The organism is Paenibacillus sp. FSL L8-0333, from assembly GCF_037965665.1.
Taxonomy (GTDB): Bacteria; Bacillota; Bacilli; order Paenibacillales; family Paenibacillaceae; genus Paenibacillus_AQ; species Paenibacillus_AQ odorifer.
The window spans coordinates 749,731-865,073 of sequence record NZ_CP150186.1; the positions used below are offsets into that span (position 1 = coordinate 749,731).

99 protein-coding genes and 2 pseudogenes (2 of these 101 only partly in view) are annotated in these 115,343 nt (G+C 43.8%); 80 read left to right on the top strand and 21 right to left on the bottom strand.

Annotated features, from left to right (window positions below; all coding sequences use genetic code 11):
- The 13 genes from purK to ilvA all read left to right on the top strand — a co-directional run.
- Positions 1 to 812 carry the 3' portion of a 5-(carboxyamino)imidazole ribonucleotide synthase gene (gene purK, locus NYE72_RS03280; protein WP_051491162.1) on the top strand. It extends 421 nt beyond the left edge of the window, so the window shows 812 of its 1,233 coding nt (coding positions 422-1,233); its start codon lies off the left edge, out of view; the stop codon is at positions 810 to 812.
- A 5-nt stretch (positions 813 to 817) separates the two neighbouring features.
- On the top strand, positions 818 to 2,113 hold the full coding sequence (purB, locus tag NYE72_RS03285; protein ID WP_042124027.1) for an adenylosuccinate lyase: 1,296 nt from the start codon (positions 818 to 820) through the stop codon (positions 2,111 to 2,113).
- A 312-nt stretch (positions 2,114 to 2,425) separates the two neighbouring features.
- The gene (locus NYE72_RS03290) at positions 2,426 to 3,316 is read left to right on the top strand and encodes a phosphoribosylaminoimidazolesuccinocarboxamide synthase (protein WP_036680914.1); all 891 of its coding nucleotides are present in this window, start codon (positions 2,426 to 2,428) and stop codon (positions 3,314 to 3,316) included.
- A gap of 124 nt (positions 3,317 to 3,440) precedes the next feature.
- The gene (gene purS / locus NYE72_RS03295) at positions 3,441 to 3,686 is read left to right on the top strand and encodes a phosphoribosylformylglycinamidine synthase subunit PurS (protein ID WP_036680912.1); all 246 of its coding nucleotides are present in this window, start codon (positions 3,441 to 3,443) and stop codon (positions 3,684 to 3,686) included.
- 5 nt (positions 3,687 to 3,691) lie between these two features.
- Positions 3,692 to 4,381 (top strand): phosphoribosylformylglycinamidine synthase subunit PurQ, encoded by a 690-nt coding sequence (gene purQ / locus NYE72_RS03300; RefSeq protein ID WP_036680909.1) that lies wholly within the window; start codon positions 3,692 to 3,694, stop codon positions 4,379 to 4,381.
- A complete protein-coding gene (gene purL / locus NYE72_RS03305) occupies positions 4,359 to 6,605 on the top strand; it encodes a phosphoribosylformylglycinamidine synthase subunit PurL (RefSeq protein WP_036680907.1) in 2,247 nt (748 codons plus the stop codon). The genes purQ and purL overlap by 23 nt, the downstream gene beginning before the upstream one ends.
- The gene (gene purF / locus NYE72_RS03310) at positions 6,590 to 8,086 is read left to right on the top strand and encodes an amidophosphoribosyltransferase (RefSeq protein ID WP_036680905.1); all 1,497 of its coding nucleotides are present in this window, start codon (positions 6,590 to 6,592) and stop codon (positions 8,084 to 8,086) included. The genes purL and purF overlap by 16 nt, the downstream gene beginning before the upstream one ends.
- Positions 8,087 to 8,650: 564 nt before the next feature.
- Positions 8,651 to 9,691 carry a phosphoribosylformylglycinamidine cyclo-ligase gene (purM, locus tag NYE72_RS03315; protein WP_076136912.1) on the top strand — a complete coding sequence of 347 codons (1,041 nt, stop codon included), beginning with the start codon at positions 8,651 to 8,653 and terminating at the stop codon, positions 9,689 to 9,691.
- Positions 9,691 to 10,308, top strand: a complete 618-nt coding sequence (gene purN, locus NYE72_RS03320) for a phosphoribosylglycinamide formyltransferase (protein WP_038568663.1) — start codon at positions 9,691 to 9,693, stop codon at positions 10,306 to 10,308. Before purM ends, purN begins: the two co-directional genes overlap by 1 nt.
- 203 nt (positions 10,309 to 10,511) lie before the next feature.
- On the top strand, positions 10,512 to 12,059 hold the full coding sequence (gene purH, locus NYE72_RS03325) for a bifunctional phosphoribosylaminoimidazolecarboxamide formyltransferase/IMP cyclohydrolase (protein WP_076136910.1): 1,548 nt from the start codon (positions 10,512 to 10,514) through the stop codon (positions 12,057 to 12,059).
- Positions 12,060 to 12,082: 23 nt separating this feature from the next.
- Positions 12,083 to 13,348: a phosphoribosylamine--glycine ligase gene (gene purD / locus NYE72_RS03330; RefSeq protein WP_036680895.1), complete on the top strand. Its 1,266-nt coding sequence runs from the start codon at positions 12,083 to 12,085 to the stop codon at positions 13,346 to 13,348.
- A gap of 287 nt (positions 13,349 to 13,635) precedes the next feature.
- Positions 13,636 to 14,931, top strand: coding sequence for an SEC-C metal-binding domain-containing protein (locus NYE72_RS03335; RefSeq protein WP_339211278.1), 1,296 nt, complete (start codon positions 13,636 to 13,638; stop codon positions 14,929 to 14,931).
- A 158-nt stretch (positions 14,932 to 15,089) separates the two neighbouring features.
- Positions 15,090 to 16,352 carry a threonine ammonia-lyase IlvA gene (ilvA, locus tag NYE72_RS03340; protein WP_076104158.1) on the top strand — a complete coding sequence of 421 codons (1,263 nt, stop codon included), beginning with the start codon at positions 15,090 to 15,092 and terminating at the stop codon, positions 16,350 to 16,352.
- A gap of 87 nt (positions 16,353 to 16,439) precedes the next feature.
- Here the strand turns inward: ilvA and NYE72_RS03345 are convergent, their stop codons facing one another.
- Both NYE72_RS03345 and NYE72_RS03350 read right to left on the bottom strand, forming a co-directional pair.
- Positions 16,440 to 17,378: a hypothetical protein gene (locus NYE72_RS03345; RefSeq protein WP_339211280.1), complete on the bottom strand. Its 939-nt coding sequence runs from the start codon at positions 17,376 to 17,378 to the stop codon at positions 16,440 to 16,442.
- A 50-nt stretch (positions 17,379 to 17,428) separates the two neighbouring features.
- A complete protein-coding gene (locus NYE72_RS03350; RefSeq protein WP_036680887.1) occupies positions 17,429 to 18,091 on the bottom strand; it encodes a DUF1129 family protein in 663 nt (220 codons plus the stop codon).
- Positions 18,092 to 18,274: 183 nt separating this feature from the next.
- On the opposite strand from NYE72_RS03350, the gene NYE72_RS03355 reads away from it, so the two are divergent.
- From NYE72_RS03355 to corA, 9 genes are all read left to right on the top strand, one after another.
- Positions 18,275 to 18,475 carry a hypothetical protein gene (locus NYE72_RS03355; protein ID WP_036680885.1) on the top strand — a complete coding sequence of 67 codons (201 nt, stop codon included), beginning with the start codon at positions 18,275 to 18,277 and terminating at the stop codon, positions 18,473 to 18,475.
- Between the two features lie 777 nt (positions 18,476 to 19,252).
- On the top strand, positions 19,253 to 20,083 hold the full coding sequence (locus NYE72_RS03360; protein WP_036686864.1) for an alpha/beta fold hydrolase: 831 nt from the start codon (positions 19,253 to 19,255) through the stop codon (positions 20,081 to 20,083).
- Between the two features lie 85 nt (positions 20,084 to 20,168).
- Positions 20,169 to 20,945 (top strand): class III extradiol ring-cleavage dioxygenase, encoded by a 777-nt coding sequence (locus NYE72_RS03365; protein WP_339211282.1) that lies wholly within the window; start codon positions 20,169 to 20,171, stop codon positions 20,943 to 20,945.
- 203 nt (positions 20,946 to 21,148) lie between these two features.
- Positions 21,149 to 22,246, top strand: coding sequence for a DUF3048 domain-containing protein (locus NYE72_RS03370; protein WP_036686869.1), 1,098 nt, complete (start codon positions 21,149 to 21,151; stop codon positions 22,244 to 22,246).
- 202 nt (positions 22,247 to 22,448) lie between these two features.
- Positions 22,449 to 23,066 (top strand): DUF47 family protein, encoded by a 618-nt coding sequence (locus NYE72_RS03375; RefSeq protein ID WP_036686871.1) that lies wholly within the window; start codon positions 22,449 to 22,451, stop codon positions 23,064 to 23,066.
- 13 nt (positions 23,067 to 23,079) lie between these two features.
- Positions 23,080 to 24,072 carry an inorganic phosphate transporter gene (locus tag NYE72_RS03380; RefSeq protein WP_036686873.1) on the top strand — a complete coding sequence of 331 codons (993 nt, stop codon included), beginning with the start codon at positions 23,080 to 23,082 and terminating at the stop codon, positions 24,070 to 24,072.
- A 131-nt stretch (positions 24,073 to 24,203) separates the two neighbouring features.
- A complete protein-coding gene (locus tag NYE72_RS03385) occupies positions 24,204 to 24,464 on the top strand; it encodes a hypothetical protein (protein ID WP_339211283.1) in 261 nt (86 codons plus the stop codon).
- 45 nt (positions 24,465 to 24,509) lie between these two features.
- Entirely contained in the window at positions 24,510 to 24,842 is a 333-nt protein-coding gene (locus tag NYE72_RS03390) for a hypothetical protein (protein ID WP_339211285.1), read from the top strand.
- A 1,140-nt stretch (positions 24,843 to 25,982) separates the two neighbouring features.
- On the top strand, positions 25,983 to 26,942 hold the full coding sequence (gene corA / locus NYE72_RS03395; RefSeq protein ID WP_339211287.1) for a magnesium/cobalt transporter CorA: 960 nt from the start codon (positions 25,983 to 25,985) through the stop codon (positions 26,940 to 26,942).
- 82 nt (positions 26,943 to 27,024) lie between these two features.
- On the opposite strand, the gene NYE72_RS03400 is transcribed toward corA, so the two are convergent.
- The gene (locus NYE72_RS03400) at positions 27,025 to 27,585 is read right to left on the bottom strand and encodes a hypothetical protein (RefSeq protein WP_038568686.1); all 561 of its coding nucleotides are present in this window, start codon (positions 27,583 to 27,585) and stop codon (positions 27,025 to 27,027) included.
- A 429-nt stretch (positions 27,586 to 28,014) separates the two neighbouring features.
- On the opposite strand from NYE72_RS03400, the gene NYE72_RS03405 reads away from it, so the two are divergent.
- The 4 genes from NYE72_RS03405 (at position 28,015) to rlmD (ending at position 31,822) form a co-directional block, all read left to right on the top strand.
- Positions 28,015 to 28,305, top strand: a complete 291-nt coding sequence (locus NYE72_RS03405) for a YerC/YecD family TrpR-related protein (RefSeq protein ID WP_019913624.1) — start codon at positions 28,015 to 28,017, stop codon at positions 28,303 to 28,305.
- A 3-nt stretch (positions 28,306 to 28,308) separates the two neighbouring features.
- Positions 28,309 to 29,079 (top strand): CbiX/SirB N-terminal domain-containing protein, encoded by a 771-nt coding sequence (locus NYE72_RS03410; protein ID WP_036680721.1) that lies wholly within the window; start codon positions 28,309 to 28,311, stop codon positions 29,077 to 29,079.
- 230 nt (positions 29,080 to 29,309) lie between these two features.
- A complete protein-coding gene (locus NYE72_RS03415) occupies positions 29,310 to 30,200 on the top strand; it encodes a diacylglycerol kinase (RefSeq protein WP_036680719.1) in 891 nt (296 codons plus the stop codon).
- 65 nt (positions 30,201 to 30,265) lie between these two features.
- Positions 30,266 to 31,822: a 23S rRNA (uracil(1939)-C(5))-methyltransferase RlmD gene (gene rlmD, locus NYE72_RS03420; RefSeq protein WP_339211289.1), complete on the top strand. Its 1,557-nt coding sequence runs from the start codon at positions 30,266 to 30,268 to the stop codon at positions 31,820 to 31,822.
- A gap of 3 nt (positions 31,823 to 31,825) precedes the next feature.
- On the opposite strand, the gene NYE72_RS03425 is transcribed toward rlmD, so the two are convergent.
- Entirely contained in the window at positions 31,826 to 33,343 is a 1,518-nt protein-coding gene (locus tag NYE72_RS03425; protein WP_339211291.1) for a recombinase family protein, read from the bottom strand.
- Between the two features lie 144 nt (positions 33,344 to 33,487).
- Between NYE72_RS03425 and NYE72_RS03430 the strand changes: the two genes are divergently transcribed.
- Positions 33,488 to 33,637 (top strand): hypothetical protein, encoded by a 150-nt coding sequence (locus NYE72_RS03430; RefSeq protein ID WP_339211293.1) that lies wholly within the window; start codon positions 33,488 to 33,490, stop codon positions 33,635 to 33,637.
- A 514-nt stretch (positions 33,638 to 34,151) separates the two neighbouring features.
- Positions 34,152 to 34,745 (top strand): hypothetical protein, encoded by a 594-nt coding sequence (locus NYE72_RS03435; RefSeq protein WP_339211295.1) that lies wholly within the window; start codon positions 34,152 to 34,154, stop codon positions 34,743 to 34,745.
- A gap of 122 nt (positions 34,746 to 34,867) precedes the next feature.
- On the opposite strand, the gene NYE72_RS03440 is transcribed toward NYE72_RS03435, so the two are convergent.
- The 3 genes from NYE72_RS03440 to NYE72_RS03450 form a co-directional block, all read right to left on the bottom strand.
- Positions 34,868 to 35,113, bottom strand: coding sequence for a hypothetical protein (locus tag NYE72_RS03440; RefSeq protein WP_339211296.1), 246 nt, complete (start codon positions 35,111 to 35,113; stop codon positions 34,868 to 34,870).
- Positions 35,114 to 35,380: 267 nt separating this feature from the next.
- Complete coding sequence (locus tag NYE72_RS03445; protein WP_339211297.1) at positions 35,381 to 36,148, bottom strand: S-layer homology domain-containing protein; 768 nt, start codon at positions 36,146 to 36,148, stop codon at positions 35,381 to 35,383.
- 168 nt (positions 36,149 to 36,316) lie between these two features.
- Positions 36,317 to 36,811, bottom strand: a complete 495-nt coding sequence (locus NYE72_RS03450; protein ID WP_339211300.1) for a transposase — start codon at positions 36,809 to 36,811, stop codon at positions 36,317 to 36,319.
- A gap of 160 nt (positions 36,812 to 36,971) precedes the next feature.
- On the opposite strand from NYE72_RS03450, the gene NYE72_RS03455 reads away from it, so the two are divergent.
- From NYE72_RS03455 to NYE72_RS03475, 5 genes are all read left to right on the top strand, one after another.
- Positions 36,972 to 37,316 carry a helix-turn-helix transcriptional regulator gene (locus tag NYE72_RS03455; protein ID WP_339211302.1) on the top strand — a complete coding sequence of 115 codons (345 nt, stop codon included), beginning with the start codon at positions 36,972 to 36,974 and terminating at the stop codon, positions 37,314 to 37,316.
- A 310-nt stretch (positions 37,317 to 37,626) separates the two neighbouring features.
- Complete coding sequence (locus tag NYE72_RS03460; RefSeq protein ID WP_339211304.1) at positions 37,627 to 38,046, top strand: hypothetical protein; 420 nt, start codon at positions 37,627 to 37,629, stop codon at positions 38,044 to 38,046.
- Positions 38,047 to 38,390: 344 nt separating this feature from the next.
- On the top strand, positions 38,391 to 40,433 hold the full coding sequence (locus tag NYE72_RS03465) for an N-6 DNA methylase (RefSeq protein ID WP_339211306.1): 2,043 nt from the start codon (positions 38,391 to 38,393) through the stop codon (positions 40,431 to 40,433).
- Positions 40,430 to 41,773 carry a restriction endonuclease subunit S gene (locus NYE72_RS03470; protein WP_339211307.1) on the top strand — a complete coding sequence of 448 codons (1,344 nt, stop codon included), beginning with the start codon at positions 40,430 to 40,432 and terminating at the stop codon, positions 41,771 to 41,773. The genes NYE72_RS03465 and NYE72_RS03470 overlap by 4 nt, the downstream gene beginning before the upstream one ends.
- A gap of 1 nt (position 41,774) precedes the next feature.
- Positions 41,775 to 44,996, top strand: coding sequence for a DEAD/DEAH box helicase family protein (locus NYE72_RS03475; protein WP_339211310.1), 3,222 nt, complete (start codon positions 41,775 to 41,777; stop codon positions 44,994 to 44,996).
- 494 nt (positions 44,997 to 45,490) lie between these two features.
- On the opposite strand, the pseudogene NYE72_RS03480 reads toward NYE72_RS03475, so the two are convergent.
- Positions 45,491 to 45,689 (bottom strand): annotated as a pseudogene (locus tag NYE72_RS03480) (IS5/IS1182 family transposase); the annotation flags it as partial.
- A 375-nt stretch (positions 45,690 to 46,064) separates the two neighbouring features.
- On the opposite strand from NYE72_RS03480, the gene NYE72_RS03485 reads away from it, so the two are divergent.
- Positions 46,065 to 46,697, top strand: coding sequence for a hypothetical protein (locus tag NYE72_RS03485; protein WP_036684787.1), 633 nt, complete (start codon positions 46,065 to 46,067; stop codon positions 46,695 to 46,697).
- A 626-nt stretch (positions 46,698 to 47,323) separates the two neighbouring features.
- On the opposite strand, the gene NYE72_RS03490 is transcribed toward NYE72_RS03485, so the two are convergent.
- On the bottom strand, positions 47,324 to 49,114 hold the full coding sequence (locus NYE72_RS03490; RefSeq protein ID WP_076142561.1) for a flavocytochrome c: 1,791 nt from the start codon (positions 49,112 to 49,114) through the stop codon (positions 47,324 to 47,326).
- 272 nt (positions 49,115 to 49,386) lie between these two features.
- Here NYE72_RS03490 and NYE72_RS03495 point away from each other — a divergent pair, with 272 nt between their 5' ends.
- The 4 genes from NYE72_RS03495 to scfB all read left to right on the top strand — a co-directional run bounded on the left by NYE72_RS03495 (position 49,387) and on the right by scfB (position 54,009).
- Positions 49,387 to 50,973: a histidine kinase gene (locus NYE72_RS03495; protein ID WP_339211312.1), complete on the top strand. Its 1,587-nt coding sequence runs from the start codon at positions 49,387 to 49,389 to the stop codon at positions 50,971 to 50,973.
- Positions 50,948 to 51,730: a response regulator gene (locus NYE72_RS03500; protein WP_076274698.1), complete on the top strand. Its 783-nt coding sequence runs from the start codon at positions 50,948 to 50,950 to the stop codon at positions 51,728 to 51,730. Before NYE72_RS03495 ends, NYE72_RS03500 begins: the two co-directional genes overlap by 26 nt.
- A 612-nt stretch (positions 51,731 to 52,342) precedes the next feature.
- The gene (gene scfA, locus NYE72_RS03505; protein ID WP_076098734.1) at positions 52,343 to 52,492 is read left to right on the top strand and encodes a six-cysteine ranthipeptide SCIFF; all 150 of its coding nucleotides are present in this window, start codon (positions 52,343 to 52,345) and stop codon (positions 52,490 to 52,492) included.
- A gap of 122 nt (positions 52,493 to 52,614) precedes the next feature.
- Positions 52,615 to 54,009 (top strand): thioether cross-link-forming SCIFF peptide maturase, encoded by a 1,395-nt coding sequence (scfB, locus tag NYE72_RS03510; RefSeq protein ID WP_036684793.1) that lies wholly within the window; start codon positions 52,615 to 52,617, stop codon positions 54,007 to 54,009.
- Positions 54,010 to 54,459: 450 nt separating this feature from the next.
- Here the strand turns inward: scfB and NYE72_RS03515 are convergent, their stop codons facing one another.
- The gene (locus tag NYE72_RS03515) at positions 54,460 to 54,705 is read right to left on the bottom strand and encodes a helix-turn-helix transcriptional regulator (RefSeq protein WP_036684794.1); all 246 of its coding nucleotides are present in this window, start codon (positions 54,703 to 54,705) and stop codon (positions 54,460 to 54,462) included.
- 151 nt (positions 54,706 to 54,856) lie between these two features.
- Here NYE72_RS03515 and NYE72_RS03520 point away from each other — a divergent pair, with 151 nt between their 5' ends.
- The 14 genes from NYE72_RS03520 (at position 54,857) to NYE72_RS03585 (ending at position 70,018) form a co-directional block, all read left to right on the top strand.
- On the top strand, positions 54,857 to 55,354 hold the full coding sequence (locus NYE72_RS03520) for a hypothetical protein (protein ID WP_036684797.1): 498 nt from the start codon (positions 54,857 to 54,859) through the stop codon (positions 55,352 to 55,354).
- A gap of 248 nt (positions 55,355 to 55,602) precedes the next feature.
- Positions 55,603 to 56,292, top strand: a complete 690-nt coding sequence (locus tag NYE72_RS03525; protein WP_339211314.1) for a nuclease-related domain-containing protein — start codon at positions 55,603 to 55,605, stop codon at positions 56,290 to 56,292.
- On the top strand, positions 56,289 to 57,311 hold the full coding sequence (locus NYE72_RS03530; protein ID WP_076098730.1) for a restriction endonuclease: 1,023 nt from the start codon (positions 56,289 to 56,291) through the stop codon (positions 57,309 to 57,311). Before NYE72_RS03525 ends, NYE72_RS03530 begins: the two co-directional genes overlap by 4 nt.
- A 69-nt stretch (positions 57,312 to 57,380) precedes the next feature.
- Entirely contained in the window at positions 57,381 to 57,530 is a 150-nt protein-coding gene (locus NYE72_RS03535) for a hypothetical protein (RefSeq protein ID WP_176462595.1), read from the top strand.
- Between the two features lie 181 nt (positions 57,531 to 57,711).
- Positions 57,712 to 57,819 (top strand): hypothetical protein, encoded by a 108-nt coding sequence (locus tag NYE72_RS03540; RefSeq protein ID WP_339212050.1) that lies wholly within the window; start codon positions 57,712 to 57,714, stop codon positions 57,817 to 57,819.
- 112 nt (positions 57,820 to 57,931) lie between these two features.
- Positions 57,932 to 60,169 carry a DUF3578 domain-containing protein gene (locus NYE72_RS03545; RefSeq protein ID WP_339211316.1) on the top strand — a complete coding sequence of 746 codons (2,238 nt, stop codon included), beginning with the start codon at positions 57,932 to 57,934 and terminating at the stop codon, positions 60,167 to 60,169.
- A complete protein-coding gene (locus NYE72_RS03550) occupies positions 60,141 to 62,555 on the top strand; it encodes a restriction endonuclease-like protein (protein ID WP_076098728.1) in 2,415 nt (804 codons plus the stop codon). The genes NYE72_RS03545 and NYE72_RS03550 overlap by 29 nt, the downstream gene beginning before the upstream one ends.
- A gap of 675 nt (positions 62,556 to 63,230) precedes the next feature.
- Positions 63,231 to 63,809, top strand: a complete 579-nt coding sequence (locus tag NYE72_RS03555; protein WP_081382382.1) for a sigma-70 family RNA polymerase sigma factor — start codon at positions 63,231 to 63,233, stop codon at positions 63,807 to 63,809.
- The gene (locus NYE72_RS03560) at positions 63,802 to 64,653 is read left to right on the top strand and encodes a hypothetical protein (protein WP_076098727.1); all 852 of its coding nucleotides are present in this window, start codon (positions 63,802 to 63,804) and stop codon (positions 64,651 to 64,653) included. Before NYE72_RS03555 ends, NYE72_RS03560 begins: the two co-directional genes overlap by 8 nt.
- A 213-nt stretch (positions 64,654 to 64,866) precedes the next feature.
- Positions 64,867 to 65,979 (top strand): helix-turn-helix domain-containing protein, encoded by a 1,113-nt coding sequence (locus NYE72_RS03565; protein ID WP_076098726.1) that lies wholly within the window; start codon positions 64,867 to 64,869, stop codon positions 65,977 to 65,979.
- Positions 65,980 to 66,091: 112 nt separating this feature from the next.
- The gene (locus tag NYE72_RS03570) at positions 66,092 to 67,108 is read left to right on the top strand and encodes an ABC transporter substrate-binding protein (RefSeq protein ID WP_076098725.1); all 1,017 of its coding nucleotides are present in this window, start codon (positions 66,092 to 66,094) and stop codon (positions 67,106 to 67,108) included.
- Positions 67,105 to 67,926 carry an alpha/beta hydrolase-fold protein gene (locus NYE72_RS03575; RefSeq protein ID WP_339211319.1) on the top strand — a complete coding sequence of 274 codons (822 nt, stop codon included), beginning with the start codon at positions 67,105 to 67,107 and terminating at the stop codon, positions 67,924 to 67,926. Before NYE72_RS03570 ends, NYE72_RS03575 begins: the two co-directional genes overlap by 4 nt.
- Before the next feature lie 65 nt (positions 67,927 to 67,991).
- On the top strand, positions 67,992 to 69,032 hold the full coding sequence (locus tag NYE72_RS03580; RefSeq protein WP_339211321.1) for an iron ABC transporter permease: 1,041 nt from the start codon (positions 67,992 to 67,994) through the stop codon (positions 69,030 to 69,032).
- Entirely contained in the window at positions 69,032 to 70,018 is a 987-nt protein-coding gene (locus NYE72_RS03585; RefSeq protein WP_162164281.1) for an iron ABC transporter permease, read from the top strand. The genes NYE72_RS03580 and NYE72_RS03585 overlap by 1 nt, the downstream gene beginning before the upstream one ends.
- Before the next feature lie 76 nt (positions 70,019 to 70,094).
- Here NYE72_RS03585 and NYE72_RS03590 read toward each other — a convergent pair whose 3' ends face one another.
- Positions 70,095 to 70,634, bottom strand: a complete 540-nt coding sequence (locus NYE72_RS03590) for a helix-turn-helix transcriptional regulator (protein ID WP_076098721.1) — start codon at positions 70,632 to 70,634, stop codon at positions 70,095 to 70,097.
- Positions 70,635 to 70,680: 46 nt separating this feature from the next.
- The gene (locus tag NYE72_RS03595) at positions 70,681 to 71,868 is read right to left on the bottom strand and encodes an ABC transporter permease (RefSeq protein ID WP_339211323.1); all 1,188 of its coding nucleotides are present in this window, start codon (positions 71,866 to 71,868) and stop codon (positions 70,681 to 70,683) included.
- A gap of 169 nt (positions 71,869 to 72,037) precedes the next feature.
- On the opposite strand from NYE72_RS03595, the gene NYE72_RS03600 reads away from it, so the two are divergent.
- Both NYE72_RS03600 and NYE72_RS03605 read left to right on the top strand, forming a co-directional pair.
- Positions 72,038 to 73,159, top strand: coding sequence for an FAD-binding oxidoreductase (locus NYE72_RS03600; protein ID WP_339211325.1), 1,122 nt, complete (start codon positions 72,038 to 72,040; stop codon positions 73,157 to 73,159).
- Positions 73,160 to 73,317: 158 nt separating this feature from the next.
- Positions 73,318 to 74,484: a DUF4317 domain-containing protein gene (locus NYE72_RS03605; protein ID WP_076098718.1), complete on the top strand. Its 1,167-nt coding sequence runs from the start codon at positions 73,318 to 73,320 to the stop codon at positions 74,482 to 74,484.
- Between the two features lie 73 nt (positions 74,485 to 74,557).
- On the opposite strand, the gene NYE72_RS03610 is transcribed toward NYE72_RS03605, so the two are convergent.
- Positions 74,558 to 75,091: an NAD(P)H-dependent oxidoreductase gene (locus tag NYE72_RS03610; protein WP_076098717.1), complete on the bottom strand. Its 534-nt coding sequence runs from the start codon at positions 75,089 to 75,091 to the stop codon at positions 74,558 to 74,560.
- A 185-nt stretch (positions 75,092 to 75,276) separates the two neighbouring features.
- Between NYE72_RS03610 and NYE72_RS03615 the strand changes: the two are divergent.
- The 4 genes and pseudogenes from NYE72_RS03615 to NYE72_RS03630 all read left to right on the top strand — a co-directional run.
- A pseudogene (locus NYE72_RS03615) lies at positions 75,277 to 75,525 on the top strand (winged helix-turn-helix transcriptional regulator); the annotation flags it as partial.
- Positions 75,507 to 76,076: a hypothetical protein gene (locus NYE72_RS03620; RefSeq protein WP_076098716.1), complete on the top strand. Its 570-nt coding sequence runs from the start codon at positions 75,507 to 75,509 to the stop codon at positions 76,074 to 76,076. The pseudogene NYE72_RS03615 and the gene NYE72_RS03620, both read left to right, overlap by 19 nt.
- Before the next feature lie 113 nt (positions 76,077 to 76,189).
- Positions 76,190 to 76,912 carry an MBL fold metallo-hydrolase gene (locus NYE72_RS03625; RefSeq protein ID WP_339211327.1) on the top strand — a complete coding sequence of 241 codons (723 nt, stop codon included), beginning with the start codon at positions 76,190 to 76,192 and terminating at the stop codon, positions 76,910 to 76,912.
- A 253-nt stretch (positions 76,913 to 77,165) separates the two neighbouring features.
- Positions 77,166 to 77,924: a hypothetical protein gene (locus NYE72_RS03630; RefSeq protein ID WP_111502560.1), complete on the top strand. Its 759-nt coding sequence runs from the start codon at positions 77,166 to 77,168 to the stop codon at positions 77,922 to 77,924.
- Positions 77,925 to 77,946: 22 nt separating this feature from the next.
- On the opposite strand, the gene NYE72_RS03635 is transcribed toward NYE72_RS03630, so the two are convergent.
- Complete coding sequence (locus tag NYE72_RS03635) at positions 77,947 to 78,888, bottom strand: AraC family transcriptional regulator (RefSeq protein ID WP_076146228.1); 942 nt, start codon at positions 78,886 to 78,888, stop codon at positions 77,947 to 77,949.
- Between the two features lie 424 nt (positions 78,889 to 79,312).
- On the opposite strand from NYE72_RS03635, the gene NYE72_RS03640 reads away from it, so the two are divergent.
- Together NYE72_RS03640 and gnpA are read left to right on the top strand one after the other, a co-directional pair.
- On the top strand, positions 79,313 to 80,332 hold the full coding sequence (locus NYE72_RS03640) for a glycoside hydrolase family 88 protein (RefSeq protein ID WP_076146231.1): 1,020 nt from the start codon (positions 79,313 to 79,315) through the stop codon (positions 80,330 to 80,332).
- Positions 80,333 to 80,344: 12 nt separating this feature from the next.
- Positions 80,345 to 82,507 (top strand): 1,3-beta-galactosyl-N-acetylhexosamine phosphorylase, encoded by a 2,163-nt coding sequence (gene gnpA, locus NYE72_RS03645; protein ID WP_076146233.1) that lies wholly within the window; start codon positions 80,345 to 80,347, stop codon positions 82,505 to 82,507.
- Positions 82,508 to 82,590: 83 nt separating this feature from the next.
- Here the strand turns inward: gnpA and NYE72_RS03650 are convergent, their stop codons facing one another.
- Entirely contained in the window at positions 82,591 to 84,114 is a 1,524-nt protein-coding gene (locus NYE72_RS03650) for a flavocytochrome c (RefSeq protein WP_036684833.1), read from the bottom strand.
- 484 nt (positions 84,115 to 84,598) lie between these two features.
- On the opposite strand from NYE72_RS03650, the gene NYE72_RS03655 reads away from it, so the two are divergent.
- From NYE72_RS03655 to NYE72_RS03685, 7 genes are all read left to right on the top strand, one after another.
- Positions 84,599 to 85,486, top strand: a complete 888-nt coding sequence (locus NYE72_RS03655) for a hypothetical protein (RefSeq protein WP_256719286.1) — start codon at positions 84,599 to 84,601, stop codon at positions 85,484 to 85,486.
- Positions 85,487 to 85,537: 51 nt separating this feature from the next.
- Complete coding sequence (locus NYE72_RS03660; RefSeq protein ID WP_339211330.1) at positions 85,538 to 86,407, top strand: aminoglycoside phosphotransferase family protein; 870 nt, start codon at positions 85,538 to 85,540, stop codon at positions 86,405 to 86,407.
- A gap of 672 nt (positions 86,408 to 87,079) precedes the next feature.
- Complete coding sequence (locus tag NYE72_RS03665; RefSeq protein ID WP_339211332.1) at positions 87,080 to 88,636, top strand: glycosyltransferase family 39 protein; 1,557 nt, start codon at positions 87,080 to 87,082, stop codon at positions 88,634 to 88,636.
- A 31-nt stretch (positions 88,637 to 88,667) separates the two neighbouring features.
- Entirely contained in the window at positions 88,668 to 88,916 is a 249-nt protein-coding gene (locus NYE72_RS03670) for a hypothetical protein (protein WP_076272137.1), read from the top strand.
- 96 nt (positions 88,917 to 89,012) lie between these two features.
- Entirely contained in the window at positions 89,013 to 89,765 is a 753-nt protein-coding gene (gene yaaA / locus NYE72_RS03675) for a peroxide stress protein YaaA (protein WP_076272138.1), read from the top strand.
- 174 nt (positions 89,766 to 89,939) lie between these two features.
- Complete coding sequence (locus NYE72_RS03680; protein WP_339211333.1) at positions 89,940 to 92,402, top strand: HEAT repeat domain-containing protein; 2,463 nt, start codon at positions 89,940 to 89,942, stop codon at positions 92,400 to 92,402.
- A gap of 32 nt (positions 92,403 to 92,434) precedes the next feature.
- Positions 92,435 to 93,304 (top strand): hypothetical protein, encoded by an 870-nt coding sequence (locus NYE72_RS03685; protein ID WP_339211334.1) that lies wholly within the window; start codon positions 92,435 to 92,437, stop codon positions 93,302 to 93,304.
- Between the two features lie 82 nt (positions 93,305 to 93,386).
- Here the strand turns inward: NYE72_RS03685 and NYE72_RS03690 are convergent, their stop codons facing one another.
- A complete protein-coding gene (locus tag NYE72_RS03690; protein ID WP_076142576.1) occupies positions 93,387 to 95,162 on the bottom strand; it encodes an ABC transporter ATP-binding protein in 1,776 nt (591 codons plus the stop codon).
- Positions 95,149 to 96,924, bottom strand: coding sequence for an ABC transporter ATP-binding protein (locus NYE72_RS03695; protein ID WP_076098706.1), 1,776 nt, complete (start codon positions 96,922 to 96,924; stop codon positions 95,149 to 95,151). Before NYE72_RS03695 ends, NYE72_RS03690 begins: the two co-directional genes overlap by 14 nt.
- 274 nt (positions 96,925 to 97,198) lie before the next feature.
- Here NYE72_RS03695 and NYE72_RS03700 point away from each other — a divergent pair, with 274 nt between their 5' ends.
- The 3 genes from NYE72_RS03700 to NYE72_RS03710 all read left to right on the top strand — a co-directional run bounded on the left by NYE72_RS03700 (position 97,199) and on the right by NYE72_RS03710 (position 101,099).
- Positions 97,199 to 97,900 carry an ABC transporter ATP-binding protein gene (locus NYE72_RS03700; protein ID WP_036684849.1) on the top strand — a complete coding sequence of 234 codons (702 nt, stop codon included), beginning with the start codon at positions 97,199 to 97,201 and terminating at the stop codon, positions 97,898 to 97,900.
- Positions 97,901 to 97,913: 13 nt separating this feature from the next.
- A complete protein-coding gene (locus tag NYE72_RS03705) occupies positions 97,914 to 100,559 on the top strand; it encodes an ABC transporter permease (protein WP_076142575.1) in 2,646 nt (881 codons plus the stop codon).
- Between the two features lie 408 nt (positions 100,560 to 100,967).
- Positions 100,968 to 101,099 carry a hypothetical protein gene (locus tag NYE72_RS03710; RefSeq protein ID WP_339211335.1) on the top strand — a complete coding sequence of 44 codons (132 nt, stop codon included), beginning with the start codon at positions 100,968 to 100,970 and terminating at the stop codon, positions 101,097 to 101,099.
- A 182-nt stretch (positions 101,100 to 101,281) separates the two neighbouring features.
- On the opposite strand, the gene NYE72_RS03715 is transcribed toward NYE72_RS03710, so the two are convergent.
- Both NYE72_RS03715 and NYE72_RS03720 read right to left on the bottom strand, forming a co-directional pair.
- A complete protein-coding gene (locus NYE72_RS03715) occupies positions 101,282 to 101,728 on the bottom strand; it encodes a GNAT family N-acetyltransferase (protein WP_076214961.1) in 447 nt (148 codons plus the stop codon).
- A gap of 21 nt (positions 101,729 to 101,749) precedes the next feature.
- Complete coding sequence (locus tag NYE72_RS03720) at positions 101,750 to 102,748, bottom strand: DUF4003 family protein (protein ID WP_339211337.1); 999 nt, start codon at positions 102,746 to 102,748, stop codon at positions 101,750 to 101,752.
- 223 nt (positions 102,749 to 102,971) lie between these two features.
- Here NYE72_RS03720 and NYE72_RS03725 point away from each other — a divergent pair, with 223 nt between their 5' ends.
- The gene (locus tag NYE72_RS03725; protein ID WP_339211339.1) at positions 102,972 to 103,814 is read left to right on the top strand and encodes an aldo/keto reductase; all 843 of its coding nucleotides are present in this window, start codon (positions 102,972 to 102,974) and stop codon (positions 103,812 to 103,814) included.
- A 96-nt stretch (positions 103,815 to 103,910) separates the two neighbouring features.
- Here NYE72_RS03725 and NYE72_RS03730 read toward each other — a convergent pair whose 3' ends face one another.
- Positions 103,911 to 104,534, bottom strand: a complete 624-nt coding sequence (locus NYE72_RS03730) for an NAD(P)H-dependent oxidoreductase (protein WP_094903015.1) — start codon at positions 104,532 to 104,534, stop codon at positions 103,911 to 103,913.
- 168 nt (positions 104,535 to 104,702) lie between these two features.
- Between NYE72_RS03730 and NYE72_RS03735 the strand changes: the two genes are divergently transcribed.
- Positions 104,703 to 105,377 carry a winged helix DNA-binding protein gene (locus NYE72_RS03735; RefSeq protein ID WP_339211341.1) on the top strand — a complete coding sequence of 225 codons (675 nt, stop codon included), beginning with the start codon at positions 104,703 to 104,705 and terminating at the stop codon, positions 105,375 to 105,377.
- 2 nt (positions 105,378 to 105,379) lie between these two features.
- Here NYE72_RS03735 and NYE72_RS03740 read toward each other — a convergent pair whose 3' ends face one another.
- The gene (locus NYE72_RS03740; RefSeq protein ID WP_036684860.1) at positions 105,380 to 106,318 is read right to left on the bottom strand and encodes a YafY family protein; all 939 of its coding nucleotides are present in this window, start codon (positions 106,316 to 106,318) and stop codon (positions 105,380 to 105,382) included.
- A gap of 96 nt (positions 106,319 to 106,414) precedes the next feature.
- On the opposite strand from NYE72_RS03740, the gene NYE72_RS03745 reads away from it, so the two are divergent.
- The 8 genes from NYE72_RS03745 to NYE72_RS03780 form a co-directional block, all read left to right on the top strand.
- On the top strand, positions 106,415 to 106,864 hold the full coding sequence (locus NYE72_RS03745; protein ID WP_076105333.1) for a VOC family protein: 450 nt from the start codon (positions 106,415 to 106,417) through the stop codon (positions 106,862 to 106,864).
- A gap of 192 nt (positions 106,865 to 107,056) precedes the next feature.
- Positions 107,057 to 107,638, top strand: coding sequence for a TetR/AcrR family transcriptional regulator (locus NYE72_RS03750; RefSeq protein WP_038568754.1), 582 nt, complete (start codon positions 107,057 to 107,059; stop codon positions 107,636 to 107,638).
- Between the two features lie 37 nt (positions 107,639 to 107,675).
- Positions 107,676 to 108,986 (top strand): cytosine permease, encoded by a 1,311-nt coding sequence (locus NYE72_RS03755; RefSeq protein WP_076146256.1) that lies wholly within the window; start codon positions 107,676 to 107,678, stop codon positions 108,984 to 108,986.
- Positions 108,987 to 108,990: 4 nt separating this feature from the next.
- Positions 108,991 to 110,103: a DUF917 domain-containing protein gene (locus NYE72_RS03760; protein ID WP_339211345.1), complete on the top strand. Its 1,113-nt coding sequence runs from the start codon at positions 108,991 to 108,993 to the stop codon at positions 110,101 to 110,103.
- Positions 110,103 to 111,683 (top strand): hydantoinase/oxoprolinase family protein, encoded by a 1,581-nt coding sequence (locus NYE72_RS03765; protein WP_038568758.1) that lies wholly within the window; start codon positions 110,103 to 110,105, stop codon positions 111,681 to 111,683. Before NYE72_RS03760 ends, NYE72_RS03765 begins: the two co-directional genes overlap by 1 nt.
- A gap of 143 nt (positions 111,684 to 111,826) precedes the next feature.
- The gene (locus tag NYE72_RS03770; protein ID WP_244886420.1) at positions 111,827 to 112,678 is read left to right on the top strand and encodes a transporter; all 852 of its coding nucleotides are present in this window, start codon (positions 111,827 to 111,829) and stop codon (positions 112,676 to 112,678) included.
- Positions 112,679 to 112,732: 54 nt separating this feature from the next.
- Positions 112,733 to 114,430: a hypothetical protein gene (locus tag NYE72_RS03775; RefSeq protein ID WP_052096774.1), complete on the top strand. Its 1,698-nt coding sequence runs from the start codon at positions 112,733 to 112,735 to the stop codon at positions 114,428 to 114,430.
- 112 nt (positions 114,431 to 114,542) lie between these two features.
- On the top strand, positions 114,543 to 115,343 hold the 5' portion of the coding sequence (locus NYE72_RS03780; RefSeq protein WP_339211346.1) for a PAS domain S-box protein. It continues 1,080 nt past the right edge of the window; the window shows 801 of its 1,881 coding nt (coding positions 1-801); it begins with the start codon at positions 114,543 to 114,545; its stop codon lies beyond the right edge, outside the window.

Genomic DNA, 115,343 nt, shown 5'->3' on the forward strand with positions numbered 1-115,343 from the left:
CGGGCGTTCCGGTCGCCCCGTACCGGAAGGTGGACAGCCTTGCGGAGCTAAAACAGGCGGCGGCTGAACTTGGACTACCTTGTGTGCTCAAGACAGCCACAGGCGGTTATGACGGCAAGGGTCAAGCTGTGATTCGTCAGGAAGAAGAGCTGGAAGAAGCTTTCCGGCAGGTTGCACCCGGTGAGGTGATTCCGGAGCTGGTGCTTGAGAAGTTTGTAGCTTTTCAATGCGAAATATCCGTTGTTGCTGCACGTAGTGCATCTGGGGAGGTCAAAAGCTTCCCGCCTTCTGAGAACATTCATGTAAATAATATTTTGCATCTGTCCATTGTACCTGCAAGAGTGTCAGCAGACATTCAGCGCAGAGCTTGCGAGCTGGCTGAGACTTTAATCGCAGGGCTGAATGCGGTTGGACTGCTTGCCGTGGAAATGTTCGTCACAGCGGACGGTGAATTGTTCGTCAATGAGCTGGCACCAAGGCCGCATAATTCCGGCCATTACACCATGGATGCTTGCGTGACCTCACAGTTCGAGCAGCATGTCCGGGCGATTTGTAATCTGCCGCTGGGCGATACAACGCTTTTGACACCTGTAGTTATGGTAAATGTATTAGGTCAGCATTTGGATGGTGCTATTAAAGCGACCTGTACACATGAGGAAAAAGATAATAAGCTGGGTATTGTACCTAAGCTTCATATATATGGCAAGACTGAGAGTAAGACTGGTCGTAAGATGGGTCATATCAATCTGCTGTGCAAGGATACCGGAGACGGCCTATCCTGGGTGGAGCAATCTAAACTTTGGAGGAACTAAAGAATATGATCGAACGTTACAGCAGACCCGAGATGCGGGCCATTTGGACTGAGGAGAATAAATTCAAAGCGTGGCTGGAAGTGGAAATATGCGCTTGTGAAGCATGGGCGGAGCTGGGAGTCATCCCACATGAAGACGCTGCTAAGCTGCGTAAGGATGCTAAATTCGACATCGCACGTATTGATGAAATCGAACAGGAAACACGTCATGACGTAATTGCCTTTACACGTGCGGTTTCCGAAAGCCTTGGCGCAGAACGCAAATGGGTACACTACGGCCTTACTTCCACAGATGTGGTGGATACAGCACTGGGTTACTTGCTGCGTCAAGCGAATGAGATTCTAGAGAAGGATATCATCAACTTTATTGAGATCCTTAAAGATAAAGCTATTGCTTATAAAGATACACCGATGATGGGCCGTACACATGGGGTTCATGCTGAGCCAACTACTTTTGGTCTGAAAATGGCATTGTGGTACGAAGAAATGAAACGTAACCTGGAGCGTTTCCGCCATGCTGCGAACGGTGTGCAATTTGGCAAAATCTCCGGAGCCGTTGGTACGTATGCCAACATTGATCCATTCGTAGAAGAATTTGTCTGCCGTAAGCTGGGTACAAGCCCTGCACCGATCTCGACACAAACTCTACAGCGCGACCGTCACGCTGAGTATATGGCAGCTCTTGCTCTGGTAGCAACCTCGCTAGACAAATTCGCTACCGAAATCCGCGCTCTGCAAAAGAGTGAGATTCGCGAAGTAGAAGAAGCTTTTGCCAAAGGTCAAAAGGGTTCATCTGCTATGCCGCATAAACGGAATCCTATTGGCTGCGAGAATATTTCCGGTCTGTCCCGCGTGATTCGCGGACATATGGTTACAGCTTATGAGAACGTGCCGCTCTGGCATGAACGCGATATCTCGCACTCTTCAGTGGAACGTATCATCCTTCCGGATGCAACGATGCTGCTGAACTACATGCTGAACCGTTTCGGAAACATCGTGAAGAACCTGACTGTATTCCCAGAGAATATGAAGCGTAACATGAACCGTACCTTCGGCGTTCCTTTCTCTGGCCGGATCTTAACCAAGCTGATTGATAAAGGCCTCAGCCGCGAGCAAGCGTACGATACCGTTCAACCACGTGCGATGCAAGCTTGGGAAGAGCAAAAGCAGTTCCGTGATATCGTGGAAGCTACACCTGAAATCACTAATGTCCTCACCCCAGAAGAGATTGAAGATGCATTTAACCCTTCTTGGCACCTTAAGCATGTGGATACCATCTTCCGCAAGCTAGAACTTATCTAAAAAAGATAAGTTAGTGGTGAACTAAGGAGCTAGGAATAGTACGAGCGGTTAATGTTGTGCAGAATTGAAATGCAACTGGTCGATAAGGAACGGAGAGAAATTTTGGAACTGTAGAAGCGTTAGCGTTCGCCTTTATCCTCGGATTTCTACCACGGGCAGTGGTTCAAATCAGGAAATCTGAGGATAACAGCGATCGGAAGTCCAAACATTTCTTGTAGTGGCCCGATTGACCCAACAGATATTTCCGATTTTGCAAGAGACGTTTTCGCTCAAGTAATAATTAATGATCATTAGTTCAAGGGAGGAAAGGTCATGACATCATCGGCCGTATCCACAGCCGTGGAACTCATCAATGCGCCGCTGCTCTACAAAGGGAAGGTTCGCGAGCTATACGATTTAGGGGAAAATGTACTGATCGTAGTTACGGATCGGATATCTGCTTTTGACTATGTGCTGGACCCGGCGGTCCCTGAAAAGGGTAATGTGCTTAACCGTCTGAGCGCGTTCTGGTTCGGACAGACTAAAGAGCTGATGGAGAATCATGTCGTTCATATCGATGTGGATCTGCTTGGCGACGTAGTTAAGGACAAAGAGGCCCTCAGAAACCGTGTCATGGTGGTACGCAAAGCGGAGCGCATTGATATCGAATGCGTAGTGCGTGGATGCATCACTGGCGGCGGCTGGAGACAGTATCAAGAAACAGGCAAGGTAAATGGTATTGAGCTTCCTGCTAACCTCCGCAAAAACGCGCTGCTGGCAGAGCCGATTTTTACCCCTGCGGCTAAAAATGATGTAGGTCACGATGAGGATATTCCGTTTGAGAAAATGCAGGAATTAATCGGAGCTGATCTGGCGCTTGAGCTGCAGGAAAAGAGCTTAAAGCTGTTCGCTTTTGCTAGAGAGTATTGTGCTGAGCGGGGGATCATTCTTGCGGACTGCAAATTCGAATTCGGCTTGTTGGACGGCAAGGTGATTCTGATCGATGAGATTTTTACACCGGATGCTTCCCGCTTCTGGGCTAAGGATAAATACGCGCTTGATATTGAAATTGATAGTATGGATAAAGAGCCTGTTCGTACGTATCTATCTGCATCTGCCTGGGATAAGAATAGTAAACCTGATCCGCTCCCAACTGAAGTAGTAGAAGAAACTACACGGCGTTATCTGGACATTTATCATCGTCTTACTGGCAAGTCTTTATAGTTCAACATAGTGTGTGCACTCATGGGAATAAATTCAGTATATATTTTTGAAGCTAAATGTACTCATTGTAGAATTTCAGTTTCAGAGGGTATGCTCATTAAAATTTAGGAGGAACTACAAGCATATGTTAAAAGCGACGGTATATGTCACCATAAAGAAAAGCGTTCTTGATCCACAAGGGGTAGCAGTACAAGGAGCACTTCATTCGGTAGGTTTCCAAGAAGTTGAAAGCTTGCGTATCGGGAAATATATGGAGCTGACTTTGGATACGGATAACCGTGCTGAAGCGGAAGTGCGTCTTAAGGAAATGTGCGAAAAGCTACTTGCCAACACGGTGATCGAGGATTACCGCTACGAATTGGAGGACTAAACGACATGAAATTTGCTGTACTTGTCTTCCCAGGCTCCAACTGTGATATTGATTGCTACAAGGCGGTAGAGGACAGTCTCGGCGAACCAGTCGATTATGTGTGGCATACAGCGACGGATTTGTCGGCGTATGATTGCATTTTGGTTCCAGGCGGATTCTCATATGGTGATTACCTGCGCTGTGGCGCGATTTCGAGATTTGCTCCTGTTATGGCGGAAGTTGCTAAAGCAGCAGAGCAAGGGAAATACGTGCTAGGCATTTGCAATGGGTTCCAAATTCTTACTGAGGCTGGTTTGCTGCCAGGTGCGCTTCGCCGCAACATGTCGATGAAGTTCCGCTGTCACGATACAGTGCTTAAGGTTGTTAATAATGAAACCCCATTTACTATTGACTATGCTAAAGATGAAGAAATCATCATCCCAATCGCACACGGTGAAGGCAACTACTACTGTGATGACGAGACTTTGGCAGAGCTGAAAGCTAACAATCAGATCGTGTTTACCTATAGCGATAACCCTAACGGCTCCGTAGCCGATATTGCGGGTGTTAGTAACGTACAAGGGAATGTGGTTGGCATGATGCCTCACCCTGAGCGCGCGGCTAATAGTTTACTTGGTTCAGAAGACGGCAAAAGAATGTTTACATCCATACTGAAGACTTGGAGGGATCGTCATGACGCAGCAAGTATCCGTTAAGGAACCGACCGCAGAACAGATTGCGGAGCAGAAAATTTACAGCCAGTTCGGTGTGTCGGACAGCGAATATGAGCTGATCAAGTCTTTTATGGGACGTTTGCCGAACTACACTGAAATCGGCGTATTCAGCGTAATGTGGTCCGAGCACTGTGCCTATAAGAACTCCAAACCACTCCTGAAACGTTTCCCAATTTCCGGACCACGTGTCCTGATGGGACCTGGCGAGGGCGCAGGGATTGTAGATATCGGTGACAACCAAGCGGTTGTTTTCAAAATCGAAAGTCATAACCACCCTTCAGCGGTAGAACCTTTCCAAGGTGCGGCAACGGGTGTGGGCGGGATTATCCGTGATATTTTCTCCATGGGCTCCAGACCTATCGCAATCCTCAATTCACTACGTTTCGGGAAGCTGGAAAGTGATCGAGTAAAATATTTGTTCGAACATGTTGTGTCTGGTATTGCTGGTTATGGTAACTGTATCGGGATTCCAACGGTTGGCGGCGAAATCATGTTTGATGATAGCTATGATGGCAATCCGCTAGTTAATGCAATGTGTGTGGGTCTGATCGATCATGACAAAATCCAACGTGGTGTAGCTAAGGGTGTAGGCAACCCAGTCTTCTATGTAGGACCTCCTACAGGACGTGATGGAATTCATGGTGCTACTTTTGCATCGGTAGAGCTTAGTGAGGAATCAGAAGCTAAACGTACCGCTGTACAGGTCGGCGATCCATTTATGGAAAAGCTCGTAATGGAATCTTGTCTAGAACTGATCGACAGCGGCATCGTTATCGGGATTCAGGATATGGGTGCAGCGGGTCTTACATGCTCTAGTGCGGAGATGGCAAGTAAAGCAGGCAACGGTCTGGAGCTATATCTTGATCAGGTGCCACAACGTGAAGAGGGCATGACGCCTTACGAAATGATGCTTTCAGAATCACAAGAACGGATGTTGTTCGTCGTTGAGCCGAAGGATGAGGCCCAGGCACAAGAGATTTTTGATCGCTGGGGTGTTATCTGCTGTAAAGTCGGTAAAGTTACGGATGATGGCCGCTTGAAATTGTATCATCACGGCGAGGTTGTTGGTGACATGCCAGTAACGGCGCTCGTGGATGAGTGTCCAGTATATAACAAACCTTCTGAGGTTCCTGCTTATTATATTGCGAATGAAAAGGTAGATACCCTTCGTTACGAGGAAGTTACGGATCTGGGCGGTGCATTGCGTACAGTGCTTGGATCACCAACCGTAGCAAGTAAAGCATGGGTATACAATCAATACGATTACATGGTGCGGACGAGCACAGCTGTACGCCCTGGATCTGACGCGGCTGTAGTTACCATTCATGGTACTCGTAAAGGACTTGCGATGACTACAGACTGTAATGGCCGTTATGTTCATCTTGATCCTGAAGTGGGTGGACGTATTGCAGTCAGCGAAGCGGCACGTAACATCGTTTGTTCCGGTGCTGAACCGCTGGCTATTACGGATAACCTGAACTTCGGAAATCCTGAGAAGCCTGATGTGTTCTGGCAAATGGAGCGTGCGGTTGATGGTATGGCTGAAGCCTGTCGTGTGCTGGATACTCCGGTTATCGGTGGTAATGTCAGTCTTTATAACGAAAATACTACGGGCTCCATCTATCCAACGCCGGTTGTCGGCATGGTTGGTTTAGTAGCGGACACGGATCATATTACGACTCAAGGGTTCAAGCAAGAAGGAGATTCTATTCTTCTGCTGGGAGTAACCAAGGCTGAGCTGGGCGGCAGTGAATTCCAATATGCTGTTCATGGTGTGACCGAGGGTCGTCCTCCGGCTTTGGAGTTGGCTACTGAGAAAAAACTGCTGAACGCAGTCCTTACCTCAATTCGTGGCGGTCTGGTGCGTTCCGCACATGACTTGTCCGAAGGTGGACTTGCCGTAGCGCTTGCAGAGAGCTGTATCAGCGGCGGAATCGGAGCGAACGTTGAGCTTTCAGCTAACGGTCTTAGATCTGATGTAGCATTGTTCAGCGAAAGCCAATCACGCATTGTGCTGACAGCCGCTCCTGAACGTGCGGAAGAGCTGAAAGCAGCGATTGCAGCCAGCGGTGTTCCCGTGGAAATCATCGGAACTGTAGGTGGAGACAGACTGCGCGTAAATCTGGACGGCGTGTCCGCACTAGATGAAGCTGTAGCAGAATTGAAATTCGTTTGGGAGGATGCTATTCCATGTCTTATGAAATAAAGACCGGGAAAGAGCAGGAGACTCCAATCCTGTGGACTGGTGACTTTTACAATGAAGGAACGGGCTCGGGAGATATTTTTGACACATTAAAAGAAGAATGCGGCGTTTTCGGGGTCTTCGGACACCCGGAAGCGGCGTCCATGTCTTATTACGGCTTACACGCCTTACAACACCGTGGAGAAGAAAGTGCGGGAATCTGCGTAGCAGACGGTCGCGATTTCAACTATCACCGCGGGATGGGGTTAGTAAAAGAAGTATTCGACAAGGACAAAATTGCCTCATTGGTTGGAGACATGTCCATTGGGCATGTACGTTATTCCACTAGTGGAGACAGCCGCTTAACCAATGCGCAGCCGCTGGTATTTAAATATCGTGACGGCGATTTGGCGATTGCTACGAACGGCAACATAGTAAATGAACCGTTGATCCGCAAACAGCTGGAGCAAAGCGGGTCGATCTTTCAAACTACGAGTGATACAGAAGTGCTGGCGCATCTGATTGCCCGTTCGCCAAAGGATTTTGTTGAAGCGGCAAAAGATGCGCTGCAGCAGCTCGTTGGCGGGTTTGCTTTTCTGCTTATGACAAATGACAAGCTGATTGTCGCTTCGGATTCTCATGGTTTGCGTCCGCTAGTGATGGGACGGATTGGTGAAGCTTATATTTTTGCTTCCGAGTCCTGCGCATTAGAGGTCATTGGGGCACAGCTGGTTCGAGATATTGAGCCGGGCGAACTGCTAGTCCTCGACAAAAACGGCCTCTTAGAGGACCGTTTTACCGAACCCAAACGTAAAGCGCTGTGCGCGATGGAGTATATTTACTTCTCCCGCCCAGACAGTGATATGAACGGCTCTAACCTGCACTCCGCCCGTAAGCGGATGGGTAGCCGCATGGCACTGGAAGCTTTTGTCGATGCTGATCTCGTAACCGGTGTGCCGGATTCCAGTATTTCAGCAGCCATCGGGTATGCCGAGCAAACGGGAATTCCTTATGAGCTTGGGCTCATTAAGAATAAGTACACTGGACGGACCTTCATCCAGCCGAGCCAAGAACTGCGTGAGCAAGGTGTGAAGATGAAGCTGAGCGCCGTGCGCAGTGTAGTTGATGGCAAACGTGTCGTTATGATCGATGATTCTATCGTTCGTGGCACGACCTCACGCCGAATCGTCAATCTGCTTCGGGAAGCGGGAGCTGTTGAAGTGCATGTGCGGATTACTTCGCCACCGTTCAAGAATCCTTGCTTCTACGGCATTGATACACCAGACCGCCGCGACCTCATCGCGTCCTACAAGACCATTGAGGAAATGTGCGAAGAGATCAACGCCGATTCCTTGGCATTTTTGTCGCCGGAAGGCTTAATCTCTTCCATTGGTGGACACAACAAAGATGACTATAAAGGCGGACTTTGTCTTTCTTGCTTTGATAATGATTACCCGACGCAGGTTGATTTTGGCGGGGCAGAGAAAGATGGCTGCTCGTGTTGACATCCCCCTAAGTCCCCCTTTCAAAGGGGGATTCCGAAGGGCTCTGCCCTCCGGCCACCCGAAAGCTCGGCGGTAGGAGTTGGGTTATAACTTGCTAAGAAGACTTGGGTACGAGTGCTCGCTTTGTCCCTGTGTGCTGCGCACGGACGGGACACGCTTTACGACGCTCCGCCCCCCGGCTGCATCCGCCGCCGGGACTGGCTCGCCAAGCTTCCCTCTGTTTGCTTCGCAAATACGAGGGCCGCTTGTCTCGCTTAAGGAGGTGTATGGCGCAGCTCATGCACCGAGGTCTTGAGGTCCGTATGCAAGGCGCGCACTGCGGCTTGCAGTAGGGACAAACCGGTGGTTGGAGGGAGTTATGGAGAGGAAGTTTGGAACTGTAGAAGCGTTAGCGTTCGCCTTTATGCTCGAATTTCTACCGCTCAGCGGTAAAAAATTCAAAGGAATTCGAGCATAACAGCGATCGGAAGTCCAAACATTCCTCGCAGTAACTCCCCTACAACCACCCAAAAGCCGAATGCGCCCAAACGCGCTCTAAACTATTAAAAGATGAGGTGTCCAATAGTGTCGGAAGCTTATAAAAACGCCGGAGTGGATATTGCGGCTGGTAATGAAGCGGTAGAACGCATGAAAAAGCACGTAAAACGTACTTACCGTCCAGAAGTAATGACGGATCTTGGTGGGTTCGGAGCACTGTTTGGCCTCAATAAAGATAAATATGAAGAGCCAGTGCTTGTATCGGGAACTGATGGTGTAGGCACAAAGCTCAAAATCGCATTCGCGGCGGATCGCCATGACACGATTGGCATCGACGCTGTAGCTATGTGCGTGAACGATATTGTAGTGCAAGGCGCAGAGCCACTCTTTTTCCTCGACTATCTGGCTTGCGACAAAGTGGTGCCAGAGAAAATCGAGGCTATCGTAGCTGGAATCGCTGAAGGCTGTCACCAAGCGGGTTGTGCACTGATTGGCGGCGAAACGGCTGAGATGCCGGGTATGTATTCAGCAGGTGAATATGATATCGCTGGATTCACAGTGGGCGTAGCTGACAAAGCGAAGCTGGTAACAGGCGCTAACATCGCTGCTGGAGACACAGTGATTGGTCTGGCTTCCAGTGGTGTGCACAGCAATGGCTTCTCGCTGGTGCGTAAGCTTTTGCTTGAGCAAGAGGGTTATGGTCTGAATGACGTGCTTCCTGAGCTTGGCGCTCCGCTGGCGGATGTACTCCTTGCACCAACTAAGATTTATGTGAAGCCTTTGCTGGCACTGCTGGAGCAGCTTCCGGTAAAAGGTATGGCTCACATTACGGGTGGCGGATTCATCGAGAATATCCCACGCGTATTGCCTGATAATGTAGACGTGGAGATCAATTACGGATCATGGCCGATTCTGCCAATCTTCGGGTTGATGCAGGACAAAGGAAACGTAAGCAACCGTGATATGTTCACTACTTTTAATATGGGAATTGGTCTTGTTCTCGTAGTTAGCGCTGCTGATGGAGAACGCGCTCTTGAACTGCTTAAGGCTAGCGGAGAAGAGGCGTATATCATTGGGAAAGTAACAGAAGGGGAACGCAAAGTAACCTTTACTGGAGCTGAAGTGTGATGCAATCAAGTCGAATCGCTGTTTTTGCTTCGGGGCAGGGCAGCAATTTTGCAGCACTGATCGAGGCACAGAAAGCAGGTTTGCTTGGAGACGGCAGGATTGAATTGCTTGTCTCGGACAAGCCGGAAGCGCCTGTAGCACAACGTGCGGAGGATGCGGGAATTCCCGCCCTCCTGCTGCGGCCAAAAGACTTCGCCAGCCGTGAGCTCTACGAAGCAGAGATTGTAGCAGAGCTTCAGCGGCGGGATATCGGGCTGGTTGTGCTGGCAGGGTATATGCGCCTCATTACACCAGTGCTTTTAACGCCGTATGCGGGTCGGATTATTAACATTCACCCATCGCTGCTGCCTGCTTTTGCTGGAAAGGATGCGATCGGACAAGCGCTGAATTATGGCGTGAAGCTGACGGGTGTCACTGTGCATTTTGTCGATGGAGGTATGGATACCGGGCCAGTTATTGCTCAGCGTAGCGTAGTTGTGTTGGATAACGACACGGCGGATTCATTGGCGGAACGGATTCATAAGGTTGAGTATGAGTTATATCCTGAAGTGGTTGGCGCTTTTGCCAGCGGGAAAGTGGAACTGAGTGGAAGAAAGACGATTATCCGCGAAAAGTAAGCCACACTGTAGTCATTCAAAGTTTTGGATCGACATTTGGTGACAGGCGGAGAGATTTCAGGGTATTTCTCGGGAAATATTGCATAAGCGGCATTATGTGTCGTGTAGTAGGTAATAGAGTCAGATTCTTTCTTATAGTTTCCCAAGCTTTTAGATGTCATCACATTAAATCGCACGTACAACCCGAAGGAGGACTATTCAAAGTGAGTATCAAAAGAGCGCTAGTTAGCGTATCGGATAAACAAGGTATCGTGGATTTTTGCCGCGAGTTGTCTGCATTAGGCGTAGAGATTATTTCCACAGGTGGAACAAGCACGCTTTTGGCTAAGGAAGGTGTTCCAGTCATCGGTATTTCCGATGTTACAGGATTCCCGGAAATCATGGATGGACGTGTCAAAACCTTGCACCCGGCTGTACACAGCGGATTGCTAGCGGTTCGTGACAATGAGGAACACACGCGTCAAATGAAAGAGCTTGGTCTGGACTACATTGATCTGGTAGTAGTAAATCTGTATCCGTTCGCGGAAACCATTGCTAAACCGGATGTATCGTATGAAGAAGCCATCGAGAATATCGATATCGGCGGACCGACGATGCTGCGTTCTGCGGCGAAGAACCATGCTTTTGTAAGTGTAGTGGTAGATGCTAACGACTATGCTACAGTGCTTGAAGAGGTTCGCGCAGATGGAGATACAACGCTGGAAACACGCAAACGTCTTGCGGCAAAAGTGTTCCGCCATACGGCGGCTTACGATGCCTTAATTTCCGATTATTTGGCTAATGTTACTGGCGAACCGCTTCCTGAGCGCTACACCGTGACTTATGAGAAAATTCAGGATCTGCGCTACGGCGAGAATCCGCATCAAAAAGCGGCATTCTATCGCAAGCCTTTGGCTGCGGGGGATACTCTTACAGCAGCTGAGCAATTGCATGGCAAAGAATTATCCTACAACAATATCAACGATGCTAACGCAGCGCTGCAAATCGTGAAAGAATTTGAAGAACCTGCTGTCGTAGCCATTAAACATATGAATCCTTGTGGTGTAGGTGTCGGTGAAAGTGTATACGAAGCTTATCAAAAAGCTTACAATGCAGACCCAACCTCTATCTTTGGCGGAATTGTAGCCGCTAACCGGATTATCGACGCGGACACTGCTAATCTGCTGAAAGAGATTTTCCTCGAAATCGTATTGGCGCCAGGCTTTACGGAAGAAGCACTGGAAATCCTTACGAAGAAAAAGAACCTGCGTCTGCTCAAAATCGGCAATCTCAGCACGGCTAGTGCGCGTAAGAGCAGCTTCGTAGTTACCTCTATTGATGGAGGAATGGTTGTACAGGAGAGCGATGTGCATTCTGTGAACCCGGATGATCTACAAGTTGTTACGGACCGTAAGCCAACCGAAGAAGAATTGAAACAGCTGTTGTTCGGCTGGAAGGTAGTTAAGCATGTGAAATCTAATGCGATTGTATTAGCTGCTGATGATATGACAGTTGGCGTAGGTGCAGGGCAAATGAACCGCGTTGGCGCAGCTAAAATTGCGATTGAACAAGCTGGCGAGAAGTCCAAAGGATCAGTCCTTGCCTCTGACGCCTTCTTCCCAATGGGAGATACGCTTGAAATGGCAGCCAAAGCAGGCATTACCGCAGTTATTCAGCCAGGCGGCTCCATTAAAGACGAAGAATCGATCAAGGTCGCGAATGAGTATGGAATTGCTATGGTCTTCACAGGCGTCCGTCATTTCAAACACTAGAACGCTGGGAGGATTTTATTCTAATGGATATTTTAGTGGTTGGCGGCGGCGGCCGGGAGCATGCGATTATTTGGAGCCTGTCCCAAAGTCCCAAGGTTGGTAAAATCTATTGCGCACCCGGCAACGCCGGGATCGCGCAGCTAGCAGAATGTGTGCCTATCGGTGTGTTTGAGTTCGACCGTCTGACGGCTTTTGCAAAAGAGAAGGAAGTAGGTCTTGTTGTAATCGGACCGGATGATCCGTTAGCAGGGGGCATTGTGGATGCTTTTGAAGCACAGGCTATTCCTGTGTTTGGTCCACGTAAGAATGCAGCTGAGATCGAAGGCAGCAAAACCTTTATGAAGGATCTTTTGCACAAATATAATATTCCGACAGCAGCCTATGAAAAATTTGATGGCTATGAAGCTGCACTGGCTTACTTACGCGAGCAACCGCTGCCGATCGTAATCAAGGCAGATGGGCTTGCCGCAGGAAAAGGCGTGACCGTTGCCTATTCACGGGAAGAGGCAGAGCAGGCACTAGCTGATATTATGGTAACCAAAGTGTTTGGTGAAGCTGGCGCTCAGGTTGTCATTGAAGAGTTCCTAGCGGGTCAAGAAATGTCGATTTTGGCTTTTGTTGATGGAGAGACAGTTCGTCCGATGGCTGCCGCTCAGGATCATAAGCCTGCTTACGATGGAGATAAAGGTCCTAATACCGGTGGAATGGGCACCTATTCGCCTCTGCCGCATATCGACGAGGCGATTATCCAAGAAGCGATTGAGACCATCATTAAGCCAACAGCTAAGGCTATGGTAGCTGAAGGCCGTTCATTTAGCGGCGTTTTGTTCGCAGGGCTGATGATTTCTCCAGAAGGTAAACCAAAGACCATTGAATTTAATGCCCGGTTTGGGGATCCGGAGACACAGGTCGTGCTGCCTAGATTGAAGAGCGACTTGTTAGAAATCTTTTTGGCAGTAACCGAGGGTAAACTTGCGGATATCGACATTGAATGGAGCGACGAAGCAGCGGTGTGCGTGGTTCTCGCTTCTGGAGGATATCCAGGCTCTTATCCTAAGGGAGTGCCGATCGAAGGGCTTGAGGACAGCCAAGGAGGGCTGATCTTTCATGCCGGTACAGCACGGGGGGCAGATGGCAGCTGGGTAACGGACGGCGGACGGGTCTTAGGCGTGGTAGGCCTGGGTGCTACGATTGCCGAAGCTCGTTCAGCAGCCTATGCTAGGGCTGAAGGAATCTCTTTTTCCGGGAAACAGAATCGCAGCGACATCGCTATGAAGGCTCTGGTATAAGGATAAAGCACTGTATCTAGCAATTTTTTGCGCTTTAAGTCCTAAAAAAGGACTGACAAGTGATAGAAGAAGTGCTATAATACTACACGTACGGGGGAAAATGTGCGGATATATACAGATAAGGGCCTTTCCGATCATGGGAAGGCCCTTTTAAATCGGAGTCCTTCAGACTTTGTGCAGTAACCTTATAAAGGATGCCTCGTGCCTGAAAATGTTGATACTTATAGTGCATACTAGCGATACGCTTATGGCGAATGGCTACTCACAGATTTAAGGGGGAATTCGTTTTGAGTAAGATTGGAAGAAATGATATGTGTCCTTGCGGAAGCGGGAAAAAATATAAGAAATGCTGCCTAGGGAAAGAAACTTCTGCAGTGGAATCCATCATGCGACTGGTAACAACGGAAGAATCCGCTGCTACTGTGGCTGTGGCCGAGAAACCAGAAGCGGCAGCCATTTCTGAAGCTAAACTTACCCTAACCACGCTCAAAAAAAAGGTGTCACGTGATCTGAAATGGGAGCATCCAGCACATGAACAATTGGCTATGCACCTTATTGAGACCATGAGAGACAGCTATGACCGGGAGCTAATCTGGGAAGGTCTGGTTCTATGGAATGGTTATTCCCGTCACATCAAGCCTGCAGTGAAGAAAATGGGCTCCTTCTGCGCGGCTATCGAATTTATCTTGTCTGAGGAATATGGTTTCCTTCAAACTCAAGCTGATCTAGCGATCAAACATGAGGTTACTGCACCTACCATCTCCAGAAAAGTTAAAGAGATGCTTAATTATGTCGAACAGTACGGCATGGGCGGGGCAGAGGAAGAATTACTTTTGCTCAACGTTTCAGGTACTCCGAAGGATCAGGAACAGGCTTTGCTGCAAAAAGCAATGGAAACTAAAGCATCCAATCGTCGGATCCAGCTAGCAGAAGCGGCATTGGAAGTTTATCCGGACAGTCCGGACGCCTATCTCATTTTGGCTGAGGAAGCCGAGAATGAAGCAGATGCCCGTGCTTATCTGAAAGCAGGGATGGAAGCGGGTGCGCGTGAGCTTGGAGAAGCCTTTTTCACTGAGAACAAAGGACATTTCTGGGGTCTTTACGAGACACGTTCTTACATTCGAATCTGCAAAAGCTACGCTGACTCCTGCTGGTTTAGCGGAAATGCAGAAGAAGCACAAAAGACGTTGGAGCACATTCTAGAATTGAACCCAGAAGATAACACAGGTGCGCGTTACCTTCTAACGGCAACGTACCTTTACACTAATAAGCTTAAGAAGACCGAGAAGGTACTGGAGAAGTTCGGCAAGGATGCAGCAGCAACAGTAGCATATGACCGTATGGTTTTAGAATATAAGAAGAACGGAATTACTTCCCAGCTCAAAATGCTCTACCGCGTGGCGAAGAATGTGAACAAGCATGTGCCGGATTATCTGTTAGGTATCAAAAGATTGCCGCATAACCTGCCTGATTTTGTAGGCGTGGGTGACGCTAACGAGGCTATCGAATATGTTATTGTACATTCACGTTTGTGGACAAGCTTACCAGACCTGGTGAAGTGGATGCTGAAGCAACAGGACTAGTAGGTTTCATAGCGTAGGGATAGCAAATATTAGTAAGAGACTATAGGGTTCCTTTAGTCTCTTTTTCTTTATCACTGATTAGGATGCTTGAAAAAATGTCCTCGGGAGAGTATGTTACAAGAAGTAGAATAACAGATAGATAGTGAGGCGAGAGGGTTATGAGAGAAGAGGAAGACCGAATCGTAGGAATGGAAGATATTGTGCGGGCTCATCACGTACTGCGTGAAGTCATAATCCGGACACCTCTACAACGTGATGCTGTGCTGTCAGCCAAGTATGATTGTGATGTGTATTTGAAGCGCGAGGATTTGCAGATTGTACGTTCTTTCAAAATCCGCGGAGCTTATAATATGATTCGTAGTTTGTCAGCAGAAGATAGAGCAAAAGGGATTGTCTGTGCGAGTGCGGGCAACCATGCACAAGGCGTAGCCTATTCCTGTAAGGCGCTTGGAATTAAAGGCAAGGTCTATATGCCAAGCACTACGCCTAACCAGAAGGTTAAGCAGGTGCGGCGGTTTGGCGGTGAGTTTGTTGAAGTCATTCTGAAGGGCGATACCTTTGATGACGCTTATGATGAAGCACTGCAAGCTTGTATAGATCATGGGATGACGTTGATCCATCCCTTTGATGAGCCACGAATCATTGCGGGCAACGGCACCATTGCAATGGAAGTGATGGAGAGTCTGGACAACCCGGCAGATTTTATGTTCGTAACCATTGGTGGAGGCGGCCTAGCAGCGGGTATAGCCACCTATGTGAAGACAGTTAGTCCTTCTACCAAGTTGATTGGTGTGGAGCCACTCGGAGCAGCTTCTATGACGGAAGCGATCAAGCTTGGAGAAGTGGTGACTCTAAAGGAAATTAATAAGTTCGTGGACGGAGCGGCTGTAAAACGTGTTGGCGGCCTGACATATGATATTTGCTCCCGTCATCTGGATGACATCGTGATGGTGCCTGAAGGCAAAGCTTGTACCACGATTTTGGAATTATATAACGAGAATGCCATAGTGGTTGAGCCAGCAGGTTCGCTGCCTATCGCAGCGCTTGATCAATATCGTGATCAAATCCGCGGCAAAACAGTTGTCTGTATCATAAGCGGCGGGAACAACGATATTGACCGGATGCAGGAGATCAAGGAGCGTTCATTGATTTACGAAGGCTTAAAACACTATTTCATGGTGAACTTCCCGCAACGGGCAGGCGCGCTGCGTGAGTTCTTGGGTGAAATCCTTGGACCTCACGATGACATTACCCGTTTCGAGTATATTAAGAAGCATGATAAAGAAAATGGTCCCGCGCTTGTTGGCATTGAATTATTGTCAACGGATGCCTACGAACCTCTCATCGAACGGATGCAGCAGAAGGGCGTCGATTATGTAGAGATCAATAAGGATTCTAATCTCTTTAACATCCTTATTTAATGCTCGCATCCACTTAATAATCTCGTTAACGAATATAAAAAAGCCCGTCCCTATTCATTTCAGGGATGGGCTTTTGTGATTTCTTTATTAGAGAGGTAACGAAGTTTTACGATACTGCTCGACCTCATCGGTCAATTTGTAGCTATTGTCTTTCATTAATTTCATGAAGCTATCCAGCTTTTGTAGAAATGGGCTGCTGTCATTATTTTTGGTCAGAATACTGGAGTAAGCCTTTTGCGCCTCCAAATCCATTTCCAGATTGTCATAATGGAAGAGAGGAGTGTTATTCTGGCCGTAAAACGTATTATTCACATACATAGTGTACAAGGCTTTTACAGCAGAAATTCGGTTTGACTTCGGATGATTTTGAATGAATTGCTCTTGAGATAAAGCTCTGGCTGCAACCTCAGTCCAGGCGATAACTAGCCCGTTGTCCTTGGAAGAGGGCAGGTCCGATTCGGTTGCCATAATGGTAATATAAGCGCTGATATCATTGGTAACGTATAGCTTGTACTTGCGGTAAGCCCCATAATCGATCACCGGGAAAAAAGTACCCTCTGCTGTCTCCAGCTTATATCCGTTTTCGCTGGCACTTTTCAGCAGTGTACGCAGCTGGAGATCATCAGTAATAGCGGCAAGAGACGACATGCTGGCGCCTGCTTTATAAATGGCGGTGAGCTTCCGCTGGACAGCATTGGTACTGAATTTACTTTCCCAGGCTTGCAGCGCAGCTTTATGCAGATTCTCAAGCTTTAGGGTCATCATTGTTGCACGATACGACCCTACTGCATACATATTGGAGTTCAAATACTTTATGGCTTCGGGTAACTTGTCAGAGGTAGATAACAGCGGTAATGCAGCTTTATAGACAGCCTCTGCATGATTATTGCTAGCTGCTTGAGGAATTGCCTTAGCGCCTTCCCCAGGAGGGCTGGTAGCACCTTCGGCGTGAATAGCACTGGGCACTATGCCTAGCCCTAAGGCTATAGCTAGAACGGAGTAGAGAATATAATGTTTCTTAATCATGGAAGTTTCCCCCTATCTATCGGATGGAATAAAGTTTTCAGCCTAGATATTTATTTTTTAAAAAATATAAACTTAAGTCCCAACCCCCCAATGATGCACAGAATTAAGCTTACCCACGGGGATATTGTAATGACCGGAAATAACCGATCGAGGAACATGCCGATAAATACAGCAGCTACTGCGATGCCAATATAGATTCCAAGGCTTTTTATATCAAAAGGCTTGGCACTGGGTGCATCGCTTTCCGACAAGGAAGACATCCATTTCATAATCAGTTCAATTAAGATAATGGAGCCTACTCCCACAGCGAGCAGGGTGAAAAGGCTGATCTGTCCGAACATTCCAGGTGAATCGTCAGTCCATTGGAAGAAGAGTCCACCGATTGCTAATATCCCAAAAAGACAGGTCAGAGCTGCGCAGGGAATCATCAAGTAATAGTTCCATTTACTGCGCACCGGGCGCCCGGGAACACTGTCTATGATTTCTTTAAAATAATCGTGCGGATTCTCGCCGAATACTTGCTTGGCATTTTTCCCTTTACGTTGTTCCTTCAACAGCAGCTTGGCCGCATCCAGCAAAAGTTCTTCTCCGCGCAGGGTGTCAATTCGACTGGCCCGCATTGCAAGGATCATATCTTCTAAATAGGAGCGATTGAAGGGCGTCAACTGCTCACGCAGGGCGTTATTTTCCTTAATCATATCTTTCACTTTCATAATTTGGATGTAAACCTCCAGTGTTGTTAATCGGTATAGTCTTTAACCTAGAGTATACGTTTGCATGACAGGTCTACGCAAGGACAACCATTTCTATGGCGATATGCATAATCCTTTTAGAAGAGTGAACACTGATAATGTTGTTGCTTGATCAATATAGCATTGGGAAAGGTTGGGAGCTTTATGGAACATGAGAACAAGAAAGAACAGGGAAGATCCATGGGCAACGGTTTCGAGCCTACGCCCAATAATTCAATGGGGGATTGGGGCGGCTCCGATGGATTCAGCATGTGGGATTCCGCGGAAGATGCTCCCGAGGGCTTGCTTAAGGATTGGGAAGGCAGCCATGAAACCCATGAGATGTTTAACGACAGCTACGATTGATTAACAACCCTGGCCATTCATCTCGAAAAAACAACAGAGCAGCGATCCTCCGATACTGGGGATCGCTGCTCTGTGTTTTTTGGTGGGGTTCTCAAACCCAAACCCAAACCCAAACCCAAACCCAAACCCAAACCCAAACCTCAAGCACCCCCGAACCCCAGACCCCCGGTTGTCGTAGCATCCACCATCTTTCGGACTCAGATGACGTTATTTGCCAAATTATCGCCTTTTCAGCACAGTTTCGGACTCCAGTGACGCTATTGCTCGAAAAGAAGCTCGTATTTGCTGTTTTACAGGGTGATAGCGACTATGGGGTCCGATAGAATTCAAAAAGTGTGCTAAATCTGCGAATAGGGTCTTCTGAGTCCGCTGGAGCTGCTGAGCCGAAGGAGCCGTCGAGTCCGAAGGAGCCGCTGAGTCCAATGAAGCTATTTAGTCCGAAGGAGCTGCTGAATCCGATGAAGCTACTGTGTTTGAAGGAGCAGGTGAGTCCGATAGAGCTACTGAATCCGATAGAGCTGCTGAATCCCGCACGATTGGCGGTTCCAATCGACTCGAGGTGGGCGCCCCAGAGTCATGTTCATATCTACAGGACGCCCTGTTTGTCGTGCAGACTCTAATGCCCAATACTCCGTGCGTTTATTAAGAATTGTTCCCTTGCTGTTGACAATATGAACGAAATCTTTATAATTAGATTATAATTCATACTAAGTTAATCGGAATTCTAATAAATTAAAATAAATTAAATTATAAATATAATTATAGGAGGATGCGGCAATGGAACGGAATATTGTAATCCGGCATAACGGAGAAGAATTGACGGCGAGCATACATTACCCGAACAAAGAGAAGGGAACCTCTTCGCGTTGCAAGGATAGACTGCCATTAGCCGTGATCTGCCACGGATTTGTGGGGAATCGGATTGGTGTAGACCGGATTTTTGTGAAGGCGGCTCGTGAGCTGGCACAAGAGGGATATATGGTTATTCGTTTTGATTATGCGGGCTGCGGCGAGAGCAGCGGGAATTATGGCGGTGAAGACATGGAATCGATGATCGCTCAGACTAGAGCAGTGCTGGATTACGGAATTAGCTCTGCTGATGTGGACCCACAGCGGGTGACGCTGATTGGCCATAGCCTCGGTGGCGCGGTGGCGCTGCTGACAAGTATTCGCGATCGCCGCGTGAAGAATCTCGTGTTATGGGCCTCTGTGGGTTATCCTTTCAATGATATTGTGAAAATTGTAGGGCGGGAGGCTTATGATCGTGCTGTGAAGAATGGATCAGCCGATTATGTGGGCTACTCGTTTACGCCGGTATATTTTAATTCTTTGGCGGCTTTTCAGCCCTTCCAAGAAGCGAGCAAATTTAGCGGCGATGTACTCGTCATTCATGGCACCTCTGATGATGTCATTCCGGTGGATTACGCTTTTCTTTACCAGAAGCTGTTCTGGACACGTCCCGAAGGACGTTGCGATAAAGAGATCATTTTTCAAGGGGATCACACCTTTTCTTCTGGACCGGCACAGCAGCAGCTGCTTAAGCGGACTATAGAATGGATGAATGAACAAGAGCATCTGCAGACAGAGTGGCAGAATTGGATGATTTAGGAGAAGGTTTTTATTCGCATTAACTTGCAATAAGCGGTAAAATAAAGATGCACACCATATACTGGGTTATGGAGGTTGGCATCCTATGAAATTACCGTCATTTTTTATTGCGCACGGTTCTCCGCTCCTCGCACTGGAGGATAACGAGTATACCCGTTTTCTGGAGCGGCTTGGTCAAGAACTTGAAGTGCCACGCGGTATAGTAGTTTTCTCAGCGCATTGGGATAGCCCTGAACAGCTACTTACCGTTGATGAACTGCACGAGACACAGCATGACTTCTACGGATTCCCTGAAGAAGTTTACACGCTGACCTATCCGGCCCCGGGCGATCCGGCCCTAACAAGACGGATTTCTGAGCTCTTCAAGGATAACAATCTATCACATCAGCCCGTTCTGGGGCGAGGACTCGATCATGGAGTCTGGGTGATACTGAAAAAAATGTTCCCGAACGCCGACATTCCGGTAGTTGCTTTATCCGTCGATTCCCTGCGCTCTCCCAAGGAGCAGTACAATATCGGGCGGATGTTAGCACCGCTTCGTGACGAAGGCATACTGCTGATTGGAAGCGGTGGACTTGTTCACAATTTGCGGATGCTAAGTGAAAGTGAGCAGCCTGAGGATTGGGCACTTGAATTCGATGCCTGGATTGCCAAGGGACTAGAATCCTGGGATTTGCCTTCACTTTTTGCGTATGAGAAAAAGGCTCCAAATGTACGCGATGCGGTTCCTTCTTATGGAAGAGAGCATTTTGCACCTCTCTTTTACGTGATGGGAACAGCGGATGGCAGCAGGAAGGCAGAGCGGATTTTTCAGGCTTATCAGTATGGGACATTAAGTCTGAATTGCTGGAAGCTAGACTAACTGAATGAATAAGAAACCTGCAGGGTGCAGCCGCAATGGCTGTACCCTTTTTTTAATATAAGAATTTATCTATTCCATGTTATAAAATTTCCTTATGCTTGCTATGAAAAAGGGAGTAGGTAATCAAGACAAATGGGACTGACTGTGATTAAATGGAAGGAATCAGTGAGTTTCATAAAACGTTTAGGAGGAACTACAAGCTTATGAAAGTAAATTGCTCTTCTTCCCGTCTGTTATCTGCCATTGTATTGACCACCCTATTGCTCTCCGCTTGCGGAACACAGAGTGCAAATAATGAGATCACCCCGACACAGCAGCCTACCGCAGAGCCCACGCCTATCGAAACGATTCAACCCTCACCTACTATTGATCCCGCTGCTGAGCTCGTATCCGGATTAACAGGTCTTCCAGTTTCTGAAGACAGTCTTCCACGTCCCTTGGCCGTAATGATAAATAATGCTCCTGCCGCCCGGCCGCAATCGGGGGTTAGTGAAGCAGATATTTTGTATGAGATTCTTGCCGAAGGTGGCATTACGCGTTTGATTGGTATTTTTCAGAGCCATACAGGTGTTGTGAAAATCGGACCGATTCGCAGCATTCGCCCCTATCTGCTTGATATTGGCGAGAGCTATGGTGGTGTGACGGTGCATGCCGGAGGGAGTCCGGCGGCTTATGCCATTTTGCAAAAAGAGAAAAAAGAAGATATGGACGAGATCGGCCGTGCCGGAGCTTATTTTTGGCGGGATAAAGCGCGAAAAGCACCACATAACCTGTACAGCAACGCAGCCAAACTGCGGGAAGGTGCCGAGAAGCTTGGGTTTGCGCAAAGTGTGAAGGTGCCCGGGTATCTTTTTAATAATCCAGATTACATACCGGCGGACGGAGAGAAAGCCGCTGAATTTAGCATAAACTATCTGCTCAAAAGTTATAAAGTTGACTATAAATATGATCCTAAACGTCAGACCTATCAGCGTTATGTGAATGACAAACCTCATTTGGATCTAAATAACGATAATCCAGTGGAAGCGGCCAATGTTATGGTTATAGGAGCGGATCATAAAGTGCTTGATGATGTCGGAAGACTTCAGATTGATGTGGAGCTTGGCGGGGAAGCGTTGCTTTTTCAGCGGGGACAGGTCACCCAAGGCAGATGGTCGCGTGAACCAGGGGATGTGATCCGCTTTGTGAGGGATGGAAAAGAAGAGCTGATGTATCCAGGAATTACCCATATTTTGGTGGTCCCTAATGCGCCTTCATTTAGCAGTCATGTGGTATATGGCGGGGCGGATGGTACAACATAAGAAAGTCGGAATATCCAGTGTTATACAGATTTGTGTTCGGAATAATGGGTATGTGTTAATAGAGTGTAAAAAAGTTCATTTCTATAGCTTCTATACCTTGTACGGATATGATAAGATAACAAGGGTTGTCATTCATTTTCATGCTTTTTACATATGAATGGCTCTGTATTCACGGTAATTTTATGTAAAGGGGTTTAAAACAATGAAGTTGAGAAAAAAGGACATATTCTTTGAGACGCTGGAAAATATGGCCGATACTATTGTCCAAGCTGCAGATTATTTTGCTCAGAATATCACTGATCTCCGGAATAATGTCGATAATTTCGCTGCAGAGATGAAAAAGTACGAATCCCAATGTGATACTTACACGCACACCGTCATCAAAGAATTGAACAAGACGTTTATTACGCCGCTTGAACGTGACGACATTATGGACTTGATCACAAGCATGGATGATGTCATCGATGGTCTGGAGGCATCCGCCTCACGTTTCTATATGTACAACCTTCTTGACCCGGATGAATACATTGTACAATTCGCCGAAATCCTTCGTCAGTGTGCTTATGAAATCCAAAAAGCGGTTCATTTGCTCTCCCAGAAGAAATTGTTGGCGATCCGTGAATATACAATCCGTCTGAATGACCTTGAGAATCAAGGGGACGAAGTGCTGCGTATTTGTACTAAGGTCCTGTTCGAAACTGTAAAAGACCCGATTGAGCTGATTAAACGCAAGGAACTGTATGAGCGGCTCGAGACCACTACAGACAAATGTGAAGATGTAGCCAACATGTTGGAATCGATCATCATGCGCAACTCATAAGGGGTACTAGAATATGGAAACATCTATATGGATTCTTGGAATTGTTATATTTCTCGCGCTTGCGTTTGACTTTATCAATGGATTCCATGATACGGCCAACGCAATTGCTACCTCTGTCTCAACACGTGCCTTAAAACCGCGAACAGCAATTATTATGGCAGCACTGATGAACTTTGTTGGGGCCTTGATGTTTACAGGTGTGGCCAAAAAAATCGGCGGAAGTATCACCGACCCGACCTTGCTTGAAAATGGGTTGGATATCATAATAGCCACGCTGATTGCTTCGATTATTTGGAATTTGATTACTTGGTGGCTCGGGATTCCATCCTCATCGTCTCATGCACTGATCGGCGCTTTAGCGGGTGCAGTATACGTGGGGGCAGGCTCAGCACACATCAATTGGGGCGGGTTTGTGGAAATTGTCGAAGGACTGATTTTCTCCCCAATCATTGCGTTTGTTATCGGTTATATAATCATGACCATCCTGAAGTGGATCTTTGCTAAGCGTAGTCCACATACGGTCAACAAGGGCTTCCGCTCTATGCAAGTCCTTACGGCAGCGTTACAGTCGTTCACACATGGTACAAATGATGCGCAAAAAGCGATGGGGATCATTACTTTTGCACTCGTTACCTCAGGACGTCAAGAAACTATGGATGTTATCCCTTTGTGGGTTAAGATAGCTGCAGCTACGGCTATGGCGCTCGGTACCTCCATTGGCGGTTGGAAGATTATTAAGACTATGGGCACAAAGATTTTCAAAATCGAACCTATTAACGGTTTCGCGGCTGATATTTCCGCGGCATCTGTTATTTTCTCAGCAACGCTGCTGCATTTGCCAGTAAGCTCAACGCATGCGATCACATCAGCGATCCTCGGGGTTGGCTCTGCCAAACGTTTCTCTGCAGTGAAATGGGGAGTAGCCGGACGTATTGTGGTCACTTGGTTCATCACGATTCCAATCAGTGCGGTATTAGCAGGTCTGATTTTCAAAATCATTTTTTAAACACCCTTTAATAAAGATGTCAGTTAGCCATTGGGCTGCGGACATCTTTTTTTGTTGTGTGGACATGAGGAGAGTGAAGAATATACGGTATAAATCCCGTAGAAATGGCGGAAATCGGCGTTGGAGGGAGAATGTACGGTATAAATCCCGTAGAAATGGCGGAGTTTGGCGATAGAGGGGGAATGTACGGTATAAATCCCGCAGAAATGATGGAGTTTGGCGATGGAGGGGGAATGTACGGTATAAATCCCGCAGAAATAACGGAGTTTGGCGTTGGAGGGGGAATGTACGGTATAAATCCCGTAGAAATGACGGAGTTTGGCGTTGGAGGGGGAATGTACGGTATAAATCCCGCAGAAGTGGCGAAGTTTGGCGTTGGAGGGAGAATGTAAGGTATAAATCCCGTAGAAATGATGGAGTTTGGCGATGGAGGGGGAATGTACGGTATAAATCCCGTAGAAATGGCGGAGTTTGGCGATGGATGGGGAATGTACGGTATAAATCCCGTAGAAATGACGAAGTCTGGAGTTGGAGGGGGAATGTACGGTATAAATCCCGTAGAAATGGCGGAGTTTGGCGATGGATGGGGAATGTACGGTATAAATCCCGTAGAAATGATGGAGTTTGGCGATGGATGGGGAATGTACGGTATAAATCCCGCTGAATTTACGAAATTCGAGGGTGGTGACAAAAAGAAGAGCATAACTGCCCTAGAATTGGAGACACTTCGTCGAAGAAGCAGAAAGAAAGGCATAAATGCCTTAGAATGACGGCACCTGACTTGTATGAAGGTGGACCAGCCCAACTAAACACATTTCAAGGGAACCCAACGCACCTTAATCCAGCCCATCGTAACGTAACCTTGCACAAGCTAACTCAGCCCAGTCCAAATTACCTTATTTCAGCAAAATCCAGCGCACCGAAGTCCAGCCCTGCGCAAAGTAACCTAGCCCAGATTAACTCAGCTCAGTCCCGCGTAACACATTTCAACGGAACCCAGTGCACCTTAATCCAGTCCATCGCAAAGTAACCTAGTACAAACTAACTCAGCCCAGTCCCGCGTAACACATTTCAACGGAACCCAGTGCACCTTAATCCAGTCCATCGTAAAGTAACCTAGATCCAACTAACTCAACGCAGCCCAACTTACCTCATTTCAGCAGAATCCAGCGCACCGAAGTCCAGCCCTGCACAAAGTAACCTAGCCAAAGTTAACTCAGCATAGTCCCACGTAACACATTTCAAGGGAACCCAGCGCACCTTAATCCAGTCCATCGCAAAGTAACCTAGTACAAACTAACTCAGCCCAATCCATCGTAACGTAACCTGGCCAAATTAACCCAACCCAACCCAACCCAACCCAACCCAACCCAACCCAACCCAACCCAACCCAACCCTATTCTCTTTCTCCCTGCTTTTCTGCCGTCCATGAGCATCACTATATTCACAATTCCTGCCCGAAACTTCACAGTTCCGATGCAAGGATTGCATCCCAATCCCACAAATCACTACCAGCCCAAAGTAAAACATATGTTACTTACGGTAAATGAACGCGAGGCGATGGACTCAACCTTTTGCGAATTCAAGTCCAGCTTGCTTACGATCGAAGGGTTGTTTACCATCCCAAAAGGAGCACTTTTTCACCAACTAATTAGTAAAAATAGCGATAGTAATTCATAGCCACGAATTCATCTCACTCATAAACCCGATACCGACAGCGAGAATAAAGATAGCTCGCCCCTGCGCAACCAACCAAGCACAGATGAATCGAGCATTAACGAACGACGAAACACCAAATGTTTCTTAGTCTAGCTTAAGAGGTGCTGCTGGTTATGTTTTTTGCTTTTTGGAAGACTTGTCTTCTTGCTGTACAATAGAGGCGTGGAAGAAGATGAAGCGGAGGAACATTTATGATACGTACACTTGTTGTCACACATAAAGGTGAGGTGCTGACAGAGATCCCTCTGCAAAATATCCGGTTGGAGGATTATGCTTGGATATGGGCAGATTTTGCTACGCCTACGCCAGAAGAGACGCTTTTGCTGGATCAATATTTTCATTTTCACCCCTTAGCGATAGAGGACTGTATGCATGTGTTGCAGCGGCCGAAGCTGGATCATTATGAGAATGTGCAGTTTTTTGTGCTGCATGCGCTGAATGAGCGGACGTTGGATGCTGAGGAGGTTGACCTATTTTTAAGCTCGAACTTTCTTGTCTCCTATCACCATCAGGAAAAAGCAGAGATGAATGAAGCGTGGGAACAGGTGAAGAGCGAAATACATAGTCGAAAAGGCTGGTCGGGTGGGCCGATGGCAGCTGCATATACGGTGATGGACAAGCTGGTGGACAAGTATTTTCCATGTCTCTACAGTTTAGAGGACGAGCTTGCGGATCTGGAAAGTAGCGGCAGCAGTGAGTCAGTGGAGGAATTGATGAGCCAGGTGTTTGGCGTGCGCGGAAGACTCCTCAAAATGCGGCGGACGATTGTGCCAATGCGCGATTTGATGTACCGGATCGTGAATTCACAGCATGTCCAGAGCAACGGCGAGGAACGGATTTATTTTGGCGACATTTATGACCATCTGCTAAAGCTCTCGGATATGATTGAGGCTGATCGAGAAATGACCGCGGATTTGCGTGACAGCTACATTTCACTCAATTCCAACCGGATGAATTCGATTATGAAAACACTAACGGTAATCACGACCGTATTCATGCCGCTGACGCTTATCGCCGGGATCTACGGGATGAATTTTGTGAAGATGCCTGAACTAGAGTGGGAATATGGTTATTTTGGTGTGCTGCTGTTTATGCTGGTGGTTGGTTTTGGGATGTTCCGATGGTTTCGACGGAGTGGCTGGTTTAAGTAAAAATAGAGCAGAAGCGCCAACAGCAAATCTCTTTCCCGCGAGAATTGCTGTTTTTCTGGTGCATAGCTAGAAAACGTCACCGCTATTTGCGGCGACGTTTTCCGGTAGAAGAAGTAGAGCGCCGGCGAGTAGTTGTAGTAGATTTGCGACGGGGTGAGGTGGAACGCTTTTTTTTGCGGCGATTAGGACTGTACAGGGCGGCATCCTCTTCGGCGGCTAGTGCGCCTGCTGCGCCTTTGTTTTTACCGAAGCTACCCATGAACAGCTTAACCATTGGAGCCATCTGCTGGAAGCCGGACATCACCTTTTGTACTTTACCCATAGAGTTTACGATCCCGTCAATGCCGCCCATTCGATCGATGATGCCTTTGATTTGCTCCATATTCCCACCAATTCCGCCACCGCCGCCTAAGCCGCTGAGCAGTCCGGCAAGCCCGCCGCTTGCCTTTGTTGCAGCTTCAGCTGCAGGGAGCGCTAGCGCAGTTTCGGTGGCAGCTTCTGCTCCTAAAGCAGGAAGGATTCCGGTCTCACCTGGGAGAGCTGAGGGCGCATATGAGCTGAGGCCGGGGTAGGCAGAGGCATTATACGAATCGCTCAGTGAACGCTGATTCCGGCGGGAATGATTATAGTAATGATCAGGCATAATATCACATTCCTTTGTTAGTGGTCTGCTATACTGTATGTCATGGGCGAACATACGGTATAGACGAATGCCCGGGTAATAGGGATAGGAGCGGAAAAGGGCGTATGCCTATAAACAGGTTAAAGTAGTGAAGAAACCGTGTACGAGCTTGATTTTCGGCGCTTTTGTAGTACTATAGTGTAGGCGATAATTCTTATGTAGAGAAAAATACTTGTATTGGGGTACATAAGTGGTGTGCGCGTGGGGTGGACGTTTGTCCATCATTTTCGTTCTTTACAGCGTGAAATCGTTAATGCTTGAAAAATGCGCTCCAGTGCAATATAGTAAAGGCAGGATAGTGACATTAGGTTGATGTTTCCGGAGCTAGTTTTGTACGGAGCTTAATCAGAGAAACTAATGCTGATAGAACTTTTAGGGGATGAAAAATTGATGCAACTTAAGAAGTTAAATGATAAAAGTATAGACCAATTATTTGAAGCCATTTTAACATTGAAGAATATGGAAGAATGTTATGTTTTCTTTGATGACTTGTGCACCGTGAACGAGATTCAATCGCTGTCGCAACGACTGGAAGTAGCGCGTATGCTTGGCAAAGGTTCGACCTACAATCAGATCGAAGCAGAGACAGGAGCAAGTACAGCTACTATTTCCCGTGTAAAACGTTGCTTGAACTACGGAAATGATGGTTATAAATTAACGCTGGAACGTTTGGGACGCTAATTTATGGTACCGGGCGTACTTATTATCAGTCACGGCTCCCGCGACGAGGTTTGGGTGTCGATTGTGGAAGAGGCCGTAAGCGAATTATCGCTAGATGAAGAGATGCCAGTGGTGGTCTCTTTTTTAGAGCTGGTAGAGGGCCGTCTGATTCAAGATGGAATAAATGAACTGGAACATGCAGGGGTCACAGATATAATTGTGATCCCATTGTTCGTTTCCTCGGGAAGCACACATGTCGATGAAATAGAATATGCACTAGGGGCTAAACCTGCACCTGAACGTGAGACCGATTTAGAGCCGTTCCACGTGAAGGCTAAGGTTCACTATGGTTATCCTGTCGACGATGACCCGGACATCGCTGTGATGATCTGGGACAAGCTCCGTAAGCTGTCTACGGAACCTGAACGTGAGACGATTCTGTTGGTAGGTCACGGCAGCATTTATGATGGCTTCCGCCAGCGTTGGCAGCAGGGCATCTCTTCACTGGCAGGACGTGTACGTGAGGTGAGTGGCGTAGCGGCGGCCGATTACGGTCTGCTGAATCCGGACAGTGTAAGAAGCAAAGTGGAGTATTGGCAGGAGCAGGGTCACGAGGTATTGGTGGCGCCGCTTTTTTTGAGTGAAGGTTATTTCACTAAACATGTGGTTCCGAACAGACTTAAAGGGTTAACCTATAAGTATTCTGGCCAGACGCTTTTGCCGCACCCGCTTCTTCCGCATTGGATTGAGAGACAGGTAGAGACACTCCTCGAACAGATTCGAAAAAAGAGTTAAAAAGCTTCCTTTTTAGCCCACTTAATCATGAAAAATAGTGCCCATTTCCGTGGATAATACGGGATTTGCTGCATAGACATATATATAGTTGTTTTTGCCTAATAAGGTGTCGTGAATTGTTGTATAATGGAATATTTACGATAAATGTCCTCTGACATTGATTGTAGTGGTCCGAATTAGGTATAATCAATTAGGTTATTCTATTATAAAAAACAGGTGGCGTTCCGGTAATGAAAACTGCGAGATTGATTTATAATCCCACTTCTGGACGGGAAGAAATGAAGAAGCGGCTCGCCGACATTTTGGACCGGCTGGATACGGGTGGCATTGAAGCCTCCTGCCATGCAACGACCGGAGAAGGCGATGCTATGTTAGCTGCTGCGGATGCAGTAGAGCGCGGTTATGATCTAATCATAGCAGCCGGTGGGGATGGCACTTTAAATGAGGTTATCAATGGTATGGCGGAGAAACCTAATCTCCCCCCGCTTGGCGTATTGCCACTTGGGACTACCAATGATTTTGCACGTGCGATGGGGATCCCGAAGAATTGGGAAGATTCCGTTGATTTGATCCTTCGTCAAGAGTCGCGTCCGATTGATATCGGTAAAGCCAATGATCGTTATTTCATTAATATAGCAGGCGGTGGCAGTCTAACCGAACTGACCTATGAAGTTCCCAGTAAGCTGAAGACCATGATAGGGCAGCTTGCGTACTATTTAAAAGGTATTGAAAAAATGGTCAGCCTATCTCCTCAGGAACTAATCATTCGTGCCAATGGGCAGGAGGTTATTCATGATGAGTTCATGCTGTTCCTGATTGCAAATACGAATTCTGTCGGCGGCTTTGAAAAGCTTGCTCCCGGCGCTCGAATCGATGACGGTCTGTTAGATGTTATTGCGGTCAAAAAATGCAACCTGGCAGAGTTTGTCCGTTTGGTTAGATTGGCCCTTCGTGGCGAGCATTTGCAGGATAAAAAGGTTGTGTATTTCCGTACGGATGCAATGGATGTAATCTCTCCAGGGCATGTCCAATTGAACTTGGATGGAGAACTTGGCGGAGAGCTGCCGGGTCGTTTTCGGATTTTGCCGCAGCATCTGCGGATTTTTGCTCAGAATAATTAGGGTTGTTTGAAAGTAAGAGTGTGGGATTATACAGCGATGATAATGAAAGAAGTGAACTATAAATAATGAGTAAACACCGCAGTGGACGCAGCACCAGCCGCCCAGCCGGCAAGGCGCCTGTCGCCGGACTGCCTGTGAATAAAAATGATGAGGTTATGCTCGATATTATCGGCATGACCCATGAAGGTGAAGGGGTAGGCCGCGTAGAAGGCTTTACCCTTTTTGTGCAGGGAGCCCTTCCCGGAGAGAAAGTCCGGGCAAAGGTGCTCAAGACCAAAAAGCAGTATGGCTACGCCAAACTGCTGAATATAGTAGAAGCAAGCAGCGCCCGCATCGCGGCGCCTTGCGAGATCTATGACCAATGCGGCGGCTGCCAGCTGCAGCATATGGACTACACTGCTCAGCTGGCGTGGAAACGGCAGCTGGTGGTGGACAACCTGGAGCGGATTGGGAAGCTTCGGGTGGCTGGTGGCGGGAACAGCGGAAAGAGCAAAGAGAATGAAGCTGTTGAGAGTCAGACGGACAGTGCCAACTATGGCGGCATTGCAGATGGTACGACTGAAGGCGCTGGAGTAACTCAGACAGATGGCATTCTTGTTCGCCCTACACTCGGCATGGACGAGCCTTGGCGTTACCGCAATAAGGCACAGGTGCCAATTGGGGTTACAGAAGGCGGTCTTGTGGGCGGCTTCTACGCACGCGGAAGTCACCGTATCATCGATATGGAAACCTGCTTGATTCAGCATGAAGATAATGATGACGTTGTGCGCAAGGTGAAAGACATCGGCAGAGAACTTGGCATCTCTGCTTATAGTGAAGAAACCGGCCGTGGCCTGCTGCGTCATGTCGTCGTGAAGAAAGCTTTCCGCACCGGTGAAATGATGGTCGTCCTCGTAACCAACGGCCGCGACATCCCACACCTGGACGCCTGGCTCGGCAGCATCCGCGAACAGCTGCCGGATGTAGTCAGCATCTGCCAGAACGTCAACACTCAGCGCACGAATGTCATCTTCGGTGGCGAAACCCGCGTCCTGTGGGGCAGAGACGTCATCTATGACTACATCGGCGATGTACAGTTCGCTATCTCAGCGCGTTCGTTCTATCAAGTGAACCCGGCACAGACTGAGGTGTTGTACGGTAAAACCGTTGAATATGCCGGACTGACTGGCAATGAAACGGTTATTGATGCCTATTGCGGGATCGGTACGATCTCCCTCTTTTTGGCGCAGCATGCGGCTAAGGTATACGGTGTCGAAATTGTACCGGAAGCTATTGAGGATGCCCGGGCGAATGCGAAGTTGAATGAGATGAAGAATGTAGTGTTCGAGGTTGGTGCCTCTGAAGATGTCATTCCGAATTGGAAAGAGCAAGGGATTACGGCGGATGTTATCGTGGTCGATCCACCGCGTAAGGGTTGCGATCCGCGGTTGTTAGAGACGATTCTGGCTATGAAGCCGGAGCGTGTGGTGTATGTGTCGTGTAATCCATCGACATTAGCAAGGGACTTGCGTGTGTTGGAGGATGGCGGGTACAAGACAGTGGAGGTAACTCCGGTGGATATGTTCCCGCATACGGTGCATGTGGAGTGTACAGTGTGGCTAAAGTGGATGGGACAGGATTAATTCCTATGCTCCATGTATAAGTTTTGGATGAGCGATATTGTAATGTATTTTTATGTTTCCATCATTGAAGATTTCAATCTTCTGAATGAGTTTCATGACAATTTGCTTGAGTATCCGCTCATCCTCGAAATTGAGATGAAGCAAATTCTTCACTTGTTTTTCAAAGACTTGGATGTTTGTATCTAGGTCTTTTTCGTTTTTTACCTGCGTCATCAGTTCAGCCTTACGTTCGGAAAGCAAGGCGTTCTCATTTCGAACCAGAGTATTTTGAGTTCGCCATTCCTCTTGTATTAGCTCCCCCTCATTCAGGAGATCAAGTAACCTGCTCTGTTTCTTTACTAGTAGGGAGAGTTTACTTTCAACTTTCCGTAATTCTTTATCATGGTTGTCAGAAGTATATCCTGATTCCTTTTTGAATATCTCAACGAGCTTATGGGTATTAATCTGGTTACCTGAAGTCAACAACTTCAGATGCTGTTTCACCTTCGACAGCAGATCGTCTGCCTTTATATAGTGAGAGCTACAGTACTTCTTTCCATATTTTCCGTATTTCCCGCACGTATATCCGCCCCTGTCCTTTTTAAAATGCATTCCCATTCCGCAATCGGCACATACGGCGATGTGTGCAAAAAGGCTCTCTTGACCGTTACTTCGACGTTCCCCTTTTAGTTTCAACTTCATCTGCGCTTCGTGAAACTCTTCCATAGAGATAAGGGAGGGGTGTGTATAAGGGACAACAGTCTGCTGCTCAGCGGGTATCTCCTTGCGTTGATTAGTTCGTAGACTGATCGTCTCTGTCCTATTCTGCACCATGTTTCCTGTATAGAGGGGGTTGGTAAGAATAAGTTTTATTGTACTTTGTTGCCAAAGGACTCCTGCATTTTTAGCCCCCACTACTGCCCTCGGTGTTGGTATACCCGCATTATTTAAGTATCTCGACAACTTATATAACCCCATATTTTCGTAGAGATACAGGCGGAATAACTCCTTTACAATAAGTGAGTATTTCGGGTCAAGCTCTAGTATATTTCCGTTCTTTATATAGCCGAACGGGGGGAGGGAGCCGTTGAATTTGCCTTTGGCTGCTTTTTCACGCCTACCGAACTTGACTCGTTTCGAAGTAGCTTCACTTTCTTGTTGGGCGACAGACAAGTGGATTGAGAACATCAACTCTCCATCGGCGGTTCTAGTATCGATGTTTTGTTCTATAAATATCATTCCGATCCCGAGGCTGTCCAATTCGCGTTTTATGTTGATTCCATCTTGAATGTCGCGGGCGAAGCGGGAAATGGACTTGAACAATACATATTCAAAATTTTTGGCCCTAGCATCCCTTAGTAGACGCTGTAGATCGCTTCGGCCCTTAATACTCGTTCCGCTGACACCTTCATCTTTGTAGACATCGTAAATCGTACCAGATCTTTCCTCGACATAACGATTGAAGAAAGCGATTTGGTGACCGACACTTTCCTTTTGACTATCATGATCAGTGCTTACACGTGCATATATGGCGTATCGCATAGGTGTAGTCCTCCTAAAGAGTTTCTAGTGCCTTATACGATGTGCCCCCGCCAAGAATTTAGTTGTAATGTATAAACTTTTTTGTTTCTCTCTCTAAACTATTGCAACCTTAGGTCGTATATGGGACTCAAGGAGGTGAAAGTTATGAGCATACTTCATGAGTACAATGGCGAACAGAACATTCAGGAAGCCTTGGAAGAACTGTGTAGAGTTCTAATAAGATCAGGTTTACTCACTGCTGAAGTCGAAATTATCGACAACGGAATAGATTCATTGTATCCCAATTACCTGTAGTAATTTCCATGATAGAAAAATCCTCGTCTTAACCATACGTAATTTTTCATCTCTTAGCCCTCCTTTCCTAGCTTATTTACTTGATACACAGTATAAGAGCACATATCCAACGGATTTGGAAGAGAGATGTAGTACTAGATGGAGTTATAACAGTCAATCTTCCCCCACTCAGTACCTAGAAAAAGATATGTCTATGTAGTTTGATCTGGGAACTACGTAATATACCGGAGGAAATTTTCTAGAGGGTTGGTGCGCTAAAATGATTTTTGAGGAAGTCTATTTTATTAATGAGTAGGCGAGGTATTAACCTCGCAAGTTATCTTATATATTTTAATCATTGTAGAGATTAAGTTGTAGATCTTTGCATTCAGAATATGAAGACACAGCAATTCAAAATTTGAATTAGCAATACAAAAAACAGAACACAGCAATTCAAATTTTGAATTACAAGAAAACAGAACACAAAAAAACAGAACACAGCATATAAACCTAATAGTATAAGGGGAACAATAAAATGAGTAGACTTACAGATAATGAATTAAATAATTCGAAGCATTACTTCAAAAATAGTGGAACTTCCCAATCACCTGTAGTTGTAGATCGTTGCTTGTTCCTTTCTGTAGGGGCAAAACAACTCTATAGCAATTTGTGCCAATATGCGTATGGAAATAAAAAAAGCTGCTTCCCAAGCCAAACACTTCTTATGATGGAGTTGGGCATCGCCTCCGCAACTCTTAATAAATACCTAGACGAATTACGAGAAGGGCAGTTAATTATAACAACTAGATATTACAATGGGACATTATTGTACACAATCGAGGATGTTTGGAGGCCAATTTGTCTTCATCATTCTGAGTGGATATGGAAGATTATTGAACTTATCAGAAGTGACCCAGATCCCTCGAGTAGAATTTCTAATAAACAAATAAAAAAGACTGTGGATGAATACAAACGGTCAGCGCTCTGTAAAGAAATAAGTTGCAAACTCGATGGAGATAATGCAAACGATAATGTGAAACGTCTTTCTGAGTGGTTTGGTAAAAGATTTGGAGTACGAATTATAAGTACCTTTGATAGCTGGAAAGTATCGTTGTCAATCGAAGAATAATAGAGCCATTGGGGTAACAAAAGATGTTATTTCATTAGAGAAAGAACGTTATCCAAAGGTATTTTCTATAGTGATCCAGGCATTAAAGGTCGGCATACTCGCTAAAAGCAGCTTAACTTTTTCTATTCTCCTAATCGTTGTTCATCAGATGGATCAATCCAATTTTCGTTATAGTGTTCTGAAAATTTTTGAATTGCCTCCAACCATTCATTATCCTCAGTATTCCATAGATTGGAGGCTAAATTATCATCTCCTTTATATTGCGAAAGGATGCTTTCTACTAGTTGCCCGAATCGTAAATCTGGCATGGAGCTCCAGCAAATTTTCAAAGCATTCAAAATAACTGGAATCCGTTCTATATCTCTCATAATTAACCCTCCGTTTAACTTGGTTTCTTATTATAATTGGATATTTTTAGTATTGTCGTAAATTTTACATTTTATATTAGTGTTTATATAGAAGATGAGAAATACAGGGTACAAACATGGTTATGCTGGAAGATCAAAGAGCCCTCAAGGGCTCTTTTTGTTGGACAGTTTTCTTAAGGCTGCGGTAGATATAGAATACAATCTTGTTTAATGATCAAATAGAATGAATGGATTCAAATCCATGCGTCATAGCCAGTACAGTATTCTTTATTTATTCTCAAGTACTGTATACAATCGTTGTAGTATTGTCACAGCCTCCGCTCGGGTCACCTTATCCGTGGGGCGGAACCTATCAGTTGAACCAGTCATGATGTCTTTCTGGATCAAAGAGTAAAGATATACGGCTTTCATATTGGCTTCGTCTCCTGCATAACCTAAACCACTCGAATATTTTTCGGTAAGTATTACTGGGGTAAACAAACCAGGATATTCAAAGCCGACTGCTGGCCGAAGCTTAATATCTTTGAAGGTAGCCAGCTTAGCTAAAACATCGTCAGGCTCCACTATAGATTCTCTGTTTTCATTCACTGTAGCATTTATTTCTTCATTAAGTATTCCTGTGAGCATAGCTACGTCCCATCTCGTAAGCTGCTTATCCGGTGTTAGATAAGCCTTTTTACCGTCCGTACTATAGTGATCTGCGAAGTCCCAGGCATGATCTCCAAATAGTGCAATGAAATCTTTAGCAGCCCAGTTACCTTTTAGGTCTACAAAATTAGGTGGGTTAGTCGTAGGGCCTCCTGCATTAGGAAACAACTTGTGATACATATGTACGAATTCAGCTTTTGTTACAGGTTTTTCAGGTTTGAACGTACCGTCTGAATATCCACTTACGATCTGCTTATCCACCATAAACGTAATTGCCGGGGCGGCCCAGTTTGTCTCAGGTACGTCAGAGAAACTACTTGCTGCCATAACAGGTGTTGCTGATACCAGTGTAAGCGAAGCTAGTATAGTAATCATTACTTTTTTCATAAAAAATCCCTCCTGATTCTGCGTTCTGATTCTGTGTTGGCTCGGTTTCGTTTATGTTACTGTACTGCTTATAAGTGTGCAGGTTAATCCATGGATCTATATGTATTTTCTCGGCCTATAGGAAAGACTTAATAGGCCGCAAAGCTGGTCCAAGATAATTAAAGAGAATTATCTTTTACGGTTATTCGTAGGGCGTGGCATAGATGGTGGTAGGTTATTAGTGGTGTTACTTTTACTATGTGACAGCATATCATTATCATCAGCGCGATTATTCATTTGAGAGAAGTTACGCATCATTACGGCAAACTGCCCTTGCATCTTCATGAGAGTGTCCATCACACAATACTCCATTCTGGTAGTTAAGGCTGCAATATCGGCCATAAACTGATCCTGGGAGCCAACTGAACTTAAATGATCGAGCTTTTGCTGTATCTCTTTCATTTGAAGCAGGATTACTTGTAAGTCATAGTTTTCGGTATTATGAGGTTGGCTAGTAGGTTCAATTAATTGAATACCTGTGACTTTAGAGAATGAACTCTTCCATTTATACAACAACTTAACGTTTACTCCATACTTTCGTGCAACTGCGGCAGTATTGTTACTTTCTTCCGCCTCCTTTAAAACCTTTTTCTTGAAATCTAAGTTGTATACATTTCGTGCCATTGTTTCCATCCCATTCATTATAATAGTATTTTTAAAATCATGCTGGTGTAGATATAATAACATAATTAAATACTTTTGTTTTATATTGAATATAAATAAAGCCTATAGTTTCTGGAAAATATCAGTTAGTATCCTCAAAGTGAGATTGAGGTGGTAATTGATGAGCGACTTAAAATATGCATTAGGAGAAAAAATAAGAAATTATAGGAAGGGGCGGGGATATAGCCAGGAAGAGTTAGCTAATCTCGCTAATCTCCATACCGTATATATTGGACAACTTGAACGTGGGGAGAAGAGTCCAACGATTGATAGTCTGGAAGGGATTGTAGAGGCGTTAGGGATAAGTTTTGAAGAACTATTTCGGCATATTAGACCAGTCCCTGATAGCCAGGAAAGTGTTGTCATAAGCGAAATTATTAGTAAGGTTCAGGGCAGAAGCATACAAGAGCAGCAAGTTATTAATAAAATGATTGATCTGATGATAGAATGGAAGGAAGTAAAGTGAATAGTAAAAGGACAGATAATCTTGCAGAGGATAACTGTCCTTTTTTGTTTTCAATATAATTATGCGTCTTCAAAGCTGAATTTCTACTAGGCTCCGTTGTCATAAATACAATGAAGGAACGGTGCAAGGTGCGTGCCTGTTGGGTTCAGCACATAAATGAATACATAACAATATGCAACAAAGTGCTTTAAAATAGTACCTTATTTTTATGTTATTTTGTGTTGATTGAAGAATAAGAATACTTTTACATTCAGTACAAAGTGTACATTCTGTATAGTCTGAGTTAATATATATGGAGGAGGTGGGGAGTATGTTTGTAGAATCCATATTAAATGCTACAGAGGTAAGAGCTAATTTTGGCAGTTTTATTGATGATGTTATAAGACATAAACCTCAGTTTGTGAAGCGGAACCGTGATGTTATAGCTAGTTTTTCTGTACAACAGTTGAAGCAACTATTAGAAGCCTATGAATTTACTATCGAGTTTGAAGAAAAAAATGGAGTCTTTACAGGCTCCATAGAACAAATTGAGGATATTGAATGTGAGGCGGAATCACTTCGAGAACTACGTAAGGACTTAGCAGAGCAGCTTGTGGATTATGCTCACCAGTATTATGATTCGTACAGCGAGTATAACGCTGCTCCTAACCGCAAATCTCATGCTCCGTATATTTTACGGGTACTACTCTATAATGACGTAAGCGAGGTCGCAAAGCTCCTCCTGATTTAGAAGGAGTCGTGTAGACTAACTTAGATTTGATTTTCTTGTGGATCAAAAGAATAGTTTGTAGCTAGTTTAATGATATCATGCGAATAAGGTATTCAACCTATGTTAAGTATGAGTGTGTGAAAATGAAAAAACTTAAGAAGGCGCTTGAGAATCGTTCCTCGTAGTGTCTTTATTTTTTGAGTAAATGTAAGCCCCGATAATCAGAGCAAACGTGATTTAAAGTTAATAAAATAATGATCAAAGATCAACGTTACAAGATGAAATGTTAATCCTGTGCGTCTTTTTAAGTCTTAACCGTGTACCTAGATCGGTGAATTTTTAAATAGAAAGAGAGAAAACACAAAATGGATATTCTTCAATATGAACCTAAAATTTGGGCTACTGCTGACCTACTTCGAGGAAGCGGCATTAAAGAATCTGAGTGGCCATCCTATATGATGCCTTTTTTTGCATTAACTATGATCGAGAGTCGACTTGTTAGGATGTTTGATAATTTAAAAGCTGAAATCGGTGAAGAAGCTTTTTCCAGTATTAATAAAGACGATCTATATGAAATGATTAAAGATCAAGGACAAGGCTACAACATCTATATTTTTGAGAAAAATCAAACCCTCACTGACATCTGTATGAACGATAAATCCTTTGAAATTGATTTTGATGCCTACCTACATGGGTTTGATGGTGAGACCAAAGACTTGCTTGGTGTGGATGCAACAGAAGGAGAAAAGTTCCTTGATATTAAAGGGGTTATTTCCAAGCTTAAAGCCAAGAAAGTGCTGCTGGGTTATACCAAGTTGTGGAGTGAGATCGACCTAAAGCCGTTTAATAACTCAGAGATCACTACACTGGAAGAGCACATCAAGCGCAAATGGGCAGATATTTCGGCGGAAACGGCAGGGGAGCAGTACACTCCAGATGATGTGATTGTGCTTATTGCCGATATCATTGCCTCAAAAATTGAAGAATCCGACAAACTTCTGAAGATATACGATTGTACCTGCGGCGGTGGGAACTTGCTGTTCGGGGTAGAAGACCGCATTAATGCCAAATTTAAACGTCTGACACAAACCTATGGGCAAGATTGGAATGACGCACTTTACGCTCTTGCTAAGATTGAAAGTCGTTTTCGACCCGATTCAAAGATTGAGCATGGTAATACTTTAGTGGAAGATAAGTTCTATAATGAAGAATTTGATGTTGTCATTGCCAATCCTCCCTATGGTGTGAGCTGGAAAGGCTATCAGAAGGATATTGAAAACGATAAGACTGGAAGGTTTCAATTTATTCCTTCTATATCCGATGGTCAATTGCTATTCATGCAGCATCTAATTTCCAAACTCGATTCAGTCGGTATGGGTGTAGTGGTACATAACGGCTCAACCTTGTTTAGCGGCGACGCTGGATCGGCTGAAAGTAATATTCGCAAATGGATGCTCGATAGTGATATTGTGGAAGCTGTGATTCAATTGCCAACTGACGAGTTTTTTAACACGGGCATATACACCTATCTCTGGGTATTAAATAAAAATAAACAGTCGCAGCATAAAGACAAAGTGATGCTTATTAATGCCAGTGAGAAATTCAAGCCATTGAAGAAGAGCAAAGGTTCTAAACGCAAAGAAGTGGATGAAGCCAGTCGTTTGGAAATTGTTGAGACCCTAACACAATTCCAAGATTCTGATTATGCTAAAGTGTTCGAAAAGGAATTTTTCTATTTCAATAAACAAGCGATTATGCTTACCAACGTGGATGAATACGGCAATAGCTTTGAAGCCAAGCTTAAAGAAGGTAAGAAGAGTGAAAAACTTGTACCGACGAAACTTAGCAATGGGGAACGTGAGCTCACCGAGTTTGTGATTACTACTTTTGATTCTGAACAATTCACTACATTAGCAGATGCCTTTGAACAAGATATCAAGCCATTTGTTGCTTCTTTAGATTATAAGGAACAGCCATTAGTAATCAGCGTTGATTCAGTGAAATATTGGTTTGATTCTGAAAAAGAAACATTGATTAAAGAAGTGAATGGAAAACAAGAAATGCTAGGCTGTGGAAGAATAGCTGTAAAATCTGTATATAAACGAGCTAGTAAAACACTGCCAGAGCGTATTGAGATTAGTGTGGAGCTTACACCTGATTATGAGAAGGATTATGAAATTATCCCATTTCATAAAGACGAGATAAACAACAAAGAGGCAATTAAAGCATTTATGGCCCAATATATTACAAAACCCTTTGACTATTTAGAAAACGTTGTAGGCGTTGAAGTGAATTTTAGAAAGGTCTTCTATAAGCCAGAGAATTTGCGAGAAGTCGCAGATATTTTGGCTGAAATTAAACTGATTGAGAATGAATTAAGGGCGCTGGAAGCGGGGCTAGTGTTATGAGGGATTTTAATATAAATTATGATAGTTACAAAAAAAGTAGTGTTACTTTTATTGAATATATACCAACACATTGGTCTGTCCAACGTATCAAGGATGTAATTCATGGTATTGATCAAGGATGGAGTCCTAATGCCGAGAATAGAATGGTTACAGAGAATGAATGGGGTGTACTTAAACTATCAGCAATTAATAATGGAAAATATTATGAAAACAAGCATAAAGCATTGCCAAGTTACGAAATTCCAAAGCATCAATACTTAGTAAAACGTGGTGATTTTCTTTTGACAAGATCAAACACTCCGAATTTAGTAGGTGAGTGCTGCTTGGTTACAATGGAGCCTACTCTAAAAATGATGTATTCAGATCTCATTTATAATTTGAAAATAAACAAGAGAAAGACATTAGATAGATACTTAAATTATTTTCTTTCCTGTGAATCTTTTAGATGGCTCAAAACTGTTTCTGCTAGGGGATTAAATGATTCCATGGTAAAAATATCACAAGGGATTATTCGTGGATGGTCTGTATGTTCTCCCCCTGGTTCAGAGCAAAAGAACATTTCCGATTACCTGGACAACAAAACTAAACAAATTGATCACCAAATAGATTTACTAAATCAAAAAGTAATCCAATACGGAAACTTCAAACAATCCCTCATTAACGAAACCGTCGTCCGTGGCTTAGATAAAACCGTGGCGATGAAAGACAGTGGTGTTGAGTGGATCGGGGAAGTTCCAGAGTATTGGGAAGTGAAGCGATTAAAAGATATTGCCTGTCAAAGTAAAGAGAAGAATGGGAAAAATCCTATTGGAGCTATGCTGTCAGTATCAGGATATAGAGGAATTGAAATTAAACAATATGATGATGAGTTGAAAATGCGAACTGAAGAAGAGTTGTCAGATTATAGAGTAGTTCGTGTAGGGCAACTGGTCGTCAATACAATGTGGTTAAATTATAGAGGAATTGGAGTCTCAAAGTTTAGAGGTTATGTGAGTCCAGCTTATCGCTCCTATAATTTGACTAATGAAGTTTTTGAAGGATACATTCATTACTTGATGCGTTCAGATCTATATGTGGCAGGGTACTCTAAATATTTACAAGGAATACGACCAAATTCTCTTCAAATGAAAACCATAGATTTCGAGTGCCTTCCTGTAATCCTACCTAGTTTTAATGAACAACAATCCATAGCTGATTACCTAGACGAAAAAACAGCGCATATTGATCATATTGTCGTGACCATTAACACTCAAATCGACAAGCTCAAAGAACTTCGCAAAACACTAATAAACGATGTTGTCACAGGTAAAATAAAGGTCCCAGTAGATGAGGAGCATTAGGATGAACGAACTGCATTTACAAGATAAATTTCTATTGCCTTTTTTCCGGGAAAACCTTGGTTACCGCGAAGTGAAGGCAAATACGGTGACAAACGAGCTAATAATAGAAGAAGACTTACAAGAGTTTATCTCTCAGACCGAGTTAAACAAGAAACCTTACGAAACATTACTAAGAAAATACAAAGGCGACAAGGTTAGTTTACTCAAAGATTTGATTGAACTCATCAAAGAACGAAGCGGCAGTAGCCGTAATATGGCGTTATTTATCAACGCGAATAAATCGATTACTTTACAGGGTATAAAGCTCCACCTCTTCTATACGGGAGATAGTGTAATCCATAACAATACGCTGTTTGATGAGAATATTTTTTCTATAGTGCAAGAACTGCCATATAAATTTCATTATGAAGGGACTCAGTTATTTTCCTTCCGTCCAGATCTTGTGTTGTTTTTGAATGGGATATATCTGGGCTACAGCGAACTGAAGTCTAATTACACCAACCAAAGCGCCAGCAAGAACGGACGTGGCAAGGTAATTAAAGACTATTTCGAAGCGGTCAAAATTTATCATCAGCATATTGATGGTAGTTATATGTTAAGTGATAAGGAAAAAGAGTCATTCCGTAAAGACTTTTTGAAAATCTTCGAAAAAGCCATTCATATCACCACGACAGATATTGGAGAAACATTTGTTATACGAACGCTTTCTGACTATTTTGAAGAGATTCTTGCGACTTGCCGCGAAGGTAAATTTGATCGTGAAGAGATTGAGAAGAAAGCCAAAAGCGTATTTAAGCCGTATCCACTTCTGAATCCCGATGCAGAAAAGAAAGAGAAATTGAAAGAGTTGTTTACTGCTCTCTACGGGAAGGAGTTTATTGAAAAAGAAATTCTCTACTACAATTTTATCGAGCGCGATGTCTACGTTACGAAAAATGGCAAAGAGCTAAAGAACGAGCAAGGGGCTCTAATTTCTCCACGGCCCAAGCAGAAATTCGGAACGGATAAAATTATGGCTAAAATTGATGAATTTCTTGCGCATGAGCAGGATGATCAATATTTTGAAAAGTTGTTAGAGAAGCAGCTTGTCGGCGTATCTGAAGCCAAGAAGAAAGAATTACTTGAGAAACGTAAAGCTTATTCAAACAATAAAAATGTATACTCCCTGCTGATGCAGTATGCTGCTGGATTCGGTAAATCCAATATTATTGGATGGTCCGCTTTACAGCTGAAAGACTTGCGTAGAGATGGACAATATGTATATGACAAAATTATGATTGTGGTGGATCGCTTACAGCTCCGTGGACAAATTGATTCTAAGATGCTTAACATGAATATCGATAATCGGATGTACATGGAGGCAAATAACAAAAAAACCTTTCTAGAGGCGTTGGCTTCTGATACTCGCCTGGTCATTGTGAATTTGCAGAAGTTTGGTTCTGTTCGTGAGATGCTCGATGCTGAGGTTGTGAATAAGCTTGCCCATATGCGTATTGTCTTCTTAATTGATGAAATTCATCGATCCAATAGCGGCGACCAGCATGAAGAGATGATAAGTATATTTGATGAGTTACAATCCCCGTTTGATAATCATGTGCAGGTTGCTAGGGCAAATAAAAAGAAGAATTTGATCATCGGGTTTACAGCTACACCTGATGATCATACGCTTGCGCGTTTTGGAGAATTTAGCGGTTATGCGGAAAGCGAAAAACTGTGGCGACCGTTTGACTCCTATACGATGAAGGAAGCGATTGAGGACGGGTTTATTCTTAATCCGCTCAAGAATATTGTGCCAGTAGCGTCCAAGATGTTGTTTGATCTGCCAAGCAATCTACTGGAAGGCTTTACGGAGAAAGAATATAAAGACGCTCAGAAAAAGCAAGTTTATGAAAATCGTGAACGAATAGATGCAATCGCTAAATATATAGCAGATCTGCTCGTTAAAGATGTATATCGTCAGATCCGTGGAACAGGTAAGGCTATGTTAGCAGTGCATTCCATAAAAGCTGCAATAGCTTATCAGCAAGCAGTGACCAAACATTTTAGTTCCTTGGTTCAAGAAGACAAATATAAAAAGTATGCCGAAGCTCCGATTCACGTAGTTTATTCTAACAACCAGGATGAACAAAGTGCATCGGGTCTTAATGGAGGCTTAAGTGAAGAAAAGGTATTGGAAAGTTTTGCGCTGAAAAAGAATGGTCTGATGATCGTAGTGGCCAAGCTGCAAACGGGATTCGATGAGAAGAAGCTACATACGCTATTCTTGGATAAAGAGATTAAAGGCATCAGTGCAATTCAGACGATCTCCCGCGTAAACCGGACCGCCAAATATAAGAATGACTGCAAAATTGTTGACTTCTCCTATAACAATGTAAATGTGCAAAATATCAAAGATGCATTCGAGCATTTTTCGGATGTGGTCGTTAGTGATTTCGACCCCTTCGGCGACAAAAAAGTACTAGATATTTTGCTTGTCGAGCTTAGAAAGTCATATACCTATGACAAGTTTTTTACCGTGTTCACCTCGATCTATAAAGATCAAACAAAAAGGGATAATCCTGAGAGCTATTTAGATTTGGAGAGTAGCTTAAAAAAGTACATTGATGCAAACCCTCAGCATACAGCGGATACTAAAGCTAAGGCCGGGCAGTATTTTACAATTCTAAATCGAATTGAATATGTGATTGATCTGGATGCTAAGTATAGCGAGTCCAGTTTCTTATTGTTCTGGCGTAAATTCAATACACTATATAACTTGATGCACCGTAGTGAGGATATTAAAGATCCGATAGAAGTTTATTTTGACAATCAAATCGGCATTATTGAAGTAGAGACTGGAGCACCCAAGGAGAAGAAGAACAAGCCTTCCAAAGTAGCTGAAGGTAAGGAGAGTTATGGTCCCCACCAATTTGATATTCTGGCTATCATTGAAGCTCGTAATGAGTTAGAGGCTAAAAAAGGTTCTCTTATTCAAGATTTTGAATCAAAGATAGAGGGTTTTTTCCAATATGTACGAAGTGCTAATGAAGGTAAACGTTTAATTGTGAAAATCCATTCTCATGTTTCTGAGGAAGAAATCTATCATGACTTTGCAGTTATTTATCGTAAATATAGAGCGCTTAACCGTCAAAAAGTGGGAGACTACTTCTTCAAAGAAATGAATGATTTGGTAGACAAGCTGTGTGATGACTTTGAGAAGCAACTTTCTAAACATTCATACTAAAAATACTGAACAGACTACTCTATCTGAAATAAAAATTTATCTTCTACAATGCCAAGTGAAAGGCCATAGTGGTACCGACTTAAATCTGATTCTCTTTGATCCTATATCATGTTCATGGTAGATTACTGCTGCAATTGATTTAGATTAAAGGTATGATTTAACAAAATGTCACATCTACCGAAGCCTAGAATGGGTGTAAAAAAAGAAGTGCCAGATCACAATTTTCTGTAGTCTGGCATTCATTTGATGGGGGCACATCGTATAAGATTTGTTCACACTGTCTACTCGACACATGTGGAGTGCTGTGTGTCGCTTATTAAAAAGTAATATCTCTGAGCCACATTTACCTATATTAAAAGCCCAATCCTTTGTGAGAGGCCGCTGAAGAACTAGCAATTTTTCGGGGAGACCAAGAATCAAGCGAATAAAAAAGCGGTACCTGATCCGGATTTTTCGGAAGGTGCCGCTTTTTTCAAGGCGTTTTTTCCTTGTTCTTAGTCTGCCAGGTTCATTATTCGCTTCAAGTTCCGCGAATATCGCCATTGCCCCTTGTATTTGCATCCCTATTAGACCCGAGGACGACGCTACGTCGTACCCGTGCCGATGCCTGAGTTCGCAGTTCTTCGCTTCGATTTTGCAACTTTCTTTTGCCTTCTCCTTGAAATACTCCGTTTCTTGAAATGCCATTTGCTCGTCGGCTGGTCGAATTCGAACCTGTTGTCGTTTGCAATTGAAAGATTAATTTGTAATATTTTGCAGGACTTTGTACTGGGTCTATAGAAGTAATTCTAGCGTCATGGGTGTTTTATCATTCTAAATAAATAATTGAATAAACGGAAGGACGGCCGGGATGCTTGCATTCGCTTGGTGACCAGCTATCTCATCGAATAGAGTGAAGATGGGGCTACAGGTTACTCCTACATCCATCCTAGGATTATTGAACAGATTAACCAAAGACCTGCATAAGTCTCTTGGGAAGGCTGATGGTTTTTCCAAACTTAGCAGGTCACAAAATATAAAACAAAGAAGTATAGTTCAAAGAAATAAATAAAACTAAGTGAGGGAAATATGGGGAAAATCCAAAAAAATATTAATCAAAATAATTTTAATGAAAAGACAAATTTTAATGGACCAACACAAATTGCTGCAGGAGATATCATTAACAACATACAAAACACTAATCATCAAGAGGCAAAATATACGCCTGAACCAACATGGCGGAGCCCATTTACTATGGCTGTTTTAACGTGGATTAGCTTTGCCATTGCAATTGGAGGGGTCCTTCCTATTGGCATTAAAATAGTAAAAAGTGGTCTGAATGTTTTTAATGGAACTCTGAAGGCATCAGTAGGTTTTGAAAGCCAGACTTATTTAATAATATTTGTAATACTGATTATCTTATTTGTGGTTTTTCTTAGTCTTAGGAGAATTGCCAAAAGTCAAACGAGGTACCCTCTGTTTTTTAATTTTGCAATCAGTGGTTATGGTAAAAGATTGACATTAGAGAAAATACATATTGATAAATGTCCTCAATGTGGGGGAAAGATGAAATATTATAATAAACCAGTGGAATGGAGAGAGGTACAGTACAGTGATGGTAGAAGAAAGCGTGAAACTACAAAAAGGGTTCCTGCATTAGAGTGTAAGCGAAATTCAGAGCATTGTTATAGAGTTGACCCTGCCGAAGATATGTTATTATAGTTTTTCGATAAGTGAATCATTTTCAAAATGCATTGACTTGAAAAATTACAGACGACTCCAATGTCATCGTATTACACTTTTATTTTTATGCTGTTTGCATGTCTTGTTATTTGCTAACACGATCTACGATGAGCTTCATGCTGTTGTAAACTAAGGTGACGAGGTTAAAATGTAGTTGAGATACACATTTACGTGTTCTACTGTGGGTCTCCGCTTTTGTTCAAGGTAGACTTGGGCCTGAAGGGGAGGAGGAATCGTATATCTTGTTTCCACACATGTGGAGTCAGTGCCTTTGTTGGTGAGGGATGTAACAGTGATTCAACCCCCTTTACTTACTTAAGTTTTCCAGTGTCTAGGAAATTTGAAGGAACCCTTGTCAATTAGTCACTAAATAATTGGGGAATTTTAATTCCACGAACGGAGAACGATAAAAGAGCCGCGAGTTAGACGAGCGTAGCCCCTAGACTCCACCATAATAAACCGCCCTGTTCGCAATGTTGCTAACAGGGCGGTTTGCTATGTCATAGAGGGCAGCTTGAAAGTTAGCAGTCAACCGGCACTCTACAAGTTATCTTGCACGTTTTTAAGTCTACCTTATTAATAGAGCAGTTACACAAAAAATAAGATTACTCTGCTACAACTTGTTTGCCTGCAATCCGGCCGAATGTGAAGATATCAGCGATGGCATTACCGCCAAGACGGTTTGCACCATGAATGACCCCTGTTACTTCACCTGCAGCGAACAACCCAGGGATGACTTCGCCTTTTTCATTCAATACGCGAGTCTTCTCGTCGATCACCAAGCCGCCCATTGTATGGTGAACGGAGGGTACAGCTTTTTCGATGTAGTAAGGGCCTTTTTCAAGAGATTTCAATCCACCGCGATGTTTGAAATCAAGGTCATTACCTGTTTTCGCATAATCATTTACTTTATTAATCGTTTCTTTCAAAGTGTTCACGTCGATTTTGAAGAAATCAGCTGCCTCCTCAATCGTATCGGCTTTAAAGAGCAAGCCTTGTTTAACGAGTTGATCGTATTCGTCTTGATGAACTTCTATCGTTTTACCGATATCCTCAATACCTTGGTTCCATAATTGATACGTATATCCGCCCGTTTGGGCAAGAATTGCTTTAGAAATAACGTCTCGACGTTCTAATTCCTCAACGAAGCGCTTGCCTTCTTGGTTAATCAGGATCGCACCATCGAAGCGGGAATCTGCAACCAGGGAAATAACACCTGTCTCAGGATTACAGATTGGATACGTTTGAATACTCTCCATGTTTGTCAGTTTGGCGCCAATCGTTTCTGCCATAACGATACCGTCACCTGTAGATCCTGGTGTATCGGTAGACATATATTTTTCATCCATTTTAGGGTTATACTTCTTACGCATCTCTACATTGGATCCAAAACCACCGGTAGCGATGATGACGCCTTTGTTCGCATGGAATGTGATCTTGTCGCCAGTACCCGAAGTCGCAGTTACACCTGTTATTTTGCCGCTTTCGTCCTTCAGCAAGGTTTCGGCTTTCATATTCGTTTTGATCGTGATTTGATCAGCGTCTGTTTTGGCTTTTAACTTAGTAATCAATTCAACACCTGTATGACCTACAGGAATCAACGCACGTTTTCTGGAATGGCCTCCAAATTGGAACAGATGATCAGGTAAGAACTCTACCTTGATATCATCGCGCAGCCATTCGGCAGATGCTAGAGCATTGTCGGCAAGAATACGAACCATCTTTGGATCCCCGAGGTTGTCTCCGCCTTTCATCGTATCATCATAGAACAAGTCAGCCGTGTCATCAGTGATGCCAAGAGCACGTTCAACCCAGTTGTCCGGCGCATTCATCTCACCACCGGAAATCAATGTGTTGCCGCCAACAGCTGGCATTTTCTCGAGCAGAACTACATTAGCTCCAGCGCTCTTCGCTTCGATAGCCGCACTAAAGCCAGCACCCCCGGCACCGATGACGACAACATCATAGGTTTGCTCGACTTCTTCTTTGTCTTTGCTTCCACTGACTGCAGCGCCAGCGACAAGGGTAAGTCCAGACTTCGTAATTGCATCTTGAATGGCTTCGAGATATCCTTTGCTTGTAACTGTAGATCCGCTAATGGCATCAACTTTTGCGCTGTTAGTTGCCATGACATCTTGCTTGAGCTGCGTATAAACAGGTTCTGCAAGTACTTCATTTTCCTTATGCTCTGTCACTTTAATGTCAGTGATCTTGTTATCTAATAAGGAGACTTGTACTTTAATATCGCCATGTTTACCTTGCCCAACTCCTTCAAAGACTTGAACTCCGTTTGCATCTGCAGCGGGTTCTGCATCTTTACCGCCGCAGGCAGCAAGCGTGAACATAAGACTGAGGACTAGTAGAATAGATAACAGCTTTTTCGTGTGAGTTCGCATAATATCTCCTTCATTCTGTTGTGAATTGGTTACATACACTAGGGAGAGGAAGATTTGCTAGGCAAATCCTTTATCTCTAGCCTAGACATGAATGTTATTTCATGTGAAAATATGCACAAGACCTATTATAGATTTAGTACAGCATTATGTATTTGCACAGATTAGTGTTTTTTTGTCTTTTTCGGGCATGTAAGAGACGGATATTGTGAAGGGCTATGATTACAATGAAATCAATTCACTTAAAAATCACGTTAATCGCAGGAGGCTGCTTCTTGCTGCTGTTCGTTGCATTGCTTGTAACAATATATTTGGAGATGAACCATACGGTTGTCCCTTTGAATAAGAACTTAACGCAGCAAGTGGTTACTGCACGCAGCGACCAGATTGATTATTGGTTTAATCAGCGCATTGGAGAGATAGACATGCTTGCTTCTCTAGCTTCGGACCATCAGTGGACACGAGATGAATTGCTGCAAGAGTTCGATAAGTTCGAGGCGAAGAAGCAAGTAGAGTACGAATCCATACGTGTGGTGGATATTCACGGAAATTCCTGGTCAGCAAGGGACAAGCCTTTTTCGATACTAAACCGACCCTACTATCGAAAACTGCTGAATTCAGATTCCAATTATGTGGTGAGCAATCCGATCGTATCCAAAGCGAATGCAGCCGAAATCGTCGTCATTCTTTATCGTGTTAATCCATCGGTGAATGATGAGGTAGCTTATATTGCCGCAGCCGTCTCCGTTAAGAAGATGAAGGAGATTGCTCAAGATGTAATGCTATATGACCAGTCAGGCCAGCTTATCATCGATTGCAGAGAGCTGGGTGAAGGAGATGGAGCGGAGGAGGCAGCAGATAAGAAGAACATGAGTGTATTTGAGGCTCCAATTCAAAATGTGGAAGGCTGGAAGCTAGTACTCGAAGTACCGAATTCAAGTCTATCGCTAGCGGTGATCAAAACCCAGCGGACTGCATTGCTGGTAGGCGTTCTTATCGGTAGTGCGTTTATCGTCTTTCTGATGCTGCTTGCTTCTTCCATTATTCGTCCAATTCAGTCGCTTCGTCAGGTAATGGAAAATGTGCAGAACGGCAACCAAACCATACGTGCAGATGTTACGCGCTCGGATGAGATCGGCGATCTTGGACGAAGCTTCAATGACATGCTTGTTCAATTATACGCTGTGGAGCAGGACCGAAAGGAGATGGAACTCAGACTGATTCATGAGCAGATCAAGCCGCACTTTTTATACAACACATTGGATACGATCCAGTGGATGGCAACGGAACATGGAGCAGACAATGTGGTGGAGATGGTGGAAGCGCTTAGCGCGTATTTCCGGTTAGGGCTTGGCACTGGCAGTCCCTACATTCTGCTTGATCAGGAGTTGTACCATGTCGAGAGTTATCTTCATATTCAAGGTGTGCGATATGAGGAGATTCTGGACTACGAGCTTCGATATGATGAAAAGCTTGCTCAGTGCCAAGTCGTTCGCTTCATGCTGCAGCCTTTGGTGGAAAATGCGATTTATCACGGGATTAAGCCACTTGGGGATCAAAAGTGCAAAATTTCGATTACAGCATATAAAAAGGCCGATTATTTGGTCATTAAGGTTGAAAATAATGGGGTTATGATTCCGCAAGAGAAGCTTGAACAGATGAATCAAGCCCTTCTTGATGATACATATGATCGTTCTGCCACAGGCTTTGGGCTATACAGTGTAAACCATCGCATTCGACTAGCTTACGGGGTGCCATATGGCCTTGCAGTGAAGAGCGAAGATGGCATTACCGTTATGGTCATTCGAATACCTTTGGACGGGGAGTGGAATGAAGATGTGGAAGATTGTCATCGTCGATGATGAAACGATCATTCGCAAAGGCTTGCGACAATACATTGAGGAGAGTCCGTATCTTTTTGAGGTTGCAGGAGAAGCGAAAAGTGCAAACGAAGCATTGGATATGGTGGAGGAAGCCCCACCACATGTATGTCTTGTGGACATCAACATGCCGAATATGAATGGGCTCGATCTGATGAATATATTGCGCGAACGCTGCCCGTCGGTTCTGGTTGTCATCATCAGCGGGTACGATAACTTTGAATATGCGCGTCAAGCCGTGCAACTGCAAGCATTTGATTATGTATTGAAACCTGTGCCGAAGAGTGATCTGAACAAGCTGCTTCATCGGATTGATGAGCATCTTCAGGTAAAATATCCTTTGCATTCACATGAAGGCAGGGTGGATAAGGAGCGGGAGCTTCCCGGGTATACAGGGGATGGAACAGTGCTTATCCAAAAAGTGACCGAGTATATTGACAGTCATTATCAGGATCCGGAGCTGTCTATTACTCGAGTAGCAGCGCTATTTCATATCAACCAAACCTATCTTAGCAAGCGTATGAAGCAAGAAATCGGTGCTTCATTCCTTGACTATGTCACCGAGCTTCGGATATCGAAGGCGAAGGAGATTCTGGATGACGTAATGCCGAATATCAAAATCGGGGATCTGGCCGTGAAGGTAGGGTATAAGAGCCAGTACTATTTTAGTCGTGTGTTCAAAAATAGAGTCGGTTCAAGCCCCTTAGAGTACAAAAAGCATCCGTTCGGTTATGGATAGGAGGGCTATTCTCGTCCCTCTGCAGCACGTCATAGATGCTATGCTCGGAGTTGCTTTCTATCAATACGGTTGGATTTTAAACATGAGCGAGAAGATGAAGTTAAAGCATCCGATTGTGCAATATTTTTATGAACTAAGGCGTAGTACATTATAAAAATAAATAAATTCATTGAATATTCAAGAGCAGATAAAATGTCCGGAAGTGTCTTAGGGCTCCTCATATAAGTTTGTTCACACTGTCTACCCACGCATGTGGAGAGTGTCGCTCTACTGGTAAGGAAGGATACAGTGCTATGAGATCCTTATATTTATTGGACTTTACGGACAACTATGAGAAAAAATGTTGTTAAAGGAGATGGCATCATTGCCGTCTCTTTTTTGTTTCACTTTTTTAGTATTGCTCTGACTCTGGTTCCCGCTACGGCATCCTACGATCACAAGCATGAAAGACTGAACGGGAATTAGCATTGATGCTACTTTGTTTATATGTTTAATGCCTCTCTACTCTGTTAGGTGACGGGCATCATAGACGTACTTACGTGAGGTTGCTACGATGTTCCATGGAAATTAAGTGAAAGTGATCACAAGAAATTAAAGAAGGAGTTATTTATCGTGAAAAGAATCGTAACACTAAGCACCCGCAAACTGATGGATACCGCAAAACACGGCGGATGCGGCGCATGCCAGACATCTTGCCAATCCGCTTGTAAAACTTCCTGCGGCGTTGCAAACCAGAAGTGTGAAAATGCAATGAACAGATAGGATTCGGAATTTTACCGCCCATTGCTCTGCTGATGGGCGGCTATTTTTAAGAAATGGATGCTACCTCTAAAGGAAGGCAAAGCCGTTTCTACTTGTGTGCAAAAGGAGCTTGATTAGCAAGTATGATTCATCAATATAAACTAAATGGATACAATATCGTGCTCGACACTTACAGTGGCTCAGTACATGTTGTTGATGACCTAGCATATGAAATTATAGCGCTCTATGAGAAAACTTCTGTCGACCAAATCGTGACAATGATGTTGGAGAAATATAAGCATGATTCCACCATTTCTGAGAGTGACATTCGAGAAACCATCGTGGATATCGAGGAGCTTATAAATGATGGACAGCTCTTTACAAAAGATGAGTATGAGAACCTCTCGCTTGATTTAAAAAAACGAAAAACTTATGTTAAGGCGCTCTGTCTTAATGTTGCGCATACCTGTAATCTATCATGCGACTATTGCTTCGCCAGCCAAGGGAAATACAACGGAGATCGAGCGATCATGAGCTATGAGGTTGGACAAAAAGCTATCGATTACCTGCTTGAAAATTCGGGTCATCATCGAAACCTGGACATCGACTTTTTCGGCGGGGAACCGCTTTTGGCCTGGAAAGTGGTTAAACAGATCGTAGCTTATGCAAGAAGTAAAGAACAAGAATACAAAAAGAAGTTCCGCTTCACCTTCACGACGAACGGGATGCTGCTGAACGATGAGGTCACTGAGTTTTTAAATCAGGAAATGTACAATGTCGTATTAAGCCTGGATGGAAGAAAAGAGGTTCATGACCGTCTTCGCCAAACGGTAAACGGAAAAGGCAGCTACGATCATATTCTTCCGAAGTTTCAGGAATTCGTTCGTAAGCGCGGAGACCAAGAGTACTATGTACGAGGAACCTATACGCGTAATAATGTCGATTTCACCAATGATATATTTCATATCGCAGACCTTGGTTTTGACAAAATCTCGATGGAACCGGTCATCTGTGATCCAAAGGAGCCCTATGCACTTACCGAGGAAGACCTCCCGGAGATATACAATCAGTACGAAATTCTGGCCAAGGAAATGATCGGGCGCGGTGAGCAAGGCAAGGGGTTTACCTTTTATCATTACATGCTTGACCTCTCGGAAGGACCTTGCATCCAGAAGAGAATCACTGGCTGTGGTTCAGGAACGGAATATCTTGCTGTTACTCCCTGGGGAGAGCTTTTTCCTTGCCACCAGTTCGTCGGGGATGAAGAGTATAGCATGGGGAACCTCTGGGATGGCATCATAAAACCTGAGCTGCAATGTCAATTCCAAGAGAGCAACTGCTACTCGAAGCCGGAATGCAAGGACTGTTGGGCGAAGCTCTACTGTAGCGGCGGTTGTCCCGCCAATGCGCTGCACGCGACGGGTTCCCTAATTGGTACCTATGACTTCAGCTGTGACGTCTTCCGCAAAAGAGTCGAATGTTCCATGATGGTGAAGGTGGATGAATCCATTAGAGCGATGGAAGAGCAACCTAACTAATTAATATAACGAATGAATATACTATAACCGAGAAAAAGACACTTCAAAATATAGTGTTATTTCTCGGTTTTTTTGTACGGAGAAGAAGGACTGTAAGACAAGAGAGACGATCAGTTTCTGCAAAGTGCAGATTACTGATCGTCTTTTAATCTGAATCTATGGAATAAATTCCACGCGATAGGTTGGTATATCGTTGTTCTAACTATGTATTATTTGATGTCTACATAGCACGATGAATGACACCTGAAAGCGGACCGAAGGATAAAATCTGGGGGTCAGATATTGCCTCAGGCCTCCATTTTATTGGACGTCGTAGGTACGTGTCTATATCTGAATAATAAATCCCTTCAGGGATTTTGCATAAAAAATTTGCAGATCTATGTAGTATCTATTTAAATGAAAATAACGATCTATTCCAAAAACAGAGAGTTATCTCCCACTATCACTTCACTAACCTTCCCCCAACAACTCTCCAACAGAAACCTCCAATGCTTTCGCAATGGCAACCACCTCATAATCCTGCACAAGTCTATATTGACCTTCCAATCGCGATAAACTGGTTGGACTGATGTCTAAACCGAAGGTTTGCAACCTGGCAAGGAAATCCTTTTGCTTCATTCGCTTAGCTTTTCGAATAGCTACAACTCGGGTTCCAATGATATTTTTGTCACCCGGGGGCTCTTTGCGATGCCTCATTTTGGTGTCACCTCACAATTTAACCAAATTGTATGCGAGGTAAGTATTGTTTTAATGCGGATATCGAATTAAAATAAAATAAACCGATAAACGCATTAAAATTTCCATACATCGTCTACAGATATAGCTTTTCCCGGAAGGTGGGGGTGCAATGCAACATCTGATGTGCAAATATGAGGAGGAAAAGCGCAAGCTGAATGAACTCGGACAGCAATCACTGGAGCAGGGAATTCCGTTAAGCAGCAATGAAGCGGTTCAGGCCCAGAGTCGTAAGGTTGACGAACTGATTAATCGGATGTACCAAGAAAAAAACGGACATGCAGCGTCATTTCGTTTGAGTTTCTATCTTGGAGGGGATATGTTGAGCTTTCCTGCATGGTTTTTACAGACGATTCAAGGTCGAGTGGATGAGGTGACCGCACAGATTGAACATCAATCCGAGCCTAGGCATGTTTTTGAAGAAGAGCGCATAGCTTTTCAAACGTTATTTGACTCCATGGATATTGCACGTATGCCAGAGTTTGAGCACTGGGAGGATAAGCTTCAATCGAAGCAAGCTGTTCTTTATGAACGTCTATATCTTCAAGGACTAAAGGATGGCATGCAGCTTGCAAATGCCCTTACTACCCCTTCAGTTCTCTCGGACTAAGACATGTCCTGCGGGTAGCGGAGAAGCACATAGGTATCGGAACCAAAGGGGATATATGCATATCTTATCTTCGGACTGTCAATGCGACAGTCTTTTTTTCTATATATATATTTGGAATTTTTGTTTTTTTAGATGCTGTTCATCTAAAAAGAGGGCAGACCTCCATTCATGATTTGAATAAAGGGATATCTTCCCATATTGTCGAATAACCATACATATTGTAAATCTATATCAGACGAGGTTTTGCTATGTTTAAAGCGCTATTGTCTCTCTTTAAAAAATCCGACACTAAGCCACCACAGGCAGTGCGTAAGGCACAAACTCCCAAGTCGAAACCGAAGGTTGCTTCCACACGAATTGGAGAGTTAGGTGAGCATAAAATCAATATTCAACTCGACCAGTTACCTAAGGAGTGTAAATCGTTAAGCGATCTAATGCTCCCTAATCCCAAGTCTCGAACAGGTTACACCCAGATTGATCATATCGTTATTTCCCCGTATTGCTTATTTGTCATTGAGACGAAAAACTACAATGGGGAAATTAAAGGTGGGCGAACGGATCAACAATGGTCAGTGAGCAACCGTTACAAGATGTATAATCCGCTGAAGCAAAACTATGGACATATCAAGGCCATCGAGAGCCTGATACAAGGTATAGCTGCAGTGAAATTTATCTCTATGATTTCATTCACTATGAGATGTCGGTTCAGTATTGATCCGGATCTTCGGAAAATCCACTCGGACGAACTGGTTGTCTATGATGTGGAACTAAGTGAGTTTATCTCTAGGAAGTTGATTAGTTTAAAAACGGGAACCCCTGAACCTCCTATTTCTGCGGCGCAGATCCAAACTATATATGATCGTTTGGCTCAGGCTAATGTTACCGATTTCGAGATTCGCAAACTTCATGTACAGAGAATAAAGGGAGGTCCACTATGAAAAGTATGTGGCTTGTTCGAGCAGGAGAAAGGGCATATCTTATTAATGAATTTAAAGATAAGCAAGCTGTAGCGATTGGTTGGGCTCCATTGGGAGATATCGGTGGGGTAAATACACTGCAAGAGATGAAGAGGCTTTTGAAGGTACGGTATCCTGGATATAAAGAGGGTAAGATCAATATTACTGCTGGTCAGATTTTTCGTTTTGTAAGTGAATTTAAAATAGACGACCAAGTAATCACATATAATCCTGAAGAGCGACTCTATTACATAGGAAGAATCAAGTCGAATTATGAATTTAAGCCAAATTATATTACGGATAAGCCTCATATTCGCAGAATAGATTGGGAGGGGACTGTATCTAGAGATGTTTTGACGGCAAGCGCCCGGAATACGCTTGGTTCCATAATGACTATTATATCTATCCCGAATGATGTTCAGAAGGAATTGCTCAAACAAATGGTAATCGGACAGACCGATGGTAATCAACCAAGTCAACCCATCGAGTCTGTGCAAGCTGAGACGGAGGAAGAAGCCGAAGAATTAGAGCTAATTAAGGAAGACGTCATTGAGAAGTCCAATGAATTTATCAAAGATAAGATTGCTAAGTTAGACTGGGAGCAAATGCAGGAACTTGTTGCGGGCATCCTTAGAGGAATGGGCTACAAGACACGAATATCACCCAAAGGGCCGGACCGGGGAAGAGATATTTTTGCATCCCCAGATGGTCTAGGGCTTGAAGAACCCAGAATTATAGTGGAAGTAAAGCACCGTTCTGGCAGTATGGGATCTAATCAAATACGTAGTTTTACCGGAGGATTAAGAGTAGGAGATCGGGGGATTTATGTATCTAGTGGTGGATTCACAAAGGAAGCAAAATATGAAGCGGAAAGATCGAATATTCCTTTATCGTTAATAGACTTGGATCTGCTCGCGGAGTTAGTAACACAATACTATGATCAATTTGATTCAGAGACACGGACATTAATACCGTTAAGAAAAATATATTGGCCGTTATAAATTTGAATGTTTTTCTATATAGACATTCTTTTGAAGAAGAGTAAGGCCTTCTAAGCGTTATTTGTCTCCATGGATATTGCACGTAAGCCAGAGTTTGAAAATTGGGAGGATAAAGTTTCTTTAAAGCAATCTGTTGTTTATGAACTTTTATATCTACAGGGGCTTAAGGATGGCATGCAGCTTGCTAATGCATTTGCTCCTTCTGTTCTCTCGGATTAAGACGGAATTACAAGGTATACGTTAACTATATGTTGGGGCTGTCCATGCGACAGTCCTTTTTCTTATATGCATGATTGGAAGGAATACATTCCCATATTGTCGAATTACCAAATATATTGTAAATCCAGATGACTACGTATTGCTTATTTGTCATTGAAAGACGAAAAACTACAATGGAGAAATTAAAGGTAAGCGGACGGATCAACAATGGTTAGTGGGTAACCTTTACAAGATGTATAATCCACTAAAGCAAAACTATGGCTATATTAAGGCCTCAATTACAGATTGAATCGATCTATGACCAACTGATCCAAGCGAATATCACAGACTCAAAGATTCGCAAACTTCATGTAGAAAAGATTACGACTACTAAAAATCGTTAACTAGCCTTGGAGGACAACATGCCATTACCGGAGTCAGTCACGCAGATTTTCAAACGTAAGCAAAAATCATACAAGATGGTCTTGATTCTATCCTTAATCGAAGAGCTAAGAGTTTCTAATCTGGAGCGCGTATCGTACGATCACGTGAAGCAGCGGTTTCTTAACTACTTTATAGCTGAACAGGATAGTGGAAACCGGGTAGATCTGCCACCAGGTCGAGAACTATGGAGTGATGCACCCAAAAGCCAGCTGAAAGATATTATTAACAGTCCAATTAATGCGCTCTCGCATATTTTGTTTGTGAACTCGGAGGATAACACCATAGGTTTTCATAGCCAGATTCAAAGACAGCTAGGGGAAGAGGAGCTATCGCAATTAGAGAGACTAGCTAATGACGAACTCCAGTCTTATAATGCCGCTTTGCAGCATTTCTCTTTGCAAGGTTATCTGGAGAAGATCATGGCGGAGTACACTTCTGCCAAAAAAGAAACCTTTGCAAGTCATGCACTAGGTACGTTATTTCGTCAGACACTTCCTTCTGAGCTCAAAGCGTTACCATTCTTAGATGATCAATATAAAATTCAAGGTTCTGTTGGCCAAGGGAATTGGGCAACAGTTCCTTGGCTTGCAATACTGGATAAGCGGATCACGGAAACAACTCAGCGTGGGGAGTATGTTGTGTATCTGTTTGCTGAGGATATGAGTGCTGTCTATCTTACTTTTAATCAAGGAGTGACGGCGCCTATTCAAGAGAAGGGGCGTAGAGATGGTTATGCCTATCTGCGATCTCGAACACAAGACATACAAGGGCTCCTTTCACTGAACCATATGAATAAGGATGATAATATACACCTGGTAGATAGTGGTCTAGGTCAAGATTATCAGGTGTCTACTGTCGCTTACATCAAGTATGAAAGAGGAGCCGTTCCGAATGACGAGCAACTAATCCAAGATCTCGAGAATGTGATGGAAGATTACCGTCTATATGTGGACACTGTGACTTCTACAGGTAATGTAGCTGATAATGAGGAAGTGGAAGTAGTGACGCAAGAAGCGGCGCCCTTACAGGATGAACAAGTAACAGGTATCCTCCAACAAATCCAAACCCACATCCGTCGCAAAGGTTTCTTCTTCCCTGAGCACCTTATTGAAAACTTTTACCTCTCGCTAAAGACTAAGCCTTTTGTCATTCTGGCAGGCATATCCGGAACAGGGAAGACTCGGTTGGTGAAGCTGTTTGCAGAAGCTCTTGGTGCAACGGGGACTAACGGACAGTTTACCTTGATCCCAGTGCGGCCGGATTGGAGTGATCCTGCGGATCTGCTGGGGTACAAGGATCTTTCGGGCAGGTTCAAACCAGGTCCACTTACGGAAGTATTAGTAGAGGCGCGGAAGCCGGAGAATCAGCATAAGCCATATTTTATCTGCATGGATGAGATGAATCTGGCGCGGGTAGAGCATTATTTCAGTGACCTGTTAAGTGTGCTGGAAACACAGGACTGGCAGGAGGGGAAGATCCAGACACAGGATCTCATATCTTCTACCATGCTGGATACGCCTGAGGATCAAGTGAAGTTTGGCAGCCTCGGTATCCCGGAGAATGTGTTCTTAATCGGGACTGTGAATATGGACGAAACGACACATCCTTTTAGCAAAAAGGTACTGGATCGAGCCAATACAATAGAATTCAATTATATTAATCTGCAGCAGTATCCGGATTTGGGTGTGCAGGTAGAGACGGATGATCCCGCTGATCTTGCCGAACTGAATCATCTTTTTCTGCGCTCCGATTATTTGCAGCTAGTGGATGCCTATGATGCCAACAAGGAGCTAGTTGTTCGGACGACAGAGAGATTGGTTAAGATCAATGCTCTGCTTGAGGATGTCCTTGCTCATGTAGGTTTCCGGGTACGCGATGCGATTTGCTTCTATATGATCTATAACGAACGGTACAAGCTGATGAGTGAGGAAGAAGCTTTTGACTGGCAACTGCTGCAAAAGATACTGCCGCGCATTCAAGGGAGCCATTCATCGGTTCGCCGGGTATTGTTGAACTTGATGAAAGAGGCTCTGAGTACCAGATCTGGTGTTACAGTAGACTTCCCAGCTTTTATGGATGATGCTACTCCGCTGTATATGAGATGGGCTGCTGGACAAACTCCCCCTACGGCCAAACATCCACAAAGTGCGCGTAAATTGGCTTTTATGCTTAGGAGGCTGGAGGAAGATGGATTCACCTCATACTGGCTCTCTTAATCAGGCGGTAGAATTGCTCCGTGTAGAAACGGAGCTTTTTACGCTTTTTCTGCAAGGACGGCCTTATCATCCTACGGTGGAGACCTTGCAGCTTCATCGTTCTTCTAGTCAGGAGTGGGTGAATGCGCAGCTTGGGCTTGTTTGCTCCGAACGGCTTGGTAAGGTTCAGATTAAAGTGTTTTCCCCTGAAGTCCACGGAATGGTGGACTGGCAGCCGGGGGAGTCTGTTTTTCCTTGTTTTTATGAGACACAGTCGTATGAGCTGGTGATTCAGAAGAAGACCGCTGCTAACCTATCTTTTTATCATGAAAATGTGCTGCTTCGGCAGGCAATTAAGCCCCTAGGTGAGTCTATTCTTGCGGGTGTGCTGAACTTTGGGAATGAGGTCGGTTTGACGGAATGGGAGATCCGTAGTTCAGGACAGGCTTTGCTGCGGGTAGAGATGGAGATCTTTCCCTCAAAAATGGATTACAAGCTGGATTACCAGAATATTTTAAATGAAGTGAATGAGCAGATTTATAATTTGGCTTTTGATTTTTTGCGCAAAACCTACCAACTAACAGGCTTGCGGGAGACGCAGCATCAGAGCTTGACGGAGTTTTTTACCATACTTCAGCATGTATTTAGACAGCTTCTGGATGCGGTTGAGCGGATTAACAAGAATCCCCATTACGCTCTGCTCCAGGACCGCCGACTAGTGGATGCTAATCGGGTCAAAAAGGCAGGAAGAGAGAACATCCGCGAGCTCGCGAAGCATCCCGAACGATTAAGAGAAGACATGAACCATGGATTCTTGACCATCGGCAGCCGAAATTACACAGCCACACATTTAATGGAGACACGAAGACGTCTCGCCTATGATACTAATGAGAATAGGTTCATCCGCTGGATGCTGGAACGCATTCATGGAAAGCTGAAAGAGCTCAAGGGTCGCTGGAAGATTAAAAACCGAACCCCAGATCCATTACTTATAAAAAGGTTAGACACCATGCTCACTCAACTAGAGCGGGTGCTCAAGATGGACTTTTTACGTGAGGTTGGAGTACTGAGGCAGATGTCCGTTACACTGGTGCTGCAGATGGCCCCTGGATACCGCGAAGTCTATCGCTGTTATCTCATGCTGCTCAAAGGCCTGTCGATCCAAGGCGATCTGCTGCGCCTGTCTATGAAGGATGTCGCGCAGCTCTATGAATACTGGTGCTTCCTCAAGTTGAATCAGCTCCTGGGGCAGAAGTACAAACTGGTGAAGCAGGATATTATTAAGGTGAATCGGAACGGTATTTTTGTTACACTTGACCGCTCACAGAGCGCTAAGATGGTGTACGAGAATCCAGTTAACGGAGAGCAGTTCATCCTGTATTATAATGCGATTCCTAGCTCGGATAGGACCCCGACGCTCAGCCAGCGTCCGGATAATGTGCTGACACTGAAGAAGAAGGATGCTGGCAAAATCAAAGAGTATAAGTATGTTTTTGATGCGAAATATCGCTTAAATCCGGCTTATGAAGGGACTTCCTATCACCGCACTTATAGGCAGCCTGGTCCTGAAGAGGATGACATCAACACCATGCACCGTTATCGGGATGCCATTGTGTATCAGGAGAAGGGATCGGGAGAATATGAGCGAAGCATGTTTGGCGCCTATGTGTTATTCCCCTACCCGGATGAGGAGCGATATAAGACCCACCAATTCTACAAAAGCATCGAGCTATTGAATATTGGCGCTTTGCCATTCCTACCGAATTCTACAAGCCTGATGGAGCGATTCTTGGATGAGATTATTCAGGATAGTCCGGAAAAAGCTTATGAACGCTCGACTCGTCCGCGCGGCACGAAAGAATACTATGCCAACCAGCTTGCGGGCAAAAATGTGCTTGTTGGTTCTGTCCGGGGACCCGAACAAGTGGAAGTGGCGCTGCAGAAAGCTTTTTATCACATGCCGTTAAGGAATCTTGCAAATCAGAAGATCCTAACGCAAATTGAATACGTAGCGATGTGCCAATCCCGCAAAAAGTTCATTGATCCTGTAAAAACGGGGATTCACTGGGTAGGGAAAGTAGCGGATTGGAAGGTGCTGCGGCGTAATGAGATTAAAGAGGTTCCTTGTCGCCCGGGTACTGAAGAAGATCTGTATGTACGATTTACGGTTGAGGAATGGAAAGCAATTACGTCTCCTATCATGCTAGGTGGTCAAAGAATACAAACGGTGCTCTATACGAGTAAATATATTCTGGATCGTGCCTTGGAAATCGCGGAGCTTCGCTTAGAAACGGAGGGAGATCTTCGTGAATGGCGTGAGAAGCGCCGAAAGGGCAGAGTGAAGGTGAAGTTGGATCATGAGCAGTATGTGGACTTAGGGAAGGTTGTTGAAGTTCGGAATATTTAAGGTTAGTGAAAATGTAGTAAGGTGAACGAAAACATCATCGAACTCAAGCTGAATCATACGTAAGTGGAATTGGCTATAGTGTAGCTAGCACGAATACTTTAAGTATTCGTGCTAGCTTCTGGTTTTGAAGTGATGGTGTATAATTCGCAAAATGTGCTAAAAGAGGTATACTCCGGTGAATTATTGTTTTTTTGGTTCGTGACAGATTAAATTGGAAGATTAGTGCTGTGAAAATTATAAATGAAATGAAAGAGAATTTCATTTGAACAATTGAAGTACATAAATTATGAAATTAATTGTAACGCAGAGATTCTCCCCTTTTTTACCTCCCTATATCCACCTCGCAATTCTAGTATCAACGCTTTCGCGGATAACACTCTTTTACCGCCATTGTTTCGTCCACTTGCCTATAAGCTCGCCGAAACATCAGCTGACCTTGTTCATAATAGATTTCCCCTTATCCCACAAATTGGGTTCGAAGTTGCTGTATCTTCTATTGAATGAATGTTGAAAAAAGCCGCTGGCTTCCGCGTTTTTTACTCACTATCCACAATTATCAAAACATTTTGTTAATGCTCCGCCCGTTTTTCCGTATTAACATATGTAAGTTTCTTCACAACAAATTGCGCAATTTGTTTAGCTTTTCGATGAAGGTGAGGTGGAAGGAGGGTGGAGATGGAGGTTATTCAGGGTAAAGTGGAGCGTTACATGAATACCGAAAAATCACGTGAAGCTATCATGTCCAAAGAGGAATTTACCCGGATGTATGATACGTACTACCAACGTGTTTACAAATATATCTGTTATCGGATTAATAACCACCACGCGGCAGAGGACATATGCAGTCAGGTGTTTGAGACTGTGATGTGTAAGTATTATAGTTTTTCACAAGAAAAATCGAATTTTGAGGTGTGGCTGTTTGCCATTGTAAGAAATGCTGTGACGGACTACTTTCGGGCGCAGAAGAAAAGAAGCTATACCTCACTGGATTCGTTGCTGGAGCTTATATTTCCCAAGCCGTCTCCTGAGGAGCTGGCGATCCGTGAGGATAATAATCAGGCACTGTTCAAGGCGCTCTCCAAGCTGCGTGAGAAGGAACGCAATATCATTGCAATGAAATATGGGGCTGGGCTGAAAAATTCCGAAATTGCACAGATCATGGGAGTTAGTGAGTCCAATATCGGTGTCGTAGTATATAGAAGCTTGAAAAAACTGCATATTTCCTTAAAGGCAGGAGGGTTCAAAAATGAATAAGAAAGATGATCTCACCAAATTCAGTAAGACCATAGAACTGCTTGAGAATGCCGAACAGGGCAGCACTATCTCCAAAGAAAGAATCTATAACCGCTTGATATACAAATTGGACCATGGGGCACTTAACCCCCAATCAGAGATAAAGGACGGGATAACGATGAAAAAAAGCAGCTGGAGAAATGCAATAGTGATTGGCAGTGCAGTAATTTGTTTGGGTGGAGCTTTCTCTGCAACCTCCTATGCACAGGATATGTTCCAGTCGATCATGGCAAAGTTTGAAGTGGGAAATCTCGAAATCACACAATACGATAAGGAAATCCCATCGGCTGCACAGTCAATGACTCCTTCTGAAGATGCCCAAGGCGGGGAGAATGCGGTCATTGAATTGCCGGTTGCAGCTAAGTTGAGCCTAGATGAAGCACGTGCAGCACTTGGCATGAACTTCCCGGCACCCGACTGGATGGGAGACTATAAGTTTATGAATTGTGTTCTTCAGGGGACCAGCATGGTTGAAGTGCAGTATAATTCCGGTGAGAATGCTGTGAATTTTCTAATCTCCAAGGGCGGCGACAATGGGATCAGCACTACAGAAGAAGTGAAGACAGAAGTAATCAACGGGACTAAAGTTTATTTTGCAAATGGAATTGTGATTTGGGAAGAGGATGGCTATACAGTAGAGTTGTATTCCCAAGTAGATTTTGACCAAGCTACACTAGGGAAAATCATTGATAGCTTTAACATTGGTGCGCCTGTTCAGCCTTTAGAGCAAGGTCAAGTGAAGGAGAACTTGCAAAAGAATGGCGCAGCAGTTGCAGCTCCGGCTCCGGCTGTAGATTCAAAATAAAAGACTTACTCCGGGCAGCAGCAGCCTATAGTTACACACAGAAGACGCGAGGGGATTAGTCCCCTGAGCGTCTTCTTTTTTGAGCACACTTTTATAGAACGTTCCCCAACCATTGCCACCCCCCAAAAACAAAAGTATAATTGATAATGATTATCAATTAATGAATGAATAAAGAGTTATGTGCATTTATATAAGCAGTAAAGAGGTGACAGCATGCAAAAACAATCGCAAAAGACGGATTTAAGCGAGGTTAGAAAATATATAGAAGAGAATTTCACGAAGCACTTGTCTTTAGCCCATTTAGCTAATCTTTCTGGTCTTAGCTCCAGTTATTTTTCCTCGGCGTTTAAACAGGAATATATACAAAGTCCAATGGAGTATGTTACTCAGCTGCGGATTCAAAAGGCTAAACAATTATTGCAGAAACAAGACGTTCGCTTGAAGTTTATAGCAGAAGCGGTTGGATATAGTGATGAGTTTTATTTTAGCCGAGTGTTCAAAAAGGTTGAAGGGATCTCCCCAACGATGTATTCCAGCCAACAAAAATCAAATATCGGTGTTGTAACTGGGAATATGATGGGATATCTACATGCGGCAGGAGTGGTCCCTTTTGCTGCACCCTTAAGTGCAAAATGGACACCGTACTACTATAATTTGTGGTCGCAAGAAATCGAGCATAAGGTAATCTTGACCCAAAACAAAAATTATTGCAGCCCAAATGAGCTATTGCATTTGCCAATTGATCTTCTTATTTCTCCAAAAGATCTGTCGTCAGAGCTGGTAAAACAGATAGAGGATCATTTTCCAATCTATTGGCTGGATGATAAGCAAGATTGTTTAGTAGCCTTAACTGAACTTGCTGCCCGACTAAATAAACAAGAAGAAGCGAAACAGTGGATCACGCAGTATAGGGCAAGATTGGAAGACGTTCGGCGCAGGTTAGACTGGGCCACTAAACCACCCAGAGTTCTAGTTATACGTATCTATCAGCAGCAAATCTTTGCTTATTGTAATACAGGTATTCAACATCTTTTATTTCAGGATTTGGGTGCAGAATCTAGTTATGAGCAGCCTGGTCTATATAATGCCGAGATTACTTTTGAAGAGTTAAGTAGATTGAAGGTAGATAAGCTATTTACGATTATATGCCCCGATGATGAGTCACGAGCGACATGGCATCATTTGCAGAGAGAGGTTGGGTTCAGACAGTTAGAGGCTATTAAGCAGCAACTAATCTATATTATTCATTCTGATCCTTGGTTTGAATACTCTCCTGTGGCTTTAAAACGAATGCTAGAGGAAGTTGCAGTAATGATGATACCTTGAAAATGTACATGTCTAATCATAAGATGTTACATGGTCAATGCGTCCTATCTCTTATACACTCAATACTGAGAATGATTATTATTGAGAATATAAGAAAGAGGGAAGGTCTATCATGAAGGGGTTTAATACAAAAACAATAAGTTATGTTGTAATGGTTGGTTTATTATCCATTCTACTAACAGCTTGCGGCGGCAATAATACAGCGAATCAGCAAGCAACAGATACTCCAGCAACAACTAGCGAAACGAGTGCAACTGCAACGGAGGAACCCGCTGTACAAGAAACGGAAGTAGCGGCTAGAGAAGCGTTTGTAGTAACTGATCAAGTTGGCAATACAGTAAACATTCCGGGGACTGTACAAAAGGTGTATGCCCCTGGTCTAGAGGATTACTTAGTTACCCTTGGTGTAACCCCAGTAGCCCAATGGTCCACGGGTGTAAGACCGCAGCAGTATCTACAGGATACGTTAAGTGGTGTAAAAGAAATCAGCTTTGCTAATGGTGTTCCCTCTCCAGAATCTGTAGTCGATTTGGAGCCGGAATTAATTATATTCCCCACTGCTTTTTATGCACAAAATGGTGTTTATGAAAACTACTCGCAAATTGCTCCAACTTACGTGTTTAAGAATGCACTCGGCAATGTAGTGGAAGCGACAGAAACGATTGCGAAATTGCTAGGTTTAGAGGATAAAGCAACAGAAGCTATTGCTGCTTACAATACAAAGCTGGAAGCAACTAAAGCACAGTTAGCCAGCGTTTCTGCCGGTAAAAAAGCAATTTATATTAATGCGAATGCCCGCGCAATCTTTTTAGTGGGTAACTTCCATTACGGGGGTTATGTGCTGAGTGAGCTAGGCTTTGCTCAAAGTGCTCTTGTAGAAGGTGAAATGTCCGCTGATATTTCGCTGGAAATGCTGTCTGATTTAGATGCTGATTATATTTTCATTAACGATAATGATGGTCTGGGAGATGCCTTCCTGGCAGACATTAAAGCTAGTCCTTTATGGAAGGCGCTGCCGGCAGTTCAAGCAGGTAAAGTGTTCGAGGTGGATGGCGATCACTGGAGATCTAGCGGATTAATTGCTTATCAAAAAACGATGGACGATATTGTAGCGTTCCTGCTGCCATGATTATCAAACCGTATGTAAAACCAAACTATGAAACGATGCTGATCACGAGTAAAGCTAACAATAAGGACTATGAAATTTTTATTGCCAAGCCTTTGGATGAGCCTGCAAAAGATGGCTACGGTGTCATTTATGTTCTTGACGGTAATGGACTTTTTGAAACCGCAGCAGAAATCACCCGATTGCTGACGCGTAAGCCTAAAGGCTATCCACCCGCGATTGTTGTTGGCATTGGTTATCCTGGGGGTGAGGCGTTTGATACCTTGCGTCGAACCTATGATTTAACCATGCCAGCCGAGCTTGCGAATTTACCGAAACGTCCCAACGGGGAGCCTTGGCCAGCATTTGGCGGGGCAGATGAGCTGCTAGCCTTTTTTGAAAAAGAGTTAATGCCAGCCATTGCCCAGCGGTTCGTTATCAATAAGCAGAAGCAAGCATTGTTTGGTCATTCCTTTGGCGGATTATTTGTGCTGCATGCTTTGTTTACACAACCCACCTTGTTCTCACATTATATTGCAAGCAGTGCTTCCATCTGGTGGAATGATTACGCACTTTTAAAGGAGTATGAGAGTTTTAAAGCTGATTTACACAGCAATACGCTAAGTCAGTTACCTAAAACGCTTATGATTGCCGGTGGAGAAGAGCTGGATTATATGGTCAAGGATAGCTTGGATTTATGTAACAGTATGATGGCCTTACACCTTCCAAGCTTTGAAGTAAGCTGGGCATTGCTTGAGCAAGAGGAGCATGTAAGTGTAATCTCGGGTGCGATTAGTCGGGCCGTCAAATTTTTGCTTACCACATCCTCTGACTTAAGTTAGAAATCATATCGTTTGCATCTGAGCTGGCCCTTGGCTGGCTCTTTTTGTAAAGTGAAGGGAAAGGGTTGGAAACATTGGCCGCAAATGTTCAGAAATCATCACTAGCAGGAGAAAAAAAGTTCTCCTTTTTAGTATTGCTAATCTTCATGCTCCTCCTATTAATAGGCGTATTAGTGCTTGCTATGGCCCTTGGCGCGAAAAAAATACCCTTTGCAGATGTATTCATGTCGATCATCGCTTTTGATGATAAGGCTTCTACTCATCAGGTGATCCAATCCATTCGTTTACCCCGGGTACTTGCCGCTATGGCAACGGGCGCTGGATTTGCAGTAAGTGGAGCGATTATTCAAGGGATTAGTCGCAATCCTTTAGCCGATTCGGGGATTCTTGGGTTAAATGCTGGGGCAGGGGTCACATTAGTTATTGCTATGGTTTTCCTGCCGACGCTTACATTTACAGGTACACTTTGGCTCTGTATTCTAGGTGCGGGATTGGGAGCGGGTTTAGTTTTTAGTGTTGGTTTATTAAGTAAACGAGGCATGACGCCTATTCGGCTTGTATTGGCGGGTGCTGCCATCTCTGCAATGCTAACTGCCCTAAGTGAAGGAATAAGTATCTTTTTTTCAGTGGCACAGCAGGTGGCTTTTTGGTATGGAGGAGGTTTAAGTGGCATTAGTATGGCTCATTTACAGCAAATGTTGCCGTGGATGCTTCTTGCGCTATTACTTGCCATCGTAATTTCAAAGTCGATTACTATACTATCTGTAGGGGATGAGACAGCGGAAGGGTTAGGCGTTAATATTAAGCTTATCAAAAATCTCTCGCTTTTATCCGCATTTATGTTGGCTGGGATTTCATGTGCTTTAGCTGGATCTGTAAGCTTTGTGGGCTTAATTGCTCCGCATTTGGTACGTTACATAGTGGGTGTGGATTATCGTTATATTATTCCATTATCCGCGATTCTGGGAGCCACCCTTGTTGTGCTTGCTGATTTAGTGGCACGTATCGTAAATGCCCCTTATGAAATCCCTGTAGGTGCTGTAATTGCGGTTATTGGTGTTCCGTTCTTTCTATATTTGGCACGTAAAGAAAGGCGGGAACTATAGTGAAGCTAAGATGGAAATTTATAATTATAGCAATCATTTTACTGCTAGGCTTTATATATAGTGTATCTACTGGTCAAAGCAGCTTAAGCTTACAAGAGTTATGGCAAACCGTATTGGGAAATGGAACACCGAGGCAGGAGCTTGTACTTTTTCAGTTCCGTATTCCACGTATGATCTTGGGTTTTCTAGTGGGTGGCGCGTTGGCAATAGCAGGAATGCTGCTGCAAGCCATAAGCCGAAATGCTTTAGCAGACCCGGGCATATTGGGGATAAATGCTGGTGCTGGATTATCCATGATGTTATTTTTGCTGTTACAAAATAGCTCAACCGGCTTACATACTTATGTTCAGCCACTGTACGCTTTATTGGGTGGATTTATCGTTGTCGCTCTATTATTTATGCTTTCCTATGATCGCAATCAAGGCATTATTCCCATTCGATTAATTTATACAGGTATTGCTGTTGCGGCTGCGATTAGTGCATTTATGATTGTGTTAACCTTCGTACTAGATCCTTCGCAATATCAGATGATTAAGGTGTGGCTGGCAGGGAACATAGGGAATAGTAATTGGAGTCACGTGTATGCTATGCTGCCTTGGTTACTTCTTATTGTGCCTTTATTAATTCGGAATCATCTTATATTGGATGTACTAAGGCTTAACGATCCTGTAGTCATTAGTTTAGGGGTATCTCTAAATAAATATCGTGTTTGGTTTTTAGTGTGTAGTGTCTTATTGGCGGCACCAGCGGTTGCTGTTAGTGGGAGTATTGGATTTGTAGGACTAGTAGTTCCACATTTAGTTAGACGACTCTTTCGTGGCCATAAAATAATGATTCCCGCATGTTTATTAATCGGTGGCGGATTAGTTGTTATTGCAGATGCGCTTGGTAAAATGGTGGTAGCCAATACTGAAATACCAGCAGGAGTGATCGTGGCTTTAATCGGTGCTCCATACTTTTTATATTTATTGATTAAAAGTGAATAATTGAAAAAAACTTTGCGATTGGTGCTGGATATAAAAAAGAATGCCTTGATTATGCTATAATCCAAGGCATTCTTTTTTATATAGTTTTCGTTTTCAGCTTTTCTAAAAGATCTTTCCACCAGTAAATAGATTGCTCTAGTTGAGAAGCGTAGTAGCTTTCCATGAAATCTACGACGTCACGGGTGGAGCTATCTACATCTATTTGCTGGTAAATTTGATTTAATTGATCTTTTTTTATAAGTGACTGTTCAATTTTCTTCTCGATAATCGGGATCACTTTATCAGTCTCTACAAAACGAAGATTCACAAGAGCAACAATCATATCTGAAATAGATTCTGCATCTTCTATTACCTTATAAATTTTGAGCGGGAGCTGCTTGCGCCCTTTATCGGTAATGGAAAACACCTGTTTGTCTGGGCGATGTTCTTCTTTGATAATCTCTACCTGTTCAACTAAGCCCTGTTTCGTAAGGGATTCAAAATGATAATATAGTTTGCTTTCAGATAGATTTAGCAATGTATCAAATGGAATAGGGGTGGATAGTTCTTTTTTTAATTTATAAGGATAATTATTTTCATCCATTAACTTACTTAAGATATAAATTTGAATTGACATCACAGAACCCACTCCTAATTGTTGGCTAAACTCTATCTTACCAAACCTAGGCGGTTATTTCAGCTGTATTTTTAACTTCAACGGGCAGTATAGTTTCTTTAGTCACAGGTACAGATTTATGAACAAACCGGACGATAACAATGTTAATCATCATAGCCCCGGCAAATACGCCTGCTAATCCCCATAAGAAGGGTGCTGGACTAATAGAACCAAACATTTGTGCCAAATAAGCTTGCACAGAATAATACATCGGGGTGATGCGGCCGAACCAATCGTATGGTGTATACATCATATCACGAGGCATGGTAGCGCCATTGGCGATGGTTTGCATGAGCAGAATTGGAATATTTAAGACCATACCGCCTTCGCCAACTAGGAAGACCATAATCGCACACACGTTAAATGCAGCCATATACATTAGAATTTGCTGAGCAGCAACTGGTAACAGTAAGGATAGGTCTACATCTGCAACAGAGAAGGCAATGGTTAAAGCAACGACTGTTGATAATACAGCGATTAATAATGCTGTGAGTTGAACGAACATAAACAGTTTTGTCTTGCTTGCTTTCCCGCGGTTCGCTTTAAAAGAAGCAACTAATTGCATGGAGGCAATCATTGCCCCAACATAACCAGCCATAGTTAAGAACATAGGTAGCATGTTGTTGTGCATGCCGTCCGGAACATCATTGATGACAACATAATTCCCGACATAACTATTTTCAATTTGTGTAGCCATTGCGGTGGCTTGTTCTTCTGGTACGTTAAAGTTCATTAACACACCTTTTGCGGTTTGCTCTGAGAAGTTCGCGCTTAATTGTTTGTTAATTTCTCCTACAACGGAAGACATGGCGGAAGATACCATGGTGGCAGAAGCTTCGTTGACTGTGAAATCAATACTTGCGGATACCTTACCGCTTTGAACGTTGGCGGAAAATTCTTCTGGAATATGGACAACTAGAGCTAACTTATTATGTTCTAATTCATCCATCGCCTTTTTATTCGATACATCGGTTTTTATCGTTTTGAATGGTAAGCTCTCCGAGAACTGATTCGAAATCTGAGCCCCATATTGACCGGCATCATCATTGACGATAGCAATTTTTAAATCATCCATGTTCCCTGGAAGTGCTGTATACCCTGGTAAGAAAATACCAAGCATCGCAATGGCATAGAACACACCCATAAAAATAGAACCAATGGCCCCTTTGGACTTCAAAAACTGTGAAAACTTCAACTGTATTCCTTCTTTCTTCTGAATAACACTTTTATTTTAGTACTCCAATTAAAGTACTTTTAACTGAGTGAGATTTATAGTACGATAATTCATTATAAATGTCAAATTTAAGATACAATGGGTAAGTAGTGAATGATTAAAAAAATGAATAACTGAAGGGACTTCGAATATGAACAAGGTTATTGTAATTGGTGCAGGGATATTAGGGGCTTCAGCAGCTTATCAGCTAAGTAAGTTAGGTGCTGAGGTCATCATTATAGATCGTAAGGATGTTGGACAAGCAACGGATGCAGCAGCAGGGATTATTTGTCCATGGTTGTCTCAACGCAGAAACAAAGCATGGTATCGTCTTGCTAAAGCGGGAGCAAGCTTTTATCCGGCACTTATTCAAGAGTTGGAAGAGGCTGGAGAAACCGAGACTGGATACGCAAAAGTAGGAGCGATATGTATTCATGAGGATTTGAAAAAGTTACTCGCGATGAAAGAAAGAGCGGAGCTGCGCAGAGAGGACGCCCCTGAAATAGGGGAACTTACGATGCTGACGGATCTTGAAGCGCAAGAGAAGTTTCCCTTATTGTCGGAAGGTTATCATGCGCTGCATGTATCGGGTGCAGCAAGAGTGAACGGACGTGAATTACGTGATGCTTTGCTAAGAGCTGCTCAGCGTAATGGTGCGCAAATGATTGAGGGAGATGCTATTTTAAAGCATGCTGATCATGCAATTAAAGGGGTTAGCGTAGGAGAACAGACATTCACAGTGGATGAAGTGATTGTGTGCGCAGGGGCTTGGTCTAACGCTTTGCTTCATCCGCTTGGGATCATGCTCCAGGTGCGTTATCAAAAAGCTCAAATTATGCATTTGAAGCTTGCTCAACAAGCGAGTACAGAGCAATGGCCTGTGGTAATGCCGCCTACAGATCAATATATACTTGCGTTTGCGGATCGAAATATCGTGGTAGGTGCTACTCACGAAAATGATGTCGTAGGTTATGATACTGCTGTAACCGCAGGAGGAATGCAAGAAATATTAAATAAAGGTCTGCAAACGGCTTCCGGTCTTGCGGATTGTAGCCTAAATGAGATAAGAGTAGGGTTCCGTCCTTTTACTGCAGATTTTCTTCCCGTGTTAGGCAGGGTTCAAGGATGGAATAAACTAATTGTTGCTAATGGACTAGGGTCATCCGGATTAACGATGGGACCCTTTCTTGGTGAGCAGCTAGCCAAGCTGGCCATGAATCAACAGGTAGATATTCCGCTTGAAGACTATGCATTAGAGCATGCGATAAATTGATGAGTACGAGCACGAATGGAGGGGAAGTCCAAACATTCACCTCAGTCACGCACTTACCTTAATAGAAAAATCTTAACTTCAACTAATATAGCGAAGGTTTTTTTTATCCTTTATACTGAAAAGACCAATTAATCTTCCTAGGAGTTGTCTAACGAATCATGATAAAGAAAGAAGTCGCGCATATACGCAAGCAATTTAAGCTGGATCACGATTTAATGAGTATTTACGATATTCTCAACGTGTATATTATGAAGGAAAGCAACGAGATCTATCATTGGGAGCGCCAGCCGTTTGGAATGGTGGACAGAGAGAAGCAGGAGCTGTATATGGGCAATTTCAAAAAACTCCTGACCGGTGAATTGGATCAGAAATTGTTCGAGTTGAAGTTTCAAGCGGAAGCGGAGGAGCCAGCGCAGGTGATGCTTCATCAAGCTTTGGTGACAGGGGATCCGGATGAATGGCAGGACCTGATGCTGCTGTTGGTGGACAGAATGATGGCGGATACTCATTATGAACGGGATACGGTGATCACTTTCGTTCGCGGACAGTATTTCCGCCCGACTAAAGATAGAAACGATGAAGCCGAGGAAAGTGAGAAAAACGAACTATTCGCGCATCCTTTTATCCTATGCAGCGTGAATTCCACGGAGAAACAACGGAAAGCTCTCTTGTTTGATTACGTGGAGCGGGAGTTCAAGTACAATATCATTGTAGATCCGATCGTCAAGTTAAGTACGCCGGAGCAAGGTTTCTTTTACCCAAGCGTGACGGACAATTATTCCGATGTGAACCGCATTCTGTATTGTACGGGGAAATCGAACTTCCCGGATCCGCATTTTGTCGGAGAGGTCTTGAATGCCGAAAGATCCAATACGGCTCTGGAAGAGAGAGCTATATTCGAAGACATCGTGAAGGAAGTGGCGGGCGAGCAGCTTGATGCAACCACTCTCGCACAGGTGTACGAGGAGATCCATCAGGTCATCGAAACCAACGACGATAAGGAAGAACCTCCAAAGCTCGATTATAGAGATCTGGAACGTGTACTGACGGTAAGTGGCGTAGAGAACGTGACAATGGAAAAAGTGGAACGGGCGTTTGAAACGATCGTTGACGATAAGCATTATGAGATGAAGGCGAGCAGCGTAATGCCGAAATTTACTACCAAATCGATTAAGATCGATACAAAGGTAGCTACGATTTCGGTCAGCCCGCAGGATTTAAAATATGTGAAGCAAGTGAATTATCATGGGAGACGCTGCATTTTGATTGAGGTTGACGAAGATGCCGTGATCGAAGGATTCACACTTACTACAGAGAATCTTTAGACCGCTTCAACAATGTTATGGGCTATCCTTAAAGTCTTTGAACAAGACTAAGGATAGCCCAATTTGTTTTGTGTCAAATACGGTGATTAAAGATATATTCGATATATTCTTTTGCGCTAGTATTAATTTCTTCATCGCTGGCTTGGAATGAAGCTCCAAAAACAGCAAAGTACGGTAGGGCTTCTGCGCCTACATGTTTGGCACTGGCTTTAAAGGGTGCGATCACTTCGTCTACGGTAAAAGAAACAGAGCCCTCTGGCTGATAATTTTCCTTTTTATCACCGATAGATAGGGCCAGCCCTAGCTTTTTCCCGTTAAGCTTGTCACCGTTTGATCCATAAGCCCATCCGTAAGCCAACACATCGTCAAACCATTTTTTTAATAGCGGCGGATAACTGTACCAATACAACGGGAATTGAAAGATCACATGGTCATATGCTTCCATTAGATTTTGCTCTCTAGGAACATTAATATTCCAGTCAGGGTACTCCTTATAAATCTCATGAAGGGTAATATCGTTGGGATATAATAGCAGTTCTTCTTTCCAGCGCTGGTTGACCCTCGAATTCTCAAGGCCCGGATGCGCCAAAATCACTAGTGTTTTCATGATGAATCTCCATTCTCAGGCCTATATTATTTATGAATATTATTATTATCTTGCAGGTTGTAAAAAAAGAAAATACACACAATAAAGTAAGATGGTTACTTTGAGGTGTGTACTGGACTCAGAAAAAAATATATGCAACAATGAAGTTTTGAGTAAGCTTAATTTGATCATTTGAATTACAGCGTAATATTCAGGGCATCTCACAAAAGGTTCTGATCCAGCAGCTTCGTGAACTTGAGAGGGATGGGCTTGTCAAAAGATTCGTGTACCAGCAGATGCCGCCAAAAGTTGAATACAGCCTCACGGAATATGGCGTTACAGCCAATAAGATCGTGGATGTTATGTGTTCTTGGGGAAAAGAAAATATAAAAATAAGACAAAGACGAGGAGAAGAGATCGTCTTGTTGGAGGATACATGTCCTGGAGCAAATTAAAGCAACAACTGGAGAGTTTTCTCTGTCCTGCGTTATCCGGCAAGGTTGAATATCGTGCAAGCAGTTACCGTTATTTACCTGATAAATCAGGGAGCTGTTATATTTCGGTAGATAAAAAGAACGTACTCAATATGAATGATAGAACTAACTCAATCAGATGGTATCAGACGGAGCAGGAGATTAAGAATGATTCGGAACTCCAAATTCCTGTCCACCCTGAAGACATTGAAGCGGTTAGAAAAGATAGTAAAGGGAACATCCCGGAGGATCGTCTAATAGTCATTGCAAGAAGCAGAAAGATATCAGAAGTTGCAAAGGAGCTTTTGTCAGCACAGACCTCATTAAGTAAATCGAATTTTATCGTTGTAGCTAATAAGTTTTTATCTACTTCTATAGAGGAAAGCATAGAGAGCGATGATATCTTATTGAATATTCTGGCTTTAGTGGACAGACGGGTTGGGAAAAAGCGGATTTTAAACATGAGCGAGAAGATCCAGTTAAAGCATCCGATTGTGCAATATTTTTATGAACTACGTCGTAGTACATTGTGAATATAACTAAAATCTCCCTTGCTCAATGGCACCTGCTTCATCCATTATAAATAGGTAATCATCTCCCCCATAGAGCGTATCTTTACCTGTATCCATAAAGGAGAGAAAATAGGATGGAACTCAAAAAAATAAATGACTCTATTTATTATTTGGAAAGTGTCCGAGAAACAGACAGACCTGTTTTGGGATATGTTGTAGGTGACAGCTTTTCAATTATGATTGATTGTGGCAATTCAAAATCGCATTTAGATGCCTTTATAAAGTGTTTGGATGATAACAATCTGCCACGTCCCAAATATGCTTTGATCACGCACTGGCATTGGGATCATACCTTTGGTATGCATGCTTTTGACGGGGAAACTATAGTCTCTTCAGCAACGAATGAGGCACTAAAGCGCCTGAAAGCATGGGAATGGGATGAAGAAGCTGTGGTAAAACGTTTAGAGACCAAAGAAGAAATAGCATTCGCCTATAACTGTATGAAAAAAGAATATGATACGTTTGATAAGATTAAGGTTAGCACAGGAAATATTATTTTCGAGGATGCTTTAACGCTGGATTTAGGGGGCACCACTTGCCAGATTATAAAGGTAGGAGGGCCACATGAAGCGGATTCTTGTGTTGTATATATAAAAGAAGCGGGAGTTTTATTCGCAGGTGATGCACATAGCGGGGATTATTATCATGGAGAAGGTAAAATTGATCCGATAAAAATGAAAAAATATATTGAGTTTTTATCGACTCTTTCATTTACTACGTATATCCCGGGGCACGACGCCCCTATGAGCAAGGAAGAAATCATTCCCTTGTTAAATAGATTTTGTGAGGTCAAGTAAAGGCTAGCCTTATCACATAACAGCTTATTTTATTAGGCGACTTGTTAGGTATGAATTCGGTAGTGTACCGGACGCATGCCTTTTTGTTGTGCCTGATGGGGCAGTTCATAGGGGGTGGCTTATTTGCGTTTATTGGGAAGCAGCGTTACGATTAATCATAAGCAGCCTTGCTTCAAACCCCTCCTGAGCTATTAGAAATCTTAGACGAATTATACATCGATGGCTGGGGACATGTACAGAAAGGGAAACAGAAATGGATAAGAAAATAAGCGTAGAGAATCTAAAACTGACACCACAAAATGATACTTATTATATTGCTTGGAGTATCGGAGTCGATAAGAAGTATAAAAAGCATATGAAAAAAGAAATAAAGAGCCAACTCACAGACGTTCTAGGATCCATGACTCAAAATAATGCTGTGGAGGATATTTCAGTTTACAGTCATAACAAAACAGCCGAAAAACATGGAGAATTCATTATATGGGATTATCTTATCCTAATGCAGATCAAGGAAAAAGAAGATGCCGAAATCATTTTACCTAACTTGAAAAATGTGAATATACCTTTCGTGCTCGAAACAATCCGTATGGAGTTACTTGTAACTACACCAAACAGTACGTACCCTACACCAGGGGAAGGCGCGAGAAAACGGCATGTAAAGCCATTTTATGCAATTGAATATGTCGATGTTCAGCCTAATCATATAGATGAATTCCGGGACATAATGATTAACAATAACGGACCGGCAATGAAGTACATAATGGAGGAAGCGAGATGGTGTCATAATTTTTATGCATTAGAAACGCTGACTGTCTTCTATCATAATTCAAGTTATCCTACTTGGAACCAGATTCATGTCATAGGTTTGTATTTGGAATCAATTTTTCTATATAAAAAAGATTTCTCAAAAGGGCTGGCACTGACCCACAGCATTTCATTTGAAGAAAACTTTGCGCAGTTAAAGAAGATAAGAACCATGTTATATAAAACGATCGGGAGAAAGATGATCTAGAATAGACCAATGGATAAATGGATCAAACCCACCCCGTAAACTCCAAAATAGACGCTTTAGCGGATTGTGCTTCGGATTGTGCGCCTTTACGCCATTGTTTAGGTGACTCACCCATAAGCTTGGAGAAACATCGGTTGAAGCTGGATATGGACTGAAAACCGACTTGCTCAGAGATGGAGAGAATGGAATCGTCCGTACTTTTTAACTGCTTGCAGGCCTCTTCAATACGGGTACTGTTAAGGAAGTCGAGAGGTGCGGACCCCATAATCTCATGGAATTTTCTGCGAAAATGAGTGGTACTTAGGTGGCACAGATCAGCTAAAAAATCGATGGTAATCGGCATCATGTAGTTTTTAGTGATGTATTCCAGAACGGGTGAGATGACAAAATCGCCCTTCAGGCTATGCTCTGTTTCTTGATTAACCAAGGGTTCATTCCGGGAATGAATTCTAAGAAGCTCTATATAAAGCGATAATAATAAGCCGTAGGCACTTTCTTGATAGTAAGGATTTTTTTGCTTCAATTCCTCTACGACCGATGTCGCAAGGGTATAAACCTTGGGATGTTCCTCTTTGTTTAAAATACAGTTCATTCCCTTTATTGCCCACAGATTCGGCTCAAAGTTGCTGTAAGCGCTCTTGAAGGATTGCTGAAAAAGATCCTCAGGCGAAAAAAAGATATAAGACCACAGACTGGCTTCATTCGGCGAACTATAAGTTGTATGAGGGAGATACCTAGGGATGAAGGTCACATCTCCGGCTTTAAAAGGCACAGATTCTCCTTTGATCTCCATGATGCCGCTATCCGAATGGCAAATGCCAATCTCCAAATGATTATGGAAATGTAGATGTTCACTTTTAATATCAGAAATCTTCCAACGTTCACCGCTTAACAGTAAGATAGGAAAGTTTATCGGTAAGCTGTAGTGGCGGTATTCAATGACGGGCTTCTTTTTTCTGGGCATATTCTCAATACTCCCATTCTTATTACGTAGGTTGAGTAGATTATAGGTTAACGTTATATCAAATTCAACTATATAAAGAGAACTTGATATTATACAATTTGGGAAAAAAGTGGCGGAGGAGAAGTTTGGAACTGTAGGAGCGTTAGCGTCCGCCTTTGTCAGCAGATTTCCACCGCGAAGAGCGGTATAAAATCAAGAAATCTGCAGACAACAGCGGCCGGAAGTCCAAACATTCTCTGTAGTCACGGCCAATCCCGAAATATAAGAACTACTAGTTAATAGTTGAAATTGCACAGTTTAGTTATGAATATGCTTAGAATCAGACCATTTTACTACTTACAATAGAGTTAGTAAAGCGTTTACAATATGAACGGACAGCTCTCATGCGCCTTTGGGGGCGTGTGCGAAAGAGAGGAGAAACAAGATGCTTCAATTAAATTATGACAGAGAAGAGATTTTAAGGGTCATCGATAAAGTGGTCAGAAAAACAATGGCGATGGATTTAACATGGGACTGGCCATGTGGTGTGGCTTATTATGGGGTAACCAGAGCTTATGAAACTACAGGAAATAAAGAGTATTTGGATATGCTTGTCCAGTGGGCAGATGAATATATCGAGCTGGGTCTGCCGGATTGGACAGTTAACACCTGTGCCATGGGCCATATGCTGATCACCTTGTATGAAGAAACAGGTAACCAGAAGTATTGGGATATTGTGATGAGCAAGGTGGATTATCTGCAGAACAATGCGCTTAGATTCGGAGATCATGTGTTGCAGCATACCGTCTCTATTTCTAATGATTTTCCAGAACAGGCATGGGCGGATACCTTGTTTATGGCGGCATTTTTCCTGCTCCGTGTAGGAAGCAAATTAAAGGATCAGGAAATGATCCAAGATGCCTTGAATCAATATTATTGGCATATCAAATACCTGCAAGATCCTAGCAGCGGGTTTTGGTACCACGGATACAATAATGTGAAGCAGGATCACATGTCTGGACTATTCTGGGGCAGAGCGAATGCTTGGGGCGCATACACTATGTCGCAAGTTAAAAAGCTTTTGAAAGAATGGTATCTGTATCCGCAGTGTATGGACGTGGAGTGTTCGCTGCGCGATCAGCTGGCCGCACTCAAGCTGGTGCAAACGGAGAACGGCCTGTGGCGGACTGTACTAGATGACGAGGAGTCTTATGAAGAAGTATCCGCGTCTTGCGGCATTGCGGCTGCTATGATCAATAACGGCAATCCGCTGCATACCAAATATGTGCAAAAGGCCCTGAAAGGTATTTTGAACAATATCAGTGAAGATGGACGGGTACTGGGTGTCTCTGGCGGAACAGCGGTTATGAAGGATCGGGAAGGATACCGCAATATTCCAAAAGACTGGATTCAAGGCTGGGGTCAAGGCTTAGCATTAGCTTTTCTATCCGATATGCTTAAATAGGAGGGATCCAAGTTGTCCAAAAAAACAACGGGGGCCTTTACACTGCCGGGAGAATCCGGTTATGAGGCATTGACCCTGGAATTAGCTGAACGTTGGGGTGCCGATGTCATTCGTGACAGTGACGGCACACAGTTGTCCGATGAGATTATCAACGCAGGATACGGCATTTATTCTACAATCTGCATCATCAGAGATCATAACGAATGGGCGTCCCAGAATTCAGACAAGCTGCAGCAGAGCTTTTTAATAACAAATCCTAAGGTAGCGGTACAAGATTATTTATCCATCTATCTGATGGAGGATTTTTTTGCTGAACAATTCCGAGTGAATGATTCCAAAGAGGCGTTTAAGTACTGGCAGGTTTTTGACCGAACGACGGGCGAAGAGGTTCCAAGAGAACAGTGGAATTATGAGCGGGAATCGGGAAATGTAGTCATTACTGGAATTGCACCTTGGCATAAATACACAGTCAGCTTCATGGTCTATCGGATTTGGGAAGAGATCTCCATGTACAATCACACCACGAATCACTGGGAAAAAGAGCATCTGATGCAGATTGATCCCATCTATGTAGAAACGCAAAAATATTTACTCCATTGGATAGAAGATTGGTGTCATAAGCACAAGGAAACAACAGTGGTTCGATTTACCTCCCTCTTTTATAATTTCGCCTGGATCTGGGGCAGTGATGAGCGCAATCGCCATTTGTTCTCGGACTGGGGTTCATATGATTTTACGGTAAGCTCAAGAGCGCTTGATCTGTTTGCCAAAAAATATGGGTATTCGCTTACGGCCGAGGATTTTGTGAATGGTGGGAAATATCGGGTCAGTCATATCCCGGCGCAGCAGCGGAAGCTGGACTATATGGCATTTATCAATGATTTTGTCATCGAATTTGGTAAGCAATTAATTGATATTGTGCATAAGCACGATAAGCTGGCGTATGTCTTCTATGATGACAGTTGGGTTGGCATGGAGCCTTACAATGACCGTTTTGAGGAGTTTGGTTTTGACGGGATGATTAAATGTGTGTTCTCAGGGTATGAGGCAAGGCTTTGTTCTGGTGTAAAAGTAGATACCCATGAGATTCGGCTGCATCCCTATTTATTTCCGGTTGGATTGGGAGGGCTCCCTACGTTTATGGAGGGAGGTAACCCTACGCTCGATGCCAAAAAGTATTGGATTAATATCCGGCGCGCCTTGCTCAGAGAGCCTATAGATCGGATTGGACTGGGCGGATATTTGCATCTTGTAGAGCCTTATCCGGATTTTTGTGATTATATCGAAAAGATCGCGGGTGAATTCAGAGAAATTAAAGAGCTGCATCATAAAGGCAAACCGTATCAGATTAAGATGAAGGTAGCCATTTTGCACGCTTGGGGCAAATTGAGATCGTGGACCTTGTCCGGGCATTTCCATGAAACGTATATGCATGATCTGATTCATATCAATGAGGCTTTGTCCGGATTGCCGATTGAAGTCCAGTTCATTGATTTTGAAGATATCCGTCAGGGAGTATTACAAGATTGTGATGTAGTGATTAATGCCGGCTCGGCAGGTTCAGCATGGAGTGGCGGGGAATACTGGAGTGATCATAAGTGCGTGGACTTACTGACCGCGTGGGTTTATGAGGGCGGTACTTTTATAGGTGTCAATCAGCCTTCGGCGCTTGAAGGTTATGACAGCTTTTTCAGAATGGCCCATGTGCTTGGTCTGGATGAGGATACAGGCTCCAAGGTAGCTCATGGAAGATGGACATTTGAGGCTAGAGATGAGCAAGATTTAGTGCCTGAAGGAGCCAGCATAACACCTAAAAATAACATTTATCTTACGGATGGCTCGGCAGCGGTATTGTGTGAAAAGAGTGGGATGATAACATTGTCTGCCCATGCCTTTGGTAAAGGAAAGGGGATCTACCTGCCTTCTTTCACCTTAAGCTTTGAAAATACAAGATTGCTGTTAAATGTGATTCGTTATGCCGGGAATGAGTTAAAGGACACAAAGTATATTACGGATAATTTATATACAGAGTGTGCGTATTATCCAGAAAGCAAAATACTCGTGGTGATTAACAATAGCGACCAGCTTCAAAAAACTACGATTGATACGGAATATGGACAACAAACGTTGGAATTAGATCCGTTTGATACTATTATCCGAACTATTGGCGATTAATTACATTAAAAAAGCTCAAGCCAGCGGCTAACTTGCCGATGCTTGAGCTTTTTGCTGTGAAGCCTATAGTATCTATTATCTACTTATTTTGCTTTTATGAATTCAGCAGATTTGATCCCAGCTTGACGGCCGAAAATAATGATTTCTGCAACAGAGTTGCCGCCAATCCGGTTTTGTCCGTGTAAGCCGCCTGTAACTTCACCTGCCGCAAACAGACCAGGAATAGCTTCACCATCTTTATTCAGAACTTCTGTGTTCGTATTGATCTTCACGCCACCCATGGTGTAGTGAATCCCAGGAGCAATTTTAATAGCGTAGAAAGGACCAGTGGACAGGTCATTGTCCATTCCTGTAGTTCTGCCAAATTCGGCATCCTTTTTATTCTTAACGGCGCTGTTCCAAGTATCAAGCGTTGTTGCCAGCTTATCCTCTGGAACACCGATTTCTTTGGCCAAAGCTTCGATGGAATCCGCCTGAATCACGAAACCCATTTTGTCATATTGTTCAATAGCCTTCACACGGGATTTAACACCGGAATCAAAGACCAGCGTAGCTGCTTTTTCAGGCAGTGTATTGATGGAAGCTGTTACTTTATCACGGGTATCCAATTCGTTGGTGAACCGTGTGCCTTCACTGGAAACAAGGATAGCGCCTTCCCCACGAACAGCTTCGCCGATGAGGTAGGATTTTTCTTGCTGCACAGTCGGGTGAACTTGGATTTGATCCATATCGACGGTTGTGCCGCCGAGTTTCTCAATCATCTTGATGCCGTCTCCGGTACTGCCGATTTGGTTAGTAGTAACGTAGCCTTCCAAGTCAGGTCTTACTTCGGAGATCAAATCCATATTGGCACCGAACCCGCCAGTGGTTACAACGACAGCATCTGCCGTAATTGTTTTTTCCTCTGTTTGGTTAAAGAGGACTTTGACGCCATTTACTTTGCCATCTTTTTCAGTGATTTCTTTGACATCAGCATTCACGAAAAGTGGGATTTCTTTCTCTTGTACGTTTTTCACTAAACCTTTGACAAGGTATTGACCCACAGCAGAGCCATCTTCAGGACGGTGTGTACGTTTTTCGTTCATGCCGCCTGTAATAGTGATATTATTCAAGCGGATTCCGATGGAATCCAGCCAATCGATCGCACTCGCGGAATTATCAACGAAGAAACGAAGCATTTCTTTGTCGTTAGTGTCATGGCCACCTTTTAATGACTCTTCATAAAATAAATCATTGCTGTCTTCAATGTTTTGTTCTTTTTGGAATTTCGTTTCAGAAGCGTTCATTCCCGAAGAGGATTTGGTTGTGTTCCCGCCGGCAACCGGCATTTTTTCCAATATAACAGGGTTCATGCCTTTCTCTTTGGCCTCAAGCGCCGCGGACATTCCCGCACCACCCGCACCGACAATGATGATATCATATTTATCTTTTAATTGATCGAATGGTGTGTAGCTTGCTTCAGATGCCCCGGAGACGGCTTCAACTTCTTTTTTCTCGTTGTTATTACTCTTGCTCTCGTTCACCTTGTCGTTTCCATTACCGCAACCTGCGGTAACGAGCATGACAGAGAGGACGAGACTCAGAGCACCAGCTGCTTTCTTTTTCATTGTTAACCCTCCACTTTTATATTTCTCTATTAAGATGTACCAAAAGAACCCGACAAAAAAGAAGGGAAGTATCAGAGGGAGTTGGAAGTGGAGAAGCGCGCGCGTCGCTGTTATTCTCCTAACTTCAAATCTTCTACGGTTACGTCCACAGTTTCCATCGTTATTCTCTTTAGTTCATCTTCTTATTAAGTATACCATCAATCATGGCTATTAGTGAAAGTTTTCACAAATTATACAAGTCGTCTATTCTAACATAGGGTAACGAAATATTGAGCAGATTAGGCGAAAAATGGAGCATAGACCTTGCAATTAGAAGGTTTTGACGTAAGATTTTCTCACTGTAGAAGTGGTAACTGTCACGGATTAGTAAAGCAGTTTTTGTTCTTCTGGATTTTTAAATGGTAAAATGAGAGTATTGCCTACTAGTCAATCCGGAAAGACTAACATGAGACATAGAAACAAATTCTAATTAATAGGTGAGAATATGGAATTTAATAATGTAATAAAAGAAAAAGTAAAAGAAGATAACTATAAAGTGTTTGCTTTACTAAGCCGCTATTTGAATAATACCCCCGACTTTATTAACAAAGAAGAAATTGAAGAAATCGTAAACTGTGGTGTATCTTATGAATACGCTTTTGGTTTAATGCTGGCTGCTGCTTTTGGGATGGATACGGTTGATAATGTTGATGATAAGGAATTGTTCAACCAATATTTTAGCAATATGCTTCATAAGCTTGATGCAAATGAATATTATGACAATCCATATTATAAAAATATCAAGATACCAACTATAAAGATTAATAATAGTGAATTAAAATATGAAAAATATAAACCTTTTGAAGGTTTTGTTTGCAATGATATCATCCGGACAGAAGAGGGAAGACAAATTCCTCAGGTTGGCTTTTTTCAAACTGAATTCATGTTCCCGGCCGTATTGGAGAATGATAGAATCTGGATGACGATCACGCCAAATGAAATAGAAACAATGAAAGAAGCTGTAGATAAAGCGTGTGGGAATGTTCTTACGTTTGGACTTGGGCTTGGCTATTATGCTTATATGGTTTCTGAAAAAGATAATGTTGAAAGCATAACGGTTGTTGAAAAAAATCAAGATGTCATTGATCTATTTAATAAATATGTACTGCCACAATTCAGTAATGCTCACAAGATCAGGCTTATCCAAGCAGATGCTTTCGAATATGCAGAACAACATATGTCTAAGGAAAAATATGATTTTGCATTTACGGATTTATGGCATGATGTTTCTGATGGAATGGATATGTATTTAAAAATGAAAAAGTTTGAAAAGGAAAGCCCGGATACTGTATTTATGTACTGGATTGAACAATCTATTTTATGTTATTTGTAGTTTTGGGTTGCGTAAATCTGTTGTAGCTGACTCCGAAAGGAAGAACCATTTTTGAAAACTCCTATATCTCTCATAAATTGGCTAGAGCACAACGAAATCATAAACGACTTATTAAATCAGGAAGATAGCTTAACTGCGCATACAATGGATCAAGGATTTGAAGCTGAGGTCATAAGGATTAATTCTGATCAAGAGAGCTATGTACTGAAAACATGGAATAAGGAATCCAGACCGGATGTCCAGTTTCAATATCGTTTATTGGATGTTCTATCCGAACGAGGAGTAGCCGTCTCTAAACCAGTGGGCTGGGGAATCAATCCGGAGGGACATAAGGTGTTGTTAACAAGTTTTGACGGAACCCCTATTCATAAAATGAATACTCGGAAAATGAAGGAACTCGCAAACATATTAGCAAAAATACATAAAATTCGCGTTGAAGAGATTGGAAATATTCAACTGCCAAAATACGATTTCATCGGCTACTTTTTCCCTGAAGCCAGAGAACAATCTGATATTTATAATGTGTTGACTATTCTTATTGAGCAAACTCCAATGAAGCAAGACTGTATCATTCATGGGGATTTTCATATCGGAAATATAGTGGAGGATAAAGAGCGATATACCATAATTGATTGGACGAACGGCCAGTTGGGAGACTCTAGATATGATTTTGCCTGGTCACTTATTCTGCTGAAAATATATATCTCCGAGCGTTATGCTGATGTGTTCCGATCTGCTTATCTATTGGAAAATGATATAGATCAGGAAGAACTAGAAATCTTTGAAGCTTGGGCATGTCTGCGGTGGATTTTGCTGAATAGAAGAGGTAGCACACCGAAAGGGCCTAATACAACGAAGAGAGTGAAAAGTTTAATCGCTGATAATCGGTTTCTAAAAAAGATGGATAGTAAATTCTTCTGATGTACGCAAGGATGGATGGATTTTCTGGGAGATTGGAAATGTAATGTAACACCGTACATTATTACGTTATTAAATTATTTGTGGTATATTAAAGGCAGAAAAGACGTAAAATGCAAAGAGAGCCGTGCTGTAACACGACTCCCAAGGCAATAGCCGCTTTTAAGGGCGGTAGGCTTCAGCAAATAGGACACGACAGATAGACCGCATGCCTTTGTGAGTGGGCGGTCTATTTGCGTTTATTGGACAGCAGCGCTACGATAAGCGAACGAAAGGTTAGCATAAGCATCATTGCTTCAAACACTGTCACAAGGCATCCCTCCCTTCGGTGAGAGGTAGCCGACCGACCCTTTAAGCCTATTCTATTTGCTCCACCAGTATAGCATAATCGTTTGAAAGAGAATTAAGACTCTTGTCATAATACTCCCTAGGATTGGAGTAGTTTTCCATTTTCTCTCTTTGTCTCCGCAACTTTCTCCATTTTGAAACTTCCGTATCACATTTGCGATTTTTTGATTCCCAATTGTAGGACGTACCCCTCTTTCTAAATCTCTTCCTTGCGAATTCCCAAACATCCGATTTTCATTGGAATTTCAGTTTGGGTGTTTATAATGCTTTTTATGAATCGGGGCAGCGGATTGTAAAGGGCTTTCGATTGCGCAAAGGAGGTTTTCCATGATAAGAGGAATTCAAAAAACATTGTATCTCATACTTGCATTCTTTATCGGTCTTTTTATCGCATCCTCCTTTTTTATTAGGGCGAAATATAATTATTTCGTATATGGGGACACGCCAATTTTGGAGAGGCAACAGCTGGGTCTTTTTATTCTAGTGATCGCAGGGGTGCTGGCATTAAGCGTTATTTTGTATAAAATGTGCCTGAAGCTTAATAAGTACAGTTGGAAAATAGTCATTCCAGCCACACTGCTATTTTCTTTTGCAATCCAGATGGTGATTATCTTTCTGTTTCCACGCTTGCCGACGGATGATTCGCAGACAGTGCTTTCATTGGCACTCGACATGCTGTACAGGAATGATTATTCGTCGTTTGACACGAACGGCTATCTGCATATGTTTCCGTTTAATTTTTCGATCGTTTTATATTTAAAGACGTTGTTGTTGATCTTTCCGGATAATTATCTGGTAATCAAAATATTTAATATTCTGTTTACACTCTTAACCTCGTTAATGATTTATATGCTGTATAAAGAGCTCAATTATAAGTCCAAGGATAAGGATTATGGCATCCTCGTGTTTGCCGCAACCTATATCCCTTCATTGTTTATGAGTAATTTTATCTATAACGATGTGATCGCTACCGCTTTTCTGACAAGTGCTTTATATTTTGCCATAAGATTTATCAAAAGAAGGTCCATTAAGGATATTCTCTTCGCAGCTCTCTTACTGGCAATAGGCAACTATTTCCGCAGTATCGGTGTTATTTTTCTGATTACCGTGGTGGCGGGTCTTTTATTTAACATACGTTCTATCGGGGTGAAAAAGGTTTTTAGCGCTTTGTTTATCACGGCCATATTGTTTAATGTTCCCGGCTGGACGCAAAATGCTGTGCTGCAGTCGACGAATGTTGCAGATGAACCGATGAACGAAAATTCCGCACCTGTCTACATGTGGCTGAATATGGGGATCAATCTGGAGACGTTTGGGTTCTGGGACAACCGGGAGAGCTACGCAATCTATCAGCAGGATGCAAATTATAATAAGGCAGAAAGTACGGAGTTATTTAAAGAAGAAATCCGTAATAAACTCTCCGAGGCGGGCCTAAGTGACTTAGTGAAGATGTATTATAAAAAAATCGTTTGGACCTGGACGGAAGGAACCTACCAGATGGAACGATATGGGCTCGGAAACGACGGATCATCCAGTAACGGGGGAAGAATGGGCTTTGTCATGGACCGTTATAGCTACACTAATGCTGCTACGGATTTGTTTAAGGCAGACTCCAATTATAGAAGCGGAATGTTGTGGCTGCTGTATGTCCTGAATTTTCTGATGTATGTATTTATACTCGTTCGCTTAATTGGTGGAATAAGAGCCAAAAGATTTGAAGAGACCTCTTTGATTCTTGTGGTGCTGGGCTTTATCGGATTCTATCTTTTATGGGAGATCAAGTCCCGGTATATTTACCCGGTGTATCCGCTGCTGATCGTATTATCCTACATGGGTTTTAAGGACGTATACGATTATATGTTAAAAAGATATTTTCCACGTTAACTATGTTCGCTCGGAAAGAGGGGATTCAAAGATGCGGATCAAGCGATATTTCGCTTTGCTCATAGCAGTGCTAAGTTGTTCCATGGTGCTCGTCTCCTGCGATGCTATTACTGCACAGAAGATAACGAGTACTGACTCCGGGTCAAGAGCGAACGGGGGACAGGGCTTCACCGGCGGGCGGGGGAAAGATGGGGGCGGATCTCCCGGCATGAATGGTGGGACAAGGAGAAACGGCAACCCAGGTACAGATGGCGGTGGCGCACAAGGTGGGTGGCAGTGAACAAATTTCATGAACTTGCCCCAAGCCTACGAAGATTAAGTGTGATAGGATAAGGTTACATTTAAATTCCCCGCGGGGGTAAGAAAAGGGAGCACCATGAGAATCATTATATCGCCTGCCAAGAAGATGAAGATGGATACGGATTTCTTGGATTGCCGCCAGATGCCGCAATTCATAAGCGAGTCGCAGACTCTTCTGGCCTTATTACAAAAGTTGAATTATGAAGAAGCCAAATCGTTATGGAAATGCAATGATGCCATCGCCACGCTGAATGTGGAACGGATTCGGGATATGGATGTAACACGGAATCTTACACCGGCTATTTTTTCTTATGAGGGTATCCAGTACCAGTACATGGCACCCGGGGTACTTCAAATGGAGGAGCTGGAATATCTTCAGCAGCATTTACGGATATTGTCCGGATTCTATGGAATCGTCCGGCCATTTGACGGCGTTGTTCCGTACAGGCTGGAGATGCAGGCTAAGCTTAGCGGACCTGGTTTCAAGTCTATCTACGAGTTCTGGAACAGGAAGCTGGCAGATCAGCTATTGTCGGAGACTGACATCATTCTGAATCTGGCCTCTAAGGAATACAGCAAGTGCATCTCCCCTTACATTGGCGGGAATGTTCGCATGGTTAGTTGTGTATTCGGGCAGGAGATCGGCGGTAAGGTAGTAGAGAGAGCGACCCTGGTCAAGATGGCCAGAGGTGAAATGGTACGCTTCATGGCTGAGCGGCAAATCAGCTGTGTGGAGGATATCAAAGGCTTCGACGGATTTGATTTCAGCTTTGCTGATGAGCTGTCGGATGAGAGTACGTATGTGTTTATTCAGAAAAAGAATGACTAGAGCAAGCAGTACATGAAGGTAATCCTGAAGGAGGTTGAATAACCGACTTCAGGGTTACCTTTATTTTTTGGTCAACGAAACCAGATGCTGAATTCTAGTTTTTTTAAAGGGGATAGATTAGGGTATAGAGAATAAAGTTCGGGTGGAATAAGAACAGGTTAACGAGGAGGACTTATGATTTTCAAAAGAGATCCATTGGATAAACAGAGCTTACTTAAAGAATTGGATTCGCTAGGCTATTCCGACAGAATCAAAAAAGTAGCAATCTTAGGCCGTGATCATCTCGGATCTGTCCAGTACTCCCAATTACTAGCCTCTTTGCTGGAGGATGGCGTTTATGAAGCGCGACTTGCCTTAATCGGCGCCATTGCAACACAAGATGCTGCTATTATTCTATCAGCACTGCGGCATCCCAAGGCAAGTATCAGAAATACGGCTGCGGGTCTTTTGGCAAGGGTGGCTTCGGATGCTGATATTGAACGTGAGCTCCCCCATTTATCCCATGATTGCCGCCGCAAGCTGCTGCACAGTATTTCACAGATTAACCGTCAGGAATTAGCGGAACGCTTATTGCCTATAGTGTATGCCCGGTGGGGAGCAGAGGAAGCCGCGATTATATTGCAGGCCTGTTATTCGGCAACGGTAAGTAAATGGCTAGCTGATATCGGGTATGCCATAAAAGACTGGAAGAAATTATCCAGCCGGCATCTTGACGTAGTGGCGGAATACTTTGCAACAACACTGGAAAGCACACCACTCAGGGAAAAAGGCTATGTCTGGTGGAGATTCTCATCAGCTCTGGAGATCCTATGCAATCTGAAGGCAGATTTGGTGCTGGAGTGTGCGCTGAATCATGGACCCATGGACATCATACATCCTGCTTTAAAAGAACAGCTTGGCACGCTTGTACGCCAAAATCCTAATAAGGTATATCAGCTGTTAACACGAACGGAGTCGCGGAGCGATCTGATTTCTTATGGTGTTCCTGAAGCTGTTCTTAAAAGGAAAAAATATTTATCCATTGATCAATGGATTGAGATAGCGAAACTACTCGCAGATCACCCTATGCACATAGCAAAGCTGCTTCATAATATTGCACCCTCTAAGCGCAAGGTCATTTTCGATGCTGTGTATGAAGAAGATAAACGCAATGAACGCATTTTTCCGGAAAGATTACTGTATGTATTACCACATGCCTTGCGTGACAAGGAAGCCACCCGGATGCTTGGCCTTCGTGAAATCAATGATGACCGGGAGAGAACAATCAGATTTACAGCTTGCCGTTCTATTCTTCATTCAAGAGCGGGACTTGAACAAGCAACACAGGTATCCAGTGCAGACGAACGTGCCACGGCGCTTATGCAGCTGATCAGAAGTACCGTTCTGTCGAGACAGGGCATGAATGAAACTTTGGTGTACCTGGGCCGGATTAAAAATGATCAGGATCCTGTCCGGGGCGCTGTGTTTAAAGAGCTATCGGAAAGTCCTGCGTCTGTGTTCACGGATACCCATGTACAAGAGCTTACTTTGCTTGTTGATAGTGTTATAGAGGCCAGAGATACTTCATATGGTACAAAATTTTCCGTTCAACAACTGGCGGTTGCTATTCTCCGGCATAACGCATTACATCCTAATGGTGAGCTGTTTAAGTTTTCTTTAAAGACGATTCAGAAATTGGCCAAGCAGAATGGGCAGCTTTCCCTTCCATCATTGGAGAAGAATTTACCCAGGGGAGTAGAAGAGATTATCTTCGACGAAATTTATACATTAGCTGTACAGGCCAACAAAAGAGAAGACTACAATCTGGTGTTAGGCCTAGCTAGCTCATTCGGTAAAAGAGGTTACGGCATCATAAAACTTCAGAATCTGTTAAAGGAAGCAACGAGGGCAAAGGCAGATTCTACAGCCATACAAGCGGCCAGATACTGGCTTGCGCCTCATACAACGCGTGATGCCAGAGTTAAGGAATTATTAGCTTTAGATAAATCGTATATTACGATCCATGAAGTGTTCCAGCATCTGCATCTGAAGCGACAGGAATGGCTCGATCCTTTTATTTCAGGAGCTGTCATTAAGGGCAAGTTCCTATCAGGCAAAACTATCTATCTTGTGCCGGCCGCGGAGGGATTCCACAGATGGCTGCCACGTCAGCAACAAGCTTTAAGTGCCTTATTAGAAAAAATTGCATACGATGCCAAACGTAATCTTTGGGAGCGTGCAAGCGTTATTAAGATCATGGCAAGCATGCCTGATCTCGGTTCGGATAGGTTACTTGGGCTTATGCAGGATAAGGAAGTAACTGTAGTAGAAGCTGCACTTCATGCCTTTTCACTTATGGAAGAACCAGAGAAGGCACTTCCCGTTCTGCTGGAGAATCTGGATGGGGACCGGGCCCGTGTAGCCATGTACTCGATACCCAGATGCATCCGCAGGGTGAATCCGGTGTTACTGGTTACCATGCTGAAAGAGCTGCTGAATCGGGATAAGCTGAAGATCACTGTCAGAAAAGAAGCCGTTCGCTTACTGGGCGCTTATAGGAGCGATGACAGTCTTCCGCTATTGATGAACGAGTTCCAGAAACCCAATGCACACAAGGATGTAATCATAGCCATAGGCATGCTGCGAAACAGCTTTTAGATGATGAACGCGCTTGGGATATGTTAAGTACAATGGCTTCTTCATCAGAAAGTGACATCGCAGGAAGTTTATTATCTCAACAGCCTAATGCTCTTCCGCTAGACTTTAGACCACGTTATCTAGGATTAATCCTTGAAATTGCAAGGCACCAGGATGCGTATATTGGCAGATATGCTTTCATTTCTATGATGCGGTGGACAAATGGAAATGAAGGGATAGTTGCAGCTGCCACCGCTCAGTCTATTACGGATTTGGAAGACAGCACTAGATGGGAAACTGCTATGAATACGCTGGTAGAAACCTGTCGCGATGGTAAGATCAATGAGGTAGTAGTTGGTGTATGTCAGAGACTGGTTAGTGCAGCGATAAGTGATGAATGGAACGCTACTGCCAAAAGAGATTTGCCTCATCGGCAACGTCTACTGAAATTAGTCAACCAGCTGATAGCTTTGCCAAAAATCACCCGGATGCACCTTATCCCTTTGTATACGGATCTGATTGACTGTCTGGCATCTGATGAGACCTTACAGCAAGCTGTGATGAAATTGTATATAGCAGCAATAGACTGGAATAACGTGGAGGAATCCGCCAATTATCTGAATCGGATCGTTACCACTATTTCAAATCAGCCCCAGCTATTAAGCGATGTTTATAAGCAGGTCGCGTATAATTTAGAAGAGAGCACGGGATACTGGAGTCCGGAAACTTTATTGGAAATTGTAGATGTTCTAGAGTCTGAGAGCCGTTACGAATCTCAGTATATTGGACTTTCGCTGCTTGAAGTTGCCGGAAGTGCTCTATTGTGGAGTCCAGAGCCTGGAGAGCGTCTGCGGTTGTACAGAAATCACACGAACCTTGCAGTTCGCTCACTTGCGCTAAATATTCGGACGGCGATAGATTAGTTTTTGATATTTTTTTGAAAATATAAAATACCAAAAGAGCTCAGGCTGCAAATCGGCCTGAGCTCTTTTGGTATTTCTTCAATTAAGCTTCCATCTTCTGTGCTGTGTAGAGGCGGTAATAAAGGCCCCGCTGTGCGATAAGCTCATCATGTGAGCCGCTTTCCGCGATGCCTTTGTTAGATACGTACATAATACGATCGCAGTTTTTTACGGTGGAGAGGCGATGCGCGATAATGAACGAGGTGCGTCCCTTAAGCAGTTCATTCAGCCCTTTTTGCAATAAGCGCTCAGTCTTCGCATCAATGGAAGAAGTGGCTTCATCCAAGATGAGAATGCGCGGATCTGCTAAAAGTGTTCTTGCGAACGAAATGAGCTGCCGCTGTCCTTGAGACAGCTTGGAGCCACGTTCATTGACCTCTGTCATGTAGCCTTGATCGAATTCACGGATGAATTCGTCGGCGCAAACGGCCTTTGCAGCGGCGATTACTTCTTCTTCGGTCGCATCCAGTCGGCCGTACCGAATATTGTCCAGAATAGTACCGGAGAAGATGAAGCTATCCTGTAACATAATCCCCATCTGGCTGCGAAGAGATTTTAACGTCACCTGCGAGATATCCTGGCCGTCGATCAGAATCTGACCACTGGAAATGTTATAAAAGCGTGAGATCAGATTGACGACGGTTGTTTTGCCCGCACCTGTGGGTCCTACCAGCGCGATGCTTTCTCCCGCTTTGACCTTGAAGGAGATATTCTCCAGAATATTAAGCCCCGGGTCATAGGCGAAAGTTACATCGTCGAAGGTGACATGGCCCTGGACAGATGGCAGTATTTTTGCATCCGGAATATCACTGACGGTAACCGGTTCATCCAGCGTTTCGAAGATACGCTCAAGATAGGCAACGGCGTTGATGAAGTTATTGTACAGGTTCGAAAGACTCAGAATCGGCTGCCAGAAGCGGGCAGCGTAGCTGCTCATCGCCAGAATGACACCGAGGGTCATGTCTTGAGGACTCAGAGTTAGTAGGCCTACAAGGAAAATTAATGATGTAACAATCGTAGACAAGTTGTCTACAGAGAACGGAATAAGTAAGTTGTAACGTTGAGCCTTCATCCATTCTTTACGGAAATTACCTGCGAGACGTGTGAAGATTCCTTCGTTACGTTGTTCCCGGGAGAACATTTGCGTCACACCAATACCGCTGATGCTCTCTTGCAGATAGGCATTTAGGTTGGAGCTTTTGTTGGACACTGCTTGCCATGCCCGGCGTTGCCGGGTTTTGATCAGCAGCATGATGCCAAGGAAGACTGGCAGTCCGGCAAGGATGACAAATGAGAGTCGTACATCGACAGCGAACATGAAGGCTGCGATAAAGAGCAAATTCACGATTTCTAGAATAAAGTTGATAATCCCGTTGGACAGCACATCTGAAACGGCGTTGACGTAGTTTACGACCCGGATAAGGATCTTGCCCTGTGGGCGGTCGTCATAATATTTGAAAGGCAATTCTTGCAGATGCTTAAACAAATCCGTTCGGATGTCAAAAATAATATCCTGCCCAACACTCGTCATGATGCGCGAGCGTATCGTAGCCAGATAAACACTGACCACGATGGTCACAAGCATCAGTGCAGCCCAACCCAGCAGTGCAAGCTTCTCTTTTGCCGGAATGGTCACGTCGATGACATGTTGCATGATCAGCGGAGCCGACAGTGAAATGGCTGCTGAAAGTGCACTGAGCACGAACGCAACAATCATTGGCGTTTTCTTTCGTTTGATATATACCATCGCACGCCGGAAGTGTTTTATATTAAACGGCGATTCAAGATTTTCATCGACGTCAAATTTATTCCTTGCCACTTGCGGTCACCTGCCTTCCAATACCCTCGTTCTGCAGTTTAAACACTTCGTAATAGTAACCACGTTTCGCCAGCAGTTCAGTGTGAGTCCCTTCCTCAACTAGCTTCCCGCCATCAAGAATGAGAATACGGTCCGCTTGCGAGGTAGTAGATACACGCTGCGCAATAATAATTTTCGTACAAGGATAGTCCAGTTCACGCAGACTTTTTTGGATATGCTCCTCCGTCTCAAGGTCGACCGCAGAGGTCGTATCATCGAGAATCAGGATAGGACGGTGTACCGCCAAAGCACGCGCTAAGGCAATACGCTGCTTTTGCCCCCCCGATAGTCCGACTCCGCGTTCCCCGACAACGGTATCATAACCTTCAGGCATTTTGGTAATGAAGTCGTGTGCGGCTGCGAGCTCTGCATAACCCATTGCATCTTCTTCCGGAAGATCAGGATCGCCATAGGCGATGTTTCCATCAATGGTATCAGAGAACAAGAGTACATCTTGGGTCGCCATGCCGATATTTCCACGAAGTTCATCAAGCTCCAACTGCCGAACATCAACACCGTCTACGAGTACGCGCCCTTCAGCTACATCGTAGAAGCGAGGGATGAGGTTGATGATTGTTGTTTTGCCTGATCCTGTCGCGCCCATGATTGCTACAGTTTCACCGGGTTCAACGGTAAAGCTAATATCGTCCAGTACGATAGCGCTATCATATTTGAAGCGGACATGATCGAATTCAATACGGCCTTCATAACGGCGTTTGTCAGTGACAGTATGCTCGTTAACAATATTTGGCCGGGCATAATAGATATCTACAATTTTGGACAAGCTCGCAAAAAAGCGCTGAATATCGTTGATAATGATACCGATGTTGCGCATAGGGTTCGATATAGCCCAAATAAGCGAAGAGAAGGCCATAAACTCACCGAAGGTGATCCGGCCGTTCATAAGGAACAAACCACCAACCAACATAAGTATTACGTTGAAGCCCTGAGCGAAGGATTCCAGATAAGGAAAATAATCAAGCCATACAAGGGCAGCCTTTTTGTTCGCCGTAGAATAGTTGACGTTCTTCTCTGTGAATTTTTCGACTTCGAATTCTTCACGGGCAAAAGCCTTGACCACACGGTTGCCTGAGATATTCTCCTGTGTAGTCGTGTTAAGCTGGGACAGCCGTTCACGCAGGTCAATATACATAGGACGGACGCGTTTAGCGAATATGTAAGCCACGATAAAAATGGGCGGTGACAGGATAAGCATCCACAGCGTCAGTTCCGCATCTATGGTGAAAAAATAGATAACGGCGGCAAGAAAAATCGTTAGCGATTCAATGATCGTCTTAAAAATCCAGGCCATAGAGTGACGGACCATGTCCAGATCGCCTGTCATCTTGGTCATGAGATCGCCGGTACGATTATGATCGTAGTATTTTCTGTCCTGTCCCTGAATTTTGTTGTACAAATAAATGCGGACATTGTACATCATATTTTGCGAGGATATCTCGTACTGCATGGTCGTGAAATATGCGAGACCTGTGCGCAGTAGAGAAAATCCGATCATGCCCAGACAGAGCATAATCAATAATTGCCGTTCTTGTGTAAGATTCTGCAGGGCGTTGTCACCAGCTATAAACGTATCGACAATGCGCTGACTGATGTACGGATTCACGATTGTAAGACTTGAGCCCACCACCGAAAGGCAGAGTGCCAGAATATATCGCGTCCGGTTTCCCTCTAGGTTCTGCCATAGCCATTTCAGTTCGAACATCTGATCACCTGTTTCTGATTGTTCTTGTTCTTTCACTCTTGCCTGAAAAGAGTAAATAAAACAAAGTGATTATAACATTATCAAATGACTAAGTATCGTTTACGGTAAAATTTCCTTGTTACATTATTGTTACAAAAAAATGAACTTATTAATGATGTGAATTTCACCTTGTGTAATGAGGGTTTGCCATTCGGGCTTGAGCGTTCTAATTATGATAAACTGAGACAATGTAGAGTAATTAGACTTAGTTCGGATAGGGACAGGAGGAAGAGGAATGAGTTTTGTTGCTGTAAAAGGGGAGTACAAGCGTTACAAGATGGGCGAGAATGTAATTGTCGCGAATGACGGGATTGATTTTGAGATAAAAAAAGGTGAATTTGCCGTGATCGTCGGCCCAAGTGGTGCGGGTAAATCTACGGTGCTTAATATTCTGGGTGGAATGGATTCCGCCGATGAAGGTCAGGTCATTGTGGATGGCATTGATATCGCCAAGTTTAGTGCCAAGGAGCTGACAGGCTACCGCCGAAATGACGTAGGTTTTGTATTTCAGTTCTATAATCTAGTGCCTAATCTGACCACACTGGAAAATGTTGAGCTTGCTTCGCAGATTTCCCCGCGTGCACTAGATGCACGTAAGGTACTGGAGGATGTGGGTCTGGGCGCGCGGTTAGATAATTTCCCGGCTCAGCTGTCCGGTGGTGAGCAACAACGTGTCGCTATCGCCAGAGCGTTAGCTAAACAACCGAAGCTGCTGCTCTGCGACGAGCCGACAGGAGCGCTTGATTATAACACCGGCAAGCAGGTGCTGAAGCTGCTGCAGGATACTTGTCGTAACACCGGGACAACGGTTATCGTAATTACACATAATCTGGCGATCGCCCCGATGGCTGACAGGGTTATAGAGATTAACAACGCTAAGGTACGGAAGATGGTGATCAATCCTTCGCCGGTATCCGTTGACGATATTGAATGGTAAGGAGAAGGCATCTATGAAAAAGCGAGCATTGTGGAAAGATATTTTTCGTGAAATTGGGCATACCAAAGCCCGGTTTATTTCGATTTTTGCAATTATTATGTTAGGCGTCAGCTTTTTTGCCGGAATCAAGGCCACTGGGCCAGATATGCTGAATACAGCTGGAACCTTTTACAAAGAGCAGCGCTTGATGGATCTGAAGGTGCAGACTAACTACGGCCTGACTGAAGACAACATCGGGTTACTCAGAAATGTACAGGGGATCGATGAGATTCAGCCGAGCTATAGCGCAGATGTATTCATGGGTGATAATGCCTTAATACTTAAAGTCAATTCTTACAACACGGATAAACCACTTAATCAATACCGTATAATTGAAGGCCATCTACCGGAGCATTCCGGTGAAATCGTGCTGGACGATAAGCTAGCGGAAGAATATGCGTTGGGTGACAAGGTATCTTTCAGTGGAAACGGTACGGATGCAGAGCTGTCGAACAGCTTCGAGACACTGGAGTATACCGTAGTTGGCTTTGTTAGAAGTCCACAGTTTATTGAGCAAAGTACCCGTGGCACCAGTGGGATCGGCAAAGGTACGGCGGATGCGTTCGCCGCGATCCCGGAGTCAGATTTCAAGCTTCCGGTGTATACGGAAGCCTATCTGTCATTTAAGGATACAACTGGGGTGAAGGCTTATTCGCCGGAGTATGAAGATCTGATCGAACAGCATACCCATGCTGTAGAGCAGGCGATGTCCGGCGTGCCGGAAGCACGGCTTGCTGAGCTGCGGGCGGAAGGCGAGAAAGAGCTTTCTGGTGGCCGCGCAAAGGTGGCCGCCGCCGAGCAGCAGCTTGCGGATTTGCAGCGCCAGCCGGAGGAAGTGCAGCAGGAACAGGCTGCAAGCATGAAGGCAATTGCTGCCGGACTTGCTTCTGCCAAGGAGGAATTGGCGGCAGGGGAGCAAAAGCTTGCAGAGCTGGAGCAGCTTAAGGTCTACGTTACTGACCGAAGCGCTAATCCGGGATATGCCGAATATAAAGATAACGCTGATCGCTTGTCGGCGATTGCGAGTGCGTTTCCTGTGTTCTTTTTCCTGATTGCTGCGCTGGTCAGCTTGACGACCATGACACGGATGGTTGAGGAGCATCGCCTGCAGATCGGGACCCTGAAAGCACTTGGTTATGCTAACCGCGACATCATGGCCAAATTCCTGGTCTATGGTACGCTTGCCAGTCTGGCGGCTTCAATTGCGGGTCTTGCGGTTGGTTTTACCCTGTTTCCGGGTATTATCTACGATGCGTATAGTGCAATCTATAACTTGCCGGATATCACGAAGAATTTCTATCTTTCGTATTCGATCATATCCGTTATCGTAGCGTTAATATGTACTACGTTGACGGCGTGGATTGCTTCACGGGTAGAATTACGCAGCAATGCTTCCGTATTGATGCGTCCGAAGGCACCAAAGAGTGGCCAGCGTATTTTACTGGAGCGGATCACTTTTGTATGGAAGCGATTGAGCTTTGTCCAAAAGGTTACCGCACGGAATCTATTCCGCTATAAGCAGCGGATGTTCATGACTGTATTCGGTGTGGCTGGCTGTACAGCGCTGATCCTGACGGGATTTGGTCTCAAGGATTCAATTGGCAGCATCGCCGGGTCGCAATTCGGCACGATTATGAAATATGATGCACTTGTGGCACTGCATGAAGATGTATCTACCGATGTGCTAAAAGCCTACGACCAACTAATCACTGGTGAATCTGCAGTAACTGGGACGCTGAGTGTGGCGCAAGAACGGATGACCGCACATGCTAGTGGTGTAAATGATCAAGAGGTTCATCTGTTCGTTCCTACCTCCGTTGACTCTCTATCCGATTTCGTGGAGTTGCGTGATCGAAAGAGTGGAGAAGGGCGGATGCTTACGGATGATGGGGCTATTATCTCAGAAAAACTGGCTAAGCTGTATGGGCTGGAGTCTGGCGATAAATTGACCGTGGTGGACAAAGATAATGAGACGTTCGAAATTGAGGTCGCAGCGATTACAGAGAATTATGTAATGCACTATGTTTATATGACACCGGCGTATTATGCTTCTGTGTTCGGAGAAAAACCGCTATTCAACACAGAACTGCTGAACTACGCCGCACATGATAAGACATGGGAAGATAAATTTGGTGAAAAGCTGACGGCTAATGAGGGCGTCGCTGCCATCAGCTTTTCCAGCAGTGTAGGCTCCGCCTTCGATGAGACTATGAAGAGTATGGACGTTGTAACCTTGGTGCTCATTGTTTCAGCGGCGGCGTTGGCTTTTGTCGTCCTCTACAATTTGACCAATATCAATGTGTCCGAGCGGATCCGGGAGCTGTCAACCATTAAGGTACTGGGCTTCTACGATAAGGAAGTAACCATGTATATTTACCGCGAAAATATGCTGCTTAGCCTACTCGGTATTGTGGCGGGATCGGGTCTCGGCATAGTGCTGCATAGCTTCGTCCTGAAGACGGCTGAGCTGGATGCGACGATGTTCGCTCCGATCATCAAGTGGCCAAGTTATATTTATGCGGCGCTCCTAACACTGTTGTTTTCCGGTATTGTCATGGCGTTCATGCATATTAAGCTCAAACGAATCCATATGATTGAGGCTTTGAAGTCGGTGGAATAGCATCTAAAAACGCCATAGCTGCGGCTTTTTCTATGGATAGCTTCACTGGAGTCCGAAACTATACCTCAAAGGCTATAAATGAGCAAATAGAGTCATCTGAGTCCGTAAGGAACTGGGGATGGTTAGGAACTGACGCTATCGGATGCTATTGGATGCCATCCGACGATTTCTGACGATATTGTTTGCTATCTGAATCTATGCCCGACGCTATCGGACCTAGATGACCTTAAACGCCGGATTATCCGCCATTTGGGATGTTATCGGACTCCATAGCAGCTATTGGCATAAAAAACGCCAGAAATGATGCTCTTTCTATAGAATAGCGACACTGGAGTCCGAAACTGTGCTTCAAGGGCGATAAATGAGCAAATAGCGTCATCTGAGTCCGCAAGCAACAGAGAGCTTTGATTGGGTGATGTGCATGAGGATATAGGCGTAGAAGTAAATGTAGAGGTAGATGTAGATGCGGAAGTAGAAGTAGAAGTAGAAGTAGAAGTAGAAGTAGTTGCAGATGCAGATGCAGATATTAGTTATAGGTGAACCGAATACTCGAAGCCGCTTCGCCTAGCTCCTCATATCTACTCCTATCCGCTCCTAGCTTCGCCAACCTAAACTGCAGACAACTAAAACACAGAGCAGCGATTCTCTCGTTTGAGAATCGCTGCTCTGTTGTTTTTTTACGATAATAAAATGCATCGAACTGTCTCCTACATAGGAAAAGGCTACTTACGCGACATGTGCAGGATAGGAAAAGGATTACCTTGTTCGTCGAGTGCTGAACGCTCAAAAACCTGAAATCCCATATGCTCATAGAAACCTAAAGCTTGGGGATTTTGCTCATTCACATCCACGAGGTGTACGTCGAGTTCCTGCATGACATAAGCTAGGAGCGCTTTTCCAACCCCTTTTCCCATTGCAGCAGGTTCTACGAACAGCATTTCAATCTTATTATTCTGAACCCCTAAGAAGCCAATCACCTGCTCTTGATCATCAGTAAAAGCAAACAAATCGCTTATGCCCTCAAGCGCCTGCGTGACCAGTGGCCGCAAAGCATCAATATCCGGCTCGGTTAGAAAAAGATGAGTATGCCGCACGGATGATTCCCAAATGTTCAGTAAACGGTTTAACAATTCTTCATTTCTAGTTGTGAAGCTTTTTATGGAGTCCATGTCTTTCCCTCACGATTCAATCTAATTCGAGGAAGAAGCTGCAGCCGCTGCAGCCGCAGCTGACGCAGCCGCTGCCCCGGCAAGAGCCGCCTGCTGAGCAATCACAATATTGGTAATGTTGGTGGAGAGCATCGTAGTTAATACGCCGTTTTGTACATCCTCCACAGATCTGAAGGCTACCAGCGCAGAAGACAAGAGCAGTAATTCCTGCTTGCCAATAGACCAGTTACCGAAGCCCTTTTTTGTACGCAAAAATTCGTAAGTCTCCGAGACATCAGTAACGATGTCCTCCTTGTTGCAAGGGAGCAGGGATAACACGCCCAGCGAGGAGAGGGTATATTCCTTGTCTAGCCGGATACCCTGTGCACGAAATGCATCTCTTAATGCCAATACACGGTCCGCTGCTTGAGGGGCTTCTTCCCCAAGAACCAATACCTGGGTCAGGGCTTGCACACTGTTGCCTGACATAAATTCGGGCTTAAGTGTTACATAGAGCTGCTCCATGCGGTCCACGCCACTCTCAACATCGATATCGGAAAGACCAAGCATAGCGGAGAAGATATAATCGTCCTGTCCGGTAAGGAAACGATGTTTTGCTTTCATACTATCGTAAAATAGCTTTGCCCGTTCTACCGTACGCTGATATCGATCCGATGTTGCATTAGCAGCGATTTGATAGGCAGCAACGACGAGATAATCAGAGGCTCTGAATTTGGCTTCCTTCATTAAATCATACACGGCAAATGTGTTTGCAAGCAGAGTTTCCTTTTCGTCAGAAAGTGAAAGCAGGGCAGCAATGCTGATCACCGAAGCCCCTCTAAATTGAGAGAAAATCCCGGTACTCTCCTTAATTAGCTCGTAGCTAGCACGAATGGCTTCGTCATCTGCAACTTTGTCCTCTACAGCATACAATAGTGCCGCTAACCGATTAACCATTGCATTTTGCCATGGAAAAGCTTTTTTGATCCTCTGAGCGTTGTCTGCGAACAATTCAAGCCTAGCTGGATATTGCTCCTTCATTGGGTACACCTCTTATCTCTACTTTTAATTCATAACATTACGAAAATCCAGTGCTGTAGATTCATTTTACTATAAAAAATAAATCGGATGCCCACGAAAGCGGCATACCAATAAGCTAGAGGTTGTTCAGGTAACCCAATGATTGAGTTTGCTATGAAGATGTTATAATAATTATAAGATGGATCGGCAGGGGCTTAAATGACAACAAAGGAGAAGTGCGACGATGACTGAGAGAATACCTGAAATCATATTGAACGATGGAGTGAAGGTGCCTGCTATTGGTTTTGGTACTTACGCGTTAAATGGTACTGAGGGAGCACAAAACATCACTAAGGCGATTGATGTTGGCTATCGTCTGATCGACACTGCGTTTAATTATGAGAACGAAGGTGCTGTAGGCCAGGCTGTTCGGCAAACTTCTGTGCCTAGGGAAGAACTGCTCATTACTTCCAAGCTGCCAGGTCGCCATCACTCTTATAAAGAAGCATTAGCCACCATACAGGAGTCTTTATTCAGAGCCGGATTGGATTATTATGATTTCTATCTCATCCACTGGCCTAACCCTAGAGTGAATTTATATGTTGAAGCCTGGCAGGCGATGGTCGAGGCACGTAAGCAAGGTTTGATCCGCTCCATCGGTGTATGTAACTTTTTGCCGGAGCATATTGAGCGTTTGACACAAGAAACTGGTGTAGCGCCGAGTATGAATCAGATTGAGCTGCATCCTCATTTTAATCAGGAAGAGCAACGTGCATGGAACAAAGAGCATGGGATAGTGATTGAATCGTGGAGTCCATTGGGACGGGCTAGCAGTGTACTGGAAAATGAGGAAATAGCGGAAATAGGCAAGGTTCATAATAAATCGATATCGCAAGTTATCTTACGTTGGCATATACAGCTTGTGGCTATTCCCATTCCAAAGGCTTCTTCTCTAGAGCATCAGCGTGATAATCTGAATATTTTTGATTTTGAATTATCGGAAGCTGAGATGACCGTTATTTCCGCATTAACCTCGCCAACAGGTCGCATAGCTGATCAAGATCCCGCATCGTATGAAGAATTTTAATGAATTTAACTAAAACACGCCAGTTATTGGCGTGGTTTTTTATATTAGGCTAGCCTCAGAATCAGTCAGCGCTTGAGTAATTTGATCTAGTCTAGTTTAGTCCAGTCGTGCAAACCGTTGTTCAGTTTTATCAAGATGCTTCACCCGCTCTTCTAAGCTGCGATCTGACATCCCGGCATAATTATACCAACGGAGGTTTTTCCGTATTCCCATTTTGCGGAAGGTGCCTCTGAATAGAATTTTGGTGATGGGGTTGCCAAAAATCCAGCGATAAAAGAAGTCGGGTGTGTTCATTACGGTCAGCAGGGACACTCCTTTAATATTCGGGAGCAAGCATTTGAAGGGCCGCCCAGGTTTAGTTTCTTCGTAGACAATGCCTTTTGCGAATACCTTATCAAGAAAACCTTTGGTAAGAGCGGGCATGGCTTCCCACCATATAGGGAAAATGAAGACGATATGATCCGCTGCTATAAGACGCTGCTGATAATTGGCGACTTGCGGGTCGGTGGTTTTCTTTTGTCGCCAAGCAGTGAGTTCTTCGCGTGACATGACCGGATCAAATCCATCGGCATGCAGGTCGATAAGATCAATCGTATGGCCTTTGGTGGTGAGACCTCGCATAACGGAGGCTAATAAAGCTGCGGAATAGCTTCGCTGATGGGGGATATTCTCGGACGCTGATGCACCGTAGGGATGATCAAAAATAATTAAGACATTCATATAAACACCTTCTTTATAATTTATTGTTTCCTAGAAATTAAATATTAACTATGGAAACAATAATACGTTTTAAGTTTCCTTGTTGTCAATATTATTTCTAGGAAACTTTATTTATGAGCTGTATCTTGTTAAAATGAGCATAAGATGAATTTACGAGGAGACGTAACAGTGACGCATTCTTTTGAGAACTTACCTAATAAGGATATTTTGATAAAAAAATTAATAGAGAAGATTCCCCAATTACAAAAGCGATTTCAATCGGAGGATGACGAAGAGAAGGAATGGTTGATTCAGAACTGCAGTAATCCCCTTATCATTGATTTCCTCCAAGACTCCACAGTCATGATGCTGCATGTAATAGATGCGATTGGACAGCTTGAGCCGGTGAATGGTACTACCATTTCGAAGCAATTCGGAATTCCAAAAGGCAGCGTGTCCAAAATCACTAGAAAATTAGTACAACAGGAGATTATTCGCACGGAGTTTCTCCCCGATAATAAAAAAGAAGTGCTTTTTCTTACAACACCTCTAGGGAAAGAAATATTCGATTTGCATTTAGCCCTACATAAGCAGATGAATAAAGGGATAAACCGGTTTCTACAGAGATATAACACGGATGAATTGTTATTTATAATCCAAGCCTTCGAGGATACTTTGGAAGCGTCATGGGTTCATTCGGAATCTGTTGCTGAAAAAGAACTATTAACTACCGGAGCATCTCTTGAGCCAGTGGAAAACGATGAAATGAGTCAAATCGTAGACATGCTTAACCAACTGGATACGCGCAACCTCAAAAAGGCTAAGGCAGTTCTCCAAGCTATGTTTTTTACCCCTTTTGATTAGCTTTATATTTTTTGATAGTGATTTACCAGTTGCTCTAACTTATCTTTGATTATTTGTTTTAAGGCTTCAGGTTTCACGGATGTAACAGCATGACCATATCGGATAAAATAATTAGCCAAGAAATCCTCTTCACCTGGATTATAGAATCCCTTAATGACTGTTTTCGGACCCACCTCTATTTCCATAGAAGGATAATGTTCTTTATAAAAAATATCCTTTGCTTGTTCCGCAATCTCAACTTCAAAGTCAATACTTTTCGCAGACTGATAGATTTCTAATGAACGACTAAGAAGTTCTTCTATAGAATAACGAGCCTTGCTTTCCTCTTCTTCAATGAAGGTTATTCGATCACATCTAAAAACTCTATATGTATTCGTCGCAAGCTCTATTCCAGTGGCATACCATTGACCAAACTTAGCGGAAATCCTAAAGAATTGAACAGGGTAGCTTTTTGTTTGGTTTTCTTTTGTATATTCAATGTTACAGGCACTCTCATTTAGAATACTTGCTAGGATTTTATCTAAAAAACGGCTGACATGCTTATGCTGATACATTTCGAATTGCAGGACCTTTTTCATTTTGTGAATCTGGTTGATTTGTGTACTCGATAGACAGTGCTCGAACTTTTCGTTTAGCTTGTTAACACTTAGATGAAAGGGTGTAGATTGATAAGATTCTAACGTCAGCATGGCAAAATACAGCGCATAGACTTCATCTATCGTGAAAATAATAGGGGATAACAATCTGTTTTTTAGAATACCATAACGTCCGTGTCTTCCATGTTCCGCGAAAATAGGCATACCCAATTGTTCTAATGAAGTAACATCACGTAGCGCTGTGCTTTTTGAAATATTGTATTTCTCCATAAGGTTACTTAGATTAAAAAACTCTCGCCCGTTTAAGTACCTCATCATGTCATTTAACCGTTCTGATTTTTTCATATATAAAACTCCTTATAAAGGTGTCATGTTTTGATACCTTTATATATGATAATAAGTTTAAGGCCAGATATCAAATATACGAAGGAGACTTACACTATGAGTACAACACTAGAAGTAGCTATTTTCTTATCGATGAAGGGAAGAGCCAAGGAAGCTATAGAATTTTACAAAAAGCATTTTGATGCAGAGGAATTGTTACGTGTTACCTATCAACAACTCGCAGAGCGTGACAGCTCCATACAGCTTACAGATGAAAATAAGGATTATATTACTCACTCTGTTCTGTTAATCGGAAAAACAAAAATAATGATAGCAGAAGATACAATGAATACGAATGAGAAATATACAGTGGGCAATAACACTTCATTATGTATTCAAAGTGCTGACTTAGAGGGGATTGAAGGTTTTTATAAAAGCTTAATCACAGACGAGCGCGTGAAAATTATTTCTCCGTTATCCAGCAATGTGTTTAGTAAAGCCTACGGTATCATTGAGGATCCCTTTGGTATTCAAATTCAACTCATGTTTGATGAAAGATTACATTAACAACTTTGCTTCTAAAGTAAACCCAGCTCACCGTTCAGCTGATCATAATTCAGGGATTATCCTGATGTGGTCGGCTTTTTTTGTATGTATTGAGGGCTATTTTTTTTATGAAAAACATTGAATTATTATGCATAAAGATGTATAGTGTTTTTTAATTAACGTTAATTAAGTAAGTAAGGGATGTGGAATGTCTTGACCAAAAACAAGTTGAAAGAAGTAGCGATGCGACTATTCGGAGAGAAGGGTTACGAGGGTACGGCTCTCTCTGAAATTGCGAAGGAAGTTGGCGTGAAGACTCCGGCGATCTATGCCTTTTTTGAGAATAAAGAGGATTTGTTTATGACGGTCTTTCGTGAGGCTATGCAGTCCTATAACACTTATATTCAAGAGCTATCGGAAGAGCAGAAAGTATTGAGTGCGCAGGAAAGTCTACGAGGCATATTGTCTAGACAGTATGAGTTCTATCAGAAGAGCCCTGAAGCAAGCAAAATTGTACTGAGGTATGTGGTCTTCCCACCGGCATTCTTAAAGGAAACGATTGAGGAAGCATTTCTAGAGTCCGACGCGATGCTGACGAAGATCATTGAACAATTCATCTCGAAAGGAATGGAAGAGGGCGTAATTCGCGATCAATCCGTGCAGCTTCTCGCAGATGCTTTTCTCAACTTGATGGATGGATTAAGCATGCAGTATTTCTATTACACTTCTAAGGGAATTTATGAGCGTAAGCTAAACCATGCGTTTGAAATGTATTGGAAAGGTGCGTCCTCATAGCGCTACAGAAGAAGATAACAACAAGGGGATGGGGAGAATGGCAGAAGTAAGTGAAGTAAAGGGGAACGAGCTTAGCTCGGGGGATTTTGAGAGAGAGCCGGTTCCAGCGCATTTGCGTAAAAAATGGCTATCTATGTCGCTCGTCTGGATCGCCATCGGGATTGACCTATCAGCGATGTTCTTGGGTGCTCAGCTTGGCAATGGAATGAATCTGACGGATTCACTCACAGCAACAATAATCGGTTCGTTAATCCTAGGGGTGATCGGAGCGTTATGTGCGTATGTAGGGGCTAAAACAGGGTTATCGACATCGATGATCTCTCGGTTTCTATTCGGAAATGTGGGTGCACGTGTCGTAGCAGTTATCCTCGGTATTTTCTCACTCGGTTGGTTTGGGGTGCAGGTCGGGTTCTTCGCTTCGAATATGCAGACTGCTTTTAGTCAATTATGGGATATTCATCTGTCCTTAGGGGTGCTTTCATTCATAGGTGGGCTTTTGATGATGTCGACAGCTATTTGGGGATATCAATCTATTGAACGACTAAGCACCTGGTCCGTACCATTGCTTATTTTGTTTATCGGAGTGGCTATTTATTCCGCGTTCCATACCAAAGGAGCTTCAGCCGTGTGGGAACCGATTAGCGGAGCAGCGATCCCGATGGGGACAGCGATCTCGCTTGTTATTGGTATATTTATTGTCGGCACGGTGCTTTCACCGGATATCGCTCGTTGGGCGCGCACACCGAAGCATGCTATAACCGCGGCCTTTATCGGCTTCTTTGTGGGTAACAGCTTCATGACGATTGTAGCTATTTTCCTATCTCGAATTATGGACACAGATGATCTGACGAATATTTTCATTGCGCTAGGACTTGGGCTTCCAGCCATTATCGTCTTAACCCTTGCCCAATGGACGACAAACACGAACAATTTATATTCTGCTTCGTTAGGGTTCTCTGTCGTGTTCCAAAAGGTTCCGAAAAAGCTAATTACTATTGTGGCGGGTATCTTTGCTACGTTGCTTGCCGTATTTGGCATCTATGATAAGTTTTTATCTTTCCTAAATATTATTACGGTGTTTGTCTCTCCAATCGGGGGGATCTACACGTCCGAATTTTTGTTTGTAGATCGAAAGAAATTCACTTTTGAAGGTCTGGATCGCAATAAGAACTGGGTGATTCGCTCCTTAGCGGTGTGGGTTGCAGCTACGTTGTTCGCTTTTATGACAACCGCAGCGCCAGATGGATTTGGATGGTTCCAAATCACGAGCGTACCGGCATTAGATGCGTTTATGTTCGCCTTTATCGTGCAGTGGATTGTCGGCAAAATCATGACAAAGAAGGGATAACAACATGAGAAATCACAAACTAACAGAATTAAATGAACAAGCGGTGCAATACATTGCTGTTGGTGCAGCCGTTCTTGGAACAGGCGGGGGCGGTGACCCGCATATTGGTAAATTGATGGCGATGGAAGCCATTCGCAAATATGGTCCTGTTCGTTTAGTAAGTCCTGAGGATCTGGAGGACGATGCATTGGTTGTTCCTATATCCATGATTGGCGCACCTACGGTTATGAATGAGAAGATTCCTTCGATTCAGCAAATGATCAAGCCTTTGGATATGATTGAGAAAGAGCTGGGCCGCAAGGTGGGCGCCATTATGCCGATTGAGGTCGGTGGCGGTAACTCTCTGGTTCCCGTAATTACGGCTGCGGAACGCAATATTCCTATCGTAGATGCGGATGCCATGGGACGGGCTTTTCCAGAATCGCAAATGGTGACATTCTACTTGGACGGTATTGACTGCAGTCCGATTACGATGGCAGATGAACGCGGCAATGGTGTGCTTATGCATGCGATCGACGGTGTTTGGGAAGAGCGGATGGCGCGTGCGGTTACGATTCAAATGGGCGGATCAGCTTCGATTTGTGATTATCCGGTAACTGGAGCGCAGGTAAAGCAAAGTGCAATTCCACATACCTTGACGCTTGCGTATGAAATTGGAAAAACATTGTTTGAGTCCAAGGAATTGAAGCAGAATCCAATTGAAATACTGCTGAAGCAGCTGAATGGATATGCGTTGTTCCAGGGTAAGGCAGTAGACATTCGCCGTCGTACAGAAGGTGGATTTACACGCGGTGAAGCGATCTTCGAAGGTACAGATGCTAAAAAGGGACGTACGATGACTTTGTTCTTCCAGAATGAGTTCCTTCTTGCCACAGAAGATGGACATTCAATTGCTATTACTCCTGATCTGATCTCTGTGCTTGACCAGGATACCGGTATGCCAATCACGACTGAGAATTTGAAATACGGTGCTCGGGTTAGTGTGGTTGGTTTCCCTTGTGATCCGAAATGGCGTTCACCAAAGGGCCTCGAGACGGTAGGTCCACAATATTTTGGCTATGACGCACCTTATGTTCCAATTGAACAATTGGCAGCAGAGAAAGGGGGAGCAGAGTAATGTCTCATACGAATGTAGACAACATGGAAGAAATATACCGCATTGGGATTGATGTCGGCGGGACAAATACAGATGCAGCCTTGCTCGACTCCAAGCTAAACACCATTCATACGATAAAAGTGCATACCACAAGTGATGTGAATGAAGGCATTACTGAATCCATCCGTCGTTTGTTAGCAGAGAGTAGTGTGAATCCGGCGCAGATTCGTTATGCAATGCTCGGAACTACGCACTGTACGAATGCTATTGTAGAGCGCAAGCACTTGGGGAAAGTCGGCTTGATTCGAATCGGGGCACCGGCAACAACTGCGGTTCCTCCACTTGCGGATTGGGACGATACACTTAAGGCAACGGTTTGCCCACATGCTTATGTTGTTCATGGTGGATATGAATATGATGGCCGCACGATTGTTGAAATGGATGAAGAAGAGATTCTAGACTGCTTTTTGAAAATGAAGGGTGAAGTCGAAGCGGTTGCGATCTGTGGTGTGTTCTCCCCAGTGAATACCTCGCAGGAGAAACGTGTCGAAGAACTAGCGAAGCAAGTACTTGGCGCAGATATGCCTGTGACGTTGTCTCATGAGATTGGAAGTATTGGATTGCTCGAGCGTGAGAACGCGTCGTTGCTGAACGGCGCATTACTTAACGTCATTGCTGGAGTCGTAAAGGGCTTCGAAGAGGCGCTTCACACTTATGGAATTGACGCGAGCCTATACATCTGTCAGAACGATGGAACACTGATGTACAGTGAATATGCGCTTCGTTACCCGATTCTGACGATTGCTTGCGGTCCGACGAATTCCATTCGGGGCGCGGCACACTTGTCAGGTCTGAATGATGCACTTGTTGTTGATATCGGTGGCACCACGACAGATATCGGCGTCCTGATGCAAGGCTTCCCGCGTCAATCCTCCGCTGCGGTTGAGATTGGCGGGATTCGCACGAACTTCCGCATGCCGGATATCTTATCGATCGGGATCGGCGGCGGTACAATCGTTCGCTTGGATGAAACGCAGGATCAGGTAACAGTGGGTCCGGATAGCGTGGGGTACGAGCTATTGAAGCGCGGTCTCATCTTTGGTGGTGATACGCTCACAGCAACCGATGTGGCGGTGAAGCTTAATCGATACGAGTGGAAAGATGCGCAGACTGAGGCACTTGATGAATCGATCTGCAAGAGAGCAGATGAGATCATTACGCGGGATATCGAGGAAGCGATTGATCGGATGAAGACAAGCTCAGATCCTGTTGACGTCATTTTGGTCGGTGGCGGAAGTATTCTTGTGGCAGACAAGCTTGAAGGTGTATCACGGATTGTAAGACCGGATCACTATGATGCTGCAAATGCGATTGGCGCTGCGTTAGGTGAGGTGAGCGGGGAGACAGAGCGGATTTATTCCCTGGACGAAATGTCTTATGATGAAGCTAAGGAAGATGCCCGCAGCCATGCAATAGAGCAAGCTGTTCTAGCCGGTGCAGATCGCGATACCGTTCAGATCGTATTGTCTGAGGATATTCCGATTGCATACTTGCCGGGTAATGCCTTGCTGGTAAAAGTAAAAGCGGCTGGACGTTTATAAGATGATTATGGATCTGCCTTGAGGAGTGAACTCTTCGAGGCGGATCTTTTTGTCTTTATAATTGTATTACCAAGAAAGAAAGGGGATTTAGAATAGCTGTCGAAGTGGGTTATGTACATATTTTAACGATGGGAGAGAGGACAATGAAAGTGATTAGCACATTAGAAATCGTAGATGTACAGACTAGGGAGCGTACTGCCCTCCGCTCATTTGATTATTTAATCGAGGCACCCAATTGGACTAGCGATGGTAAGCGTCTTATTTATAATAGTCGAGGTTGTCTCTATTCGTTCGACATCGCAACCTGTGAGCTTGTTCAAATTGACTCGGGGTTTGCTGCGGAATGTAATAACGATCATGTTCTGTCTTTTGACAACACTAAGATCGCAATTAGTCACCATACGAAAGAAGATGGTAAATCTCGTATATATATTCTTCCCATGGAGGGTGGCGAACCGGTTCTAGTTACACCGAATGCTCCAAGTTATTTACATGGTTGGTCTCCAAACGGTGCTGAGTTAGCTTACTGTGCAGAGCGCAATGGTCAATATGATATTTATACCATTCCAGTAGACGGGGGAGTAGAGGTACAACTGACGGATTCGCCTGGGCTGGATGATGGGCCTGAATATTCACCAGATGGGGGAAATATATGGTTCAACTCGGTGCGTACAGGGCTGATGCAGATATGGCGAATGAATGCCGATGGCACTGAGCAAACACAGATGACTTTTGATGAGAGTAATAACTGGTTCCCGCATGTATCGCCAGATGGGCAGACGATTGCTTACTTGAGTTACCGCAAAGGAGATGTAGATCCTGGCGATCACCCTGCGAATAAGGATGTTGAGATTCGATTGATGGCAAGCACGGGAGGAGATTATCGCACACTAGTACAATTGATTGGAGGACAAGGTACGATTAACGTGAATTCGTGGTCTCCGGATAGTAAGCGCTTGGCGTTTGTAAGTTATGTGGTGGAGGAATACGAATAAAATACCGATAAAAATTATAGTATTGTTATTTATATATAAATGGAGGAAAGACGGATGAAGAGGATTTTTAGTATATTGCTGATGTTATTACTGGTTACACCAGCACTCGGCACTACAACCTTTGCGGGCAATACGGTGAAGGCTAAGGTGACAGAGAGCAGTACATATTTTGATGGAGAACAGCGGAACCTGAATGGGTTCAACATATCGAATAACAATTATTTCAGACTACGCGATTTGGCAGAGTATTTCTCGGGAACGAGCAGCCAGTTTGATATCACTTGGAATAAAGCGAACAATGCGATTGAGATCATAACTGGGCAAGCATATACGCCCGAAAAGAAAACTACGAGTAACTATTATAGCCGCAATAAAAATTATGCAGCTACGCTTTCCAACTCTAAGGTGCTGGTAAATGGACAGTTGCAGTCTATTACGGCGTACAATATTGATGATAACAATTATTTTCAGTTGAGAGATTTGGCGGGCAAAATCCCGTTCGATATTGAATTTGACGTTCAGTCTGATCGCATATCGTTATTCTCCAAGATCCCAGATCATGCTTACCGGGTAAAGACGGCAGCTGTAGCTGAGAGTAATGCAGAATCTTCTTATTTTCCTAGATGGAAAAGTACGGCCACTTCCTATCTCGTGAATAATAAGGACGGGACTGTAAGTGTCCTTGAGGCGAATAAGGAGGTTACGATTGAATCATATAATGAGAAGTTTGAACTAACTGGAAATAAGAGTATCCCTTTTGAGCTTCCGATATTTGGTGGTTTCTACTGTGGGGAGAAGTATAACTATATTGCTTTTGGCCAAGAGAACCGCGAAGAGAATGATAGCAAAGAAGTCATTCGTATTGTCCGTTATGATAAAAGCTTCAATAGAGTAGACAGTGTCTCCATAAAGGGTGGGGAGAGCTATACCGTTAGCCCGTTTGATTCAGGCTCCGGTAGTATGGCTGAGGCTGGAGATACGCTTGTATTTCACACCTCACGTACAAGATACACGACAGAAGATAAATTAAATCATCAATCCCAGCTTACCATTATCGTAAATACTAAATCCATGACCGTGACCAATGATCTGGGAAGATTCCAGAAGAATCATGTCAGTCACTCTTTTGACCAATATGTATTGTTTGATGGTGCAGCGCATGTTCTAGTCGATCATGGAGACGCTTATCCCCGTTCGATTGTTCTGAATAAAGGAGACGGAGCCAGTTATAACGAAGTAGACTTATTTAATATTCCCGGCAAAATCGGAGCTAACGCGACGGGTGTTTCTATAGGCGGATTTGAGCTGTCCCCGGCGAACTATATAGTCGCTATGAATTCGGTAGATCATTCCCTAGTCAAAGAGTATACATCTTATGAGATGGTGGGTTTAGAAACGGACCAAAGGGATGTCATGCTTAGTGTGTTGCCCAAGTCCAACCTGAGCAGTACTTCGGTGAATCACATTACCTTGGCTAAATATGTAGGCACGAACCTGATCGCTTCCATCCCTAAACTAGTAAAAATCACAGACGACAAAATGATGGTGCTGTGGCAGGAGTTTGATAAAGAGAATCATCCGGGTGATCTGAAATATGTTCTTATAGATGGAGCGGGGAAAGCTACTAGCGACATCCAAACGGTCAAGCATTTTGCCTTATCAGAGTGCAGTCCTATTATTAGTGGTGATAAAATTATTTGGTATACTAACAATAAGGGGTCCCGAGTGTTCTATTCGATCCCGTTAAATTAACGGATTCAATTAATAACAAAGTGGGTAAATTAGACTATAAGCTATAAATAGGACCTTCTAATTAGAAGGTCTATTTTTTCACGCAAAAATTACATCATCCATGGAGGTCGCTATGCATCGCGTAAATCTAAACCAGGAACAGTTCAACCAACAGGTGATTAATCACGCCTCCTTTGGGATCGCTCTTTTAGCGCCAAATGGTTTGATTCTGACCGTAAACCCAGCCTTTGAACAGACTTTTGGTTATTCCACTGAAGAGTTTGAGGGTATGCGGTTAGAAGACCTTTCTCACCCCGAAGATTTCGGCAACCTTCATGATCTAAAGGCACTCTTGGGTGAGAAAACAAGATTGCAGATGGAAAAGCAGTTTATCACAAAAAATGGAGATTATATTTGGGGACAGCTTACTCTCCACTTATTCAGCGACGAGTCGAACCAGCCAGCATATTTCATTTGCCAAATCGTTAACATTACAAAGCAAAAGGAATCTGAGCAACGCCTTCAGGAGTCTGTTGAACGGTATACGTCGCTTAAAAAATACAACCATGACGCCGTCATTTCCTTTGACCTTGACGGTCGAATCATTAACACCAATAGTATGGCTGAAAAGATAACGGGCTACGCCATCGAGTCCGAGTTGATCGGGATGAAGCTTGCGAGTCTGATTGGAGAAGAGAATGTCCAGCGCATTCTGGAAAGAGCCCTTTACGATAATACGGTTGAGCAGTATATCAATAAGCTTGTCACTAAGGAAAGCGAAGTAGTTGAAGTGCTCACCAGTATTGCACCCATTTATGTGAACAATCATAATATCGGATTTTACCTTATATGCAAGGACATTTCCGAGCAAAGGCAATTGTCGCTAGCTAAGGAAGCCGCAGAGTCCACGAATAGAGCTAAAAGTGAGTTCCTG

Excerpts from the sequence above, each read along its gene's own strand:
- purB (WP_042124027.1), top strand. The coding sequence starts at position 818 with ATGATCGAACGTTACAGCAGACCCGAGATGCGGGCCATTTGGACTGAG.
- NYE72_RS03290 (WP_036680914.1), top strand. The coding sequence starts at position 2,426 with ATGACATCATCGGCCGTATCCACAGCCGTGGAACTCATCAATGCGCCG.
- purS (WP_036680912.1), top strand. The coding sequence starts at position 3,441 with ATGTTAAAAGCGACGGTATATGTCACCATAAAGAAAAGCGTTCTTGAT.
- purQ (WP_036680909.1), top strand. The coding sequence starts at position 3,692 with ATGAAATTTGCTGTACTTGTCTTCCCAGGCTCCAACTGTGATATTGAT.
- purL (WP_036680907.1), top strand. The coding sequence starts at position 4,359 with ATGACGCAGCAAGTATCCGTTAAGGAACCGACCGCAGAACAGATTGCG.
- purF (WP_036680905.1), top strand. The coding sequence starts at position 6,590 with ATGTCTTATGAAATAAAGACCGGGAAAGAGCAGGAGACTCCAATCCTG.
- purN (WP_038568663.1), top strand. The coding sequence starts at position 9,691 with ATGCAATCAAGTCGAATCGCTGTTTTTGCTTCGGGGCAGGGCAGCAAT.
- purD (WP_036680895.1), top strand. The coding sequence starts at position 12,083 with ATGGATATTTTAGTGGTTGGCGGCGGCGGCCGGGAGCATGCGATTATT.
- ilvA (WP_076104158.1), top strand. The coding sequence starts at position 15,090 with ATGAGAGAAGAGGAAGACCGAATCGTAGGAATGGAAGATATTGTGCGG.
- NYE72_RS03345 (WP_339211280.1), bottom strand. The coding sequence starts at position 17,378 with ATGATTAAGAAACATTATATTCTCTACTCCGTTCTAGCTATAGCCTTA.
- NYE72_RS03350 (WP_036680887.1), bottom strand. The coding sequence starts at position 18,091 with ATGAAAGTGAAAGATATGATTAAGGAAAATAACGCCCTGCGTGAGCAG.
- NYE72_RS03355 (WP_036680885.1), top strand. The coding sequence starts at position 18,275 with ATGGAACATGAGAACAAGAAAGAACAGGGAAGATCCATGGGCAACGGT.
- NYE72_RS03360 (WP_036686864.1), top strand. The coding sequence starts at position 19,253 with ATGGAACGGAATATTGTAATCCGGCATAACGGAGAAGAATTGACGGCG.
- NYE72_RS03365 (WP_339211282.1), top strand. The coding sequence starts at position 20,169 with ATGAAATTACCGTCATTTTTTATTGCGCACGGTTCTCCGCTCCTCGCA.
- NYE72_RS03370 (WP_036686869.1), top strand. The coding sequence starts at position 21,149 with ATGAAAGTAAATTGCTCTTCTTCCCGTCTGTTATCTGCCATTGTATTG.
- NYE72_RS03375 (WP_036686871.1), top strand. The coding sequence starts at position 22,449 with ATGAAGTTGAGAAAAAAGGACATATTCTTTGAGACGCTGGAAAATATG.
- NYE72_RS03380 (WP_036686873.1), top strand. The coding sequence starts at position 23,080 with ATGGAAACATCTATATGGATTCTTGGAATTGTTATATTTCTCGCGCTT.
- NYE72_RS03385 (WP_339211283.1), top strand. The coding sequence starts at position 24,204 with ATGTACGGTATAAATCCCGTAGAAATGGCGGAGTTTGGCGATAGAGGG.
- NYE72_RS03390 (WP_339211285.1), top strand. The coding sequence starts at position 24,510 with ATGTACGGTATAAATCCCGTAGAAATGGCGGAGTTTGGCGATGGATGG.
- corA (WP_339211287.1), top strand. The coding sequence starts at position 25,983 with ATGATACGTACACTTGTTGTCACACATAAAGGTGAGGTGCTGACAGAG.
- NYE72_RS03400 (WP_038568686.1), bottom strand. The coding sequence starts at position 27,585 with ATGCCTGATCATTACTATAATCATTCCCGCCGGAATCAGCGTTCACTG.
- NYE72_RS03405 (WP_019913624.1), top strand. The coding sequence starts at position 28,015 with ATGCAACTTAAGAAGTTAAATGATAAAAGTATAGACCAATTATTTGAA.
- NYE72_RS03410 (WP_036680721.1), top strand. The coding sequence starts at position 28,309 with ATGGTACCGGGCGTACTTATTATCAGTCACGGCTCCCGCGACGAGGTT.
- NYE72_RS03415 (WP_036680719.1), top strand. The coding sequence starts at position 29,310 with ATGAAAACTGCGAGATTGATTTATAATCCCACTTCTGGACGGGAAGAA.
- rlmD (WP_339211289.1), top strand. The coding sequence starts at position 30,266 with ATGAGTAAACACCGCAGTGGACGCAGCACCAGCCGCCCAGCCGGCAAG.
- NYE72_RS03425 (WP_339211291.1), bottom strand. The coding sequence starts at position 33,343 with ATGCGATACGCCATATATGCACGTGTAAGCACTGATCATGATAGTCAA.
- NYE72_RS03430 (WP_339211293.1), top strand. The coding sequence starts at position 33,488 with ATGAGCATACTTCATGAGTACAATGGCGAACAGAACATTCAGGAAGCC.
- NYE72_RS03435 (WP_339211295.1), top strand. The coding sequence starts at position 34,152 with ATGAGTAGACTTACAGATAATGAATTAAATAATTCGAAGCATTACTTC.
- NYE72_RS03440 (WP_339211296.1), bottom strand. The coding sequence starts at position 35,113 with ATGAGAGATATAGAACGGATTCCAGTTATTTTGAATGCTTTGAAAATT.
- NYE72_RS03445 (WP_339211297.1), bottom strand. The coding sequence starts at position 36,148 with ATGAAAAAAGTAATGATTACTATACTAGCTTCGCTTACACTGGTATCA.
- NYE72_RS03450 (WP_339211300.1), bottom strand. The coding sequence starts at position 36,811 with ATGGCACGAAATGTATACAACTTAGATTTCAAGAAAAAGGTTTTAAAG.
- NYE72_RS03455 (WP_339211302.1), top strand. The coding sequence starts at position 36,972 with ATGAGCGACTTAAAATATGCATTAGGAGAAAAAATAAGAAATTATAGG.
- NYE72_RS03460 (WP_339211304.1), top strand. The coding sequence starts at position 37,627 with ATGTTTGTAGAATCCATATTAAATGCTACAGAGGTAAGAGCTAATTTT.
- NYE72_RS03465 (WP_339211306.1), top strand. The coding sequence starts at position 38,391 with ATGGATATTCTTCAATATGAACCTAAAATTTGGGCTACTGCTGACCTA.
- NYE72_RS03470 (WP_339211307.1), top strand. The coding sequence starts at position 40,430 with ATGAGGGATTTTAATATAAATTATGATAGTTACAAAAAAAGTAGTGTT.
- NYE72_RS03475 (WP_339211310.1), top strand. The coding sequence starts at position 41,775 with ATGAACGAACTGCATTTACAAGATAAATTTCTATTGCCTTTTTTCCGG.
- NYE72_RS03485 (WP_036684787.1), top strand. The coding sequence starts at position 46,065 with ATGGGGAAAATCCAAAAAAATATTAATCAAAATAATTTTAATGAAAAG.
- NYE72_RS03490 (WP_076142561.1), bottom strand. The coding sequence starts at position 49,114 with ATGCGAACTCACACGAAAAAGCTGTTATCTATTCTACTAGTCCTCAGT.
- NYE72_RS03500 (WP_076274698.1), top strand. The coding sequence starts at position 50,948 with ATGTGGAAGATTGTCATCGTCGATGATGAAACGATCATTCGCAAAGGC.
- scfB (WP_036684793.1), top strand. The coding sequence starts at position 52,615 with ATGATTCATCAATATAAACTAAATGGATACAATATCGTGCTCGACACT.
- NYE72_RS03515 (WP_036684794.1), bottom strand. The coding sequence starts at position 54,705 with ATGAGGCATCGCAAAGAGCCCCCGGGTGACAAAAATATCATTGGAACC.
- NYE72_RS03520 (WP_036684797.1), top strand. The coding sequence starts at position 54,857 with ATGCAACATCTGATGTGCAAATATGAGGAGGAAAAGCGCAAGCTGAAT.
- NYE72_RS03525 (WP_339211314.1), top strand. The coding sequence starts at position 55,603 with ATGTTTAAAGCGCTATTGTCTCTCTTTAAAAAATCCGACACTAAGCCA.
- NYE72_RS03530 (WP_076098730.1), top strand. The coding sequence starts at position 56,289 with ATGAAAAGTATGTGGCTTGTTCGAGCAGGAGAAAGGGCATATCTTATT.
- NYE72_RS03535 (WP_176462595.1), top strand. The coding sequence starts at position 57,381 with ATGGATATTGCACGTAAGCCAGAGTTTGAAAATTGGGAGGATAAAGTT.
- NYE72_RS03545 (WP_339211316.1), top strand. The coding sequence starts at position 57,932 with ATGCCATTACCGGAGTCAGTCACGCAGATTTTCAAACGTAAGCAAAAA.
- NYE72_RS03550 (WP_076098728.1), top strand. The coding sequence starts at position 60,141 with ATGGATTCACCTCATACTGGCTCTCTTAATCAGGCGGTAGAATTGCTC.
- NYE72_RS03555 (WP_081382382.1), top strand. The coding sequence starts at position 63,231 with ATGGAGGTTATTCAGGGTAAAGTGGAGCGTTACATGAATACCGAAAAA.
- NYE72_RS03560 (WP_076098727.1), top strand. The coding sequence starts at position 63,802 with ATGAATAAGAAAGATGATCTCACCAAATTCAGTAAGACCATAGAACTG.
- NYE72_RS03565 (WP_076098726.1), top strand. The coding sequence starts at position 64,867 with ATGCAAAAACAATCGCAAAAGACGGATTTAAGCGAGGTTAGAAAATAT.
- NYE72_RS03570 (WP_076098725.1), top strand. The coding sequence starts at position 66,092 with ATGAAGGGGTTTAATACAAAAACAATAAGTTATGTTGTAATGGTTGGT.
- NYE72_RS03575 (WP_339211319.1), top strand. The coding sequence starts at position 67,105 with ATGATTATCAAACCGTATGTAAAACCAAACTATGAAACGATGCTGATC.
- NYE72_RS03590 (WP_076098721.1), bottom strand. The coding sequence starts at position 70,634 with ATGTCAATTCAAATTTATATCTTAAGTAAGTTAATGGATGAAAATAAT.
- NYE72_RS03600 (WP_339211325.1), top strand. The coding sequence starts at position 72,038 with ATGAACAAGGTTATTGTAATTGGTGCAGGGATATTAGGGGCTTCAGCA.
- NYE72_RS03605 (WP_076098718.1), top strand. The coding sequence starts at position 73,318 with ATGATAAAGAAAGAAGTCGCGCATATACGCAAGCAATTTAAGCTGGAT.
- NYE72_RS03610 (WP_076098717.1), bottom strand. The coding sequence starts at position 75,091 with ATGAAAACACTAGTGATTTTGGCGCATCCGGGCCTTGAGAATTCGAGG.
- NYE72_RS03620 (WP_076098716.1), top strand. The coding sequence starts at position 75,507 with ATGTCCTGGAGCAAATTAAAGCAACAACTGGAGAGTTTTCTCTGTCCT.
- NYE72_RS03625 (WP_339211327.1), top strand. The coding sequence starts at position 76,190 with ATGGAACTCAAAAAAATAAATGACTCTATTTATTATTTGGAAAGTGTC.
- NYE72_RS03630 (WP_111502560.1), top strand. The coding sequence starts at position 77,166 with ATGGATAAGAAAATAAGCGTAGAGAATCTAAAACTGACACCACAAAAT.
- NYE72_RS03635 (WP_076146228.1), bottom strand. The coding sequence starts at position 78,888 with ATGCCCAGAAAAAAGAAGCCCGTCATTGAATACCGCCACTACAGCTTA.
- NYE72_RS03640 (WP_076146231.1), top strand. The coding sequence starts at position 79,313 with ATGCTTCAATTAAATTATGACAGAGAAGAGATTTTAAGGGTCATCGAT.
- NYE72_RS03650 (WP_036684833.1), bottom strand. The coding sequence starts at position 84,114 with ATGAAAAAGAAAGCAGCTGGTGCTCTGAGTCTCGTCCTCTCTGTCATG.
- NYE72_RS03655 (WP_256719286.1), top strand. The coding sequence starts at position 84,599 with ATGGAATTTAATAATGTAATAAAAGAAAAAGTAAAAGAAGATAACTAT.
- NYE72_RS03665 (WP_339211332.1), top strand. The coding sequence starts at position 87,080 with ATGATAAGAGGAATTCAAAAAACATTGTATCTCATACTTGCATTCTTT.
- NYE72_RS03670 (WP_076272137.1), top strand. The coding sequence starts at position 88,668 with ATGCGGATCAAGCGATATTTCGCTTTGCTCATAGCAGTGCTAAGTTGT.
- yaaA (WP_076272138.1), top strand. The coding sequence starts at position 89,013 with ATGAGAATCATTATATCGCCTGCCAAGAAGATGAAGATGGATACGGAT.
- NYE72_RS03680 (WP_339211333.1), top strand. The coding sequence starts at position 89,940 with ATGATTTTCAAAAGAGATCCATTGGATAAACAGAGCTTACTTAAAGAA.
- NYE72_RS03685 (WP_339211334.1), top strand. The coding sequence starts at position 92,435 with ATGGCTTCTTCATCAGAAAGTGACATCGCAGGAAGTTTATTATCTCAA.
- NYE72_RS03695 (WP_076098706.1), bottom strand. The coding sequence starts at position 96,924 with ATGTTCGAACTGAAATGGCTATGGCAGAACCTAGAGGGAAACCGGACG.
- NYE72_RS03700 (WP_036684849.1), top strand. The coding sequence starts at position 97,199 with ATGAGTTTTGTTGCTGTAAAAGGGGAGTACAAGCGTTACAAGATGGGC.
- NYE72_RS03705 (WP_076142575.1), top strand. The coding sequence starts at position 97,914 with ATGAAAAAGCGAGCATTGTGGAAAGATATTTTTCGTGAAATTGGGCAT.
- NYE72_RS03715 (WP_076214961.1), bottom strand. The coding sequence starts at position 101,728 with ATGGACTCCATAAAAAGCTTCACAACTAGAAATGAAGAATTGTTAAAC.
- NYE72_RS03720 (WP_339211337.1), bottom strand. The coding sequence starts at position 102,748 with ATGAAGGAGCAATATCCAGCTAGGCTTGAATTGTTCGCAGACAACGCT.
- NYE72_RS03725 (WP_339211339.1), top strand. The coding sequence starts at position 102,972 with ATGACTGAGAGAATACCTGAAATCATATTGAACGATGGAGTGAAGGTG.
- NYE72_RS03730 (WP_094903015.1), bottom strand. The coding sequence starts at position 104,534 with ATGAATGTCTTAATTATTTTTGATCATCCCTACGGTGCATCAGCGTCC.
- NYE72_RS03740 (WP_036684860.1), bottom strand. The coding sequence starts at position 106,318 with ATGAAAAAATCAGAACGGTTAAATGACATGATGAGGTACTTAAACGGG.
- NYE72_RS03745 (WP_076105333.1), top strand. The coding sequence starts at position 106,415 with ATGAGTACAACACTAGAAGTAGCTATTTTCTTATCGATGAAGGGAAGA.
- NYE72_RS03755 (WP_076146256.1), top strand. The coding sequence starts at position 107,676 with ATGGCAGAAGTAAGTGAAGTAAAGGGGAACGAGCTTAGCTCGGGGGAT.
- NYE72_RS03760 (WP_339211345.1), top strand. The coding sequence starts at position 108,991 with ATGAGAAATCACAAACTAACAGAATTAAATGAACAAGCGGTGCAATAC.
- NYE72_RS03765 (WP_038568758.1), top strand. The coding sequence starts at position 110,103 with ATGTCTCATACGAATGTAGACAACATGGAAGAAATATACCGCATTGGG.
- NYE72_RS03770 (WP_244886420.1), top strand. The coding sequence starts at position 111,827 with ATGAAAGTGATTAGCACATTAGAAATCGTAGATGTACAGACTAGGGAG.
- NYE72_RS03775 (WP_052096774.1), top strand. The coding sequence starts at position 112,733 with ATGAAGAGGATTTTTAGTATATTGCTGATGTTATTACTGGTTACACCA.